Source organism: Bacillus sp. OV322, from assembly GCF_900112495.1.
Lineage (GTDB): Bacteria > Bacillota > Bacilli > Bacillales > DSM-1321 > Peribacillus.
This window is the reverse complement of sequence record NZ_FOMA01000006.1, coordinates 115,344-230,686: the sequence shown is the minus strand read 5'-3', so window position 1 is coordinate 230,686 and position 115,343 is coordinate 115,344. Positions and strand designations below refer to the sequence as shown.

Here is a 115,343-nt window from a genome sequence, read left to right as displayed (position 1 = left end):
CAGCCAAATCTTCAAACTTTTGGATCTGTCCTGTCAGGAAGCCGCGTCCGAGCGGGCTGTAAGGAACAAAACCAATGCCAAGCTCACTGACAGCCGGTAAAATTTCGTCTTCAACATCTCTGCTCCATAATGAGTATTCTGTCTGCAGAACGGAAATCGGATGAATTTTATGGGCTCTGCGAATGGTTTCAGCTGCAGCTTCAGACATGCCGATATAGCGGATTTTTCCCGCCTTGACCAAATCGGACATCGCACCGATTGTTTCTTCAATCGGCGTATCGGGATCTACCCGATGCTGATAATACAAATCAATATAATCCACACCAAGGCGTTTTAGACTGGCATCACAAGCCTGTTTAACGTAATCTGGCCTTCCGTTGACACCTAAAAAGCTGCCATCCGCCCCCCGGACATTCCCAAACTTTGTAGCAAGAATTACTTCATTACGGCGATCCTTAATGGCCCTGCCGACAAGTTCTTCATTTTTCCCTACCCCATACATATCTGCAGTATCCAAAAAATTAACTCCGAGCTCCAGTGCATATTGAATGGTGGCAATGGATTCATCGTCATTTCTGCCTGCATAAAAGTCGGACATACCCATACATCCTAACCCTAACGAAGAAACCTCCAAGCCTTCTGAACCCAGTTTGCGTTTTTCCATGATACGATCCCCTTTCCTCTAGGCCAATTTGATAATCCTTTTTCAATGATTCACTTTTTACCATTTGAAGCTTTGGCAAGTCCGCTAAAGAATAGCCTGTGAATTATTAAACATGTGTTCCCTGCTTCAGTTCAAGAAATACCGCAGCAAGATCCATTTTTCCTTTGCCATTTTCCTTTGCAGCTGCATACACTTTATCTGCAGCCTTAGCGAGCGGGAGCCCTACATGGTTCTTCTCTGCTTCCTCTGTTATTAGCCCTAAATCCTTAGACATAAGCTCAAGCATGAATGCAGCAGGAAAATCTTCCTTCAAAAAAGATTCTTTTTTCATTTGGAAAATTGGGGTATTAACAGCAGATTCTGAAATCATCTCTATGACCTCGTTTTTGCTTAAACCAGCACTTTCAGCCAGCAGCATGGCTTCAGAAATCCCCTGTACGGCCACACCAAGAAGCAGGTTTATGGATAGTTTGGCGGCACTGCCTTTTCCATTTTCCCCAAAGTAAATGGTTCTTTTTCCTAATACATCAAAAATATACTGGACGTGCTCTACATCTTGTTTGTCGCCGCCTGCCAGGATCAATAACGTACCATCTTCTGCCGGCTTGACAGACCCTGATACAGGCGCATCGATAAAACGTGCGCCTGCCTTCCGGACCTTTTCAGCAAACACTTTTGAATCTTCCGGGCTCACGGTACTCATATCAATTACAATCTTATTTGAATTAAGGCCGGCAAGCATGCCTTTTTCTCCTTCTAATACATCTTGTACTGCTGATGCATTTGCAAGCATGGTAATAATAATGTCAGATTGTTCAGCTGTTTCTTTTGGCGATGACAATGCTTTGGCACCCTCTTTTGAAAGTGCATCTGCTTTTTCAGCGGTCCTATTATAGGCAAATAGCGGCAAGCCTGCTTTTAATACATTTTTTGCCATGGGCATTCCCATGCTTCCAAGTCCTATCCAGCCAATTTTTTTCATATAATTACCTCCCAAGAATTATCATCTGTCATTTACAGCCAAAAAACATATGTAAAAAAAGTTTATTTTCTGTCTTTAATCACCATAATGAATAGGCGAGCTTACAAAGTCAAAGCATTTGCTTTATTTTTTTGGCTCTTTTCTTATAGATTGTCGTTTTTTAATTTATTATGTGAGGCGTTCCCATTGTCAAGTCAGGTTGATTGGAGCGTAAGGTGCGGGACTCCTGCGGGATGAGCAGAATAGGTGAGACCTAAGCAGGCGTAGCCGAGGAGGCTCACCGGCTGCCCCGCGGAAAGCGAGCATCCTGGAGAGGAAATCAACCACCTTGTTTCATAGCAACAAAGTTTACGAAAACAGCCATTTTTTTAAAATGAATAAAACACAGTTTCACTTCAAACAATAGTTATATGTCTTTATAGGGAGCTGTTTAGTATGGATCAAAAACGAATCAAGCAAATATTATCTTCTTCTGCAGAAATTAATGTTCATTATCATGGTGTTTCAGTATGGATTGATGGAATCAGCGAAGATGGAAATACAGCAACGGTCCATTTAAAAGGACCTGGCGGAGAAAAATCCGATGTGGCCATTTCTGAATTAGAAGAAATATGACGAGTGCCATCATCCTGGCATACAGGATGGTGGACTTATTATATAGGAACGCTTTTTATAGAAAACAGAGCGGTATGAATACACAGCACTCTTTATTGCATCAAAAAAAAGCCAAACCGCGGACGATTTGGCCTTCCCTATACTATTAAATTATTATATTATTTACCGATGAACTGCTGAGTCCAGTAATTGCCTGAAGATACATATCCAACACCGATGTGAGTGAAGTTAGCGTTTAAGATGTTAGCACGGTGGCCTTCGCTGTTCATCCAAGCTGTTACAACTTCTTTAGGAGTAGGCTGTCCCATAGCGATGTTTTCTCCGGCATATTTATAGCTGATACCGAATTTCTTCATCATGTCGAAAGGAGATCCGTAAGTTGGGCTGTTATGATCAAAGTATTTTTTATCTTTCATATCCTGAGACTTCAATCTAGCAGTCTTGCTAAGCTCTGTATCTACTGCAAGCGGTTTTAATCCTTGCTTTGTACGTTCTGCATTTGTAAGATCTACTACTTCTTTTTCATATTGGCTTAAAGAAGAAGAATTAGATGAAGATGCAGGCTTTGCTGCTTCCTGCTTTGGAGCTGCTGCCTTTGCTGGAGCTGCTTGCTTTGCTGGAGCTGGAGCCGCCTGTTTTGCAGGAGCCGCCTGCTGTGCCTGTGGTGCAGCATTTGCTGGCATTTGTACTTTGTATTGCTTCATATACTGATTTAATATTTTTTGGATGTCCTGCTGGTCAGTAACCTGGAATGAAACCGGTTTGGCTTGCGGACAAGGCTGAGTAGCGGCACTAGCTTGGTTAAAGCCTGCCCCTGAAAGGATTACTGCTGCTGCAGCTGCTGCTGAGAAAATCATTTTCTTTTTCATGTATATTTTCCTCCCCGTTAATTCTTTGGTTTGTTTGTTTGTTTGTTTCTTGCACAGTTATCGTAACATGTGTTTTTTGTAATAAAACGGCCATATTTAACCATTGCACAAGTAAAGAAACCAAACTGTGGAGCAACAGGGGCTAATTCACTGTTTTTCTTCGGTGAAATGTTAAGCTAGCAAGCTTTCTCTAGTAATCTTATTCATTCTCTATTTTTTCTTTTATTGGAAAAACACTGAATCAATTTCCACTTTTTCACCAATAAATCAGGATTGACAGCTTTTTAATTTCCTTATTTCCTGTAATATAGTTTACTTTTTTGTTACAAAACCTTAAGTTAATGTAACGAAAAAAAGCCCTCGTTAAAGGACTCTTCATTATATTCCATATTTTTCTTCCGCAGGATTTTTGAGGAGTGAGGTGATGCTTATTTTTTCATTTTATTGCGTTTAATGTTTTTTGTTCTAGATGATACCGGCCTTGTTTTCATCATGGAAAATGGAGCCCTTATCAAAACATCTTTTATATCGCTTAAAAACATAGGGGAAATTGGATTAAGATAGGAAGTGCCTAAATTCGTAATGCGTGACATATGTATAAGAACCATGCCAACACCCACTACAATCCCAAAGTTTCCCCATAGCCCTGCAAGAAGGATGATTCCAAACCTTATCAGACGGATTGCGCCGCTCATTATGTAGCTCGGAACTACAAAAGATGAAATGGCTGAAATGGCAACTACCACAATTAAAATATTGCTTGTAAAACCTGCATCAACAGCAGATTGCCCGATGACAATACCTCCAACAATGCCTATAGTCTGGCCAATTTTGGTAGGAAGACGGGCGCCTGCTTCTCTCAGTAATTCAATTGTCACTTCCATGATGATCGCTTCAATGAGCGGAGGAAAAGGAACACGGCTTCTCGATTCTACTAAGGTAAGCAGCAAATCATGCGGAATCATTTCATAATGGTAGGTTGTAACGGAAACATAAAAAGCTGTAAATAAAACTGTAATTAAAAAAGCAATATAGCGCAAAATCCTTAAAAAGGAAGCCTGTGTCCATCTTTGATAATAATCATCAGGGGAATTAAAGAAATCAAAAAAACTGGTTGGGGCGATAATGACAGAAGGGCTTCCTTCCATTAAGATAATGATCTTTCCGGCAATTAATTTAGAAGCCGCGCTGTCGGGCCTTTCGGTAGTCAGGTATTGAGGGAAAACAGAATAAGGATTCTCGTCAATCATTTGTGACAGCATATTAGAGTCATGAATCCCGTCGATTTCTATGTTAAGGAGCCTCTTTTTCAGCAGCTCGACAAATTCCATATTCACAATATCCTCTATATAGGCAACATACACATCCGTTTTTGAAATTTCTCCTACCTGCAATTTAACAATCTTTAGATGAGAGCTTTTCACCCGCCTGCGGATAAGTCCTAAGCTTTTCCCTGTAGACTCATTAAAAGCTTCGTGTGGCCCCGTTATTACCGTTTCTGTACCAGATTCGTTTACAGGGCGTGTTTCCGGGCCAAATATATTCACACTATAGGCTTTTCCGCCATGAAAGATAGCAGCATATCCATTTAAGATGTCTTTATATAGTTCACTTGTTTGTGTTATTTCTTGATACCTTGAATCCATAAGGGCTTTTTCAAACGAATCTTGCGAACCATAGTCGAAGATGTCTGTAAGATATTCTTTGATTTTTATTTCATTGCCAATATTATCGATATATACGTATTCGAGATTGCCTTGCAAAAGTGAAACTGTTTTTAAATCTGCACAATCTTTAAATTCAAGTAATGTTTCTTCCATAGAAGGAACCTTATTTCGGGTTTGTTTTGCGTTAGTATGAATTTTGCCTTTCTGCTTAAAGAGATCCATTTCCTCCTCTCCTTTCTGCCACTATTTTATTTTCCCATAATCTTTGATCATGGTTTGAACATGAAACACCACATTCGTTTTTGGATAAATCTTTCTCCAATCCATGCTTTTCCATTCTTTATACGTCATGCTGTTTTTAACATACCTGCCTATTCCCAGGCTATCTGTGGAATATTTCTTTGTTTTTTCAGTAATCTGCACCATGTCTTTTTCAATTTGTTTTGCCATTGCTGCTTCAAGATATCTTCTGTCTTTTTCACTGCTTAAGTCTTTCTTTCCCAAATACTCAATAACTGATCCTTTTAATTTTATTGAGATATGAACTGTGAACTGTTCTCCAGATTTTGTGTGTACCACGTTGACTGTTTTTTTGCTTTTAATAATTCTCATTGCTGCAAATTCAGCCTGGGACTTTTTGGAACCTGGTATTTCTATATTAACCTGGCCCGCATGGATCCGGTCTGTGAGTATGGTAAAGATAATGCCTTGAGAAGCTTTAAGGCTGGTAATATACCTGTCACCTCGGAACAATGCTATTCCATCCGAATCAATGGAGCTGTTTTTTTTGACAAGTATCGGCATCACAGGATCAATTCCATCTTCATAATAGTCCCTGGCAAATTTATATAGTGTGACTTCAGGGATCACATTGTTTTTCACCCCTTTTTCAAGAAGCTTATCAAGATAAGAGAATGTCCCGCTTCCGGTTTTAAAATCAGAAGACATCAATTCATACGCATTTTGTTTTACTAAGGCCAGCTTTACCCTCTGGCTGACAGAAGGCTCTCTCTCAAGGGTATCCAAATGCCTCCAAATGGATTGTTCAGCAACATCTCTTCCTATCAGTGCAGTCCGCACCTGGCCGCTGACTAAATTCCACTCAGTCTGTGAAGTCAGCAGAGATCTGGCTTCTTTACTGCTTCTGGCAACAGCCTCCAGGCTTTTTTGTGAGGAACTGCCGCCTTTCATAATCGGTATGGCTATCCCAACATGTATCGGCTGTAAATCTGACCCCGGACGTTTTTTAGCCAAATCATACGAAACTGCCTGAACGAGCCCCTGCTCCTCCAATATCTTTTGGTCGCTGCAGCCGGTAAGCATAATAATTGCTAAAATGATTGTGATGATCCGTTTATCCATAGTATTTCCTCTTTCTTCTGTATAAAAGGAGGGCAATTCCTAAAAGAGGCAGCAGGAAGCTGACAGCCGCTTCTATATTTGAAAGCCTTATGAGCCATCCATTCACATCCTCCATTGTCTGAAAATAAAATGATACGATATAGGTAAGGGCGACAATAATTAAGGAGATTCTTTTTTCGCTTGTTTTCTTAAACACCCTTTTTGCACATTCTTTTGCTCCCCAGAAATACATGACAACGGTAATCAGCACTTTAAAGAAGAATAATGCGAACAGCAGATTTTCAATTCTCTGGACAAATGGCAATTCGACATTTGACAATAAGTCCATAAAAGGAAACAGCAAAACCTTTAAATATGAATAACCAAAAAACCCATAGCAAACCACACATACTATTCCGTAAATAATGGTCGTTAATAGGTTGCCAAGGATAAGTGAACGCACAAATTTGCTTTCTTTATTGACGAATGGGAAAAATAATAGGGAGAGCTCATAACCAAGGAAAGCAGCAAACACCGAAATACTCCCCCTTATCCAATGTCCTCCGTCTTTAAAGAAAAAAGGAGTGTACCTGGAAAGGTCCATTTCCTGAAACGGATATATCAGAAGGATAAGCATCCAAATGGTTATGAAAAATATTATGGTAGAGATTTTCGAAATATTATATAAATCTTTGATTACCAGCAGATACGTCAGAACAACCAAGCCCAATTTTAGCAGCATGGGAGATGTCGTGGGAAAGGTAATCATTTGAAAAATCATGATATATTGCTTGCCGATCACGCAGCCATACAAGGACCATACTACAGCCAATAACAAGAACAGAAATGAAGATAAAAACCTAGGCAATGAATTTTCAAGCGAATTAAGAAAATCTCCATCTGAAAGATTATAACAGGCCCCTATCAGCAAAATGCCCAGCACAACGACGAAAAAAATAAGGAATATTGCAATCCAGCCATTGGATCCGAATTCTCTGGCAAGCATTCCCGGAAGTGAAAAAATGGTGACACCAAACTGGATGGAATATATAAAAATAACCAGATGGATATGATGCAGCTTCTCCTTCATTGCAATCACCCTAATCTTTCTTTTACTTGAGAAGTCTGTAATCTTGTTCGATTTTTATAGTATTTTTCTTAGTTGCAAAACTTACTCGAGGGAATTAATGACATTGCCCCAGTACACACGGAAAGATTCTTACCATAAAAAAAGGCCTGCTGCATATGGACCTATCATCCATGGCAGCAGGCAGTACAACAACATTCTATTCATTCGCCAATATCTGACGGCCTTAGGGGCAATTAAATACTCAGACAAAATGGCATGAAGCAAGTTGGCCATTGCCATGATCTTTATAATGAGGAACCTCTTTGGCACAAATTCCCTCAGCCATCGGGCATCTTGTCCTGAATTTGCAGCCAGATGGGGGGTCAACAGGACTTGGGATATCTCCTTTTAATATGATGCGTTCCCGTTTTATTGCAGGATCAGGAACTGGTACGGCAGACAGCAGGGCTTTTGTATAAGGATGAAGCGGATTTGAAAACTAAATGCTCCTTGGTGCCAAAACTAGAGCGGATTCCCTCTCTGCCCGCATCTCCGCGGCGCTTTTCCAAATCACTCATAAAATCATATTTAGCGGCTGAAATGGGATTTATTAAAACTACTTTTTAAGTAATAAGTCCTGCTTTTCAAATTCATTGCAGACTTAACCGGTAAGTTAAATGAATACACATTGACAGATATATATTTCTTCCTTACTATTAAAATATGAATTATCAGGTAAAAGATTTTTGCCGATCGGACCGCCGAAGGCTTCTGACCCGTTTCGTTTTGGGCTGGAAGCCTTTTTTTATTTGGCTCTGCTACCCTCTCTTATTCCCGCCTGCAAGAATCTTTCCTCCAACGGAATGCATTCAGCCAGTACAACAACGAACCAGTGTCATGTAATAACCCAAATAATTCCCTAACTCCAAAGGAGGTTTCAAGAATGAACTATAGTTTTGCATCACATCTTGACTGCCCAATATGCCATTCCGAATTCTCTGTCGAAAGCATCCATCAATTATGCCATTGCGGATCTCCCCTGCTCGTCAAATATCATCTTCAGGAATTAAAAAGTAGGCTTACAAAGGATGAGGTAAGCACCCGGAAGGATTTCTCCCTTTGGAGATATCATGAACTTCTTCCTGTATTGGATAAAAATCATGTTGTAACATTGGGAGAAGGTTTTACCCCTTTAATAAAAACGGAAAATATCGGCCGTTGCTATTCCATTAAAAACTTATATATGAAGATGAAGGAATCATTCCTACAGGGTCCTTCAAAGCACGCGGCGCTTCGGTTGGCGTTTCTAAAGCGAAGGAACTCGGTGTCCGCACCCTTGCCATGCCGACAAACGGAAATGCAGGCGGAGCGTGGGCACTTTATTCGTCCCGTGCTGGCATTGAAGCATATGTGGTGATGCCTAAGGATGCCCCTTACGTTACTAGAGTGGAGGTAAGCATTGCAGGAGCACATCTGTACCTTATAGACGGATTGATCAGTGATGCGGGAAAGATTGTGGCAAGGCTTGTTTGTGAAAATGGATTTTATGATGCATCGACATTGAAGGAACCATACCGGATAGAAGGCAAAAAAACGATGGGCTATGAAATAGCGGAACAGCTTAACTGGGATCTGCCTGATGTTATTTTATATCCGACTGGCGGCGGGGTGGGGATTATGGGGATATATAAAGCTATTCTTGAATTAAAGGAACTAGGCTGGATTAGCGGAAAACTGCCGCGCCTCGTGGCCGTCCAGTCTGAAGGATGTGCACCGATAGTCAAGACATGGCAGGAAAGGAAAAAAGAGTCGGAGTTCTGGGATAAATCCAGTACAAAAGCTTTTGGAATTAATGTCCCTAAAGCATTGGGCGATTTTCTTGTATTGGAAGCACTTTATGAAACAAACGGATATGCCATTTCTGTAAGTGAAGAAAGTATACAAAAAAGCCAGCAGCAGGCTGCTGAATTGGAAGGCAATTTCATTTGTCCCGAAGGCGCTGCAACTTTTGCAGCTGCATATGAGCTAAGAAAAAGAAACTGGATAAAAGAAGATGAAACAGTAGTCTGCCTGAATACAGGACAAGGAATTAAATACCCGGATTTATTTTCAGCAGAACCGCCCCTGCTTCAGAAGGGGGAGAATATTGTTATTTGATAGGCAGAATAGCCATTTGTAAAATCCGGAAACTCTTGTAATAATGTCACTCCCCTGCAGGTGTTCCCGCACCTGCAGGGGAGTTCAAAGACAGGCTTCGTTCATGCCCAGATATCTTTTAGATTCCAGCACTTTAAGGAGGCTACAGAAACTGTGCCATTGGCTGAAAAAACCTTAATATAAATGCTTTCCTGATTAGGATAAATTCTCCCTGTCATGACAGCTTCACCGTCATTGGCAAATATCTCAAGGGAAGATCTGTCCAAAAAGAGATGCAGAGTCAAAGCCTCGTCATCAAGCATCTGAAGCTTCACTCTTCTTACCCCGCCCTCTCCTTCTCCAGATTTATTTCTATTGAATGTCAGGTAACCATCTTTTTGGCTATAGCTGACTGCCGTTTCTTCCCTTCCGTCTTCAGAGCACCTGACTTTAAGTCCAAATTCACTGGCATCTGAGGAAGCTAAATTAAACGAAATGTATATTTCTAGAGTATCTCCATTAATACCCGGAATGATATGTTCCCCTTTTGATATGAAAGCAGGTATTTCAGCCATCTTTCCCCTAAGCAGCTTTAAGTCTTCTGCTGGCTTCATCACTAGCCTATTTTCACGGATTACGAGCTCTCTCGGGGTGGTAAGCGATCCTGCCGTGCCATATTTCTGTGATGGCATTCTTGATTCCCACATATCCATCCAAGCGAATATCAGCCTTCTGCCTTTATGATCCATGAATGTCTGGGGAGCATAGAAGTCAAATCCCCCATCGAGCTCCTCAAAGGTATGATAGCTATATTTCCCGCTCTGATAATCGAGTTCACCAATCATATAAACAGATTGATAGAGATTTTGATAGCTGTCTCCCCGGGCCTCCATTCCTTGCGGGGATGCAAGCAAAATTTGCTTTCCTTCTAGCTCGAAGAAATCCGGGCATTCCCACATATAGCCCTTTTCTTCATCACTTTCTGCCATGACTCCGATATAATCCCAGTTCCTCAGACACTCAGAACGGTATAGCAGAATTTTCCCTGTATGATCTTTTCGGGTGCCGACAGCCATATACCAGAATCCGTCTTTTTTCCAGACCTTAGGATCACGAAAATGCCCTGACCCGGTTTCCGGATGTTTTTTAATCACAGGATTTGATAAATCTTTCTCAAAATGAATGCCATCCGTACTTGTTGCTATGCACTGGCATTCATCCACGTCGTCCAATTCTTTATTAATGAAAATGTTGCCTGTGTACACGAGTGTCAGTACACCATTATCATCTACAGCGCTTCCGGAGAAACAGCCGTCACGATCATACTCATCAAGCGGATACAATGCAACCGGCAGCCTTTCCCAATGCACAAGGTCCCTGCTTCTTACATGACCCCAATGCATCCAGCCTGTTATCACATCATAAGGGTGAAATTGAAAAAACACATGATAGTAGCCTTCCCAATAAATCAGGCCGTTTGGATCGTTCATCCAGCTTGCCGGCGGCACGATATGATATGCCATCTTGTATGGGCTGTTTTTCCCCTTTTCCGCATTTTCTTGAACATGCTTTTCTGCCTCAATGACATAATTTTTTTCAACAGCCAATTATATACGCCTTCTTTCCATAAGAAAGGCCTTGTTTGTCACAAGGCCATCTTATTATTTATCATTTGTGAAGGAAATGCCATTCATGAAATACTTATTAAAGAAAGCATATATCAAAAGGACAGGCAGCGTAAAGACCATTGAAGCCGCCATAATATAATTCCAATAGCTGATATATTGTCCTTTGAATGAATGCAGCCGCAAAGGCAGTGTGAAGAGCTCAGGATCAGATAATATGATAAGCGGCTTCATGAAATCATTCCATGATCCCATGAACACAAAGTTAGCCTGTGCGGCAAGAGCCGGTTTTGCCATCGGCATCACGAACCTAAAGAATGTCCCGAATTTCCCAGTCCATCCAAGGCGGCTGCTTCTTCAAGCTCTTTTGGTAGGTTGATGAAAAATTGGCGCATCATAATAATAAATGATTAACCCCTGGTTGGAATTCAGCCAGCCTAGTTCCTTAAGAATCAGATAGTCCGGAATCATGGTAACCTGTCCAGGAATCATTAAAACAGCAAGAATACAAATAAAAAGCGCTTTTAAGTTCCCCATCCAGCATAAAAATCTCACCCTGAATTAACAAGGCCCGCAAAAGGAAATCTGGTATTATATCTGCAGCTTCCATTTAGCACTAGGCCTAACTGTTACTTCGCCATCTTCAGATTATATTCATGCATCCCCTTTAATCCCTCAAAGAACTTATAGGTTTTTGATAGCTCTTCTGGATCAGGACCGCCCCTTTTCAATGCTAAAAGGTATTCATGCGATTCCCTGACACGGTTCAGCATGTTCTGTTTTGAGGTTTCAGGTGAACCGTGACCTGGCAGCAATAGGTTTATTTCATTTTCTTCCAAAAGGTTTTTTGCTTTTATCATTGTTTTTATGTAGTCCTCATAATCTCCTTCTACAAACGGGAATTCGGCGTCAGATAAATAATCGCCTGCGATGAATATTCCGTATGGCTCTACGATAGTAAATAATCCGTCATGTGTATGCCCTGGTGCTTTGTAAAATATTAGTGATGCTTCACCAATGCAGAGCCTTTGTGAATCTTTATGTATCATGATGTCCACTTTAGGATAAGCAATTTCATAATTTCTTGTTATATAATTCCTTGTATCGAATTCCTTAATTTGCATAAGCGGTTTTTCTTTGTCCTGCCTTTCTGCAAATTCCCGCGAAGCAATGATGATAGCATCTTCAAAGGCTTTATATCCAATAATATGATCAAAGTCGCTATGTGTAAAAATGATATACAGCGCCCTGCCTTTTCTTCTTCCATGAACAAACTTTCTTATCTCTTCCACTTCAGCGGGAAGCCATGCAGGATCTGTCAGAAATACAGCTTGATCAGTTTCAATGAATACAGAGACAGTTTGGTATAAGGCACTCTGAAATACCGTTGTATGTTCATTTTGAAAAATAATCATGAAATACCCTCCTTTTATTTCATCTTAATTCATCAAGAAGTCTAATGACAGAAAAAACCGCATCATTTCCAAATAAATGATGCGATCTAAGTCCTTATTTTGGCCGTGCTATCTCAAATATTTCCCCAAGCTTAGAGTAAAAATTCCCTGCCAGCCTGCTCACCGGCTTTAATTTTTCTGCATGTATTTTTCCGTCTTGATAAAGATCGTCAGCAATATGATAACGGACGATTTTTCCGATCAGCAGGTCACAAGCAGGCGCTTCTTCATGTCCGCCAAGAGGTACTGCCTGTTCAAGCACACATTCAAATCGGATCTTTGGTTCCTTTAATGACGGAACTTTGACCACATCGCTTTCTGCAAGGGAAAAATGTGTCCTTGGAAGCTCACTTTCTCCAGCAGGAAGCTCTGCTGCCGTTTCATTCGCATCTGAAACGATATCTTCATCTATAATATGAATGACAAATTCCTTTGTTTCCATGGCATTTCTGGCAGTGTCCTTGCATATGCCATTTTTCCGCTGCACAGACACAGACACCATTGGAGGATCCGCAGCTACAATATTAAAATAGCTGAAGGGACCGATATTAAGTATTCCATTATGTGATTGAGTAGTGACCAAAGCAATGGGCCTCGGTATAATGCTTCCAATAAGGAATTTATAATTTTCCTTAGTGCTGATTTTTTCTGGATCAATGGCGATCATGGGCTGCACCTCTTTAGTTTATAGTCGGCTTTGTTAAACCTGCCTGCTGATTACAGCTTCAGACAGCAGACTGCAGGGAGTGTCCGGCCGTGTCTGCAAACATGGCTGCAGAGGTCTCTCTCCTCTGAAGCTTAATCTAGGTGTAAATCTAAATCTGCACCAGCCATGTACTTTTAATAAGTCTAATCGTTAAAGCACCCTTTAACATACCCTTAAATTCCCTTGGGGCAAACCCATCAATACTTATCACTTCAGCAGAAAAGTATCTTTGAACCATTCCGCAGCTGCCTCAGCCTCGCTTCTTGTCAGCTGATGGCCATAGTTTTCCCACTGCACTTGGACCTTTGCACCTGCATGTTCCAGAAGTGCTGACAAATCCTCTGTTTCAGCCCTGGGACAAATCGGATCATTGCTTCCTGCTCCAATGAATACTGGCAAATCTTTCATTGATGGCAGATCAATTCCTCTTCTGGGTACCATCGGGTGATGAAGGATAGCGCCTTTTAAGGCATTTTTATAGTGGAATAAAAGACTTGCGGCAATGTTGGCTCCGTTCGAATATCCTGCAGCTACAATATTACTTGGGTCAAATTCATATTTTTTTGCTGATTCAAGAAGGAATTCCTGAAGCTCATTTGTCCTGAAAATCAAATCCTCTTCATCAAATATTCCTTCAGAAAGTCTTCTGAAAAAGCGGGGCATGCCATTTTCCAGCACATTTCCCCTGACACTAAGAACAGATGATTCTGGCGATATCATTTGTGCCAGCGGCAGCAAATCCGTTTCGGTTCCGCCTGTTCCATGCAATAAAAGCAAAACCGGTGCATCAGCTGAACTTCCCTTTTGAAAAATATGTTTCATTTTACATCCTCCTCTTAACTTAAGAAAACCTTTTTAAAAAAAATTACTGTTCCTTCACTTTTGTTTCCAATGGCTTGAGTTTTCCTTCTATTTCACTGCGCCTCTGCTCAAGGAACGGAGGCAATGCAAGCGATTCGCCAAGCTGGCTAAGATCTTCATCTGCAGTAAACCCGGGACCGTCTGTAGCCAGTTCGAATAAAATTCCATTAGGCTCCCTGAAATACAGGGATTTGAAATAATACCGGTCCACGAGCCCTGAATTGATGAAATTTGTATTCTCTATTTTTTTTATCCATTCCTGCAGTTCGGCCTGGTCAGCTGTCCGAAAGGCAACATGATGGACGCCGCCTCTACCTAAGCGTTCTCTTTGCAGGTCCTTTCTTTCTTCCAGATGAATTTCTGTTCCAGGGCCGCCTTTTCCCGATGCATAGACGACGATTTCACTCTGACCATAATTTTTGGAAAGATAGCTGCCCTCTCTGCGAAATCCCAGCAAATCTGTCAAAACCTTATGTGTCGGTTCCAGGTCAGGAACTGTAAGATAAACTGGACCCAAGCCCAGAATGCTGAATTCAGCGGGAACAGGGCTTTTTTTCCATGGTGTTCCACTTTCACCATTCTCATTTTCTTCTGAAATCAAAACAAGTCTTTGGCCCTCAAAATCCCTGAAAGGCAAAGCTTTACGGTTATAACGGATTTCGATTTCCCCATGTTCAACATTTTCTTCCTGAAATCTCTTTTTCCAATACTCAAGCGCTGCATCACTTGCAGTCCGCAGAGAAATTTCAGATATGCTGTTATTTCCTTCATGTGTCCGTGCTGCACGCGGCAGCTCAAAGAATGTCAATTCTGTTCCAGGCGTACCAATATCATCACCATAAAATAGATGATAAACACTTACATCATCTTGATTTACAGTTTTCTTTATTAATCTCATTCCCAATGTTTTTGTGTAAAACTCAAAATTCCCTGCAGCATTTGCTGTTATGGCTGAGACATGGTGAATTCCCTTTAATTCCATATTCACACAGCTCCTTCTTATTAAAATACTTTCCGTATTCATAAATTAAAATTACTTTCAATAAAAATATCTTGATTTAAAGATAATTGATTAGGAACAGTCTGTCAAACATATTTATTTATCAATAGTAAAATAAGCTCTCTCTTCTGTTCAAACGAAAGAAGAGAGGCTTAAATTGAAAGGATATTAGCTTAAGGGTTTTTATTACTTCATAATCCCATGGCTTTTCAGATATGTCTTGGCTACTTGTAACGCACTTTTATTTTCCACATTAACTTGATAGTTCATCACACGCATATCATCATCTGATATTTTTCCAGAAAGCTTGTTCAATGCTTTTTTTATGCCGGGATATTGTTCAGCAAGACTTTTTTTCATGAGCGGAGCACCCTGGTAGGGAGGAAACAGATGTTTGTCATCTTCAAGAACCTTAAGACTGTATTGCCGAAGCTCACTATCCGTTGAATAAGCATCAACTAAATTGATGTCCCCTGATTTGACAGCCTGGTACCTAAGCTTAGGCTCCATGGTTCTGACTTCCGGGAAATCCACCTTATATAGTTTTTTAATTCCTTTGTATCCGTCATCTCTGTCCTTGAATTCCAATGTAAACCCGGCTTTTATTTTATCCTGGATGGCCCCAAGATCAGAGATTTTTGTAAGATTGTATTTTTTCGCAAAGCTTTCAGGCACAGCTAATGCATACGTATTGTTATAGGACATAGGCTTAAGGAATTCCATGCTGTATTTTTTCGCCATGCCCTCTCTTGCCTGATCATACACCTCTTTGCTGTTTGTACTTACTGCTGTTTCTTTCAGAAAGGTAGAAATGGCCGTTCCGGTGAACTCTGGATAAATATCAGCGTTCCCGGTTTTAAGCGCATTAAACACAAAAGGAGTTTTTCCAAGTCCGGGTTTTAGGTTTACCTCAAGATCTGTGTCCTTCTCAATCAATAGCTTATACATATTAATTAAAATTTCCGGCTCTGATCCCAATTTACCCGCTATGCTAATGGAGTCTTTTTTATTTTCTGTGATTGACGGTATGATCAATAAAAGAACGGCAGCCGCAAATGCTGCACCAATAATGGAAGCAGATTTCTTAAAGGAAATTCTCTCAAAAATACGGAGGACACGGTCAAATAAAATGGCCAGGATTGCCGCAGGAACAGCGCCCAATATAATCAGTGAAGTGTTATTCCTGTCAATCCCGAGCAATATTAAATCACCAAGCCCTCCTGCTCCAATCAGGGCTGCAAGTGTAGCCGTACCGATGATTAAAACCATCGCTGTCCTTACTCCTGCCATAATGACTGGCATGGCAAGGGGGAGTTCTACCTTCACAAGCCTTCTTGCTGTATTCATGCCCATGGCATCAGCCGCTTCAATAAGGGCAGGATCCACTTCTTTGATTCCGGTATATGTATTTCGGATGATCGGCAATAATGCGTATACTACAAGAGCTATGATAGCCGGCACCTTTCCTATTCCAAATAAAGGTATCAGTAATCCCAGAAGAGCAAGGGATGGAATGGTCTGCAGCACCGCCGTAACACCAATAATGGATTCTGCCAGCTTTTCTTTCCGTGTAAGATATACGCCAAGCGGTATGGATATGATGATGCTGATCAGGAGTGCAATGAATGAAATTTGAATATGTTCAAGGATTGCCTGAAGCAATTCGCCTTTTCGGTCATGAAGCACTTGGGTAAATGTATTCATCCTTTTTCTCCCTTCGATGCCAGCTGACCTGAAATATATTGGAGTACGAGCGGCCTCGCCGCAATGCCAATGACCCGCCCAGCCTCCACTACCGCCAGTTTTTCTTCATGCGCCAGCAAACCGATCAGGTCACTGAGGGAAGAAGAGGACGTTATGGAAGGAATACTTCCGCCGATTTCAGTTTCATCGGTTAAAATATGCAGAAAATCAGCAATGGGTCTATTTAATGATTCTTCTTTTTGTTCTCTGCCCCCGGTAAATTCCCGGACAAATGAATTGGCCGGATGGCTGATTAAATTCTGCGGTGTATCGATTTGAACTGCTTCTCCGTCTTTCATTAAACAAATCCGGTCTGCCATTTTTATTGCCTCATCAATATCATGGGTAACAAAAACGATGGTCTTTTTGATTTTTTTCTGAAGCTTTATGATATCACTTTGCAGTTTCTCCCTGCTTATGGGATCAAGAGCACTGAAAGGCTCGTCCATGAGAAGGATTTCAGGATCAGCAGCTAATGCACGGATCACACCGACCCGCTGCTGTTCTCCACCTGACAATTCAGATGGTTTTCGGTTTTTATATGTATTGTGGTCAAGTCCGACCATATCAAGCAATTCATTAATGCGTGAAGATATTTTTTCTTTCCCCCATTTCTTCATTTCTGGCACAACTGCTATGTTTTCTGCAATCGTCAAGTGGGGAAAGAGGGCAATCTGCTGAAGAACATAACCGATATTCCAGCGCAGCTCATGAATATTGTAATTTGAAATCTCTTTCTCGTTAATTGTAATGGTCCCTGAAGAAGCCTCCATCAGCCTATTTATCATCTTTAGCGTAGTGGTCTTTCCGCTTCCGCTTGGCCCAATGATTACAAAAAGCTCCCCTTCCTTTATTTCCATGTGCAGATTTTTGACAGCATAATCTCCATCACGGTAATGCTTTGTCACATTCTCAAAGCGTATCATTCTTTTTCCCCTTTCCCTCTATTTCTTTGCATACTTATTGTTAATCCCTTCTGTACACATAACCCTTTTTTCTCTCCTGTCAAACCTTTTATTACAGTTTGCAGCTTAAATCACTCTAAAAGCAAATCGGCATACTTTTTAGGCAAATTGTTTTACACTATTAATGAAGTTAATATTGGGAGGAATATGAATGGCAGAGCATCATTTTCACTTAAAGGCCAGCTGGCCAGGACTAAGAAACGGCACAGGAAGCATTCAGGCAGGAAAACTCCAAACCAAGATATCGATTCCCCCTGAAATGGATGGACCCGGCGAGGGCACCAATCCTGATGAAATGCTGCTGGGCGCTGCGGCAACCTGTTACATCATTACACTTGCAGCAATGCTTGAGAGGAGCAAAATCGAGAAGGAAAGCCTTACGATGGAGTCTGAAGGAATTGTTGATGTCACAAATGGGGTGTTTACATATAAAAAGATCATTCACCGTCCTCATCTTGTATTGAAGGCCGGCACTTCTGACAGAGATGTTGAAAAAGCGGTAAGACTTATTGAGAAAGCTGAAGAATCATGTATGATTTCCAGGGCAGTCAGAGGAAATGTCGATATAGCAGTGGATCCAATAATCGCTTCAGCAAAAAAATGAAGCCAGGGGAAATCCAAATGCGAATGACAATTCGGATTTGGATTTCCTATCAAGCTTCCGTGCTTAAAAATCCCTGTTATTTAGTACTGCATTTTTTGCTGAATCTGCTCGCATACTTCATCTGCAGACAGTCCGTTTGCATCTATCACTGATCCTTTTATAGATGTATCCTGCATGCCCATCACATTCGAATCCAGGCCAGTAACAACACAAAAATCACAGCCTTGTGCATCGGATTCCTGTTTAAGCGCCACAACATCATATCCTTTTTCAACTAATGCCTGCTGTACATTAGCTAAGGATTGCTCAACTCCAATTTTAGCCAAATAAAACACCTCCTCTTTTGTAATCTTTCCATTTGGACACAGTATATGTATACAATGAAAAGCAAAATGGAAAAGTAAGTTCTGGAGGTGAAAACATGAATCATAAAACAAAGCAAGATCCATCAAGAGCTGGTCTGGGTTCATCACAGCCTGAGGGACAAGGTACCACAAACCGCGAAACAGGCACTTCAAAACCTTCTTCAGAGAAAAAGCAAAAAAAATCTTGATATTGAAAGCCCATTGATTCTCTTCACTGGGCTTTCAACGTTTAATTTGAGGCTGGTTTTTCATTTTTATCGCTGTCCTGCTGAGAACTGCCTTCATCATTATAAGCCGAATTAATTAAATCTATGATGTCATCTGACAGGCTATCTGCTGGAATTTTATCATTTTTGTCCATAGTCCCCCTCCTTTTCTGTCCTTATCTTTCCCTCTTCGAAGGCCTTCACAAGTAGAAAATCCCTCCTTATTTTGAGGTGGAAATAAAGCATAAGAACACACACGAACCTGATGGACATATAAAAAGCCTCACTCATTCCAAAGAGGAATAAGTGAGGCTTTACATATTTAGTCCGGATTAAACTTAGAAATATTTCTTTTTCCAGAATATAAAGGCCGTTCCTCCTGCCAAACCTACGGAAAGGAGCAGCGTAAATATGAAGGAATAGGGGCTGTGCGCAAATGGAAGCCCGACATTCATACCATAAAAGCTTGCCACCATCGTCGGAAGCGTAAGGATGATGGTAATTGAAGTAAGGAATTTCATGGCTATATTCACGTTATTAGAAATAATGGATGCAAAAGCGTCCATCATTCCGCTAAGGATTGATGTATAAACCTCTGCCATTTCAATGGCCTGAGTATTTTCAATAATAACATCCTCAAGTAATTCTTTATCTTCTTCATACATTGTCAGATAATTAAAACGCAGAATTTTATCAAGTACGACCTTATTGGACTTTAAGGATGTTGTGAAATAAACAAGGCTTTTCTCAAGTGCAAGGAAAGTATAAAGTTCCTTGTTCTTCATTGATTGGTGAAGCTCACGTTCTGCATCATTTGTTTTCTTATTGATTTGTTTGAGGTAACGCAGGTAATAAAGGGATATTTCAAATAGGATTTGAAGGGCAAACCTGGTTTTTTTATGTGTATAAAAAGTCTTGATTTTGTTATTTTTAAAATTGCTTAAAACCGGGGTATCTTTTAAAGAAATAGTTATGAAACAATCCTTTGTGAAAATCATTCCGATTGGAATTGTTTCATATATAGGAAATCCAGATTCATCATGAGTAATATAAGGATAATCGACTATGATCAGAATATCTTTGTCTTCCTTTTCGATTCTTGGGCGTTCTTCATCATCAAGAGGATCTTTAAAGAAGTCAAGGGGCAATTGGAGCTCCAGGCAAATCTGCTGAATTTCTGCTTCTGATGGTGCAACCATGTTCACCCAGCAGCCTTTTGTAATTTCGTTTACTTTTTCAAGATTTCTAGATTCATTTGTTTTATAAATTTCAATCATTTCATTAACCTCCTCTTCTAATGAGGAAGCAATTCTACCTTTTTAAGAGCTGATACTCCTGTAGCTATCACATCATGCATAACCAAGATAATATTGGCTTCCTCGTGCTGACTGGGTTCAGGATCATATGAACTACTACTCAAATGTATCAACTCCTTTTTCATTTTTTTAACTTTAATAAATACAATCCACTTATCCATCTTAATCCCTAACTTTTCAAAGTACAATAAAGAGTTTTTTATTTTTTAAAATTTAAAAGTTCTAAATGTTTGCTTATACTCCTATGCTGTTTCATTCCTGATTCGTCTCACAGGCAGACGCCGCTGATCCAGTCAATGGCAAAACCTGTTTCTGGAACTCGCCAGCAACAGGCTTTTTACAAATCAATGTTCAATCAACCTCGATTTTTTTAGCTTTCTTTTAAACGACTGACCCATTTTCTGAAGGGGTCTCTTTAACAGTGCCCCTGCAGCTGCAAACATGAAAAAAATCAGGATGAGTATTGCACAATCCATGAAAACCGTCCTCCATACAATGCCTCCCACCGCTTCCCTCATTAAGCCAATCGCATATGTAAACGGCAAATAGGGATTTATCTTCTGAAAGAATACAGGTGTTACTTGTATAGGAAATGTTCCTCCTGAGCCTGAAATTTGGAGAACAAGCAAAATTACACTGAGCGCCTTTCCAATATTTCCAGAAAGAGAAACGAGCGTATATACAATAAGCACAAATACCGAGCTAATAATCATTCCAGACCATATAAACAGCCACGGATCACTTGCATATACATGAAGGAATAGAATATTTCCAGATGTCACGATCAGTGATTGTACAAGCCCCAGCATCCAAAAAGTCACGAATCGCCCTGCATATAGCTGATATTGCTTTACACCTGGCACCTCCGCGTCTACAGCCAAAATAGACACAAGCAGCAAGCCTCCAACCCACAAAGACAGTGTAGTATAAAAAGGGGTCATGGCAGATCCATAATTGGGAATAGGAAACATTTTATGTTCTTCCAGCAAAACTGGCTGTGCAAAAAAGTCACTTTCCTTCTTCACATCATTGATTAAAAGGGCGATGATTTGGTTCACATCATTATTTTTTTCAAACTCCCTGATTCTGTTTGCCATATTTTTCACTTTTGTTTCTAGATAGGGAACTTCTTTTTGAAATCGCTGTAAATCTTTCAGGCTCTGGGCAGCTATCCGATTCGTTTTTCTGAGAAGATCTTGTATTTCCGGAATAGAGCTGAGCTGTTTATCAAACGTATTTCTTAACTGATCGGCATGGATTTTTATATTCGTGACAGCTTTAGTGATTTCAGGTGAGAGTGCTGTATCAAAATCACTTATCATGCTATATAGTTTTTGCCCGTTTAGACCTTCGAGCTTTTTTAACTCATTTGGTTCTCCAGATTCCATATCCGCTTCCAGCAACTGCTGCTGTTTATGATAATTGCTGATTACAGCATCCAATCTGCTGATGAATGGAGTCAAATTTTGTCCATCCTGCCTGCCATTCAATTGTTCCAGGATATTTTTCATTCCTGATAGCTGGTTCATTTGAGCATCGGTTAAGGATTTAGCTGATTGAGTCATTCCTTTTTTTTCTTCAGATGAAACAGACGGATCCAGCATTTTATTGTATTTAAAACCCAAACCTGCAGAGTTTGCTGATAAAAGATTTAAACTTTCTTTAAACTGCGGTCTGATAAGGTCCGATGAAACATTCACAGTATCCAGATAATTTGTTACAGCTTGATGCAGGTTTTCCCCAGCTTGATTAATACCTGATAGCTCCTCCAGCCCCGCAGAAACTGACTGGATGATTTGTTGCGCTTTAACGGCATCTTTATCAGCTATTGCAGCCGTATACTTAATGAGCGGAAGCTCCTTTTCAAGCCAAAATATCATTTGTTTCACATGCTGAATAGTTGGCAAATCACGCTGCAGCTCATTACCTAAATCATTAAATACACTGAATAATGCAGCACTAGCGGTTCTGTCAAATTCCCTGCTGACCTGCTCTACAATCCCGCTGGCCCCTTTGGAAGTTATCTTTGGGGCGACGGCATTGACTTTTTCATTAACATAATACTGAATAACGGGTTTGTCCGGAACATCCGTTAGTACACTGGTTATGCGTTTGGAAAAATCTGAAGGAATGATCACACAAGCATAGAATTCCCCTTTTTCCGTTCTGCTTTTTGCCTCTTTTTCACTGGTGAATTCCCAGCCGAGTGCATGGTTCTTTTTTAAAGATTGAACCACTTTTTCACCCAAGTTGATATGCTTTCCATTTAAGTAAGCGCCTCTGTCATTATTCGCAACACCTATAGAGATTGCTTTGGTATTGCTGTATGGATCCCATGAAGATTCAATATTAAACCATGCATAAAGAGATGGCAGCACTAAAACACCAATTATGACGATTAAGGCCGCCCAATTTACAAACACACTTTTTATATCATCTTTAAAAATTTTCCATACCATATCTTAACATCACCTGCCCCGCAGTATGATGCTATTCTTTGATTAGAAGTGCTGTATAATGCATTATTTCAGAAGCGCATTTGCATGCAGCGGAAATACAGCCCTTTCATTCATTAACGAGGCAATAATCTGCAGGAAGGATCAAAAAAAAACGTCCTGCCAGACGTTTTTGTAAAGAGTAAATATGTTAATGATGAACCTTTTCATTATAATAATTTACACTGTACATGGCGCCTTCATCGACCATCTTATTATCGCCTGTGTCATATGGATCTGGATGTCCTGACTTTTGCAATACATCGGGAACGGGAGGCTGCTGCCGGGACCAAAGGCTTACGGCCTTATCTTTAATATCCCTATAAAAGCTTACAGCTTTATCCCTTCTGCTTTTAGACAATAACAGAGAAGCACCGGCAATTCCGACTCCAAGCCACACATAAGGTCCAACTCTTTTTGCTTCTGCCATCCTTACCCTCCTCCTTAAATTTCAAGATATAATTTTGTACCCTTTATTGGGTTTCTGCAAACCATGAATAAATTCTCTACACAGAAAAAACCGCACCGAGCAGGGCCTAGTGCGGTTTTTGCAATTTAAAATGTTTTTCCTAATTGTTTTGCTTTTTCAATTCCTTCTTGCTTAATTGCTTCAGCACGGTCAGGGAATTGGTTATGCCCTTCGATAAATAGGCCTTCAAATGAAGGAATACCGAAGAAGTTCATGATGACTTGAATGTATCTGTGTCCCATTTCAAGATCAGCTGCAGGACCTTCGGAATAAACTCCGCCGCGAGCCTGTATATGAAGTGCTTTTTTGTCTCCAAGAAGTCCTACAGGACCTTGCTCGGTATATTTGAATGTTTTTCCTGCAGTACAAATTGAATCAAGATACGCTTTCATAACTGGAGGGAAAGAAAAATTCCACAAAGGAGTAACGAAAACGTATTTATCAGCTGCAACAAATTGATCAGTCAATTCAGCAAGGCGGCTGACTTTAGCCTGCTCTTCGCTTGAAAGCTGGTCAAATTGTGAGCCAGAACGAAGCTTGCCCCATCCGCTGAAAACATCAGCGTCGATATGAGGAATATTCATTTTATAAAGATCCAAATGAACCACTTCATCGTTAGGATTTGATTCACGATATGAATCTACAAAAGATTTACCCGCAGCAAGGCTGAATGATGTTGTTTCATCATGAGGGTGTGCAGTGATGTATAAAACTGTTGACATGTTGAATACCTACCTTTTCATTATTTGTCTTAAAAGACTTTTTTATTTTACTGCTTAAAGCAGAAATAAACCTAGGATTTTGCCTGAATCAGACAAGAAGCTTTATTACATTTCCAGAAGGATCTTTAGTAAAAGGCATTCCATGCTCATTCCATACCTCATTGCCGGCAAGTTGCAGCCTGCTGATTGCGGCTTCTCTTTCCTCGCTTTTGGCAAAAATAATGGAATACCATTGCATGCCTAAGCTTCCCGGGTCTGGGGCGGGCGCTTCATGGCCCTTCCAAGTATTCAGCCCGATGTGATGGTGATATCCCCCACTGGAAACAAACAGTGCATTATTACGGAATGGAATAGTAATATCAAACCCTAATCCATCGCAATAAAAATCTTTTGCCGAATTTAAATCATTAACAAAAAGGTGGATATGGCCCAAAACCGTCTGATTTGGAAGCCCTGACCATTTTTGATTTTGGCCTTCGTTTAAAATACCTTCAGCATCAAGCGGATCACTGACAAATGGAAGCTCTCCGTCCTGCCAATCCCATACTTCCTTCGGCCTGTCACAATATATTTCAATTTGATTGCCTTCAGGATCATCTAAATAAAGAGCTTCACTAAATTGATGGTCAGATGCGCCTCGCAGGGGATATCCGAATTCAGACAAATGTCTCATTACAGAGGCTAAGTCACTGCGCGCCGGCAGCAGGAGGGCAAAATGGTATAAACCGGCCGCTCTGCTATCTGCGGGGCCTGCCTCCCTCTTTTCTTCAAGAATAACAAGAGGGACTCTTCCATCAGCAGTAAAATATACAGCCTTCTCATTTTCCGATAAAATATCAAGGCCAATTACTTCTTTGTAAAAGTGTTTAAGGTTTTGAAGGTCTTTTACAGCAAGATGCACATGTCCACCCCGTGTGTGACGGTTGTCATGAAATTCCATGGTTTCTCCCCCTGCATTATATTTTCCGCTTTTTTTGCTTTTTTACCATTAGAAGAAAAACCCATTAAACAATAAAGCAAACTGCTGACTCTAAATAAATAGGTTACTTTATGTAAGTTAGTATATTATTTTCTTCTTATTCCGTCAAGTAAGTTTGTTTCAAATAGTTGTATTGTTACTTTTTTACCAAATAGGGTATACTATTATTCAAGAGGTGATAACTGTGAACATAGCTTCTATATGTCCGCGATTTGAAAAAGGCATGCAAATAATCAGCAAACGGTGGTCAGGAATGATTATTAGCCAGCTTTTGCAAGGGCCTCAAAGATTCTGCAATATTGAATCTTCATTTCCAATCAGCGGAAGAATTTTATCTGAACGGCTTAAAGACCTGGAGCATGAAGGCATTGTAAAGAGGGAAGTATTCCCTGAAACTCCTGTCCGTATCGAATATTCTTTAACAGAAAAAGGTATTGCGATTGAACCTATCATTCGGGAAATCGAGAAATGGTCAGAGCAATGGATTTCACTTGATGAGGAATCATGAACCTAATATCTTTTTTTATACAACACCTTTAGGGAGACAAATGACAGTCTCTCTTTTTTTGAATTGTATGCGCATACAAGTTAAGCTATAATCAATCTTCCTGTACTTCCCTATAACTTACTTTCCCCTTTTAACCCTTACGCTAACCTCTTCCATAAAAGTTTAAATCAAGACCCCCGGTGGTATATTTTGTTTAAATGTTGCCAAACAATTAAATCCATAGGCGGTGAAATTTTGAAAAATTACGATTGCATAATTATTGGCGGAGGCATAGCAGGTCTGCAGGCTGCTATACAGCTCGGCAGATATAAGCATAATATTCTTGTCATTGATTCCGGCCATGGCCGTTCCAGCATATGCAGAGGGTATCATAATATATTAGGATGGCCGGATGGGGTCAGCGGGAACGAACTTCGCGAACTCGGGAAAAAGCACGCAGAAAAATACGGTGTTGAATTTATAAAGGACAAAGCCGTAAAGTTGGAAAATCATAAGGATTATTTTACAGTCACTGCTGAAATCCAGGGCACGTTCCAAACCAAAACCGTTTTTCTTGCCACCGGCCTTGTTGACCGCCTTCCCGAGATTGAAAATCTCGGCCCCTGTCTTGGGCGTTCAGTCTATGTATGTCCAGATTGCGACGGATATGAAGTGGCCGATAAAAAAACGATAGTATTAGGCGGAGGAAATACTGGAGCAGAAGCTGCTCTTACCTTAACATATTTTACGGATGACATCGTTTATATCAATCACGATCAAAAACAAATGGATGATGGTCTTGTATTAAAACTGAAAAAAAATGGCATCCCAATTATTTGGAAAAAAATCACCAAAGTACTCATTGATGATGAAGGAAACTTTAATGGTGTAACACTTGAGGACGGTGAGACGATCCTTGCTGAAAGAGGTTTTACTGGATTTAGCGGCAACAAGATGAATAACGAACTGGCAATTCAAGCAGGCGTGCAGCTTAACGAAAGCCAGCATATCGTAACAAATCCCCGAACCAAAGAATCTAGTGTTACCGGTATTTGGTCTGGCGGTGATCTGATAGCACATTCCGAACAGGTAACCATTTCCATGGGTGATGGATCACAGGCAGCCATATGGATTCATAAAAGGCTGATGGGAGAAAAAAGAATAGAGGAATAACCAAAAAGGAAGCTGACTCATCAGCTTCCTTTTTGGTTATTCAGGTCCTGCTTGACCGGCCTTTGATAACATTCACAATAATCAGGATAACTGCAATGACTAGCAAAATGTGAATAAATCCTGCTGCTAGATGAAAAACCATTCCCAGTATCCATAAAATAATTAAAATACCTATTATTGTCCAAAGCATATGAGATCTTCCTTTCAGTTTGGATGCAACCTATCTATAAATTACCCTTACTTTTGAAATTAGAAACAATTTTTTTAAAAATTTTTTTATAAGGCAAATGGTTAAGCTACATAAAATTTTTTTATAAGAACAAAATAAGAAAAACCTATTTAAAGGGTTAATTGGAAGGAGCGTACCTTATGAAAAAAACAGCCTTGATTCTACTGCTTGGGATTTCAATGTTTACACTTTCTTCTGCTTCAGAAGTGTTTGCAAATGAACAGCCCGCAGCAAAAACAGAGAAAGTGCAGCTAACAGATAAACAAAAGAGTGAATTATCTTCCATCCACGAAGATATTCTAGCTAAGAAGAAGGAATTAATTATGAAATATGTCGAATATGGCATGATGAATAAGGAACAAGGAGATAAAATCATTCAGCGTTTTGAGGAGCATTATAATATGCTGAAGGAAAATGGATATAAAATGCCCGGACACCACGGACACAGCCGCCATAACCATTAACTTATACCAGCCTTTATGGCTGGTTTTTTTTATGTTTATACAGTTGCATTTCCAGGTTGCATTCAGAAAAACCCGTATTAAAAAAGGTATTGATATTTCTGCTGTCGAAATAGTAACGATAAAAATTTATTAGGAGATGAAATGGATGAACAAAAAAGGCATTACAGCAGAAGATTTATATCAGTTAAAATCGGTAACAGATCCACAGCTTTCTCCTGATGGAAGTCTTATTGCCTATATACAGACAAGCATAGATGAAGAAACAGATAAATATCTTTCCAATCTGTTTGTTTATAGCCTTTTGTCTAGAAAAACAGTTCAATGGACTTTCGGTAATTTCAGGCACTCCGCTCCCCGGTGGTCTCCCGATGGACAAAGCCTTGCTTTTCTATCCAGCCGGACAGGCAAAAATCAGATTTATCTTATGAGTACTTATGGCGGTGAAGCAAAGCAGCTTACAGATTTCACATACGGTGCATCGACCCCGATATGGTCACCTGACTCTGCCCTTCTCCTTACTGGCTGCGGTTTAAAAACGGGAGAATCGCTTGAATCAGTACATGATAAAGAAAACAAGGAGAATCGAAGCGAAGGTTTAATCTATCATTCTATTAAATACAAGGCAGATGGAAAAGGCTATCTAAACCAGGTATTTCAGCAGCTAGTGATTGTGAATGTCCAAACAAAAGAATTTCAGCTTCTAACAGAAGGAAACAGGGATTATCATCCAAGCGGCTGGTCGCCTGATGGCTCAAAAGTAGTTTATCATACAGATGAAGCGGAAGACAGCGATTATCGCTATATTTCCGATGTGTTCATCATGGAAGCATCAACTAAGGAGAAGGAGAATTTAACAAACGGCAGAGGTGTTTTTTACGGCGCAAAATGGTCCCCTGATGGCCGATATCTTATTATGCAGGGACATGAAGCGGAGTATAAAGGAGCGACACTGGTCAAAATTTGGCTTTTTCATACAGAAGATCATTCTTTCTCCTGCCTGACCAATGGATGGGATGTAGAAGTTGGGGATGCGGCAATAGGCGATTTCCAGATAGGCGCCGCAGACCCTGGATTAATGTGGACCAAAGACAGTGCAGGCTTTTACTTCTTAATAAGCGATCATGGAAACACAGGTGTATATTATGGAACGATTGAAGGAGCCATGTATCCTTCAATCCTTGAATCTCAGCATGTTTACGGACTGTCCATCAACCCTGAATCACACCATGCAGCTGTGGCCATATCTCTTCCTGACCAGCCGGGAGATTTATTTACCTATAATCTTTCCACTGGTGAAAAAGAACAAATCACCTTCGTTAATGAGCCATTTCTGAAGGATCGCTTCCTTTCAAAAGCAGAACCTATCGTATTTCAATCAGCTGACGGCCTTGATATTCATGGATGGATGATGAAGCCGGTTAATTTTCAGGAAGGACAAAAATATCCGCTGATTCTTGAGATACATGGAGGACCGCATGCCATGTATGCAAATAGCTACTTTCATGAATTTCAGTCGCTGGTTTCTGAAGGTTATGCTGTACTTTTCACAAATCCGCGCGGAAGCCATGGATATGGGCAGGAATTCGTGAATGCAGTCCGCGGCGATTATGGCGGAATGGATTACGTGGACTTAATGGCTGCAGTGGATTATGCACTCTCAACATATGACTTTATAGACTCAAAGAGGCTTGGTGTGACTGGAGGCAGCTATGGAGGCTTCATGACAAACTGGATTGTCGGCCATACTGACCGTTTCAAAGCAGCTGTCACCCAGCGCTGTATATCCAATTGGCTGAGTTTCTATGGTGTGAGTGATATCGGCTATTACTTTACAGAATGGGAAGTTGGCGGAGATATTCTGGATGACCCGGAAAAATTGTGGCATCACTCGCCTCTTAAATATGCCAAACATGTAACCACTCCCCTGCTCTTGCTTCACGGTGAAAAGGATTTCCGATGCCCGATTGAGCAATCTGAGCAATTTTACGTTGCACTCAAAAGGCAAAAGAAAGAAGCTGTACTCGTATCGTTCCCTGATCAGACACATGAAGTATCCAGAAGCGGTGCTCCAAAAATGAAGCTGCAGCATGTACAGCAAATTCGTGACTGGTTCAAAAAATATCTCTAAAAACCAAAAAGGGCAGGAAAATTTTCTGCCCTTTTTTCACTTCTGAGAAACATTTTTATTGCTCTTTTCCTCTTTTGGCTTCCTGGTCAATGGTTCCTGCCATATAATCGTCGCTTACTTGTTCATGAGTTTCAGCAAGCCCGCTTGATAGCTGATCATCCTTTTTATAGTCTTCAACTTTAAAATGCTTGCCCGCAATTTCAGATGTGCTGTTTTGCTTTTTATTATCTTTTTCCATATTGATTCCCTCCTTATTATCAATCCACAAATTTTCCATAGTCAGGAACAGCAATGTTATCGAAATCTCTTGCCAGCCTGGCCAGGTTTTCCTCAAGCTCAGTGCCGATCATCGGCCTTCCATGTCCAGTCATAGCAGCAAAAGGTTTTAGCTGCTCTAATTTCAGCACAGAAGCTTTAGCTGCTGCCCAATCTGTTGTAAGGTAGCGGGGCGGACCGCTGATTTCTTTTTCCTGAGTGATCACCTTATACAGATTTTCCTGTTTAACTGTGACGAAAGCATCTCCAGCGATTAATGACCTGTCACTTTCGCGAAAAAGAGAAATATGTCCAGGTGAATGCCCAGGAGTCCAAATCCATTTCCATCCGGGCAATCCCGGTACACTTCCATCCTCAGGAAGCTGTAAAACATGATCATCCAGATCAATGCCCTCATTTGGAAACAGTCTCGACATTTTGGCAACCATCCCTCCTTCAACGGAGGAGTCTGGTTCCGGATAATCCATTTGCCCAGTTAAAAATGGAAGCTCCAATTTATGTGCATAAACAGGGGCATCCCAGTATTCAATTAAATCAACAATAGAACCGATATGGTCAAAGTGCCCGTGGGTAAGGATTATGGCAGCTGGAGGGTTGCCTTTTCCATATTGCTCTTCCGCTTCTTTAATAATTTTTTGACCAGAACCTGGCATCCCTGCATCCACGAGCACCCATTCTTGATTCTTGGCCGGTTTTCCAATAAAACAAATATTGACGATCTGAATATTAAAGCAATAAATATCTTCTGTTACAAATTTTCCATCGCCGCTTGTGACAGAAGTGACTGGCAGCTTCTTTCCGCTTAAATGATGATCATCCAAGATGAGGGCCCTCCCCAATTCATTTTTTGTTAGTATTGTTCTTTACGTAATTTTTATGTTTCTTCTCCTTTTTTTACCCTTTTTTAGGGTTTTGTACTCGGCAAATTTAAAACAGCTTCATATTTGCATATGAAGCTGTTTCGTTGAAACATTAAATTTTTGCTCTGTTAAATCTGAACTGCTGGGCCGTTCGCAAATCCCTCTAACAGCTTAAGGTATGATTTAAGGTGGCTCTGCCATTAATCTCCCATACACATTTTCCAAAAAGCAGTGTGCATGAACTAATTAATATACATCCTTTCGGGTAAAAACCGTAAAGGATACAATTAAAGCAATAGCCCACCATATCAAAAGCACTGCCATTGAGGACAATAAGGTCATCCCGTTAATAGGCGGGGAAACGCCATTTAAGTAATTCGTTAATTTCATATTGACCATAAATAAATATTTCGCAGACTGCCAAGATGAGACCATATTTGAAAGGATGGCGCCTGAGATGAGTGCGGCAAGCATAACTCCCATGCCGGCTGCCGTACTTCTGATGAGAACTGAAAGCATGAAGGAAAGTGTGCCAACAACAACAGCCACGAACCAGACAAGCCCCATATCCATCAGCAGGAATTTCCACTGGCTTATCAGGCGTACATGGCTGGTATCCAGATTTCCGGCTTTGACACTAAAACCTGTAATTACCGGTGCATTCCAGCCTGCATAACTGAACACGATCCCTGATAGCACGTATGCAAGCAGCGCCGCCATGGCCACTATAACAGAAGCAGAGAGCAATAAAGTAATATATTTGCTCAATAAAATCCTCCATCGTTTAACTGGCCTGGTAAGCAGCAATTTAATGGAACCAAGGCTGTGTTCAGAAGAAACCATATCACTCGCTATAATCATTACAAGCAGGGGAATAAACAAATCACTGGCATTTTCAATAAACATCCTGGTGAATGATACTGCCCCAGGCTCTGTTGGATTGATATCATGATCAAGATAATATTGTTCCTGTTTAAGACTAATCTGCAGCTGCTTTCTCCAGTCATCAGAAAGCCTGCTTGAGCTTAATCTGTTCTGGGTATCTACGATTTGCTGCTGCAGGGCTGTACGCCAATCTTTGGTTCCAAGTTTTTCCCGCTGTGATTCTGATTGCTTGTATTGGGCATAGGTAAATAATAAAACTAGCACACCGATGATGATTCCTATAATGACTAATCGTTTTCTGGCGAGCAGCTTCAGCATTTCGTTTTGGACAAGCTTATCCATGGCCAAGCCCTCCCCCTGCAGTCATTTCAAGGAAAAGATCCTCAAGAGAAGGCAGTTTGCGGTTCATCTCAATCACTCTAACTCCCTGCTGCAGCAATTTTTCATTCCAAAACGGGACTTCCTTTTCATGAAAAGGAGTAGAGAGATAGCCATCTTCTAAATCAGACACCTCTGTCAGCTGTTCTAAGACTTCTTTTCCTTTTTTAGGCGGAATGAGGCGCCAGTTCATTTTTTCCTGTGCATGAAGCAGGTTCCCTACAGTGTCTTCCTTAATTATTTCTCCTTGGGATATGATGGCAACCCTGTCGCAAAGCAGCTGAATTTCACTGAGCAGATGGCTAGAAACTAATACACTCAGTCCTTCCTTTTTCGCAAGGTCCCTGATAAACTGCCGCATTTCCCTGATTCCTGCTGGATCCAGTCCATTAGTAGGTTCATCCAAGATTAAGACCTTAGGAGAATTCAGCAAAGCCTGCGCAATCCCAAGCCTTTGCCGCATGCCTAATGAGTAGGTTTTGACCCTATCTTGAATTCTTTCCGTTAATTCAACAAGCTCTGTGACCTCCCGGATACGCTCTTCGCCTATACCGGGAAGCATTCTGGAAAAATGAAGCAAATTATCCCAGCCTGATAAGTAAGGATAAAGTTCAGGATTTTCTACGATACATCCCATTTGCTCCATGGCTTTCGTAAATTGTTTTTTTACATTATATCCGCAGATTTCTATGCTTCCTGAGGTAGGCTTTATCAATCCTACCAGCATCCTAATTGTTGTCGTCTTTCCAGCCCCGTTCGGGCCGAGAAAACCGAAAACCTCACCTTCCAATAATTGAAAGCTTACTCCTTTAATGATCTCACGCTTGCCGATTGTCTTTTTTAAGTTTTTTACTGAAAGTGTAATTCCGCTCATGGTTTATTCCCCTCCCACTTAATCATCGGGGCAATACGTTCTGCAATTAATTGATACCCAGCCTGATTTGGATGAAATTTATCACTATATAAATATTCATTAATAGAAAGCTGAAACAAATCAAAAACTGGAACAAAAACAACCTTGGAATATTCAGCGCAAAGCTCAGAAGCCTGGTAATTCCAATCTCTTACAATGGCACTGGTCAGCTTGCTGTCCTGAAGACCGATAAAAGGATTATACAAACCGATCACAAAAACCGTAACTTCCTTATTATCAGAACGAATCTCTGTCAGTATGGATTTCAGATTTTTTAGATACCCTTTTTGGATGGCAGTGATATTCTTTGGAGTCAGGTCAGACAGTGTCTTGCCTCCTTGAAACAGGTCATTTCCTCCTATGGTAATCATAATAGTATCTGTCCCGGCAAGCTGGCGCTTAACTTCTTTCTGTTTTACTTGTTTTGCCAGCTGGACAGAGGTTTGGCCATTGATGCCGAGATTATGGACAATGACGTTTGTCCTAAATTTCTTTTTCAGCTTATCTGTGACTAATCCAACGTAGCCCTTTCCGGAATCATCACCGGTTCCCCGTGTCAGGGAATCTCCCAGAGCCACTATGTCCATGCTTTTTTTATCGGTTGTCTGGACGCTTGCAGAGTTAATTGGTTTATCTAACGGTCCATTATTATGCTTGCCATAATAGTCCTTTATGGCCCACCCAAAGCAAACCAGGAACAAAACAGCTATACACGACGAAAGGATTGTCATGATCCGCACCTTATTCATGCTAATATTTGGTCACCCTCTCAATTTTTCACTTTATTCCATTAAAACATAATCTTTATTGAAATTAAAAAAAATGACTTCCCTTAATGTGCCGTAAATAGGCGTGGGCTTATGGTTTTTTCTTCACAGCGAATACACTCCTGTTTGCAATTGTTGCTCTCATCCTTCCCAGGATAGTAAACGGATCAATAGAAATGCATCAATAAGAGTGAACGGAAGTGTGCTGCCATGGAACATTTATGCCGCAAACTTTTCAAAAAGCTGGCGGGCAAAACAAGCTGCAAAAGCTTTGCGGACATGAAAAAGCCGTACTTTGATCTTGTCCCCTAATAAGTAGACATTTAAAAAGTACGGCTTTTTTGTATTTAGTTCAGCTAAGGCAACAGCAAATTGACGGAACTTACATCTATCTTGTTAACCTTTGCTGTAGATTTTCCGGCGGTTGGTAATGGTGTCTTCCTTCGGTTCTGTACGGCGGATAAAAAACGAAAGCGCAAAAGCTGCAACTGTCAGCCATGTAGCAATCATAAATGCATCATTTATACCCATGACAGCACCCTCTTTGGCTGCAAGTGCAAAATGGGCTTTATCTGCTGGCAGTATGTGCTGCCTGGTCACGATTTCAGTAACATGCTTTGTTCCCTGATTCGTCATAATAGACACAAAGAAAGCCATACCGACAGCGCCAGCAACCATTCTTAACGTGTTAACAAGAGCTGTGCCATATTTATTAAGAGTAAGGGCCAATTCATTTAACCCCGCTGTGAATATCGGCATCATTAATATCGACATTCCGAACATCCTTATCGTATAAATCGTTACAACGTAGGAAAAAGTGGTGGTCACTTCAAGCTGTGTGAGGGCATAAGTGGTAACGATCGTTATCGCTAAACCAGAAACGGCTAGCCATTTCGCACCGAATTTATCAAATAGCCTTCCAGTTATAGGTGACATGATTCCCATGACAATACCGCCCGGAAGCAGCATCAAGCCTGATTGCAGCGGCGAGAATCCCCGTACACTCTGCATATAAATCGGCATTAAAATCATACCTGAAAACATAGCCATCGTAACAATTACATTGATGATGGTTGTCAGAGTAAAAATGGGATAACGGAATATGCGGAATTCAAGGATAGGATGGTTTACCCTGAACTGTCTCCACACAAATAGGGCCAGACTTATAGCACCTGCGAGGAACATGGTAAGGACTTCTGGATCCGTCCAGCCTTTTGTCCCGCCTGTTGCAAAGGCGTAAAGCACACCGCCAAATCCTATGGTGGATAAAGCGACACCTAATCTGTCAAGCTTCGGCCTGCTCGTTACAGACACATTTTTTATAAAGAAAATCGCGACGATGAAATTAAGAAAAGCAAAAGGGAAAATAACGAAAAATAACACACGCCAAGAATAATTCTGAATGATCCATCCAGAAAGAGTGGGGCCGACAGCAGGAGCAAAGTTCATTGCCACACCGAAAATTCCCATAGCAAACCCCCTTCGTTCAGGAGGAAACAATGTAAAAATAACATTCGTTATGAGAGGAAATAAAATGCCGGCTCCTGCAGCCTGTACTACACGTCCGACTAGCAGTACAGAGAAATATGGAGCAATTCCGCACAGCAGCGTGCCTAAGGCAAAAAGCCCCATTGATGCGAGGTAAAGCTGTCTTGTTGTAAAACGTTCCATTAAATAAGCAGTGATTGGAATGACGATGCCATTAACAAGCATAAAAATAGTAGTCAGCCAATTTGCAGTAGCTGCCACTACATGAAAATGTGTCATTAGCTGCGGCAAGGCAATATTAATTAACGTTTGATTCAAAAACGCAATAACCGCACCAGCAAGCATAACAGCAAAAATAGGGGTTACACTATTTTTACTTCTTTCTTGTTCCTGAGTAATCATTGATGATATTTCTCCTCTATTTAAATTTATCACAACTTTTTTTCTGCTATCCGCATCTCTTAACACCTATGAAAGCACATCTATAAGCCTGCACCTTTGGTATACACATATTTTGAAGTGAAGATTTTATTATAAAAGAAAATACTGCAAAATCAAAGCTATGTGCTCAAGTCTCGACATGTTATTCCAAATAAAATTATTTTCATTCTGCCGCAGCCATACAATCATCAGCATCTGTTTCACTGCAGCAATTTCAAACAAGCAACTGCAGATATATAAACTATACTTCATAATTATTCAAATACAAGAGAAATTCACAAGATTTTTATGAATGTCATGCATTTTTATTATTTTCTATAGTAACGTCCATTTATTTACGCAGACAGAAAAAGCTCTTCAAGTATTATTAACCTTTTTTGAAATGGACATTAATGCGTAATTGGGTGAAATGAAAATTTGAAGAAGAAAAGAGTTACGAGGAAATTGTTAATGAAGTTTTGCAAAACATTTTATATCACAATTAATTAAATTTTCTATGAGACTTTTATTACTAATTAAATTTGCCCCCTATGGAACACCCATACTAGTAATTCAGAATTTAATCCCCCAAAAAAGATGATAGCCCCATTTGCCTTCTCCAGAACAAGAGATGGCCAGAAGCTCGTTGGATTGTTTTCTGGAAAAGACTGAACAGGTTGTCGAGTTCAGTCTTTATTTTTGCAGAGTTCCTCATGTTTTGGCAGCTCACCATCACTTTAAAACATTGCTTCATTCTTGAAACTATCAGTATAGATTTCGGTCGAAGAAGAATGCTGTGTACTCACCAGAATTAAAGGATAAATTTTTTTAAATTCGCTACATTTTCTTCTAAAAACAAAGCATTTTTCTTAATTCCGCGGCGTTTACACCATCCTATACTATTGAAAGCATCCATAAATCGATAAAAAGGCAATACATTTTCTAATTCAATCAATGGTCTGATACTGTTATAGCCATCCCGATAGGCGTTATATAAGGAGGGATCAAAACGCAGAAAATCACGGTATAGTTTGGTGAAATCCATTTCTGTTGAACCAAACCTTACACTCTCAAAATCTATAAGTCCTGAAACTCTATTATTATCAACAATTATGTTTGCCGGACGAAAGTCCATATGTACAAAGCTTGGTCCATCCGGAGCGGGAAGCTGATTTTTCATTTTCTCGAATTTTTCAATGGACTTTTGATATAAATGCGCATCCAAAACGAGACTTACATCCTCAGCAAAGCTATAAAATTGTTTTTCAATAAAATGAGACCAGTCTGCAAATTCATTTTGTATGCCATTTAACACTTTTTCTGAACTTGGACCGATAGTATGCATCTCAGCCTGAAGGACCCCTACCTGAAACGCTGCTAGCGGCGAAGCCTTTAATGACAGCGGTTTTCCTTTTAATTCAGATAATAAAAAAGCACCAGTACATTCTTCATCACCAGACCAATACCCCAGCATATCTGGAATGGCAATCCTTCCTTTCAAAATGTCATAGCCTTCTCTTTCCCGCTGGCATTTCAATTTTGTATATGGGATTTTCAAAAAAACAATTACACCATTAGACAAAGTACATTTATAGACTGTTGAACTATGGGAATCCTCAACTTCGCTAATCAATTGAATCTTCAGTCCAAATTCTTTGATAACACGATTCAGCATCAAACTTACCCTCACTCTATAATAAATCTATTTTGTTAATAAGAGAAATATTATAATACTCTTTGTTTTATCTTCAAGGCCTCTATCCTTTTCACTTTTCATGTGGCTTCCAGCATTCTTCTGTCCAACTGTTCAAGCACTAACGGCCATGCTTGTTTGTGCTGATCCCTGGATTCCTCGTCTGGGAATCCTGAATGTGTAAGATACAATTTCGTGCCGTTTCCGCATGGCTCAAGCTTAACAGCAACAACCGTCTCGGCTCCTTTTGTTCCCCCCGCTCCAGTGACCCATGTGATTTCAATAAGGCTGTTTTGCTCAAGCTTCAAAAACCTGCCGTAATGAGGGTAACGTTTATCTTCAAATTCAGTTTCAAAAAAGAAGGCTGTGTTGACTTCTCCCTCCATAATTACGCTCCCAGGCGCCGCAAACCAACGGTCAAATTGGTTTGTCCACGCATCGAAAAGGACATTTGGCTGTACATTCATTTTCCGCTCTACTGTGAGATTAAAAAGACTTGCTGAAAGATCCGGTATGTTGACGGGTTTCATCATTATCCCTCCACCTACATTTATTTTATATAGCAGACAAATATAAATTTATACAAAAGTTTAAAAAACCCTCTTTTCCCCCACCCTTTATCTAAGTATTTCTCAATCTAATTATCAATACATATTACATTTATGAATCTCTATACTGATTCCCAAAGGTACTAATATATTATGGGCTGCACCTTTTAAAAAAGAAAAGACACCCATTTATGAGTGCCGTACGCATTTATGTTATTGTAGTTCTTTAAATGAATCATTTCCAACATCTTTACCGTTTTCGTCTTTTAGCAGGTGCCAGTACATAATGTCCACACTTTCTGCAATTATTACGGAGTATTCAATTTTACCGCAAAAAAAAACATAAAGATGCCGGGCATCAACTGCATCCGTCTTTACTATCTAAGGCTTGTTTTCATCTTTTTCTAAAAAGGCTTGAGCCTCGCTTTCTCTTTTGGCTACAACCAGACCATCCACTAGGCTCAAAATCTCTCCTCTAGTGTACTCGCCAATAACCCCTATACCTTCCTGCAGTTCGATAGCTTCGTTTGTTACTCGAGATCATACGTCCCAACGAGCCTCAAACAACATTCTGCAAATGGGGGTGAACAGTTTAGTTCACGAGATCTTCCCCCCGCCCACTCGTACGTTAATCTTGCCTACTGAAGTAATAGGTTCCAAAAAAAAGAGCAAACAGTAATACTGGTTAACACTATAATACGAATACATACGTTAGTTTAAAACGATGTTAAATATTAGTAATGAAAAGAATTTTAATTTGATTTTCCGAATTATTATTAATACTTTGATTAATAAAAAGGGGTAAAAAAAGATTCTTTAGAATGGTTAGAATTTATTATGCCTTACACAGCCGGTGAACTGCTGGTTTTGATTGTTTTTAGAAAACCAGAAAAAAACAGTACCCTGGCAAATAGGCGCCATCTTGGGCTCGTTGGTTGCTTTTCTGTTTGCATTTTTATCATATCCCTTAAGATATCACAAGCGTAACTTCACCTAACGTACACGTTAGTGCAATTGTTACATTTCATTTTTCAGCAAAAAAAACACGATTTTTATAAAAATCATGGTTTATTGCTATTATATTTTCCTTGCATATACAATTATTTATCTTTTTTATAAAAGCGTTCACCTGTATCTGGATTATAATACAACCTTGTTTTTTTGCCTGTTACCGGGTCGATATTTACTTCCTCTACTTCTTACAATCAGACCAAATACAGGTCCTTTTACTTCTATAATTTTATAACCTTAAATTTTTTCTGTGGTAACCACTAACACATTAAACGCCTCCAGCTAACTTTCTTTGGTACTATTACCATTAAAACGAGCAAACTAAAAGGCGAACTGCTAATGAAGAAGATAATTGTGTAATCATCAACAAACTTGTCAATTCATCATCATTATTCTTGTAAGCGCGGTTTTGCAGGATTACAATCCGGCACATCTGCTTGGGTGGATTCAGCGAGCTTCATCAAATAATAGCATTCTTCTCTGAACATATGGTCAGCCATCAGCGCGGCAAAAGTTCCTAATGCCTCCTTGCTAAGCCTTAGTTCCTCTATTTCATTTAAAAAGTTCATAAACAGCTTCATTTCAAGTGAGACATCCTTATTAAACCGTTTAAGTGCCGGGAATGATGTGATATTTGTGCGGAGGAAGCCTGTCAATTCAACAGCTTTTAAATAAAAGGCCTCAAAAACTTTTGCAAAATCATCACTCATATTTTTAATGCGTTTTTCAACCCATTCCAAATTGTTTGAAATAGCCCCTGCATGTCCAGCTGCATCAAACAACCAAATTAAATGGTGATGCAACTCATGGAATATGGGTGGAACCTCACCTTTTTTCAAATACTTTAATACAAGTAAGTATTCTTCCAATTCATTTACCATATGGTTAAAAAAAACCGGACTAAGATGTATTGAAATCTTCCCTACAAGTTGATGCTCCATAATTTTAAGTTTGTATTCTCTCAACTTTATAGTTTCTTCTTCTGCTCTCACACTCAGCTCTACTAAATTGCCCCCTTCAACACAGCTTAGGAGTTGATCGAAGGTTTGGATAAAATAGTTCGCTGTATCAATCCATTCTTTTTCTTGCGGTACCAGTGAGTCATGTATAAAACGGGCGTGATCGCCTAATATTTGAAGCCAGAACCCATTTTCAAATTTAGCAGCTTTTTCAAAACCATTAGGCACATAATCTCCCCTCTCAGTCATACTATTTAAAACATATTCTTTCAAGCTAACATTTTATGCAACATTTTGAATAAAAGACGTGGCTTGGCGCAGAATCAAACGGCGCCCAGTAAGAAATCGTTTTGTTAAGAACTCCAATACGCTTATTCACAACCTTTATCCTTTATTTTCAAGCAAAAATTAAAAGCGAACTGCTAAACAGCATACAAGGTAAGAAGGGGTAAGATCACCGCAGCTTCCTCACTGTACCTTTATAGCCACAGTGAATTTTTATTCTGGTATTTTTATATGTACATGTTAATAAGAATAGAACGAATGCAGTATTATTGGGGGGGTTTGCAAATGAATATGGATGAAGCCTCATTACATCCTGATACGGGTGTGACATCTGGAATGTTTGTTGAGCGATCATTAAATGAAATTCGTTTTTGGTCCAGAATCATGAAAGAGCATTCTTTATTTCTCCGATTGGGTTTTAGAGCAGAGGATACTCAACTAATCCACGAGGCTAATCAATTTTACAAATTGTTTGAACACATCGAACAAACCGCACATTCCTATACAAACCAAACAGATCCTGAGCAAATAAAAGGATTCAATACAGAGGTACAACAAGCTGCAACCAATATTTTCGGATTCAAACGAAAAGTTTTAGGATTAATTCTCACATGCAAATTGCCGGGGGCAAATAATTTCCCACTGTTAGTTGATCATACAAGCAGGGAAGCTAACTATTTCAGAAAACGTTTAATTGAACTAAATGAAGGCAAATTGAAAGCTCTTCCTGATGCCATTATTAAAGAAAATGTTTTCTTTTTAAGAATTATGGCAGACCATGCTAAATTTATTGGTCACCTTCTTGATCCATCAGAAAGAAAGCTTGTTGATATGGCCCGGAATTTCAGTAATGATTTTGATCAATTAATGTATCAAGCAATAGACTTAGAATCTATGAAGCCACAATCTCAAACAGTTCCCCTTTTAGATCAATTCCTGGATCAAAATCGTGTATCGGTCTCATCTCTTCGGGACTTCAAGAAAACTGCACGAGATTTAATTGAGCAATGTAAAATAAAGAGTATCATCCATCCACTTTTAGCCGACCATGTTTTCCGTGAAGCTGATAGATTCCTTGAAATAATTGATATGTATGATTTTCATCTTACAAGTGGTACACCACAATCCAGATAAGTTAAATAACTGTGAAATTACAATAAAATCATTTAATTTTGAACTACTAAACTCGCATAATACCGTTCTTACTTCAGATCAATTTAAAAAAAGTTACTTAACTGCAATCGCAAGAGGAAGTGAAACCCCATAAAAGATATTAATAATGTTGTTTAAAATTTAAGGAAAAACCTTGCCAAGAGTTTTTCCTTTTTTTCACAACTTTATTCCCACTTAAAATGCTGTTTTTTAATCAACTTTATTATCATTAAACAATAACATCTTCTTAAGGATTATCCTGCCCAACTTAATCCAAGTCCAGCTATTCTGCAGAAATGTAAATATACCCCACGATCCAGGCAAATCATATGGGTGTGAAAAAGGAAAAATAATTCAACATTAAAAGCATAAATAGGGCCCTTAATCTTAGGTAGGGGCCTTATTTATGATCAAATTATTAATAATTTGAGGGACACTCCAATAAGCGATTAGGTAACAACATCTATTGGAGATCAATAGCTACAAAAGGAGAATGTCGAAATTTTCCTTTTCTCCATTTGAAAGAATCTTTAACGCAAAACGTTCAATGCTTCTCTCACATTTTTGGCAAAATTTAAAGGATGGTCAATCTTTTCCCAGTGGATATACATTAATCGAGGATTATCAAATAACCAGTGATTGTGGAACGCAGTCACAATGATATTATGCTCTCGCAGCCTGCTAATAAATGGATTTAATTCGTCCTCTAAAATTACAGTTTCTCCACTGCAAAGGGCTCTTCCATCAGAACTCATAGATTCAAATGTGAACATTTGCGGAACAAGAAGAAAAGACCTTCCCCTTCTACCTAATACAGTCGGTCTAATGGAGGTACGCGATCTCATTACTGTGCAAATGCCGTCTTCAAACGTATGCATATCACCACTTAAAATTCTATCAAATTCAATACAAATTGCTTCTTCTTCCCGGGAAAACTCTCTGCCATTTACTCTTCTATCTTTATTACCTATATTCTTCTTAATTAATACATCAAGAGCGTCACGTGTTTTCTTCGCAAAAGATAGAGGATGGTCTATTGATTCCCAATGCATATACAATAGACGCGGCTCTTCAAATAACCAGTGATTATGAAGAGCAGTTACTATAATGCCCTGTTCACGCAGCCGGGACATAAAAGGATTTACTTCCTCTTGAAGTAGAACAGTTTCACCTAAACATAAAGCTTTACCATTTGGCCCCATATTTTCAAACGAAAAAGCTTGGGGAATGAACATAAAAGACTCTGCTCTGCGCCCTAAAACAGTAGGGTGTATGTTTCTCCGAAATCTAGTTGCGGTGCATACACCGTTTATTACTCCTGGCGTTGCCCCCAATATGCCTGCAAAATCCATACAAAGCCTATCTGGCTGCTCTCCCATATCGTGCATTCCATCATCTCCCGAAAAGTTATATCAGAATATAATATGTTATGAGAAATAATGTGTACAGGCTATTATAGAAAAAAATTATTATTTTATGAATCTACGATGACTAATAAACAACGCAGACATTGACTAAGAAAAATTTAAGCAACAGATTGTTCAGCTTTCCAAAATGGAAAACCAAAAAAGGATTTGATTCGAGAATATGACCTTATGCCTTCTTCTATAAATAAGGGGGTGAGCCAATGCCTGAATTCTGTTCATTCATGGAAAACGACAAACTCTCTCCACCTGAAAATAACTGATACTACTACGCAGAGAAAAAAAGAGCTTCTGAAGACAATATGACATCCTCTGTCATCGACATCTTCAAGTCAACAAGAGAACTTCAGAATTACTTCCATCGGTTTAATCACATTCAAATTCACGGAACGTTAAGCTACTTAAGACCTTTCAAGTATAAACTTGGAAACCATATAAAAACTGTCTAGTTTAGTGTTGATAATCCGCATTAAAACACACGGATCCGCCTCGTTATCATTTATAACGTACAGCCAATCTCTTTTCTGAATTCATATATATTAGCCTTAATGGTTTCCAGTTAAATGACAAACCCAGATACCCGCTTGAGTTATTAGTACCTTTTATTCTATTAAAGATATACAGTTAAAATTGAGATTTTAATGTATATGCATTTGTTATCATGCTAGCTTCTCCTCCTGAAAATCAGGATAATCGGTTTATATAATGAAAAAACACCTGTACCCATCGTTTTGGCAGAACTTGTACTGCTTACACTTTTGGTAGTGCCAAAAACCCCTTTGCTCTTGCAAATTATTTACATGATCATTTTCAACACGTCTATGGTGAACTTGATAAAGGGGAGGCAAGCGAACAAAGTTGGGGGTCAATTCAACTAATTTAGTCAATGTCATTGAAAAGGAGTGTCATTTCATTTATTCATACATAATATAATCTTACCCATGTAATACCTACCCTGTATAAAAGGGGGATTTAAAATGTCAGATGGAGCTGGTGTTGGTGGATACGGAGTCGGAGGCGGTTTTGCCTTTGTGGTTGTTCTGTTTATCCTCCTAATCATTGTTGGATGTAGTTGTGCCGGTGGTTTCGGCGGAGGCTATGGTGGAGGCGGTTACGGGTACGGCGGTTACTAATACTGCCGCAAAAGCAATAAAAAAAAGGGAGTCCTAATTTTTGGGCTCCTTTATTGCTGCATCAGAACCCATCTCCAATTTCAGGTATTATTTCAATCTTAATACAATTTCTTTTGGCCGTAGAGATAGATGTATAGATAATGTTTTTTCACTCCATATACCATGCAGAACAAAATGCAACTATTGCAACTAAGAAGATAAATAGTGGTTGTTACTAAAGACACTCTTAAATCATCAGAACTCATAAGGCCAACCCTTAAGTTAAATGTTGTTTTGACGATAAAAATATAACTTCAATTTTGTGTATGTTCTAATCTTGTATATTCGTCTTATCTAACCTGCACCCTCATTTCTTTACGTACAATTCTCATTTTTGTGTTTCATAAAGCAGTTTTAATCATTTTTTCATGAGTTGTCATACAAAAAAAATTAAGAATCAGTATATAAAATGGATACACTATCATTCCTCCAATTATTAAAAGACCAGAGGCAGGATTTGGGTCGTCTCCACCAGAAATTATCGGAAATAAAGAAGCGAATACATAAATAAAAAGTACGGAATATGGTATCCATAAGATGGCAGTCCATAGGTTTGCTAATCGCCCAGTCAGCCATCTTTTTGTTAATAAAAAAAGGATTATTGTGCCAACTAATACTTCAATTAGTAGCGTGACACCCGTCAAAATATTAATCGTACCAATTCCCCAACTTGTTAGCCTGCTTATTCTATAAACATTCACCATAAGTTCAATTGGAAGAAATACCATAAGAGCATATATAATACTTACAACATTTAACTACAAGAAATATTGCACATTCCCCCCCCAATCATTATCATCTCTTCTTAAACCTTATTGCTCCGCTTGATTTAAAAAAGAAATATTATTTAACTGTAAATTTCGATAATCTAAGTGTATCATGCGATTCCATAATTGGAGTTTTTTCCCTCTAACTTCCTTTCGTTGATAACGAGTGCTTTTTAACAATCTGAGATTGATGAAGGATCGCATCTGTCCCTTTTTTAATGACTTTGATATGAATAGCGTCCATATGCTATTGGATTTTTTCAAAATAAATTGTTCCATTAATTTTCATCCATGTGGAGCCAAAGATTTTCAACTGCTGTTCGTTCTTTGATGTAAATTAATGAATTTTTAACTAAATCGAAAACTAATTAAGTATTATATCTCCTAAAAAGGCTGATTTTTATCTAAAAAGGCTTGAGCTAACACCAGCGCATCTTTAGTACTACCCTGACTAACAGAAAATAAAAAGCCCTATAAAAAAAGAGCAACCAGTAAAAACTGGTTAATTCTAGAATACGAAGCATCATTTAGCCACAAATGCCTGGGTGACAATGTATCTGCCGGATACTTACTCATATTATCCATTATCAATTATCCTACAACGGACTCATAACAGAAGGATAGATTCTATCTCCTTTAATGATATATTCGTGACAGCTCATTAATGCCGTTTTTAGTGATTCAGGCACTCTCTCGGAGTCATATGCACAAACTAAATATAATCCCCCTTCATTGACTAATCTGTCCGCTTCCATTTCAAACTCTTCTAATATTGCCAATATACTTTCTTGCTCTTCATGCCATTCAACATGAGCCCAGGTACGGAAAGATAGTTCATTGTCATAAAAAGGTTTTAAAATTTTATTCAGATAAGAAAAAATCACATGCGGCTGGAAACTTCCATTTGAACAGTAGTAGTCAAAATTATTAACGGTATGAACATGGGACACCTGTTCCTTGGTTAATATATCTTCTAATCGCCTATTTAATTGCAGAATGATTTTTTCACTTTCGATAACTAATATGTGATCATTCTGCTCAATCCCCGATAAAATGTACGATATAAGATTATTAATATATGATTGTTGTTCGGTAACATAATAAAAAATGTGTACGCTTTTATTATCTTTGATTATTTTAGAAAATTCCTTTTGCAACTTCATCACTCCTACGATAATTACAATCATATCATGAAGGAATAATTATAACTATGTTTATATTCACGTTATATCCCTTTGAATTCAGGGTTTTATTTTTTGGCTCTGTTAAACTTGCCTGTTGATTTCCGTTTCAAACGTAAGGCTACGGAGCGCGTTCGCGGAGCCTCCTCGTGGCAAAGCGCCGATGGACTCGGCTGTAACGCAAAACCTCTGCAAAAATCAACATCTTAAAAAAACCTATTGTTAAGGAAGTACCATTCTAGCATAACAAATATAATTTTACGTAATTACAATTCTGCCTCTGTATTTCAATGAACAGAATAAAGATGCATAAGCAGCAATGCTCTACGACGAACTCTCCCGTTAGTCTAAAAACTAATTCCGGTTTTTCACATTATAGATTACTCAATTGTACAATAAGAAGGAGGCCGCTTTAGCCAGCCTCGTCTTGAAAATAGTATTTTTCCTATTTTTGAATTTTCACAAAATTGCCATGTTAGAAAAAACACACTATAATATAATTACGATTATCAAGATTTAAAATTGTGCATTAAAGGGGTAGCGGCAATGCAAACATTACAGATACTGGGTATGGAAATAGAAGTTTTTATTAAAGAAGATGGAGAAACGTTTGAGAGCAAATTGCTATCGGAAGCAGTAAATGTCTCAACAAAAATTACAGACATTTTAGATCAAGGAAATATTGATTTGTTAAAAAATGCACGGACATTGATTTATTATGTAATTAACCAGAAAGATAATGAATTAGTGGCGTTCGCTAAACAGGAAGGTATCGCTTGGGCCGAGCATGCATTAACACTTGAATTAAAATTAGAGTGGGTACAAGCAATAAGAAGAACTTTATGGCATTTTGCAGGTATTATCGACGAGGAAAAAAATATTACAAGCGACCGGTCGGAATTTTATTCTTTAGAAAAAAGTATCAACGATAATATTGACAAGTTCTTAAATAACTTTTTTCTTAACTATGCCAAATACAAAGAGACGGTGTTTTTAGAACAAAGAGAAATGGTGGAGCATTTGTCAGTTCCAATCATTCCTGTTAGCGGGAACGTTTCTGTTTTACCACTAATTGGGACAATAGATTCCTACAGGATACAAATAATTGAGGAAAAAGTCTTGAACGATATAGCTAAGTCAAGAATTCAGACACTTGTAATGGACCTGTCAGGTATTGCGATGATGGAAAGAGATGTCATAAATCATTTTGAAATGATATTGGCCGGGGTTAAAATGATGGGCTGTAAAACTGTTCTTACTGGGCTTCGTCCTGATCTTGTAAGAAAAATGGTGCATTCGGGAATCCGCTTTGAAGAAGGTGCAGACACAAAAGGTACACTCCAGGAAACTTTAAAGCAATATCTATAAACAACTATTAATGGCCGTTTGCAGCGGTCATTTTTTTTTCCCTTTGTTCAATGAACGTCTGCAATATTATGTCGTCTTCAACTAACAGCACCCTAAAATAATAACAAAGATTAAACATATGTCCAAACTGACCCTGTTTTATTTCCTTAAACTTTTTCACTGTACAACCTTTCCTAATTAATTATCAAAATACTTAGTTCATGAATAAGCAGCTAAAGCCTTCAGTGTTCTGGAAATGCAAATATATTACAGGCAATGAGTGATGGCGGTGATCTATGTCTTCTTAATCATTGCTTGCACTTTTGTTACCCAGCACATATGACTTCACTTGATTCTCACATCCGCCTATCACCATAATTATTAAGAGGGTCAGCAACTGAAGACATTGATTTTATATCTCTGCGCTATATCGTGAATGGAATAACAAAAATTGGCTTTACTTCATATTGAAGTAAAGCACACATAAGTTATGTAACTTACTTCCGTTTAAAACCCGTCTCAATTGTATTGAGGCTTTCATCACTGAGGCATTTTACTCATATCCATATATAGCGCGTTCCACCGATGGCCATCGGAGTCGGCAAAACCGCATCCATACATCCACCCATCCAATAATGAAGATAAACAGTCACGGTTAATATTTGCAACGTCAGAAATATCTTTTTTGGAAATGCTATCGAAATGCTTTTGCTTTTCTGACATCAACTCAAGGAATGCTTCTTTAATTGCAGTCTGGTGTTCTGATAATTCTTCTATCCACTTTTGCCATATTTTCAGCACCATGCGCTTTTTGAGATAATCCACAATTTTTATTGATTTGTTGTATAAACAACAAATCAGATTAAATTAACTAGTTCTATCTCTTGTTTTGATTATTTTTTTATTATAAATTATTAACAAATGTTGTAAAGCATCAATTGTAGTCTTTAATTAAAAGAAAAAGATCTTTTTCTTTTAGGACTTCAATAAATCAAAACACATTAAGAGGTTTAAGGTAAGATAAACAAAGGAAAAAGGGATAAGGTTCTTTTTATAAGAAGAACTGCAGCGATTTTAGATTATGGGAGGTTATTTTTAATGATAAATGTAAAAGCAAGAGCTGTTGATGGTCCGGACAAATCATTTCGTAAAGCTGAGATTCAAAGACGGGATCTTGATTCACATGATATTTTAATAGAAATTAAATTTGCAGGCATTTGCCATTCAGACATCCATACCGCACACGGCGAGTGGGGCCCTGTAAACTATCCGCTGGTGCCTGGACACGAAATTGCAGGCATTGTCACCGATGTAGGCGCCAATGTGACAAAGTATAAAGTTGGGGACCGGGTTGGTGTCGGATGTATGGTTGATTCCTGCGGTGAATGTGAGAATTGCAGTAAAGGTGAAGAACAGTATTGCCTTAAAGGAAATGTTCCTACATATGCCGGTGTAGATAAATACGGTGAACCTACTCAAGGCGGTTATTCTACTCACATTGTCGTAGTTGAAGACTTTGCTGTGAAGATTCCTGATAGTATCCCGCTTGATGCTGCAGCTCCATTACTTTGCGCAGGTATTACCACATACTCGCCTTTAAATCATTGGGGAGCAGGTCCCGGCAAGAAAGTAGCGGTTGTCGGAATGGGCGGCCTTGGCCATATGGCAGTCAAAATTGCACATGCCATGAGTGCTGAAGTCACTGTGTTATCTCAAACGCTGAACAAAAAAGACGATGGCTTTGAATTTGGTGCTGATCACTACTATGCTACAAGCGATCCGGAAACATTTGAGAAACTTGCCGGAACGTTTGACTTAATCATTAATACGGTAAGTGCAAAGATTGACATTAATGCTTATTTTTCATTGTTAACGCTTGATGGAACACTTGTTAATGTCGGTGCTCCCGCAGAGCCACTGCCAGTAAATGTGTTTTCTCTCATTGGCCACCGCCGTTCCTTTGCGGGTTCAATGATTGGAGGTATCCGAGAAACTCAGGAAATGCTGAACTTCTGTGCTGAACACAATATCGCACCGAAAATTGAAGTCATTTCGGCTGATCAAATTGACGAAGCTTACAGACGGGTATTATCTTCAGATGTCAAATATCGATTCGTAATTGATACCAGCACAATCTGATTTATATGAAAAAGACATGGGAGTGGAAAGTGTGATTGGCATGCTCAATTCCCACTTGTTTGTCTATCCCCCCTTTTTTCCAGGGGGGATTTTTGATTAGAAAAATTGTTTGATAAAAGTTATGTTTTAAACCAGTTTGTATAATAATTAGTAAAAACGAAAAAAAGGGTAATGTTACCACCCTTTTCAAACTCATTTATATTAATTTCTGTTATTTTACCTTAAAGGCAGACACCGACTCATTTAACACTTCCGCTAAATTAGCCAATGATTGTGATGCTGCCGCAGTTTGTTCGCTTGCTGCCGCCGATTCTTCACTAGCACCTGCTATACTTTCAACTGCTTTCATAGCCTCGCCGGAATGTGCTGACTGCTTCGCACTAGCTGAAGCAATGTTTTCAATTGACTTCATCACTTCTGTTGACTGTGCTGACTGTTTATCACTTGCTGATTGTATTTCTGCTACTTTTGCAGAAACCTGACCAACCATATTTGCAATAGTGTTGAATGCCATCCCAGTTTTATGAGAGTTATCTACCTCTTCTTTTACTGCTTTAACACTACTTTTTGTGCTATACTGAATACCTTTTATTATTTCTGAAATTTCCTTAGTTGCCTCGCTGCTTTTTTCTGCAAGCTGACGTACCTCATCTGCTACAACGGCGAAACCTTTGCCTTTTTCACCTGCACGTGCTGCCTCAATTGCTGCGTTCAACGCCAGCAGATTTGTCTGACTGGAAATGCCGTCTATTACCTTGATAATATCCCCAATCTTGTTTGCATCGGTTTCAAGCAGAAACATCTTTTCACTTACCCCTATCATTCCATCAATAGAAGTTTTAACAACTACGCTGCCATTTTCTGATTGTTCGGCTAAAGCCTCTCCTATTATTGCGGTTTCTTTTGCCTTCTTAGCAACTGAGTCTATTACTATGTTTAACTCCTTGAAAAGTTGCTCCATTTTTTGTGAATCCTTTGATTGGCCCTCAGCACCGTTTGAAATCTCGGCAAATAATTCAGTGATTCTCTGAGCATCATTTGCCTGAGTAGATGCACCGCTTGCTATTTCTTCAGTTGTAGCTGAAATTTGTTGAGAAGAAGCAGCAACACTTTCAGCAGACTGAACGATGCTTCCAACTGTTTTACGCAAATCTATTATCATGTTATTAATAGAGTTAGCCAAAACTCCTACTTCATCCTTGCTAATGATATCCGTTGTTTTAGTTAAATCCCCCTGTGCTACATCACCTACTAAATCAACAACCCTTTTAAGAGGTCTTGCAATTAATTGGGAAAGTATATATCCAAAAATTATACTGAACAATACCGCAATTATAATAACAGTAATTGTTGCAGAACGAGCAAAACTGTAAAATGCATCAGAATCATCGGCAGACTTTTTACTCAAATCAATGTTAAATTTAATTAAGTCCCTTAAACCATTTTGAACCTTATCCCCTGAAGCTTTAAAATCAGGAGCCATTTTCAAATAGCCGTTTATATCATTGCTATACCCCAATTTAATTGCAGCTTCTAAATAGGTATAATAATCATCCAAGGCAGGCTTCAAAGCATCCAGACGCTTTTGCTCTTCAGCTATCATAGTTGTACTTTCATAAAAATGAATATTGTCTTGAATTTCCTTTTGTACTTCTCTTATAGTTTTCTGGAACTCATCTTTCTTTTCAGGTGTTTTTGCCACCATAACTAAATCACGAATGTTTACTCTGATTCTCTGATACGCAGTTTCAGTAGAACCTAGTTTACTAATAGGAATAACCCGTTCTTTGTACATGAAATTTAGATTTTCATTTGATTTGCTTAAGTTTGTTAAACCATAAATCCCAACTGCGCCTAGAATAATACTCATTAATACAAATGATGAAATTAACTTTACTGAAGTTTTAAGATTAATAAACCATTTCATGCTCATTTCCCTTGCTTTCCCGAATGTTTTATCTCAGTTGACCTTCAAGAAACCATATGTGACTTACATTATGAACAACTTTTTCAGTCCTGCTACCAACGGAAAATGAGATTAAATTTTCCATATCCCTCAAATAAAATGACCCAACAATGGAGCATATAAGATCATCTAATCTGTTTGCATAATAAATAACAATTAGAAATACTATCATTCGGTATTTTTCCGATATTCTAATATCTCTTATCAATATATCGGCATCTAACAATATTATTAAAGAACCATTTGTATAAATGTGCAGAATCCTTTACGCCAACTGGGACATCCGCTTTTTCCGATTTGTTTGCCTATTTCCTGGAGTGTCTTTTAAAACATTTTTCACTGTGGGTTAGGCGTATTGTTCGCTGTAGGTGTTGAATAGGATATTCGCTGGCTTCCTGCCGATGAATCTCTCTGCTGCCCATTTATTAAATAATTATTTGATTTATAGAAGAATTAAAAAATACTTCCTTATAATTATCACTATTATTAAGAGAAACTATATTTTCTTTTTTCTCATTAATACATACATCTTCTCACCTTCTCTAACATAACCGGGATGGAAGCATATTGGTAAAGCTACAACAATATATGACCTCCATATTCGGCTTTTGTTCAGCACTGCCAAAAATCAATATAGACAGACGAAAGGTGAGCCAACATTTTCTGTAAGCCCACCCTGTCTATTTCGATGCTTCTCCATTGCTCTTTTTCCTTCATCTGATAATATGGATCAATTACTATTTTTATTTATGAAGTAACGCCAACATTTTTAAAAATTATAGACACTAAGCAATTTAAACTTAAAAAAGTTGATTCCTTAAACTACAGGAATCAACTTTTCAATTTGGCTTTTTTCAATTAAGCAATGTTGATGGAGATAATATTCACACTTCAAATTCTTTAATTTTAGCGTTTGGACTTAATACTTTTTCCGGTACAAATTCTTCTGGTTGTTCTCCACTTTTCACTTTATTTGCCCAGTCATAGTTAGCAAGAGTCCCACGACCTAAAGTGAGGACCGGCTGTATTTCAGGATAATCTTCTTTATTTAGCTTTGGATTTTCACCAACACCTCAATAGTGCTATAATTGGTAATATATTCATAATTGTTGAGGGGTTGAAAACTTGATAGAAGGAATATTTGAAGCACATTTGCCAGTAAAAAATTTAGATGTTTCATTGGAGTTTTATAAAAGGCTGGGTTTGGAACTTGCATGGCGTGATGAAGAAACTGCTTTTTTTTGGATTGAAAAAGGAAAAAGTTGGTTAGGTTTGTGGGATGGTAATGAGTATCAAACACCATACCATCCTTCCTTACGACATATTGCTTTTCGAGTTTCATATGAAAATTTAAAAGAATCTTTAAAATGGTTAGATTCTATTCAAGTTAAAGTCGTGCCATTTGGTAGTAGAAAATCTATTGAGCCATTTATTCGACCATATCAAGAAAATGCTTCCGTTTACTTTGAAGACCCTGATGGTAACAGTTTGGAAATGATGTGTTCTGTTGAAGTTCCTAATGCTTTAAAACATATTACTGATAAGCTGTCCTTTGAAGATTGGGAGGAATTAGCTAAAAGTAAATTATAAAAAGAGAAGGCATAATTATTTATTTTGCTTAATGAACTAAACCAGCTAATAGTTTGTCTACATTTTTCAGTTAAAACATTAAACCTCTAATGTTATACTAAAAAAGAAGATACCAAATAACCTTCTTAGATATTAGTTTAGAAGTTTTTCATTATTTAGTTAGACATATAATCTAAGCTATATCCTGGAAATTTGTATTGCTTTTTAAAAGCGTTAAATCCATTGTGAAAGTTTATTGGCACATGCTAAAATAGCCGACTTTAAAGGGGTTTCCTTCTTCTCATTTTTTATCATAATACTCCCGTAATCTTTAGTTACGAGGGATAATCTCCCCAGTGGTTTTCTTTTTGCGACAATCACGAATGCCGCAGCGTACAGCCATATATAAGGCGTGTCGAAGTCTGCTTGATCCTCTTTTGGATATTCAGTTTACGGTGCCTTTAAATCTACTAGATTCATAAACCCTAGGATCAATCCCGGCAACTGGATTCATTCTAAAGCCTCCTCCTCCTAGAAAATTAACCGGTACTCCTAATCCTTCTTGTAGTGTGACAGCTTCGCTTGTTATTCGGGATCTTTCCCAACCAGCCTCAATCGTTTTTCTACAAGCAGGGGGCGAACTGTTTAGTTGACGGGATCTATGTCTAGTCCCACGGGTGCTTACGTTCTACCCCGGCTACCGCTATCATATATCGTTATAAAAAATGATCAACCAGAGACATCTGGCTGATCTTATAATACGAATGGGTGCTTTTGTTCAATACCCCAAATTATCTATAAGCCGAAAATATGCAAGTTTTTATTCATTTCTTGTATATTTTCGGCTTTTTTACATAAAAAAACATACTGTCATAAACGGCATTGTTTCATGTCAAATACAATAAAGGAGGAGAAGACAAATTAATATAGTCTTATTCTCCTTTAAGTTTGATTTTTTAAGATTGAAATCGTGTCATAAAATACAATTATGCGCTATTCCACTAAATGGCCTAATTGTTGAAAAACTCCTTATGTATTCTTGAACTATCCTGCCGTTTTAGTTTCATAAGAAAAAGGCTGCCGAAGCAACCCAATTTATAGAACATACGCACCCTTTATTTGAAGATATAGATTATGTTGGAAACCTTTTATTGTTTTTGCTAAAATTCCAGCCTCTGTGCTATTAGCAGGGATAACGATAACGTAACCTCCATCGATACATTGTTACCAATTGTATTGGTATAACCAGAGCTCTTATTTTTGGCGAGATAGTCGAGAAGACAAAGCGGCCCTTGGATATGTAAGTCATGGTTTTCCAATGTTTAATCATCGTGAGGGATGACTGCATGAAAATTAGATAATTGCAACCCTAAACGAATTGTTAAATGGTCTTCCACACTTTTTATAGAAGTCTTTTTGTCTGTTATTATTTAGATTATTGGATAATTCAGCTCGTAACTTGGGTAGCAATAAAATGGTGGTCTAAGTGCTATTTTAGACATTGGCCAGGAATCCTCTATATAGACCATCTTTACTTTATCGTTTGAATGGTTTACTAGCAATAGCTTTACTTCTGGATTAAATTCATATCGCACAATGTTACCCCCCCTTCTATTAGGAATGTGTTGATTCTCCCCCATCAACATGAAGAACTTGACCAGTAACAAAACGAGAGTCATCAGAAGCAAGATAGACAAAAGTTGGTGCGAGTTCAAATGGATGGGCAACTCGTTCCATTGGATTAAATGCTCCATATACAGCGACTTGGTCTGACGAGAAACTTGCTGCAATAAGCGGGGTCCAAATTCGGCCTGGGGCGACAGCATTGACTCGGATCCCTTGTTTCACGACATTTTTAGCCAAGGCACGTGTCCAACCAACTATCGCACCTTTTGTGGCCGTATAATCAATCATTTGCTGCTCACCTACATACGTTACCACTGAAGTAGTGCCAATGATTGAGCTGCCTGGTTTTAAATAAGGAAGCGCTGCTCTTGTTGTGTAAAAATGAGAGTATATATTAACTTTGAAGGTGTCATCGAATTGCTCATCTGTTATATCAAGCAGACTTAGTTGCTGGAATTGGATACCAACATGGTTACAAAGAATATCGAGACTGCCAAGCGTATTTACTGTTTGTTCTACAATGGAGATACACTGTTGTTTGTCCCGCAAGTCACCAGGCATTAGAAAACAACGTTGTCCAAGTTGTTCAATCCTCGTTTTTGTTCTATTTGCATCCTCATGTTCATCTAAGTATGAAATAGCAACATCTGCGCCTTCTTTAGCAAACGCAATCGCTGCGGCTGCACCAATACCACTGTCACCCCCTGTAATAAGTGCTACTTTTCCTGTTAACTTTCCACTACCTTTATAGTTCGGGTTTTCGATAATTGGAAGGGGTACCATTAGTTTTTCCACTCCGGGATGGCGCAGCTGGCGCTGTTCAGGTAAACTTATAGGAATTTCCTGGTAACGTGTGATTTTCCCATAGTTAGGGTACATGGGATAAGGTTGAGTTTTCATGTTCGCTTTAAACATTTCCTGCATTTGCTTTATTTCGTCTAATTGACGACTTTGATCCTTTTGATCCATGGAAACCTCCTATAGAAATAATTTTCTTCTATAGAATGTTTATGTTGTTCACCACACATAAAGTATAAAAAGTGTGAAAAAGTTGTTTACTTTCAACACAGAAGCGTATTCCTGTGATTCCCTCTCCCATGCCATAGGCGGCGGAAAGTGCATAAAGGCCTTTTTCAGTTTTCTGGAGAGCGGCGAAGCCTTCGGTGGTTTTATAGGCATCCAGGGCATGATCGGCGGCATTCAGGACTTTGGCCGTTTTGGCGTTACGTTAATCTCAATTTGCGTAACGCTTAGCTGCTATATATAATCTAAATTCATTGTATGCGGCTTTAGCGATACATTCAACTCCTTTACCGATACAAATTTATTGTGTATCGTAAAAGTAACATGATAAAGAGGAAGGGAAATTCCATGACAATATCAATCAAACTAAAGGAAATCTTGAAATAACGTGACCTATCACAACGTGAATTGGCACGAATGACAGGGCTTCGCCCTAATACAGTAAGTCATCTTTGTTCAGACAACGTGGACAGAGTGTATCTTTAAACATTAGAAACGGTATGCAAAGTGTTAGACATCGACATTCAGGAGTTAATCGAGGTTGAGTAGCCTCTCGACATAGTAATCGTTCTATGTACGTCAAAGTTGCGAAAAAAATTAAAAGTTAGGAAGAAAGCGAAGGAATGGCTATGGAAAATAGAAATGGTGGTAACTAATGATATTGTGGTTATTTGCTTCACAAAATAAAGAATAAATAGGGCATACGGTTAAAAGGTGTTGTACGTCCTATATAATTTGCAAAAACATAATATGGGGATTTAAGGAGTTACTTATATTCTCTGAATAAAAAATGAACTATGAGTCACTAGGTGGCCCCACCACAAAAAAGAAACCTCGAAAGGCACTTTGCCAATCCAGGTTTGAAATTCATTTAATTTAAGGCACATACACAAAAATTTCACCAATAGGGTATGTCCCCTTCCACCCACAAGGCCAACCTCCTTGCTTATAAACTTCAAAGATTTTTTCATAAAAATTATCTGTTTTCCCATTAACTAATCGATTTAATGCACACATCGTGAGGTCTCCCTCAACTTCCTCATTAATATCAATATAATCAAAAGGAAGAAAGTCATTCGAGTAATTGTCATGGTCACTAAAAAAATCATATAAATCATCTTGCTGAGTTACTAAATCCAAATCATATACCTTTTCAACAATACTTTCTGCTTCCTGTGATTTAACAAATTCCCATACAGTATCAACTTCACTTGAGTCCTGAGACCAGGCAAGGTTTTGGGCTTCATTGAAATCATTTATTACCTCTAAGTTATTTACATGAAAGTTATTCTTATTAAACATCTTATTATTACGAATAAAATCCATTACTTCTTCTACTAATTGAGTGTTTTCACCAAATTTCATTTAGATAACCACCTTTCCCATAACTCTTCGGTTGCTCCACCGCCTCTGTTCCAAACAGGCAGGTTTTTATTTTTACCACTTTTGTAAAATTCCTCGATATTATTTATTTTAGTCTTATATAACGGTAATCCATTTTCCACTCCCTTTTTTAGCTTTTGTTGTAGTTCATATACTTGTTTTTCTAACACTGCTATATCTTGATTAACATCCATTTTATCAAGCTGTTTTCTTACAACATTGTTATAAACGGTATGAAAGCCTCTATGTCTAGATAGACTAATAACATCGTCAGAAGGTATAGGTAAAAATATACCGTTTGTAGAGTCATTCATTTCCATTCCAATTTTTTTAATAACTGGATGTTTATTTAATTGAGAAGGAATTATATGTTGTGCTTGATAACCTTTCCAACTTGTAGAGCGAGGTAACCCCATTGACTCTAGTAAGTTTTTACCTAATTTAGTTGGGTCTCCTGAGGTAGGGTTTCCAGGAGTACCTGGAATAAGTCTATTAGCATTATCTATACCCTCACTACCACCACTCAACTCTTTATTAACCTGCTTCTGTTCCTTCTTCTTCGCAAGCTTCTCCCCAAGACCCAGCTTCACTTCGCTGAGGGTTTTGGTTTCAATGGCAAGGACTTTTGGCTGAATCGGGCCGTTTGTGGCCATTTTCAATACTTTTGCGCCCACTGGGACATCGACTTTGCCGGTTTGTTTGCCGATTTCCCGAAGTGTGTTTTGGGCATTTTTTGCTGTGGCTTGGTCGTATTGTTTACTGTAGGTATTGAATGGGATGTTTGCGGGCTTTCCGCCGATGAATTTCCCTGCTGCTCCAAGTCCAAGTATGCTGAATGCCTGAATCAGGCTTTGCTGCTTTTGTTCTTCTGTCAGTTTGTTTCCTAAGAAGTCCCTGCCTGTGATACCCTCACCCATGCCATTGGCAGCGGCAAGTGCATAAAGGCCTTTTTCAGTTTTCTGGAGAGCAGCGAAGCCTTTGGTGGTTTTATAGGCATCCAGGGTATGATCGGCGGCGTTCAGGACTTTGGCCGTTCTGTAGATGATTATTTCACCGGTCAAGGTTTTTGCTGTGAATTAATTTACCATGATTACATCCTTTTAGTTTACTTTGGCTTTATCCACCTCGGAAACTCTATCTAAATGACGAACTTACTACCGCTTTATACATAACTAGGATGCATAAATTTAATTAAATATTAACCATTTATTAAGCAAAAAACCTTGAAAGGCATAATACCAAACAAGGTTATAAGTATCTATGAATTATTTTTATTGAACAATAATTAACAATTAAAATATACTTTGAAGAAAGCAAAAAACGATGACCAAGTTTCCTTCAACTTTCCTTTTAAAAGCAGTTCATCTCCACCCTCAAAATTAACTATAAATAATTTATCTGTTACATTATCCAACACTAATACAGCATTTGTTGACATTTCACTTAAAACAAGATAGTGCTCCAGAACTTGATGATTAGGCTAAGAAAAATTTAGAAACGATTGGAGAGATGTTTAAGTCATGAATTACTCGGCATTAGATAAATCACAAAAAAACCTCGAAGGGGATTTAGCCATTCAAGGTTTCCCAGATACGGGTTCTAAATATGCACTAAACAATATTTTTTGATATACCGGAGAATAAAAGACAACAATACGGCTATTTTCTTATGAGTTTTGATTGTTTTAGTTAGATTACACAATCTTATGTTTTATAATTTAAAATGAGGGTTACACAAAGCCTAATGTATTTATGGTTAAAGTACAATATCTTGAAGGCCAATTTCTACTATTTCTTCATTTTCAATACTGATACCCAATCCATGTTCAGGTTCCCAAGTGCAATCACATAATATTCCTACTCTTCTAATACCATCCTCAAAATCATATCTTATTAGCAAACTTGTAGGCGTAACAAGGCTTCCTAACTCGTCTATCGATGAAATCTTTGGAGCAATTTTCTCAACTTCTTCACTATTACTTTGCATTGCTCGATAATCATCACAGTTCTCTAAATAGTACTTGAAAATCTTATCTTCGCTTTCCTTTATTATCTTAGGCATATTTGCTTTAAATTGCGAGAAAGCATCACGTTGGTTCGGAGTAATTTCTTCATTCTCTTCACCATAGATATTCAAAAGTATTTTTCGGTTTTCCCCAAACATGGTAATCTCCATTGCACCTATCCACAAATCTTCATAAACAATTTCTCCAAACAACTCATCCTTTTTTATTTTCATAATATCGCCCTTTCTTATTTAACTTCACTTACACCACCAAGGTGTCCAAATTTAGAATTAACACAACTTGGAATCAATTGTACGGTTTTCCCATCATTAAGCTCATGCCAAGTGTACTTGTTTTGTGCTCTCCATTTCGCAACTTCAGCCTTTTTCCACTGTTTTTCTGGTGTTGACCATTGCTTCGCGAGCAATTCGTCAGCTTTTGAAAAATTTGAAGGCCTCGAACTAGACATTTCGGTAATCTCAAATTCCGCCTTTGAAAACGGAGACAAGTCTGGCATTGCTCTCTTGTATTCTACACCTGGAACTCCTGCTTTCTCAACATATGGTTTAACTTCTGGTCTGTCTGAAATAAAAGTTGATTCGCCTCTTTCACCAGTCCATTTACCATTATTCACCGGAGTCTGATTCAACCTTTCTTGATAAGTGCTTTTCAAAGGTGTTACATCATAACCTTTTGTTACTTTACGTACTTTACCGGTACCCTCACTACTACCACTCAACTCCTTATTAACCTGCTTCTGCTCCTTCTTCTTCGCAAGCTTCTCCCCAAGACCCTGCTTCACTTCACTAAGGGTTTTGGTTTCGACCGCTAAGACTTTAGGCTGAATAGGACCGTTCCCTGCCATTTTCAGTACTTTTGCGCCCACTGGGACATCGACTTTGCCGATTTGTTTGCCGATTTCTCGGATAGTGTTTTGGGCATTTTTTGCTGTGGCTTGGGCGTATTGTTTGCTGTAGGTGTTAAATGGGATGTTTGCGGGCTTTCCGCCGATGAATTTGCTTGCTGCCCCAAGTCCGAGTATGCTGAATGCCTGAATCAGGCTTTGCTGCTTTTGTTCTTCTGTCAGTTTGTTTCCTAAAAAGTCCCTGCCTGTGATACCCTCTCCCATGCCATTGGAGCGGCGAGCGCATAGATGCCTTTTTCAGTCTTTTGGAGAGCGGCGAAGCCTTTGGTAGTTTTATATGCATCCAGGGCATGATCGGCGGCGTTCAGGACTTTGGCCGTTCTGTAGATGGCCACTCCGCCTTTGGCCGCTCTTCCGGCCCATCCTACTATTGGAATGAATCCAGCTAACGCCATAGCCCCGGCGGCAGTACGCTGGGCTGTGGTGAGTTTCGTATGTGTACGAGGGTCAACGCCTTCTGTCGCCCTGATAAAATCGTCTTACTTTACCCATTGTTTAGCGATACGAGCTTAACTAATTATATAATAAGAAAAAACCTTGAAAGGCATTTAGCCAATCAAGGAATAAGTAATAGTAATAATTAATAGTAATTGTAACTGTTACGATAACGCTGTAATAAGAAGATTCTTTGCTATGGAATAGCAATTTCTTTATCTAAGGAATCCGACTGTGTGGATCACTTTAGGCAGGCTTAAAATAATTTTATAAACTCTTTTCTTTTTATTAGTATTGCATTATTTGTACAGCTGTATGCCTGAAGAATTAATTCCATTCTCTTAATTTCATCAGTTGTGAGAAAAGCTGTTTCGACTGCACTGTTTAAAAGGATAGTGATACTATCGGCATTGATACCTTCCAGAGATTGTGGCAAATATTTTGCTTTTTCTTTTTTATAGTTCATCCCCAGTTACAGCATGGGACTCGGCCCATAACCAACATTTGTCCAATGCTTCTCTCCCTTCTGGATATCTTTCATCATCTTTACTAATTACAGAAAATACTCTTTCAGCAACTGTTAAAACAAACCCTACTTTTACTTCACTTTGTAAATTATCAATTAATTCATTTTCCATGAGTTCCTCCTTATATATTCGATAATCTTCCCATCTTTTAAAACGAAAGAGATCAGACCATTGGCTTTAACACCCTCATCAATCTCTGATGTTACAACTATTGTTAGGTTGGGGTATTTCTTGCTAGCTTGATAAACTTGCTTGCCCTTGAGTAGAGATTCGTATATAACCAACTACATTCAACTTTTCATCCTCCCGTTACATAAATTGTAATTTAGCCTAATGCTTTTTAAACGAATAGCGAGTATTATACGAACGTCTCTTGTAGAAGTACAACCCAAAATTGAAAAGCGAAGGCAATATTACAACTCTCTTTCACGTTACCCTTTGTTTATCGGCACGAGCTTTGTCTTTTTGTTTAGTTTGTGGTCTTATAGTATCATTAGTACCCCAGCTAAATAATATATCATTTTGCCATACTCTTTCTTGTTCAGTTTCCATAATGTTAAAACCATACTCCAGGATGATACTACATTCAAGAGCTATGAATTTCAGTAAAGCATAATCTAATGTCCTCCAAAAGTTAACAACAAAAAAAACAAAAAACACCTGTTGCCTAATAAGGCAATCAAGTGCTTATAGTTAATTCAGTAATATACTCCCGAATATTACTGAACTGGTCCCATAAATTCAGTAATAATAAGAATATGTTCCTTCAGTTTGACTTTTTTTAGATTCTCTACTTTTTCTGCTCCACCTAAACCTAATAGAGGTGTATATCCAAAGCAATCCTCATAAGATAGTTCTCCCCAATTTTCAACAGCTTCGGGATATGGTTTCCACTTTAAATACTCATCCCGAAACTTTTCTGAATCCAGACTTTTGAAAAAATATAAAAAGTTTGGCATAACTGTTTTAAGTACTCCGTATCTAAAATTAAGCAATCTTACATAACCGTCAGCCCATAATACTAAATCTCCCATACCAGTAGCAAATAACACTACAGAATCCGTATATCTTTGACTACACTCTTGTAAAATATCAATGTACTCTTCTGGATTAACACTTTTAAAATATCCTTGCATAAATGTTCCAAATCCATATTCCTGCCACAAGTCTATTATTTCTTTTGGAACAAGATTTTTATATTTTTCTATTATTTCACTAGGAACATTACTGTTTATCTTAAAATCATTTAATGTTTTTTCCATAATAAATCTCCTTAATGTGTCAGTTTTACATTCAAATAGGTGTTTTTTAATTGCTCAGGTGTCATATTTTTTGCAATTTCCCTTATTTGTTCATCAACCACATCAATTCTATATCTCCATTGGGAACCAATTGAAGAATTAATGCCCTTATGCCCCATTCCACCAATTTTATCTGGTTTTCCACCTGCAATTTGATCTGGATTATGAAGTGCTGCTTGTGTATTCAGCCATTCTTTAGATTCTTTTTCTGCTTCATCAAATGATTTTCCGTTAGCCATAAGTTCTGCAATTTTATCAGAAAATGCTTCTTCTCGAGCGGTTTGTTGAGCTGCATTACCTTCCAACGCTCGTCCCTCAGCAATATATCTTTCTCTATTTTTAAGATACTCGTCTACCGTTAACTCATTCATACCCTTTTCTTGGACTTTTAATTGTCTCGTAAACTCTACTGAATCATGTTTCACGTTTCTATTAAAGTTCACTTCAATTTCTTTTATTTTAGGTACATCATTACCCTTACCCTCACTACCCCCATTCAACTCCTTATTAACCTGCTTCTGTTCCTTCTTCTTCGCAAGTTTCTCCCCAAGACCCTGCTTCACTTCGCTGAGGGTTTTGGTTTCGACCGCTAAGACTTTAGGCTGAATAGGACCGTTCCCTGCCATTTTCAGTACTTTTGCGCCCACTGGGACATCGACTTTTCCGATTTGTTTGCCGATTTCCTGGAGTGTGTTTTGGGCATTTTTTGCTGTGGCTTGGGCGTATTGTTTGCTGTAGGTGTTAAATGGAATGTTTGCGGGCTTTCCGCCGATGAATTTGCTTGCTGCCCCAAGTCCGAGTATGCTGAATGCCTGAATCAGGCTTTGCTGCTTTTGTTCTTCTGTCAGTTTGTTTCCTAAAAAGTCCCTGCCTGTGATAACCTCTCCCATGCCATTGGCAGCGGCGAGCGCATAGATGCCTTTTTCAGTCTTTTGGAGAGCGGCGAAGCCTTTGGTGGTTTTATATGCATCCAGGGCATGATCGGCGGCGTTCAGGACTTTGGCCGTTCTGTAGATGGCCACTCCGCCTTTGGCCGCTCTTCCGGCCCATCCTACTATTGGAATGAATCCAGCTAACGCCATAGCCCCGGCGGCAGTACGCTGGGCTGTGGTGAGTTTCGTATGTGTACGAGGGTCAACGCCTTCTGTCGCCCTGATATAGTCGTAATATCCGGTTATTTCGCCGGTAAAGGTCTTCGCTGTGTCCCAGGCTTTTTCATACCATGGGCGATTCTCCTGTTCCTTGAGCTCTTTTGCCTGTTTCCTGGCTTTAGCCTGGTCCTTTTTAAATATCAGATAATCGCTGTTCGCTTTTTTCACATCATCCATCAGCTTGTACACGTCACTGTTTTTATAGGCTTGGCTGTCAAAGGACAGAGGAGAGATCTTGCCGCCTTGACTGCTTGAGTTCATGATGGTGCCCAGGAGTGTAATCAAGTAGTTTTCCTGCTGCTCGGAAACCGCATATTCAGTCAGCAGGCTGGCATCGAACTTATTGACCGCTTTAATGGTGTTGTCTCTTTTTTTATCCGCTTTATCAATTTCATCTTCAAAGGTTTCTTTTGAAAATACCTGTAAAGATAGAATATCATCTATTGTCTGAAAAATCTTCTTCAAATCGTCCTGCTGGGCCGTTACGATTTCCTTTGACTTTTTCAGTCCGTTTGAAACCTCGTCCTCGAGAAAAGGTTCCATGACGACGGTGTCTCCTGAGAGCTTGACATCCTCAGCAGAGCCGCTGACTCCATTAAAAAAGGCGATGTTGGCCTTAATCAGCCCTAGCCAGGCATCGGCAAGATCTCCTTGCGCCCCATAAAATCCCTTAATCGATTTTGCGCCATTTCCCTGAAGCTCATCATCCATTTTGACAATCGCTTCAAATTCTTTTTTGAGTGCGGTGATTTGTTTTTCAAGTTCTTCATATTGCTTGGCGCGTTCCTCCATTGCTGATATCAGTGTGTTGGATTCATAGATTTTGGTATCCGCCATTTTATCAGTGCCCTTCCGATTTATTTCCTTATCATCGCTTCATCTTGATGCTTCATTAAATCGGCACCTGCCTTAGTATCATCAATGCTTTTTTGGACAATGGCTATATAGCCTTTGACCAATTCGGCTATTTCTTCTTCACGCTCCAGCCAATGACTGGTGAAATCCAGGGTATTACTGCCAGCAGCATTTTTTGCTGGCGTATTTAGTGTTAAAGCTTTCAATGCCGTCTTTGTTTTTGACAGCTGGCTGATTACTGCGTCATGCTTCAGCTTGATCTCCTGCTCCATTAAAATACCTTCTTTCTAAAGTCATTTATAAAGTGTCCGACTTCCTCTAGCGTCTTCTCGCCTTTTTCAACTAACTTTTCAGCTGCTGCCGCTGCCGCGCTTGCTGCAGCGAGTGCATTTCTTTCAATCTCAAGCCATGTAATCTTGCTTTCTATTTCACTGATATACTGATCATAGTCGTCATTCAATATATTCGAAATGGTAGTATGCGCTTTTTTTCTCGCTTTCTCAAACGATTCTGATCGCTCTCCAGTCCATGATTTTCCTAAATCCGGTTCAAGTATTGCTTTAATTTCTGTTAAACCAGTATCCTTTTCTCTGTTAATATCCGTTTTTGCAGCTTTAAGCCGGGCGATTTGTTCATCAAAATTTGCAATTGCAGAAGAAGCTGCATCATGTGCTGCTCTCAATGAATCAGTCACTTCCATGCTGGCACCTCTCATTCTTATATTTTTTTCCGTGAATATTTGAACATGCATATATGATTATCAATTTTCAATAGAATGAAACAAACTCAGTCTTTTCCATATTTTACATTATAGGGTACATAGTTATTTAAATTAATAGGAAATTCGACTTCTTTTCAATACTATCAACCGGGTAAATAGTCACAGAAAAACACCTTTCCTAAAAAAAGGAAAAGTGTTCACGGGCACTCATATGTTTTTTTCTTTCTCCATCAGCTTTCTTACATTTTCCTTTGGGGTCCAGCAGGTAAACTGATAGGAAGGTTTAGTTTCAAAACCCAAGCGAGAACATCTATACATCATTTTTCCATTTACCCTTTCACTGCAAAAATGAATGCATGTGGCACAGCAATGATATCGTTTCATAAAGTTCCCTCTTTTCAGGCTGTTTATGGGCACTTAATCAGGATCATATGAAGAATGCTGAATCCTGATTTAGAAGGCAGCCTTATTCTAAATCCATTGAAGATTACAGCTTGGGTACAGTATGGATTATCCTTTAACCCGCTTTTCTTCTCCTGTCACATTCAGGACAAATCAGCATGGAGCTTTAACAGAGCTTTTTTCTTTAAGTATCAGCCAGACTGTCAGAAGCATACCGAGCAGCGACATGCCGGCAAATAGCAGATATACACTGTAAATGCCGCTATTTTCAAGCAATATTCCGCCGGCAAATGTACTGAACCAATTGCCCAGACCATTACCGAACGCAGAATAAATCGTTACGGCGGTTACAGTAATATGAGCTGGGACGATTTTGGATATATATTGAAGTCCCGCGGGAATGAAAAGCCCAAGAGAAAATCCCGAAACAATAGATGATATATATACCAAAGTCAAACCAGGTTCATAAAAATAAAACGTCCATCGAAGCAGTGAAGCACAGGCAGCCATCAAGGCAACCGGCAGCAGGCCCCATTGATTGATCCATCTTCCGGCTATCCTCATAAAAGGAATTTCAGAAAGCACGGCAAGCAAAAAGGCAATTCCGATGCCGGTATATGTGCCTCCTCTTGCTTCTACAAACAAGCCATAATATACATTGTTGGCCAGATTTGGCCCAAAAACTAGAAACGTAACAATTAAAAAAATGACAAACCGTGGGATGGAAAAAAGCTCTTTCATCCCAGTTCCAGGCTTTATTTTAACTAAGGCAGGTTCTTCTGGCAGACGGAGCGCAAGCCCTGCTGCTGCTGTTAGCCCAATAAAGAAAGCGTAGAAAATGACTGACAATCCTAATGGGGTTTCAGAGAGTCGCCCCATTACAAATACCGCTATGCCAAAGCCAAGTGATCCAAATAAGCGGATGTTTCCGTAATTCCCCCCTTCTTTTGCTGTGTATTTAAGGGAAATACTGTCTGATACGGGAATGATGGCGCTTTGAAAGACAGCCAGGCATGCTGCCAGGATGACGAGGGGAAAATAAGAATGAAGCACTAAGTATCCTAAACCGAGAAAACCAGCGAAAAAAGCTGTCAGTGAAAGCACTTTAGATGGCTTGCCGGATATATCGCAGACCATTCCCCAGATAGGCTGAAATATAATCATGATAATGGGTCCTATAGACATGATAGTCCCGATTTGATATCCATTCATTTTTTCACTTTCCTTTAAATAAACACTAAGAAGCGGTGTTAAGCTCCCTACTGCAAAAAAGGAAAAAAGATAATAAGCTTGTAGTTTCAGCATGTTTGCTTTTACAGGATTTTTCAAAAGTCACTTTCCTCCGATGTATGATAATTCAAAATTAACATAACGAATGCTAAAATGCCATTTTTCCGAAAGTTTAGACTTATTTCCGAAGTGCAGCTAAAGCTAGATACAGATTATATCTTCTCCTGGAGGCAAGTCACCGCCCTGCCTTAGAGTGTTTGTGCCTGCTTCTGAAATTAACAGAGCCCTCACAAAAAAACAGAAGCATTATTGCTCCTGTTTTCCGTTTGCTGCTGGCAGCTCAATATGAAAGACTGTACCTTTATTTATTTCACTTTCAACCTCCACCGTGCCGCCATGATTTTCAATAATGTTATAGCTCACCATTAACCCAAGGCCATTGCCCGTACTTTTAGTAGTAAAAAAAGGCTCACCAAGTTTTTTCAGAGCTTCAGGAGGTATTCCGCCGCCTGTATCTTTAAATACAATGGATACATTTTGCCCTTTTATTTGAATGGCTGCATTAATAGTCCCTCCATTTGGCATGGCGTCCATCGAATTTCTGGCAAAATTCAGGAAAACCTGTTTGATTCTGTTTTTATCACAGCGCACTATGATATTTTCCTGATTATATTCAAGATAAAAAGAGATATTTTTCTTTTTTGCTTCTATTTCCAGGAAAGAAAAAACACTTTGAATAATTGATACCATGTTTTCTTCTTCCAAGTTCATACTTTGAGGCTTCGCAAGGACCATAAAATCTTCCACAATATCGTTGACCCGTTCAATTTCATCTAAAATGATCTCTAAAAATTCACTACGTTCATCGTTTTGCTCATCCAGCTGCAAATATTCGGCATAGCCCTTAATTGTCGTCAGCGGATTTCGGATTTCGTGGGCCACACCTGCAGCCAATTGGCCGATAGCCGCAAGCTTATCCTGCCTGTGCAGCATATCCTCCGTCTCTTTCCTCTTCGTGATATCCGTTCTTATTGAAATATACTGATATGGTTTCCCGTCTTCATCTAAAAAAGGGACAATCGTCGTTCCTACCCAGTAGTAGTTACCGTCCTTTGAGCGATTTCGCAGCTCTCCCTTCCAGACATTTCCTTTGGATATGGTACTCCACATATCTTGGAAAAACTCTCTTGAATGATAGCCGGAATTAAGGATATTATGATTTCTGCCTATCAATTCTTCCCGTGAATAATGTGAAATGTCACAAAGCTTGTCATTCACCTTAGTTATATTCCCTTTTTCATCCGTAAAAGCAACGATGGCAGATTGGTCAAGGGCATAATGAATATCACGGATATCCTTCATTGTTTCTTTTAAGTCGGCTTCGGCTCTTTTTCGTGCCGAGATATCCGTGCGAATGGAGATATACTGGTAAGGTTTTTTCCTTTTCATAAAAGGAACAATTGTGGTGTCCACCCAATAAAGCGTACCATCTTTTGCTTTATTGCAGATTTCACCCTTCCATGTTTTCCCGCTGGAAATCGTTTGCCACATTTCTTTATAAAATGCTTGTGTGTGATAACCTGAACTTATGATAGAATGGCTTCTCCCCATCAGTTCTTCTTCACTGTATTTAGAAATCTGAACAAATTTATCATTGACATACGTTATCTTTCCATCACTGTCCGTTATGGCTACAATAGCAGACTGATCAAGCGCATAGCGGAAGTCCCGCAAATATTTATCGCTTTTTGCGAGGCGTTTGTTTATGATCATCGCAGATCCGATAAGTCCTGCAACAATGAGGACCGATACAAAAAAGACCAGATTAATGACAAACGGTGTATCATTCACAAGCTGTTCCACATTTTTGATCGGCTCTTTTGCAGGCATGCTTCTTGCTAATAAAAAATGGCCTTCCGCAATGGCAACTGTAACGATTAATGTGCTCAGCGGCTTGAACCATAGCTTATTTTTGCGGTTCCAATGGTTCGCATAAAAAAGAATCATAAACGAACATAAAAACATGGCCATAATTAAAAGAAACGAACCTAAGAGAACGGCAAGATGATAAAAAATCCCGTTATTCAAGGCATACATCCCGATAATATAATTGGACAGCACAGATAAAGTCAGGAGAAGACTGCAGCAGCAGACATGCAAAAACCTGATTTTTTCAGTTGAAACAAACATAAATCCCATACCGGCAAGAGCAACGCCAAGCACCATTGATAAAATAGTAACTGGAATGTTGTATGCTCCCGCCCCGTTCTGGTCGAAAGCCAAAATACCAAAGAAGTTGAAGGTCCAGATGGCCATTCCCATGGAAAAGCTCCCGCCAAGAAATAAAAATCGCTTATTGGTTTCAGAGGTACGCAAAAGAATCAATAAATCTATACTTGTATAAGAAGCCATAAATGTAAGGATAACAGCCACTAATAGCAAAATTGGATTAGATGACTCAATAATCTGGTTCATGTATTGATATCACCTTTCTATATGAAGTCATGCAGATTGATACTGCCCTCTTATTATATATCTTCCTTTTTCAATGTAAAGAAATGAGCAAAGGTATTAATATAAGTTATAATTTTTCCAGTTTTCCGGCAGCATGCCTTGATATTTGGCAGTCAGGAATCTGTCATCAATAAGAACAATCAGCCCATGATCGTCTTCAGACCTGATCAGCCTGCCTCCAGCCTGCAGCACTTTATTCATCCCCGGAAATACATATGCATAATCATAGCCGTTTTTCCCCTGAACCTGAAAATGCCTTTTAATAATATCACGTTCAAAACCAATCTGCGGCAAGCCCACACCAGTGATGATTACGCCGCTCAGCCTGTCGCCCTTCAAATCCACTCCTTCTGAAAATATCCCGCCCAATACAGCAAATCCAACAAATAAGCTGTCCTTGTTTTCCTGAAAAGAGTTCAAAAAACCTTCGCGTTCATCTTCCGTCATTATGCTGCCTTGAATGATCGTATTCACAGAGGATGCTGCCGTAAATGCGCCATACACGTTATTCATGTATTGATGGGAAGGAAAGAATACCAGATAATTCCCTTTCCTGCCTTCAAGAATGTTTATTAGCAAATCTGTAATACGGTCTATCGATTCTTCCCTGTTGCGGTATCTGGTTGAAATCCTGCTGATAAGCACTTCATTTTGTTCTGCTGTAAACGGAGAAGGGACCGAAATCCGGTAATCTTCCTCTCCTCCTCCAAGCATATCCATAAAATATCCTGCAGGGGAGAGAGTAGCAGAGAATAAAATGGCAGAGCGAAATCCAGATAGGATATTTTTCAGCAGTGCTGAAGGATTCAGGCAGAATAATTTGATCTTTGCATCATTCTGCTGCAGTTCAAAATATATCGAATAATGCTCATCAACAAGCTTAGAAATCTTTAGAAAGTTTTGAACATCAAAATAGCCCTGAAGCAAGTCTTCATGTTCACCTCCGCCGCTCATATCCAGCAGAAAGGGTTCTGCCGCCTCAATGAATGCTTCGAGACCTTTTAAAAGATCATCAGGCAAATTCTGCATGATTTTATTTTGTTGATTATCAAGCGACTTTTTTTCCTCAATAAAGTACTGATTGATATTTTTAGCAGCGTGCGAAATGGCAGGCTCATTTACTTTATTTTCCCGCTTTATCCGCAAAAATGGAGTCTTATATAACTCCGCCGAAAACATGCTTCTCGCTCTATCCACTAAATTATGTGCTTCGTCCACAAGCAACACTGTATCCTTTTTCTGGTCATCAAGCATCCTTTTTAATGACACCCTTGGGTCGAACACATAATTATAATCACATACGACGGCATCACAGACATAGGCAAGGTCGAGTGAAAATTCAAATGGACAGAGCTTGTGCTTTTTGGCATACTCCTCAATCATACTCCTTGTAATCAGCTGTTCTTGTTCTAAAATATCCAGCATCGCTTTATTAACACGGTCATAGTATCCATTTGCAAACTCGCATTCATTTGGATTGCAGCTGCCGTTATCATGAAAGCAGATTTTATCCTTTGCTGTTATTGTCACCGTTTTGCAAACTAAGCCCCGGTCCATCATTAAGGAAAAAGTGTCTTCAGCAGTCTGGCGGGTAATTGTTTTGGCTGTCAGGTAAAAAAATTTCTGGCATTCGCCCTGTCCCATGATCTTTAAGCTGGGAAATATGGTGGACGCTGTTTTTCCGATTCCTGTAGGGGCATTAGCGAACAAGTTAGCATTTTCATTTATGGTCTTATAAACAGCTCCAGCAAGCTTTCTTTGGCCGTCACGGTAATTTTCATAAGGAAATGGCAAATCTCTGCATGACTTATTTCTTTCTTCAAGATGCTGAAGCTTCCAATTGGCAAAGTGATAAAATCCCTTTAGCATATCTTCCAGAAAAACAGCCAATTCCTGCCTGCTGCAATTCACTTTGAATCTTTTTATTTCTTCCGTGTTCTTTTGAACATATGTAAGCTGAACGTCAATTTCGTCCAGATTATGAAGTAAGACAAACATGGCAGCATAGCATTTAGCCTGCCCCCAGTGCACCGGATAACTGGTTTCTGAGAGAGTGTGCAAATCCAAGGCAGTACTCTTAATTTCATCAATCGTATAGGACTGGCCAGCCAGCAGGCCATCGCATCTCCCTTCAATGAAAAAAACAATATCCTCATACGTCTGCTCAAGCGCCAGCGGCACTTCCTTTACATCATGTTCTCCGTATTGTTTTTGGATTTGCTGGTGAATTCTGGTTCCCTCTGACAACGATGCAGAGGCCCTGAAACCAGAGGTTATGCTACCGCTTTTATAAACATATTCTGCAAGAGTCCTTACAGAGACTTTATAATTTTTCATGAATTCCCCCTGCTTTCCCTTAAGTTTATTGATAAATAATCGAAGAAAGTGACATGATAACCTGGAAGGTTTTGTTTATTAAAATAAGAGCGCCAAACAGGGTGTAAAGTCTAAATACTACAATATTTTTAGTGAATTGTTTATACTTAAGTTGTACATACATATATTAATTAAGGAGGGGGCATGCTGATGGCAGATACAGCAAGCTTAAGTCTTACAGAACTGGTTGAGAAAAAAGCACACAGAAAGCTGACAAAAAGGCAGATTTTGCAGCGGGGGCTGCTGATCACGCTCGGGGCGGTGCTTATGAGCGTTGGACTGGAAATTTTTCTGGTTCCAAACAATGTAATCGATGGAGGAATCACAGGCATATCCATTATGCTATCGTATTTAACGGGAATAAAGCTCGGTATTTTCATTTTCGTATTGAATCTTCCGTTCTTTTTTATCGGGTATAAACAAATCGGTAAAACCTTCGCTATTTCTACTCTTTATGGAATTTTCATCCTTTCCATTTCAACTGCATTGCTTCACCCCGTACCTGCTTTTACTCAGGATATCCTGCTTGCCACCATATTTGGCGGAATTATTCTAGGTGTTGGAGTCGGAATTGTCATTAGATATGGCGGTTCTTTGGATGGTACTGAAATATTGGCTATTCTTGCCAATAAAAAGGTTCCATTCTCAGTAGGCGAGATCATTATGTTTTTCAATTTGTTTATATTGGGCAGCGCGGGATTTGTGTTCTCATGGGACCGTGCTATGTATTCCATTTTAGCCTATTTCGCCGCTTACAAAACAATGGACATCGTAATTGCCGGCTTGGATGAATCCAAATCCATCTGGATCATAAGCGATGAATACGAGGAAATCGGCGAAGCCATCCTAAACCGTCTGGGACGCGGTGTAACCTACCTGACAGGAGAAGGCGCTTATTCCGGTGATAACAAGAAAGTGATTTTCTGTGTAATTAACCGTCTGGAAGAAGCCAAATTAAAGGATATTGTCACTAATTTCGATCCTTCGGCCTTCCTTGCAGTAGGAGACATTGCTGAAGTACGCGGAGGGCGTTTCAAGAAAAAAGATATTCATTAACAAGCGGCCTGCAGTTTTAGTTCATTAGCGGACTTTGAAGCTGCAGGTTTTTCAGTTTGTATTTCAGGCAAAATAAAGACACACTTCCGGAGTGTGCCTTCTTTGATATTTATTTATTTCTTGGGTTGTTTATCGCCTGCAGCATTTTTGTTCCTTCTTTCATCTCACTGCCGCACAGCGGACAGCTCGGCTTGTCGCTGCTTGTGAAATTATCACGGATCCATCCCTTGCAGTCCTCTGATGTACATTCCCAGACCTTTGTTTCTTCAGGTGGTACTTCTTCGACGTTATTGCGTTTATACAAAGCATCTCACTCCTTGGATTTGATTTGATTATCGTGCTTTTTAGAAACAATCTTTCTCATTTCACTGGAACAAGATGTCAGCTCCGCACATAGAGCCATGTCTAAACACATGTTTCTATTTTATTATATCATAAAAAGCCTGCCATATGAAGTGCCTGCTCCTCTTTAAAATGGCATCAATACCATTAGAGTGCATGCGGCTTTTTGCAGCACTGCATAAAAAAGCTGCCTTTTTGGTGTAAGGCAGCTTTTTTTAATCAGCATGTAAGCTGATGTGTTCTGCTATTTTTCTGTCTTTGCGTTTTAACGGAAAACGCAGCAGAAATAATGAGCAGGAGAGTAATTTTTCCGGTCTAACCTAAAACAATGAAAGCCCTTCCTCTCTCCCATCAATACGGTTCCTAGACCGCGCCTGTGAGAATCAGGTTTAGACTTAAACATGTTTATTAAAGGATACTGTCGAAATGACGAATAGGGGATGATTGTCCAATAGAAGTAAATTTCATAAGAAGAATAAAACTACCTGAGGAAAACTTTAGGGTTGTTAATCCGTTATTTTCAAATATTGCTAAACTCAACTCTTGGCCATTCAGACGGCTTTTGCTGTTTGCATTATGGCTGATACACTTACTTTAATAAAGATGTCTTTAAATTACCCTCTTGGTGTTTATCGTGTTCCAACACCTGAATATTTATAATAACATGGTTTCCCCTTTAAGTCAACAAACCATAAAAGTTTGATGCGGTTCACCGGGATTGCTGCAGATATTCTTTTGCAGAGGTAAAGAATATCTGCATGCAGCATTATCCGGTTTATCTGTAAGCATTGTAATCATTGTTGATTTGAGGCAATTCCCTGATTTCCTCTACAAGGTTTTCACCGCACATCGGACAAGAAAGATTGTCTGTGACGAAATCCTTCCGCATCCATCCATTGCATGTTTCCGACGCACAAGCATATACTACTGTATCTTCAATGATAGTAACGGGTTCCTCTTGATTCTTTTTTGCAAAATACATGAGTAACCTCCTTTTTTAACAGTATACGCAGTAATGCATCGGATTATTTATTAAAAAAGGATTTTCATATGGATGGGCAATTATATTTCAACACTATTTCTCAATAATGCAGCTTTTATCATAAAATAGCTGATTTCCTCCGGCAATGCTTCTTTAAGAGGCTTGAGTTTTTCAGCACCAATATCTGAAACCATATCAAGTATTTGCATATTTGCTGATTCAGGCAAGATTCTCTGCCAGTCTACATCTCTTCCCTCTTCCCCGCATTTAAGGAGGTGATTTTCAACGGAGATCTCAGCAAGGCCTCGTAGCACCGCAATTTCCTCAATGCTCTTTCCCTCTTTAAAAAGCCTGAATGTTTCAAGATGAGAAGGTTCTCCCTTAGGTTCCCGCTTCATAATGGTTTCTTCAGCCAGAGGACTTAATTCCGGATTTTCTGCAAGGTATTCCTGGATTTTCCTGATAAATATCCGGCCATACTTTTCCTGTTTTTTCTGCCCGACTCCTTTTACCGTCATAAAAGTTTCAGGCGTAACGGGAAGCGAGGCAGACATGTCTTTTAATGAAGCGTCAGAGAAAATGACGAATGGAGGCACCTTTTCTTCCTGGGCAATTTCTTTACGGAGCTGACGCAGCTCTTCAAATAGAAGATTGTCGGCAGAAATGGTTGTAATAACGGAAAGCTCCTTGCGCATGACCATTTGCTTGCCTAGAAGAACCTCTTTTCCCTGGTCTGTTACCTTCAATACAGGAAATTGGCCACCTGTCATCTCGATAAACTGCTTTGAAGTGAGGTAGTCAATAAAATCAGCGACTTCTTTTGCAGATTTCTTCTTCAATATTCCATATGTCGATAGCTTTTGAAAATTGAAGTCCTCCACTTTCTTATTTTTTGATCCTGTAAGCACCTGGCTGATGAGGGTTTTGCCAAATCTTTCTCCCATTCTGATCATGCAGGATAATACCATTTGTGCTTCTGTGGTTACATCTACCGAATTTCTGCTGTCTTTACAATTTTCACAATGCCCGCAGTTCTCTGGATTTTCTTCGCCAAAATAACGGAGAATGAAAGCCTGAAGACATCCTTCTGTGAAGCAGTAATCCTTCATGGCATTCAGCTTCTTCAACTCGAGATCCTTCCATTCCGGCCGGGATTCCGACTGATCTATTAAAAACCTCTGCAGACGCAGATCCTGCGGAGAGTATAGCAGGATACATTCGCTATCGAGACCGTCACGTCCTGCACGGCCAGCTTCCTGATAATAACTTTCCATATTTTTTGGTGTTCCATAATGAACTACGAAGCGGACATTGGATTTGTCAATGCCCATGCCAAAAGCAGAAGTGGCAACCATAAGCGAGATGTCATCCTGCAGGAATTGTTCCTGCTGCTCCGATCTATCCTGCTCATTCATGCCAGCATGATAACGGCCGGCTTTAAATCCGCCTTTAGCCAGACGGCTGTATAGCTGGTCTACCTCTTTTCTTGTTGAAGCATAAATGATTCCTGACTCATGATGATTTTTTGAAAGATACCGCTTCAGATATTGATTGCGATTTTCATCCTTTACAACAGCAAAACTCAGGTTGCTTCTTTCAAAACCAGTAAAGACTGTATTTGATTCTTCAATATCGAGGGATTGGCAGATATCATTTCTTACTGCGGGTGTGGCTGTAGCTGTAAGTGCCAGGACTACCGGATTGGATGGAAGCTGTTTTATAAGTGTTTTTATTTTCAGGTAGCTCGGCCGGAAATCATGCCCCCACTGGGAGATGCAGTGTGCTTCATCTATTGCCACCATTGAAATATCAAATCGCTGCAGCTCCTGCAAAAATGAAGGTAATTCAAGCCTTTCGGGCGCTATGTAAACCAGCTTATATAATCCATTGGCAATTCCTGAGAGCCTGTCTGATGCTTCCTTAGCAGAAATAGAACTATTAAGAAATGTTGCTTCAATGCCATTTAAAAGAAGAGAATCCACTTGGTCTTTCATTAAGGAGATAAGCGGGGATATCACGATGGTGAGTCCGTTCAGAACCAGCGCCGGTATTTGATAGCAAATCGATTTCCCTCCGCCTGTCGGCATTATTCCGGCAGTATTTTTACCTGACAAAACCTTGCTGATGATTTCTTTTTGTCCATCACGGTATGTTTCATATCCAAAATATTTCTGAAGATATTCCTGAGCTTCTTCAATCACTCCTATCCCTCCATTTTCACTTTACATTTCACTTCTATTTTACACTGTATCCAGTCATTCTTCAAAGAAGTGCGACATGAAAAAGGACACAGAATATCTCTGTGCCCCGAATCTATGTGAAAGTATTTTATTTAATGACTTTGACTTGTACTTGCTTTCTGCCCCAATTTAACGCATCTTGTTCATTAGGGAAGAAGATATCAATTTCGTTTCCTTTAATACCGCCGCCGATATCTTCAGCTGTCGCGTATCCATAACCTTCTACATAAACTTCAGAGCCTAATGGGATGACGCTTGGGTCTACTGCGATTACTTTAGCTTCCGGATTGGCTTTTAAATCGACGCCTGTAGCAGTCACGCCGCTGCATCCTTTACAGCTTGCAGTATAGCCAGTTGACGCTACTGTCAATTCCTTGGCGAATTGTTTTTGCGCGGGTGCATCGCTTTTTTCATTTGAAGAGGCAGCTTTTGTTTGCGGCTGTGCCGGTTCAGACTTCTCTTGGGTTGGCTGTGCTTCCTGTTTCACGGAAGCTCTATTTGCATGTTTTGGTTCTGATGCAGCAGTGATTCCGTTAGATGAAACAGATAATTTTTGGTTTGGCTGGATTAAATCTGAATTCAAGTGGTTCCAGGCTTTCAAGTTTTCAACGGATACATGGAATTTATTAGCTATGTGCCAAAGAGTATCGCCTGATTTAATTGAATAATACTCTTTGCTTGAAACATTAAGTACATCTTCAGGTTGAATAGTATCTGAAGTAAGGTTATTCAAGGACTTTAATTCATCTATTGATACATGGTATTTTTGAGAAAGTCCCCATAATGTGTCTCCATTTTTCACTTTCACATCCTGTGCATGTGCGTTTGTGCCGATTGCACCTGATATAGCAGCTACTGCTGCAAAAGTTAAGAATGTTTTTTTCATAAGTAGTTACCTCCCTGTTCAGCTTGTTATAAGCTAACGGAATTAATCGTAACATAAATATTTTCATAGCAAAGAACAGGAAGATGAAACTCTGATGACAAAGATATCAGCTTTATGACGGCAAAGTAACAATACGTCTGATTATTCTGATAAAATAATCCGTACTTCCCTCAAAAGGAATGAATTAAACCCCTGACTAATCCATTCGTCCTATATAATTGTTTAGAAAGGATTTTTGCAAAAAAAAAAACAGCAGAAATGTTCCGCTGTTTCCCCCGAGGGGGCAATTGCAATGATTCCCGGGTGATGTATTTCCTTTATCTGCGGTCAGAGGAATATGTCCAGCCCTCTTCTTGATATATCTTATCTTCTTTCATCAATTTCCCTAAAGCTCTTTTGAATGCACCCTTGCTTAAACCAAAATGGAAGGAAATGTCCTCAGGAGGTGTTTTATCTCCATAAGGCATTGCACCGCCCCTATTCATAAGATACTTGTAGATTACCTCTGAATCTTCATCCATTTTATCCTGCTTGAAAGGATGAAGAGAAACATTCAATGTGCCATCTTCCTTACTGTCAATAACCCTGCCTTCTACATACTGGCCAAGCCTTGGCTCTTCTTTTCTTTCACTTTCATGAATGAAGCAGCGATATCCTTCTTCTGATATAAAGAAAGATCCGGCCATAAGCAGCCTATATACATTCCCTTTTACAGCTGCATTCCTGATTCCCTTAAGAGGAGCCTGTACAGACAAATCTGCCATTATATCCTCAGTGGCAAGTTTACCGAATAACCTCTCTTGACGATCTGTTTTAAGAGAAATGAATAACCTGTCTCCTGGTGCTGGCCATAAATGCTGCAAATTCGGCAAATCATCAAGTGATACCAGCATGTCTTTAGAGATTCCGATATCGACAAAAACACCAAGATTCTTTTTCACACTGACAACTTCCGCCCAGCCGTATGAATCCAGGGTAACCTGCGGGATTTTTCTTGTTGCTGTAAGCCGTCCCTGTTTGTCATGATAGATAAATACCTTTACATCCTGTCCAATTTCCAAATCATCCTGCTCGTTCATTTCATTTTTATGCAGCAAGACACTTTCTTCTCCGTCTGTCAGGAACAAACCAAATTCTGCTTCTCGTTCTATCTCTAATTCAACTGTTTTTCCAGCCTGAATGTAATCCATGTATGTGTTATCCTCCCAAAACTGCTTTCATTATGTTTATATTGTACCAAAAATTGCAGCACTTCAATCAGTGAGTCCTGCTCCTGCAAAAAAAATCCGCTCTTTTGCTCTTCCTGTTGATAGCTCTCAATACCGGCATATTCGAATCTATCATTTTTATCAGTTGTTGTATATAAAAATTTCCATAACCCCAAAAAACATGCACCAGCTGTTCACCGTTTAACAAATGTTTTATAATTTAAAGGAACGAAAAGGAGGGTGTAAGAATGAATATCCTTGAAATAAAGCCCGAAGATACCTACAGCATCAGACATAGTGTATTAAGGCCTAATCAGCCTCTTGATGCCTGCAAATATGACGGCGATTTCAATATTGGTACCCTGCATTTCGGAGCATACAAAAATGAATTGCTGATAGGCATCGCCACTTTTTTAGAGAGTCCGAATCCTGACATACCAGGCAGTGGACATTACCAGCTTAGGGGAATGGCCTGCCTTCCGGATTTTCAGGGGATGGGTGCGGGCCGCTCCCTTATATTGCATGCTGAAAAGGTACTCAAAAAACGCAAGGCTGATGCCTGGTGGTGCAATGCACGGCTTAGTGCATCGAAATATTATCAAAAGCTCGGGCTTCAATCGGCAGGACGTATATTTAAAATCCCCCATATAGGCGAACACATTGTGATGTTTAAAATGCTTGATGCTGAGTGATTATGTGATCAGTCTGCCCGCCTTGATATTTCTTTCATTAAATCTTCAGCCGCTTTATATTTCTTTATCAATCTAGTGGCATATACTGCCCAAAGACTCATATATTCCGGGTCATAATGAAGTGCTGGTTTAATTATGTCATTTGTTAGTGAACCAAATCCAGAAGCAGCCAGACCTCCCGGCATCTCCAACTGTATAAATGGAAACTTAATCTGCCGAATCTAACATAACTTTGTAAGCAGCACAATTGCCCCTGCACTTGCAAAGGTTAATGCAATATTTTTTTTCGTACCGCTTTGTTAAAATATATAGCTGATTTATGCACTTGTTGATACGGAGTAGACGATGCTTCTCCTTAGGAATCAGCGCTGCGGGCGGAACCACGCAAGCCAGGCTGTGAGTAGGCCGGCGAATTCTCCACTGCGAGGTTTGCCACTGGAACGGAAACCAATAGGCATGTTTAACAGAGACCACTTAAAAGAGCTGCCAAAGAAATTACTCTTTGGCAGCTTAGGGTGGTCTCATTTATTTTTCCTGCGGGACCAGGATCTGTCCTCTTATTTCATTGCCTGATAATGTATGCTTAATGGTTGCTGATAGCTGGCTTGGTTTATAAGGCTTTACAAGAAAATCTTCTGCTCCGAGTGAAAAACCGCGCTCCGGCTCATCAAGTGCAGTGGAAACAAAAATAGGAATATACTTTAAATTATCGTCATCTTTCATTTTCCCCATGATTCCCCAGCCGTCTATCTCATCATCATCCAGCATGATATCAAGGACAACTGCATCTGGAGGATTTGCTGCCATGGATTTAAGAGCTGCTCCGCCATTTTTGTAGCTGTTCACACTAAAGCCGCTTTCAAGCAATTCATGGCGAATGAGATCAGCAAGACTCATATCGTCCTCGATAACTGCGACTTGATAATTTAATTTCCCATTTTGTTCTACAGTACTCTTTCCCTGGAAATTCATTTGAACCCTGGGGAAAGAAAGTGTAAAAGTGCTTCCCGCACCATATTCTGAAGAAACTGCAATCGCTCCGCCGTGGGCCTTGATTATTTCATCCACTATGGAAAGTCCAAGGCCCGTCCCTCCAATGCGGCGCCTGTCGCTGTTATCTACGCGGTAAAATTTTTGAAATAGTTCAGGAATGGCTTCTTCAGGTATTCCAAGGCCAAAATCTTTTATTTCAACACAAATGGAGCTGCCTGAGCTGTATACTTTAATGTCAATGTTGCCTCCATTAGGGCTATATTTAATTGCATTGCTGATCAGATTCATAAAAACCTGCTCTATCTTTGAACGATCGCCGAGGATTACATAGCTTTCATCGTGCGCCTCCAAATTGATTGCATGCTGAACAGTGCTGATTTCCTGAAGGCCAATGATTTTTTGAATCACCGGCAAAATATCAAGATGCTTCTTTTCATACATTTGTTTGCCTGATTCCATTCGCTGAACATCCAGAAAATCATTGATTAAAGCAGTCAGCCTCTTTGCTTCATTATAAATTGTCTGTAAATATTTACTTTGGCGCTCAGGCTTTAATTGTTTATTCATCATTAATTCTGTAAAACCTAAAACACTTGCCAGCGGTGTCCTCAATTCATGGCTTACTGTGCTGACAAATTCAGATTTCATAGCATCGACTGCATGTTCCTTGGTAATATCCCTATGAACCAGGACTGTGCCAAATACTTCTTTGCCATTTTTCAGCACCTCGCAATAAACCTTGATTACTCTGTTTCCTTTGCAGGTGTAAACAAATGAAGTATCCATACTGCTGCTGACGGCTGCAGTATGGATTGCCTGGTCAAGGCTCTCCTTAAATGCAGGTTCTACTATTTGCCCAGCCATGAGTTTGGTCCAGGCTTCTCTGTTAAGCCCAATGATATCTTTAATTGTCAGGCTGCCGCCAAAAATTTCGCATAGCTTCTGGTTCACCTGAACAATCGTCCCTTCGCGGTCAATCAGCTGTATTCCTTCCTGCACTGTATTCAAAATCCTTTGATTCATTATTCGATTGTCTTCAGATTGTTCATAAAGCTTAATCTTTTCCAAAGATATAGCGATTTGCCTGGCCAGTGTTTCATATTCCAAAATTTCCTTTTCAGAGAAAGGTCCCCCGTATCTGCTGTAAACCATGATGGCCCCTACCTCATCGGAAGCAGAAAGAACAGGAAGATACAAGTCATAGCTGTAATTTTGATTTTCATGAAACGCTTTTTCCTGTGACATCTGCTCTCTTTTTACAGTAAATCCTTTTTTTGATGCAATCAGGCGCTGGTTTAATCCACATTCCAGATTTTTTCTAAACTGGCTGACTCCATAATCTGAAATGCCAAAAGAAGAATAGGCATCTTCTTGCAGCAGGCAAATCATTCCGCGATCAGCATCAATCAGCCTGCACATATTTTCAACGATGGTATATAACACTTCCTCTTTATCAAGGGATGAAGAAATACCATTAATCAGTTCATTTCGGCGGGTCAATTTTTTTTCGTTTTCTGTCAGAAAATCCAAAGCCCCTTCAAGCTCTGCCTGCTGTGCCTGAAGCTCATCCTGCTGGGCAAATAGCTCTTGGTTCTGAGCAATCAGATCCTGCTCCTTATCCTGAACGCTTACAATCATTTTTTTAAAGGCTGCGGCTAGAGCTCCAAGCTCATCCTTCCGTTTATTTGTAATTGTAATTTCCGCTTCCCTGCCTGCAGCTATTTCATTGGCTGCAAACGCAAAATCAGATAGCGGGCGGCCGATATTTCTTATAATGATCCGGATCATCCTCATCAGAAGAATGAACAGTAAGGCAATAAAGGTGATCAGCCCTACCTGCAGATATGCCTGTGTTTTAGATAGATTCACTGCTTTTTCATCCAGCTGTTTGTCCAGAGAAAGTTTATATGCCTTGGTTTTTTTTTGAAATCCATTTATCCTGGCAGTTGCCCCGTTATTGGCGATATTTTTATATGTTATGTCATCTCCGCTTTCGAAGGTTTTAATGACAGGAGGAAGAGTTTCATCAAAATAATAAAACGTGAATTCTTGAATATCACGGTAAGCTGTATTGTCTCTGACTGTAGATTTCAGTACCTCAAGCTTTTTCGTCTTGTCTATAATAATGTCTCTTTGATTGAGAGCATTTACTTTCAATTTAGGCTGATTCAGCAAAAGATAGCCTCTCATATTAAAAAATGCTGTCTGGAATCTATCATAAATTTCATCTGCAATATATCGCTTGGCCAGGATTTCCTTTCGCTGATCAAAATAGGCATGGTTCATATGCTGCTGGATGGCAAAAAGGGCTATTGTTCCCATCACAAAAAAACAGATAAATCCAGCCATTAAAAAAACAACCTGTCTAGATAGACTGCTGGAAAGATAAGTTTTAATCTTCATCCAGTATTTCCTTAACCTTTTTGAGCAGCTTCAAGGGGCTAAATGGCTTTTCCATAAAATAATCTGCACCTGCGTTTAATATCTCTTCCTGCTCAAATCGCTGCGTTTTCGCTGACAGCATTAATATTTTTAAGTTTTTGAAGCTTTCATCTGCCCTGACTTTTTCTATTACTTCCATTCCGCTGTATACAGGCATCATATAATCAAGGATCAACAAATTGTATGAATGGTCTTGCAGCAGTTCAAGTGCTTCTTGGCCGTTTGCCGCTTCATCTATTGTATAATCCCCATCTTCCAGTGTGTCAGCAATCAGCATTCTAAGTACATCTTCGTCCTCTACCAATAATATATTTTTCATTTTTTCTCTCCCTTGGCGGCTTTTCATGTAAGAAATAATATTGATAATGCTTATATCGGCGAGATGTTATATTTGTAAATGATTTTGTTACCTGTCATTCATTCTTTTTAATAAACGCAGAATCCTTGCCCCAAGCTCAGCTATGGAAAACGGCTTTGTTGCATAATCATCTGCGCCAAGGCTCAATGCTCTTGCAATGTCATGTTCGCTTTTTCTTCCTGTCAGCATTAAAATAGTATACCTTTGTGCATTACTCCCTTGTTTCACCTTTTGCAAAACCTCAAGACCATCCATTTCAGGCATGATTCCATCCAAAATCAAAAAGTGGTCAGCATCTTCCCTGGAGCGTGCTGAATCCAGAAAGGAGACGCCGTTCTCATAGACAGCAACATTTAAGCTAGTCCCGTTAATATCCATTGTTTTCAAAGCCTGGCTGAGCATGGTCCGGATAATGATATCATCATCTACAACAGAAACGTAAATCGTTTTCTTGCTGTAATTTGAATTCACCGAAACTGCACTTTCAACTCTTGCCCTGCCATTGTGCTTCGCCTCATAAAGCAGCAAATCTGCAGCCTTAAAAACACTTTTAGGAGTTTCTGTTTCATCCACAACTGTATAAACTCCAGCGGAAAAAGTGATAGAAAAGGGTATATCCTTATAATAAAAAACCTTGCCAGCAAATATGGAGATGAGCTCTGTTATTCTGTTTTTAGCTTCCAGGCTCGAAGTGCCGGGAAAATAAATGACAAATTCTTCTCCTCCATATCTGTATACCACATCCGAACTGCGCACATGGTCTTTTAGAAAACCGGCAAAATCAGCAAGTACCCTATCTCCTGTCAAGTGGCCATATGTGTCGTTGATGCTTTTAAAATGATCAATATCCGCTATACAAATAGTAAACGGCTGTGAATTTCTTTTGAAATCATGAAAACTTCTTTTCATGCTTTCTTCAAAAAATCTGCGGTTGTACACCTGTGTAAGCTCGTCGATCAATACAGATTGATCAAAGATTTTTTTCCTTTGAAGATGGCGGCGGATTTTGGCCAAAAACAAATCCATTTCGATTGGCTTTTCAATAAAATCGTCAGCTCCAGTCTCGTAGGCTTTTATTCTGGTTTTCATATCTTTCTGGACACTTATGATGATTTTAGGTACAAAATATTTTTCATTATGTGTTTGTATATCTTCAAGCAAACGAAATCCATTTTTCTTAGGCAAATTAATATCCAGTATCAATAAATCAGGCTGCATTTCATAATATTGGCTTGCAGCTTTTTCTGGGCTATTGCTCGTAATGACCATCCATCCCTGCTGTTCGAGTACCTCCTTCAATATGATCAGCATGGAGATATCATCATCGATTATCTGGATTAGAGGTGCATTGGATTCTTTAATGGGCAGTTCCTTTTTGGTTCCTTCTTCAAAATGCTCATAGTCATAGACCAGTTCCACTAAATGAAACAAATAATTTTGCAGGTCTTCTTTCCCCCAGATTTTATTGCTGTTTTCATCCATTTGTTCGAGCAGCTGCTGAGATACCTGCATCAAGCCATCAAGCTGAATGGTTCCTGCAGTCCCTTTAATAGAATGAAGAAAGCGAAAAACCTCAGCATTCTCTACCTTTAGAGATTCACTGGATTCAAACCACTTACAAAGCTGATTCTTTATTTTTTGAAACAAGTGATTTTTATATTTTTCCAAATTCACATTTACCCTCCTAACAATCGTGCAAGCTGCAAAGTACAGATTTTTTTCAATGTATCATCATTTTTTTTAGATCTTAGCTTTAAAGCTTAAAATTGATTTTGACCAATTGTCGATTGGAGCAGAAAGTGCCCGGCACCTGCAGCAGAAATCAACAAACAAGATTAACAGAGCCTAAAATAACATATTTACTGTAAAATAGTTTACAGTCTCTATTGGAATGTTACAATCACCGAATTCTTTATAAATGGTTCATACATGAACTGTGAGCATGTGACTGATTGAAAATTTTAAAGAAGATTAAGGTTTCGCTATTGTAAATCTTGCCGTTAAACCAGATGGCTGAATATGTTATACTACAGTAAAAATTAAAAACCACTCAGCGTAACTTCCGCCCGTGAACTGCAATCCCTAAGTGATGGTTGGTTCGAATGTTTCAGCACATTCGTTCCTTATTTCGGGATAAAGACAATGAGGGTTCATGAATGAAGAAAGGATATCACAGATGACAAATAAATTATTTTACGGCAATGCCTATACAAGACAATGGCAGACAAAAATCGCCAGGATTATTGAAAGAGAAGAAGGAATTTTCGCGATTTTAGAGGAAACCGCATTTTATCCCCATGGCGGAGGGCAGCCATCAGACTCAGGCACGATTAATGGTATACCTGTTTTGGATGTATTTAATGAAGACGGAGAAGTGTTTCACAAGCTGGAGCATATTCCTTCTGACTTACATGCGACCTGTGAGCTTAACTGGAGCAGAAGATATGATCATATGCAGCACCATAGCGGCCAGCATTTACTTTCCGCCGTCTGCCTTCAGCTCTTTGGTGCAAAAACCATGAGCTTTCACCTGGGCAAAGACGACTGCAGCATTGATGTAGATGGTTCATTGACTGATTCAAGCAAAATAGCGGAACTTGAGAAAAAAGTGAACGAGCAAATATATCAAAACAGAAAGATACATAGCTATTTTGTCACTAATGATCAATTAAAAGAATTGACTCTTGTAAAGATGCCTAAGGTTACTGAAAATATCCGCATTGTAGAAATCGAGGGAATTGAATTCAATGCATGCGGCGGAACCCATGTGTCAAGAACAGGGGAAATTGGAATCATCAAAATACTTAAAGCAGAAAAGCAAAAAGACTTCACCAGAATTTACTTTAAGTGCGGAAGTAGGGCTTTGGAGGATTATAATGAAGCACTTGGTATTCTCGGAGCTTTATCCAAAAAATTCAATACCGGAAGAAGCGATATCCTTGACCGGTTTGAAAAGTGGCAGCAAAACCAAACATTACTTGAAGCTGAAATAGCGGAGCTAAAAGAAAAAAATGATTCCTACCTGGCTGCAGAGCTGTTATCACATATTGACAATGGTGTTCTTTCACATATCTTTGAAGATAAATCATTACGGGAACTTCAAACCCTTGCTGCCAGGCTTGCTGCCGAAAATGATATTTTCATCATCTTTGCATCCCTCAAAGAAAATAAGCTGGTTATGTGCCATAACGGTTTTTCACCTTTTTCTTGCGGAAAATTTTTCAAACAGCACCTTAGCCACTTCAGCGGAAAAGGCGGAGGAAATGATAAGTCAGCACAAGCAGGCTTTTCCTCTTCTGATGCAGCATTAGACTTCCTTAAGTTTTCTGCTGGCCAGGTAAAGGACACCGAAGGATACAGAAAGTAATAACTGTAACATACAAAAACCCCGATGCAGGGGTTTTTTTGTTTAGACATACAGCGGCAATATCCACAGCAAGTGATAAAGGTCTACTAAAAGGTAAAGGGCTGCTGCCGCTTTCAATAAAACGTGAATCCATCCAGCCTTGATTTTTCTATAAAACACAACCAGGAAGATTGGCAGGGACAGCTTAATGAGAACAAATAACACGAGGCTGTCATCCAGGATATAAGCCATTACAGGATTTACTTCTCCGATTATATGATGCGAGAACCCAGCTGCCGTAAAGATAGTGTCAATAAGGATTAACAAAAAAATCAGTATCGGCATGGCGAAGCTACCCTCTCTTATCCAATATTCTTCATCACTTTTAGTTCATGTTATTTTTGCAGTTTCAAGAATGCTGTACCATGCTCAGCAAAATGGTCATGATAAAACTTTTCTCTCTCTATCAGCTGATGTGTCACTTCTTCAAGATTTGCTTTTCCATCAAGACTTTCTTTAATATCTTTTTGTGCCATATAATAAGCCAGCTTATCCCAAAAAACCATTTCTTCATAAGCAGCTATGGATTCTTGAAGCCTTTTTGCATTTTCTTCATTCAGCTCATACAATTCATGCTCAGCATTATGGAATACTTGGTTACTTTCGAACTCTCCTGCAAGGGACAATAAATATTGTTCGAGTTCAAAGGTTTCCTGGCTTGCACCTTCAAGACTGCCGGAATCCTCTACCCAATATCCGTATTGCAGCAGTTTGAGCAGCGTTGCATATTGTTGTTTTGATAAGTTGATTTTCATCTTTCTGCTCCCTTTTCATAGGTTTGTTTTCATACTAACATAAAAAAATTTAAAAGAGCAAAAAAAGGAAAAATGCAGCAGAGAAAAAATTCCGACAAAAAAACCGCTGTTCAGCGGTTTTTGTTAGCTTTATTGTACTTCTTCCACATAAAAGTATGATGCTTTTTCTGTATCCACTACATAATGTGTATCACCTTTGACCATATTGTACGTTTTATGTTTTTGTATGTTTGTAATCATTTGAGTGGTATCTTCACCTTCAACCACATGAGAAAGCTCTTTGCCTCCATCGAAGTAAAATCCTACTTTAAGTTTCATTTCTTTTGCCAGTCCCTTCTGCATTTTTAAAATTCGCGTCTCTGTATATTTCCCCTTTCTAGCCCTGCATGTAAACATGTTTTTATTTTCCTTACTAAAATGTCCTATTCCGCTGCAAATATGCCGGCTGATTTATCCTGCATACATTATGAAAGTTACATACTTTCAAGCTTTGGTTTTCAGGACATTGAACCTGCCGATTAACCGGAAAAGGCTGCCTATAAAAAACAAGGCAGCCTGAGTATCATTCTTCTATAAGGAAATCTTTCTTTTCTTTTCCAAAAAAATATAGCCGGTGCAGCGGCCGTGTCATTGCGACATACAATAGCTTAATATCAAGCTCGTTGCCAGCTTCATATTTTTCTTCCAGCGAGACAGCAAATACTGCATCAAACTCCAGTCCCTTGGCCAAATAAGATGGTACCACAACAAGTGACTCCTTCGGAATGGATGTCCCTTCCTCCAATAGGTATACATGGCTGTCAAGGGCACTCAAGCATTCATGCGCTTTTTGGCTGTCCAGCATGGTTTTGGCGATAACGGCAAAGGTTTTAAGTCCTTCCTCTTTTAGTCTCTTTACCTTCTCCAATAATTTCTTTCCCCATGTCTTGTCTGCCACAGGGATGAATTCCGGGCTATCACCATGCCTGACAACAGGCTGCACCTGCGGAAAGGTGTATGGCAGCTTTGTTAATAATTTATTTGCCGCATCCATGATTTCTACTGTTGTCCGATAGCTTTTCTGAAGCTCTGTATATGTGGCTCTTGGGAATATATGCTGGTGAACTTCTTCCCACGATTCAAGGCCTCTGTACGAATGGATGCCCTGGGCAAGATCGCCAACAAGTGTGAACATATCCGTATCGACTGCCGTCTTTAATGATTGAAGCTGCATAAAGCTATAATCCTGTGCTTCGTCGATGACAACATTCTTTGCCATATAGTCTTTATCAATTCCGAAAATACGTGCCTGAAGATAAAGGATTGGTCCCAAATCTTCCAGTTCATAAAGTTTTTTTGCGAAAAGCTGATTAGACATGATGCAGATGCTCTCTGCTTCAAGTAAGGTTAATTGGCCATTGGTGTATGAAGCAAGAGCTTCTGGATCGCTGAACAGCTCTTGATAATATTCGAGAACATTTTTCCGTTCAAACTGCTTTAAATAATCCTTCACAGCATTCCGGCAGGATTTTTTCACTTCTTCGATTCTTTGAGCTTTTTTATCGAGGCACTTTGTTACATACTCTCTCCTGATATCAGGATCAATATTTTTATATAACGCTTTATCTATTTTAGCATCATAAAAATCTGCAACCCGGTCGAGCATAACCTTTTTTTTTGACTTTACCTGATTTTGAAGGATTACCTTCAGCTTATCAATCCGCCCATAAAGCGGAAGATACCAATATTCTTCCTGCAGCAGCTTTTTGAATTTTTTTGAAGAATAAAGGCGGTATTTATCTGCATAAAAATCCTCTGCAGGATTAAAACGCGCATAAATTTCCATCAGGTGTGCGTCGATGATTTTCTTGAATAAGGGGGATCCTTTAAACCTTGAGGCAGCCCTTATCTCTTTTGTCTCATCTTTCTGTTTTTCAAGAATTCTGATCAGCTTGTCATCTTTCGCCAGCTTCAGGGTTTTTCCAATGGCTTTTTGCACATATTCAGCAAATGTCATTTGTTTTACTTTCTCTGCTCCCAGCTCAGGGAGTGCTTCCGATATGTAGTCGATGAATAATCTGCTTGGTGCAAGAATCATCAGCTGGCGGGGATCGAACATTTCCTTATAGTGATATAAAAAGTAAGAAACCCTGTGCAAAGCAATCGTTGTTTTTCCGCTCCCGGCAGCTCCCTGGACAATGATAGGCTTATTCAGGTCAGCACGGATAATTTTGTTTTGCTCTTCCTGGATTGTGGAGATTATTTCTGTTAATCGGCTGCTTGAGCTTTTTGAAAGGGAATCCTGAAGCAGCTCATCAGTAGTCGTCAAATCAATATCACGCACTTCATCCAATGCGCCATCTTCGATCATGAGCTGTCGTTTCAAGGTAATATTCCCTGTGAAGGATTCTCCTTCAGCTTCATATATTACCTCTCCGATGCGCCCCTCATAATAAAGATTCGCAATAGGCGAACGCCAATCGACAATCATTTGCTCCTGGTTTTCCCTTTGATATAGTGAGGTTTTCCCAAAATAAAGGACTTCTGGCTTCCCTGTTCCTTCCCTTACATAGTCCACTCTGGCAAAGTATGGTTTATTCCTGGCATTGCGGAGACTTTCCAGCTCTGTCTTTGACATTTCAAAAAATCCTGCGTTGGTCAAAAGCTCGGAATATCCGCCTGACTCCAGCCAGTCAGCATCTCCAAAGGCTTCCTGCATATTTTTTTTGAATTGGCTCTTGCTGGTTTCTGAGGTTTTAATTACGACATCCATATATCTTTTAGTGAATTCTAAATGAAGCTTTTCTTTTTGAAAATCAGGATGCTGATCTGCAGTCATTATTTTCTCCTTTCGAAAAGAGCATTGCCTCTCTCATCTTTCAAATTGACTTGCTGCCCGGAGAAATTTAGAATCAGCGGTGAAATGGCGGAAATCTATATTATCAGAAAAATATAACAATATCAAGCAGGAATTTCCTGAAGAAAAAATCTGATTCTAGCCCTTTTTAAAATTAGAATCTGTGAAATTAATATAGCCTGAAGTGCCCGTTCTTCATTAAAATTAACGCTGCAGAATGAAAACCATTTTCCAGTCCCCCCTTTTCCATGTTATAATTTCAAAGACATTGTCAATGGAGGAATGCTAATAAATGATTACTATTAATAACGTTAGCTTGCGATATGGTGACCGTAAGCTATTTGAAGATGTAAATATAAAATTCAATCCTGGTAACTGCTACGGCTTGATTGGTGCTAATGGCGCCGGTAAATCGACATTCTTAAAAATCCTTTCTGGAGAAATCGAAGCACAAAGCGGAGATATCCATATGGGGCCGGGAGAACGCCTAGCCATATTAAAACAAAATCACTTTGAATACGAAGAACATGAAGTTTTAAAAGTGGTTATTATGGGACACGAGAAGTTATATAGCGTCATGCAGGAAAAGGACGCTATTTATATGAAGGCCGATTTTACTGATGAAGATGGCATGAAAGCTGCCGAACTTGAAGGTGAATTTGCTGAATTGAATGGCTGGGAAGCAGAATCTGAAGCTGCCATTCTTTTAAAGGGCCTTGGTATCGAGGAAAATCTTCACACCAAAAAAATGGCTGAGCTTACAGGCGGCGACAGGGTAAAAGTCCTTCTTGCACAAGCTCTATTCGGCAAACCGGATGTACTATTACTGGATGAGCCTACCAACCATCTTGATTTAAAGGCCATTCAATGGCTGGAAGAATTTTTGATTAACTTTGACAATACAGTTGTCGTGGTGTCGCATGACCGCCACTTCTTAAATAAAGTGTGTACACATATCGCTGACCTTGATTTTGCCAAGATTAAAGTATATGTGGGCAACTATGACTTCTGGTATGAATCCAGCCAGCTTGCACAAAAGCTGACACAGGAATCTAATAAGAAAAAAGAAGAAAAAATTAAAGAGCTTCAAAATTTCATTGCACGATTCAGTGCAAATGCATCAAAATCCAAACAGGCAACTTCACGTAAAAAATTGCTTGATAAAATTTCTTTAGATGATATCCAGCCTTCATCAAGGCGCTATCCTTATGTGAACTTCACTCCGGAACGAGAAATCGGAAATGATTTATTAAGGGTTGAAGGCCTTTCAAAAACGATTGACGGAGTAAAAGTTTTGGACAATATCTCTTTCATCATGAATAAAGATGACAAAATTGCCCTTGTCGGCAGAGATGAAATTGCCCAATCTACTTTATTTAAAATTCTTTCAGGCGAAATGGAAGCAGACAGCGGCACATATAAATGGGGAATCACTACTACGCAGGCATATTTCCCTAAAGATAATGCCGAATATTTTGAGGGCTGTGATCTTTCTCTTGTTGACTGGCTTCGCCAATATTCACCTAATGACCAAAGCGAAAGCTTCCTTAGGGGCTTCCTTGGCAGGATGCTTTTCTCAGGCGAGGAAGTTCTTAAAAAAGCAAGTGTCCTATCAGGCGGCGAGAAAGTGCGCTGCATGCTATCCAAAATGATGCTGAGCGGCTCTAATGTTCTTATGCTTGATGAGCCTACAAACCATCTGGATCTTGAATCCATAACTGCTTTGAATAATGGTCTGATCAGCTTCAAAGGATCTATGCTCTTCACTTCCCATGACCATCAGTTCATTCAGACAATCGCTAACAGGATTATCGAATTAACTCCAAATGGTGTTGTGGATAAGCAAGTGTCCTATGATGAGTATCTTGAAAACAGCGAGCTGCAAAAACAGGTTGCTGAAATGTACAAATAATTTTAAGGCACACTATTTCATTTTGGGATAGTGTGCTTTTCTTTTACCTTACTATCTTAAATAAAATTTCACTCCGATTTATATGGAATTAAGAATTGCTGCGAAGATTATTTATTCTAGCGAGGTTAATAATAAAATATATAAAGACCAGTTCTGTGCTAAACCTCCCCGGCGCTTAAAATGAAAACTTAGAAAATTGGTTGGATATACACTAAAATCCGCTATGGTATCCCATAAAACCCGAACCTGCAGCAGAGTTTTCTGGCTGGTTGAACAGATTTTCTATATTCAAAGAAATAAGAGGTTTAAAAAATGCCGAGGGCTGGCATAATGCTCGATAAGGGGTGATATTGTATGGAAGCTTCTCAAATTAAGGAGATATTTGAAAACAGCGGCTATGGGTTTTTGTATAAAAAGTTCCACTATCAATTATTCGTTTCAGGACTGCTGGATGATATTGATGATTCAGAGTTAATAGAAGGTTTTCTGGATTCCTACTGCTTTGAGCAAAATGTAAATCTATGTTTTGATAACTTTTCATTTTATTTTAAAACCTACTATTACTCATATGTGAAGCATGATTTGCAGAACCATTTCCTGTATTGATAACAGTGCTGTTTTCGTAAACTTTGCTGTTATATGACTAGGCAGCTAATTTAATAATTGAGCAGCCTAACAGAATCATAAAAATAAACTATACGAAAAGAGCTAATAACAAAAAGCCGGGTATAGCACCCGGCTTGGTTTAATCACATATTTTATTTTTAATAATAGTAAGGATATCCGCCGTAGTATGGGTATCCGCCGTAAGGGTATCCGTAACCATAAGGATATCCATATCCGCCGTAACCTCCATAATAAGGTCCTCCGATTAAGGCACCTGCTGCAAGGCCTCCTAGTAGTCCGCCGACAAACGGGCCTCCAAATCCAAAACCAAATCCAGGTCTGCCAAAGCCAAACCCTGGCCTGCCCCAGCCAAATCCAGGTCTGCCAAAGCCAAATCCAGGTCTGCCAAAGCCAACACGCCCGATGCCTCCAAATCCCCACGGTCTTCTTAAATCATTCCCATCTGCAAATACGCCATCAAATTCAGGATTCATAATGGGCCTCCCTTTTTTCTTCTGTATTTTTCTTACTCTATACAAATATGTGGAATTTCTTTATTTGCATAGGCATATAACCTGAAACACAAGAAAAAATCGGGCATTTGATTTAGCAGATGGCCTTTTCACAGATACTTTGAACTTTCAGTTCCTGTAAGGCTGCGGAAATTTGAATCGTTAAGGCATTCTGCAAATAAGGTGCCATTGCGCAATATCCTGGCTTTTACCCGTTTTTCGGCATAAAAAAAGAGCCGAAGCCCTTTTTTTATCAGCCTTTTCCCGCCTGGAAGCCTGGATATTTGGTCATGCCGCCGTCAGCGTACAATGTGTGGCCTGTTACATAGCTTGATTCTGATGATGCCAGCCAGACTGCACAAGCAGCAATTTCCTCTGGCTTACCTATATAACCCATAGGAATCAAATCCAGTGTGTCCTGCTTTGCCTTAGGATCTGCAAATTTTTCAGCATTAATCGGCGTATCGATGGCTCCAGGGGATATATTGTTGACCCGGATTCCCTTTGGTGCATATTCAAGCGCCAGAGTTTCGGTCATCAGTTTCACACCGCCCTTGCTTGCAGCATAATGGACAAAATGAGGCCATGGAATACGGTCATGTACTGAGGCCATGTTAATAATATTTCCTTTGATATCATTTTCCACCATATAAGCGATGGCCTCTCTGCTGCCAAGGAACATTCCTGTCAGGTTGACATTAATGACTTTATTCCAATCTTCCAGTGAAAGCTTATGTGAAGGAACTTCATTTTCAATTCCGGCGTTGTTAATCATGATATCAACCTTGCCGAACTTTTCAACTGCAAACGCAAGGAGCTTTTTGACGTCTTTTTCTTTCGTTACATCACCTTGAAGAGCCGCAGCTACTCCTCCATTTTTTTGGATCGTTTCAATGATTTCCTGATATTCGCTGTTATCTGAGTGGTAGTTCAAGACCACTTTCGCTTTTTCCTTGCCGAATCGCTCTGCAATGGCCTTTCCTAAACCTTTGGCAGCTCCTGTAACAACAACCACTTTATTTTCTAAATCCTGATACATAAACGGCACCTCACCTTTTAATGTTTTGTGAATCCTAATAGAACTCCGCCGGCAATTACAAGTACACAGCCAATTATGACGAATGCCAGCTGTTTGCCGGATTTCTTTTCTCCCAGGAGAAATATTCCGCCTAATGTGGAAATGACGATCCCCATTTGAGAAAAGGTAAAGCCTATGGCAACTCCCACTTTTGGATTTGCCAGCAATAATCCTATATTTCCTATTCCCCACATAATCCCTGTTAAAATATTTCTAAACGCATATTTTGAAAAAGGATTGTGCTTGATTGACAGCAGCAATGCACCGGCGAGCATCCCAAGAGACTGCGGAAGAATTGCCGACCAGCCGCTGATATTAAACCATTTAATGATGACAACATAACCAATATAGCCGGCAGAAGATAAAAGGAGGACCAGCAGGCCTTTTTTAAGGCTATTCCCTTTTTCATTTTTATCTTCAGACTGGCCTGTGCTTGTAAAAATGACTCCAGCGATGATGCATAATAGCGCAATGATGCCAAGAATGACCGTTGTTTTTGATGTCCATTCTTTAAACACGATTACCCCAAAAAGCGTTGTACCCAAAAGCTGCATGCCTGTAGAAATCGGCACGGTTTTGGATACTCCTATATATTTGACGCTGTTAAGCTGATATAGCTGTCCGACAGACCAAAAGAAGCCTGATATCATGCCGGCTGCCCATGCGAGCCCGCTCATTTCAGGGGTTTTTATAAAAAACATGACAACCGCAAATAGAAGCGATCCGCATGTTATGCCAAGTGTCTGGCTGTAGGAATTGCCTCCGAGCTTTACGCTGACAAGCACCAGGCTTCCCCATGCAATAGCCGGGAGCAACGCATAAAAAATTCCTTCCACAATGATTCCTTCTTCCAAGTTTGTTAGTGATGCTAAGCAAGCTGCTTACCTGCTTACCGTATGTTGATTCCCTAATGCAAAAAATTAAAAACCTTTTTTAAAATTCGCGGAATTTTCTTACTTATATTGTAATATTCATCATGCTTGTCATGGTCAGAAATATGTTTATACGGATCCTCTACACCATTCTTAAAATTATCTCTTAATATGCAGAGACGGGCATAATATTCGGCATCATTCCCTACATTTTCACGGAAAGTAATCTCATAGTGCATACGTCCCTCTTCCTCTATTTCCTGTTCAAAATGTTCAACAGCATCTAAAAGCTTCTGTTTTTTATTTTGTACAATATCAATAATGTTCATTTGCGGAAGAATATATCGCTCCACAAACAGAGCATATTCTATTTTAAAACTTCTTTCTTTAGTTGATTAATAATGACATTGTGTTTTCGGAGAGCCTCTTGATAAAGGCGTTCTTTGTCCTGTTTTAGTTTTTTCTTCCTAACTGCAGCTGCTGCTGATGAGTTCATGGGTGCCTAGAAAATTCGTTTCCATCGTCGTACGTAGATCCTCAGGTGTATATCCATGGTATGCTTTGCGAGGTCGAGCGAGCGCGCCCAGGCTTGAAACTATCAGGAATTCCAGCATTATTTACCAAAATATCGAGCGAGTTAACCATTTTAGCCGCTTCGTGCAAGCTGTCTAAATCATTCAAATCAATCTTGATGAACGTCGCTTGTATGTCTTCTGCGACAAGTTTTTCGACTGCTGCCATGTGCCCCAACAAGAATGTCATAGCCACGCTTCCCAAGACTTCGAGCGATTTCGAAACCGATTCCTTTATTTGCGCCAGCGACAAGTGCTTTCATAGTTAATGAGCCCCATTTCGTTTTTTTATTTGGATACAAACACGTGATAATTTAACGACAGAATCATTAGCATCCTCCATTACGCCTCAAATCCTCTGATACGATGCACAGGTTCATTATAGGACTTAAACCATAGTTGAACTCAAGCTTCATATTTCGAGTAGGGTATAACAACTTTTCTCTGCTTAAGGCCGCTTTCCAGCTTCCTAATAAATCCATGTGTCACATCATTTGAATCAGGAAGTGCATTAACAACGAAGACCAGTTTGCAATGCGGCTTATAGCTAATGGAGGGCCAATAGAGGCAGCAAACAAGAGATAACAAATAAATCAATTAATATGGAAGTTCACGAGAATAAAGAAACGGGTGCAGTATTAAAAAAATTAAAAAATTGGACGAAGGGGTTATTAGGGAAAAGTACGGTTGAAAAATAAAATAGAGAAAATCATTTATCCTCTTTTACCACTTCTAGTAAGCGTAAAAGAATCCCCACCTTTTTATTCCAGGATGGTGATTCTTTTACGCTTATTTATTTAAAAAAATAAACGCTTGTCCGTTTCAAATGCTCGGCTAATTGAATGTAATATAAATAGATTGTTAGTAAGAAAAGCGCAAGCGCCTTGCTCACCCCCGACAAGCATAAGGCAAGTAGACGAGAAGGTTGTACCTTCTTGGCTGCTTGGTTTATGACCTCGACTCGAGGGGGTAGGCGCTGGAGCTAGACAGTAAGTAAAAGGAGTTTATGCTATGACACTTATAGGAATGCTGCACCATCGAAAAGATCCATCAAAGGTAAAAAAGACTTATGCTTTTGCTGCGGTCGCTAAAGCTGAAGGCGCAGAGTTTTTTTACTTTTCTCCAAAAACTGTAGATTTCACTAATAAGTCAATAAAAGGGCAAGTGTTTGAAAATGGCTCCTGGGTTAACCGAACCATGCCTTTTCCAGACGTCATCTATAATGCGGGTGACCCAAACAAATTGGCAAAGTCTGAAGAGGTTATTCAAAAATTAAAAAAAATAATCCCTTTTACGACAAATTCCATCGGGAACAAGTGGAGTGTTTACGAGAGGCTAAAAAAAGGACAAGATTTTTCTCACTATTTAATTCCCTCCGAAAAAATTTCAGGTAACATCGAGAAATTTTTCCAATTTTTATCTTCATATGAGAAGATTGTTTTTAAACCTTATAATGGGAGAAAAGGAAAAGGGATCTACCTTATTTCCATGGAAAACGAAAATTTTCTTGTAACGAAAGATTCACATTCAAGTTATTATTCGCACAGCCAATTAAATGACCTAATCGAAGAAAAGCTTTCAAAGGAAACCTATATTATGCAGCCATATATAACATCTGTTACGAAATCTGGACAAGTTTATGACTTTAGGCTTCATGTACAAAAAAATGGAGATGGTGAATGGGTCATCACTGCTATTTACCCAAGAATTGCCCCTAAGGGATCTATTATTCCTAATATTAATAATGGGGGATTTACCAATTATTTAGAACCATTCTTAAAACAAGAATTTAATGAAGAAGCTTTGAATACGAAAGGGACTCTTGAATACTTTTCATTGTCTCTAGCCCGGCATCTTGATGAACTTCAAAAGCGGCTATATGAGGAAGTTATTGATGAAATTGGAATAGATATTGGATTAGACGAGAATAAAAAAATATGGATCTACGAAGTTAACTGGCTGCCAGGATGTCCTCCTACATTTTATCTAGAGATGGATGTTGTCATAAATTCTATTCGATATGCTATGTACTTGGCAAAGAAACAAGAAGCAATGAAAGCTAAAATCCAGACAGTTAAAAAAACAAATAAAGCAAAAGGCGAAATCCCAATAATAGCCATAACAGGAAGCGCCGGTAAAACTACAACTAAAGCATTCCTGGCTTCGATCCTATCAAAAAAATGGAATACCTTTGAATCAAAAGATTATTGGAATACCGCTCAACATACTGAAATTCATGCCTCTGAAATCAATGAAACCCACGAAGCCATTGTCCTAGAGTATGGGATGTCCTCCCCCGGAACGATAACAAAACACTGCAGCATTATTAAACCGAATATTAGTATTGTGACAAACGTCGGACTTGCACACGTTGGCCATTTCAATAACGATATTAAAGGTATCGCTAAAGCTAAATCAGAATTAATACACGGGATGGATCAAGACGGATTGCTCGTTACGAATAAAGATGACCGTAACTCTATCCTTTTGGAGACAGATCATTTCAGAGGAAAAATCATTACAATCGGCATTAAGTCAGACGCTGACTATAAAGCCTTTGATGTGAAATATTCAGAAAACGGAATGTCTTTCAAAACGGTGCTGCACGGAAATGAAGAGAAGTTTTTCATTCCTATTTTCGGTGAACATCATGTTTATAATGCCCTTAATGCTGTTGCCGTTGCGGACCACTTAGGTCTTACTCCAAGTGAAATCCAAGCCGGATTATTATTTAGAAAGCCACCAAGAAGATTAACGGTTTATAATCAGAAAAACGATATTATTTTAATTGATGATACTGTTCATTCTCATCCTGAAGGATTAAGAGCTGCCATTGATGTCCTTGCAAATATCGGAAAACAACGCAAAATAGCCGTAATTGGAGAAATAAGAGCACTCGGGAATTTAAGAGAAGCAGAATATCGAAAAATAGGAGAATTTGTTTACGATAAAAAAATTGACCTTTTCATCACTTATGGTGATCAAACAGAAACAATGGGCGATCAAGCTAAAATAAAGGGCTTTCCTGCCAAAGATGTATACCACTTTGACGATAGAAATCAATTACATGAGTTTCTAAAGGAGATTATTAAAAAGGATGATACCATTTTAGTTAAAGGTGCAAGCCGAGCAAACATGTATGAAACGATTAAATTCTTAAAAAAAGCATTTAAATAGTTAAAATGAACTGCACCCCAATTGTTAGACACTTGAAATCTAACAATTGGAGGTGCTTTTCTATTGGTAAATTTACAGTTGAACAAAAAATTAACGGAGTAAAAGAGTATTTAAGTGGTGTTGAAGGATATAGAGCCATTGCTGATCGAATCGGTGTAAATTCCCTGTATTTCGAGATTGGATAAAACAATACGAAAATCATGGGGATGATGCCTTTTTAAAACGCTATACAAACTAGACGTACTAAACTATATGAACGATAATGGGACGTCTATAAATGAAACAGCGGCTATTTTCAATATCCCTTCTCCCTCAAGGGTGCGCGAATGGTTAAAGGCCTTTGAGTCTGGAGGAATAGACGCCTTACATCAACAGAAAAAGGGGCGTCTTTCCATGAAGAAAGATAATCAAAAACTGGTCAAAAAAGGAATTTCATCAGAGGGAACTACAGAAACTTTACAGGAAGAATTAGAACGTTTACGTATGGAGAATGCCTATTTAAAAAAGTTGAATGCCTTAGTTCAAAACAAGGAAAAATCACCAAACAAGACAAAGCGCAAGTAGTCTATGAATTAAGGCATAACTTTCCGGTGAACGCTCTTATCAAACTGGCGGATATCCCTCGTAGTTCCTATTACTACTTGGTGAAAAAAATGGGTCAGCCTAATCCAGATGCAAACTAAAAAATTGGATTCAGACCATTTTTGATGAGCATGAGGGGCGGTATGGCTACCGCCGTATTCGTGATGTGCTTAGAAATCGGGGCCACAAGGTCAATCATAAGAAAGTTCAACGAATCATTAATGAACTAGGTCTAAAAGGTTTAGTTCATATGAAGAAAGATAGATCTTACAAAGGGACAGTAGGCAAAATAACAAATTGTTTGGAGAGAAGTTATATTTATCCCCCATTTTGGATTTATATAATGGTGAAGTAATTATCTATACAATAGGTTCAAGACCAACCTACTCTCACTCGTTTCAACCATGTTAGATCAGGCTTTTGAGCGTTTAACAGAGGATGATACACTCCTCCTTCATTCCGATCAAGGCTGGCATTATCAAAGGAAAAATACCAGCACACCCTAAAAGGACGAGGAATAACACAAAGTATGTCTCGTAAGGGAAACTGTTACGATAATGCCGTTATGGAAAATTTCTTTGGCATCCTGAAATCAGAATTCCTTTATCTAAAAGAATTCAAAAACATACCACACTTTAAGGAAGAACTAGATCGATTACTACAACCACAAGTGAAATATATCGATTACTACAACCACAAACGAATTAAGGCAAAATTAAAAGGCATGAGCCCGGTACAATACCGAGTTCATGCCCTCCAAGCTGTAATGAAATAACTTGTCTAACTTTATGGGGTCACTTCATACCAGGGTCATTTTTTAATAGATTTTAATGTTAATCTGCAACAAAACAGAAAATTATTCTTTCTTTAAGTGGAACTTAATTTCTTTTACAGCATTTTTAGCAAATCCCTTTGCTTCCTCCATGCTCTCCCCCGTTGCAATTACATAGGCATATCTATGCCCCATTGATAGGGGAGGAAGAAGCAGCGTTCCTTTTCTTGGTTTTACATATACATCAACGACTTCAGGGGACCTTCTAGCTCTGCCCTTCCCAGACACTCTCGCTAATATTCCCTTTTCTGAAACAATAAGATATTGGGTGAACACGAATTTCTTATGTTTCGGTACTAAGGAGGGACTGCCACCTAATTGTAATAACAGTGTTTCTTTAACTAAACTAAAGCCAAAAGCAGCTTGTATCATTTTATCCATTGCGCCCCCAGAAATTCTTGGATTGATTTCAATTAGCTTCCATCCATTCTTATTACGTCTTAATTCCAGATGCAAGGCCCCATTAATGATTCCGAAATGATTAACAATAGACTGAAGAACCCCTGCTATTCCCTTTTCGATTTCGTCAGGTATTTTTGCCATTACCCCATAGCCTGTAATAATAAATCTTTTTCCTTTCGTAATTTCTTGCTCAATAATGCCAGCTATCATCACCTTACTTTTGTAAACGACTGCCTCTACTAAATACTGGTTTCCATCAATATATTCCTCTATAATAATGGACTCATTCGGCTCTCTTTCTCTTAGCATGAGTGTATGCCTTTTTAATTCTTCTTTACTTTCAGCTAGCAGCGCATCTTTTGAACCTGTAGAGTTTGGTGATTTGACCATGACAGGAAAAGTAAGCTTCGATAGGATTGATTTGAAAGAGATCCCCTCTCTGGGTTTAATGATGATAAATTTTGGCGTGTAAGACTGGTTCATTAAAATTGATCTTGTTTCTTCCTTGCTATTCATCTTTTGAATAGCTGTTGACGAAAAATAGTTCTTACAAAATTCATCACAAAGAAGGGAAGCCGTATAAACATATGAATCTATAAAACTGACAATCGTTTTGAATTCCAATCCTTCTGATCTTAATCGTTTTATTTCCTCCTTCATTTCAGAGAGGTTGTCCGTATCAACAAAGATCATTTTATGAACATCCGTGTACTCTTCTCTCTGCTGCATTTGCTTTTCGTTTTTAGTAAAAACAACGGTAAAGTAACCTAGGCTTTTAGCTGCCGCGATAGCATCTCTGCTTGAACCTGATTTATTCGTGCCTATAAAAAGTATCGTATTCAAAAGGCCCACTCCCTTTAAAAATTTAAATCAAACTATCTCGATATATATGTTTATGAAACGTACTCAAATTTGTATGGTTATCTATAACTATACAAGCCAATTTATTATATAAATGCTGCTTTAGCTGGAAATTAACTGAATAACCGATATAGTGATAACGAACATTGAAAAATCACTAGTTATCTATACAAGCAATGTAAGTGTCTGAACATAGAATATCGGTAAGGAATGGAGTGAAAGTTACAATGAATCGCCTCTCTGTAAAAGAAATCAGAACGATTATTGATTGAAAACTAATCCAAGGATCTGATCATGTAGAAGTCCAGTATGGCGCCTACCGGCTTAAACAAATAAAGAAAAAAATACAATCTTATTTGCAAAATATAAAATTAAAAATTGGGAAGATCTGAAGGTTTTTTTTCCGTTGGTACTTGTCACACATAAAAAGTACGAGAATAGTGGCCACCTGGATAATAAAACCATCATCCAAGTAGAATCTGCAGAAAAGGCATACTGGAAGTTTCTAAATTATTACCGAAACCAGTTTGATATTCCAATTGTTGCCGTAACCGGGACTAAAGGTAAAACAAAGACAAATTGTATCCATACTTGCAGCAAAAAAATCAGGAGAGTCCTTTCCTGATTTTCATACTGTTGTAATCGATATCTTATATGATCTGAAAGGGTGGATATGAATTCAAGATACGATGCTGCATTTTCAAAAAAGTAAATGGAGCCAGTTTCAAACACTCTCTACAAATGATTCAATCTCTCCATTTGTACCGAAAACGGATTTACTTACAACACCTTTAATGAATACTTAAATAAATATAATGATATGAACATTAAGCCTTTTGTTAGCCAACAAGGATTAGGAATTGCAAAAATCACTATGTTAAATCCTTTTCATTATGAAATCCACTTTAATAACAGAAAAGTAACAAAGACAAACATGGATGAAGCCTATGATTATATTAAAGGGAAAGATCTTTTAAAGAAATCTTACATTGTTCGGGAAAGATTACCGTTAGCAGAGATAGATGGTTGTCCAATAGATATTAGAGTCATTACTCAAAAGGAACATTCATCCTGGAAAGTAACCGAAAAAATTGTAAAGGTTGCTGGTAAAGACTTCTTTATAACCAATGCCGCCCAGAAGCTGTTGAATCTTGATCAAGCAATCCAAAGCCCAAATTTATCAATTTCAAACAATGAACAATTAGAATATGAAATAGACAGAATCTGTATTTATGCAAGCAAACTATTTGAAGAAAACCATCCTGATATTCATATAATTGGGTTTGACATTGGGATTAGCCCCCAAGGAGATATTTGGATTTTCGAAGGAAACTATAAACCAAACCTAGCCATGTTTTTTGGACTTGAGGAAAAAGATACGTATATATATAAGGAAGATCATCAAGAGGCAAACAAAGCCTACTGACTAAAAATAAAAGATAATTTTTCTCATACACTTACCCAATCGAGATTACTGTTTATCCATACAATAAATATGTATAACCACAACAGATAAATGAGGTGTACGTATTGAAGGAACGTCTTGGAAAATGGAGGCAATATTCGCTCTTTAGTGAACATCCCTTACTCAATAAAAACATTCCCGAAACAAAGCTTTTTACAATTAAAAACCTATCTAAGTTACTCGAACGTTATGAATATGTCTATTTAAAAAATAATAGAGGCGGGCAGGGGAAAGGAATTTATAAGGTCTTTAAAGATACCCATGGGCTCTATTGTTTTAACGGCTACACCCTGAGTGGTGAAAAAATACAAAAGAGCGTAGTCACGATTGAAGATTTCCTTCCTGTCCTCCATCCAATTAAGAGATTTGGAGGATATATCGTTCAGGAGGGTATTCAGAGCTCGACTCCGGAGGGGCATCCGCTAATCCTTAGAGTTCATGTTCAGACTCTTAAGGGAAAATGGTTGATTGGTGGAATGTACGGAAAGATTGCAACGGAAGAAACAATGGAAAATGGGGTGATTAATAGAAACCGTGGAGCTCAAGTAATGACGGTAGATGAATTGTTAACAGCCCATTTGAAGATGGATGAAAAAGAGAAGGACAAAATGATTAAAATTATAAAGAAAACCTCCATTTTAGCTGCTGAAGTAGTTGCGCCAGCAGTTCCACATATAGAATATGGAGTTGATATCGGTATCAAACAAAACGGGGATCCGATTATATTTGAAATCAATACAAGCCCAGGAGTCGGCCCTTTTTCCAAGATTGACAATGGGGAAATGGCGAAACGAATTAAATCTATTCGGAAAATGTACCTAAAAGATTTAAGAAACGGGTAGGCTGATATTATGGTTCGATTCCAATAAAGAAAGTCGTACGATGAATATACTGTCGAAGCGTTCCAATACAAGTGAGGTGTATGTATTGAAGAATCAACTAAGAAAATGGAAGCAATATGTACTGTTAGGTCAACATCCCATAATCTCAAAATACATTCCCGAAACAAAGCTCTATACTATCGAAAACCTTTCTAATTTACTAGAACGTTATGAATATGTCTATTTAAAAAACGATAGAGGTGGTCGGGGGAAAGGGATTTATAAAGTTTTTAAAAGTAACGATGGGCTATACTGTTTTAACGGCTACACCTTAAATGGGGAAAAAATACAAAAAAACGTCGTCACGATTGAAGATTTTCACCCTGTACTACATCCAATTGAGAGATTTGGAGGATATATTGTTCAGGAGGGCATCAAGAGCTTGACTCCGAATGGATATTCGCTATCCATTCGAGTTCATGTTCAGACTCTTAAGGGAAAATGGCTTATTGGAGGAATGTATGGAAAGATTGCAACGAGAGAAACAATGGAGAATGGGATCATTAATAGCAACAGTGGAGCTCAAGTGATGACGATAGATGAATTGTTATCGGTACATTTGAAGATGGATGAAACAGAGAAGAATAAATTAGTTAATCGTATAAAGGAATTCTCCATATTAGCTACCGAAGTGGTTACATCAGAAGTTCCACGTATAGAATATGGAATTGATTTTGGAATTAGTCAAAGCGGGGATCCGATTATATTTGAAATAAATACGAGTCCAGGAGTCGGCAATTTTTCCAAGATTGAAAATGGGGAAATGCGTAAACGAATAAACGCGATTCGGAAAATGCACCTAAAAGATTCAAGTGACATGTAAGCAGAATTTATGTTTTCGATAAAAAAAGGAAGCATTCGCAGCTATTTCGCAAACGAATGCTTTTTTTTACTTTTCCTTAAAGGCATGTACAATTTAGAATCTAACCGGGTATTTCATTAGATTAGAGTACACGCTTAGCTGTCACAAAGTTACTTTTGGACCAATTAGAATCTAAGCTTTCTTTCACAACTGAACCTGAGTCAGATAAATACACATATTCATTATTTCCAATATAAATCGTGGCATACTTAATCTTGCTTCCCCCACTTTGCTTTAGGAAAATAAGGTCGCCCTTTTGCAATTTTTCTTTTTGAACTTGTACACCTTTCTCTGCTTGCTGACTGGCTACTTTTGTTTTCAGGTCAACACCATGTTGTTTAAAAATGTAATATGTGGAGCCTGCATTTGTGAAGGTTAATGATTTTTCATCGTAAATATTTAATTGATATTTCACGTTATTCATTATATTTAAAGTATAGTCTACAATCTTATCTTCTGACTTAAACATAACTGGTGGCTGAACGATTTTGTTTTTCTCTTAATAAACGCGCTTTGCCGTAATATAACGCTGATCATATAATCAGATAAAAGGACTCTCGAACTAATTCCTTTTCGAACTAAGGACAAGCATACGATGCTCTTATCCTTCTGATGTAGTTATTATCTCAAATACCAATTTTATCGAAAATGTGTGGTAAAACTTAACATTACCCATCATGACCCCACGAGCCTAGACATTATTGGGTTATAGAGAGTCTTTACAATTTCATTACATGTGTTACATCAGATGTTGATTGCCATTTTTCAATATTTGTGATTGCAAAAATAGATAAAGAAAACTCGTCGAGTCAACCTCATCGCTGACAATTTATACTTTCCTAACGTGCTAAAAAGCAAAAAGCGTCAGACACCGCAATAGGAAACTTCCATCCTCGGTTTCTGACACCCATGTTCTTACTGCCCGTTAATCTGTGATAAATTCGGTCTGAAAATGAAAAGACCATCTCGCATCATTCTAAATGATCACTGAAACCAGCTACCCACTTTGAATAGTGTAACGGGGCTGCTTGCGTATGGTCATAAAGCTGAAAATCATTTGCATCAAGAGCGATAGTCATATCTGGATACCGATTATTTATTTCAATAATCCAGAGGTTTTTATCTTCGTCCATGCCAATATCAACACCTATATAGCCTAAATGAATCTCTTTTTCCTCCAAAAATTTGCAGCACAAAATAGATTTTTGCTCCATTTCTTTATACTTTTTAAAAGCCTCATTGTAATCATTGTTATAAATTCTAACTAAAGTATCCCACGTTTTCTCCGCTGAACCCCCGCTTGATATGTTGCTGACTATACTATCTTTCACCCCATACCTCGTTATCATACCAGGGACAACCCAGGTTCCGTTTTGGTCTTTAACAACTATCACCCGAAAATCTATGATCCGATCATTCGATTTTAATAAAGGAATCCTTTTTTGAAAGATATATTTTTTTAGATTCAATTCTCCAATCAAATACTTTTCCACTGCATCCCAGGTATCTAAAACCATGGTCCTATTTAATCCATCTAACCGGTAATTTACTTTATAATTTTTCCTTGTCTTCTCCAGCTGATAAATTCCCTTCCCTTGACTTCCCGTAACAGGCTTTAAGTAAATACATCCGCTTTCGACCATTAGCTTCTTTACTTCCTGGAGATTCACCGCCAAACCGGTCTTTGGCAGGCTTCGGCTTAATTGATCATTCTTAGAAAGCCGTTGCCATATTTCCCATTTATTAAAAACATGAGAGTTAAAGTATTTAGAACCTATTAAATTTTGTAATAATTTCCTGTCAGCTTCCTTTAATGTCTTCCGGCAAAATAAAACTGACGGAAATGGAAAAGTCCCTTTCGTAAATTCATTTTCAATTGAATTATAGGCAAAACCATTCACAATCTTGTTCTTTTCGTCAATCCCATCAGTAGTTATCAATAAAATGAGACCGTTTATATGCTGGTAATCAATGAAATATTTTTTATAGTAATCTATATTTCTCCTTGGCATTTCATTTACTTGCCCTTTTATAAAAAGCCCGATAATAGGGCCGATTAATAATGTCTCTTCTTTAACTATTACTTCATAGTTAATTGAATCCGGAAGAGAAAAACCCGCTAGAAGGTCAGCTGATATATGAATTACTGCTTTATCTTCCTGATGCTTTCTTAAGGTAACTGCAGTTTTTTCTATAATCCCTATTGCTACATTAATCACTTGAAGCTTAGAAATGGATAGTTTTTTTAAAACAGTCGAATGAAGTGAGATTGAATGGCTAGATGTGTGATCAGTTAGGATGGTAAACTTCATCTAATCCCTCCCTCTTAAGCGTTCTTCTTTCATTTTGAAAAGACGATCCTTATCAATAACAATAATGAAATCACCTTGATATATATACTTATGAGGCTTTTTTATTTTTGTATGGTTATCTATCCTAAATCAAGTTAGTAAAAAAAAAAGGCAGCGTTTGTATGGGTTTGATCTTTTTAATGGTACCTCTAAAGCAATCTAATTAGTTATCAGTACAAGCAATGTAGATATATTGAACATAGGATGTTACAAAGGAGGTGAATTTATTGAAGGATCGATTAGGAAAATGGAAGCAATATACGCTATTAGGTCAACATCCCTTACTCTCAAAACACCTTCCAGAAACAAAGCTCTATTCAATCGAAAACCTATCCGAATTACTTGAACGTTATGAATATGTCTATTTAAAAAATAATCGAGGTGGTCGAGGGAAAGGGATTTATAAGGTATTTAAAAGTAACGATGGGCTCCATTGTTTTAACGGCTACCCTCTAAATGGGGAAAAAATAAAAAAATGCGTTGTCAATATTGAGGATTTCCACCCTATACTACATCCAATTGAGAGATTTGGAGGATATATTGTTCAGGAGGGTATCAAGAGCTTGACTCCGGATGGGCATCCGCTATCTATTCGAGTTCATGTTCAAACTCTTAATGGTAAGTGGCTTATTGGAGGGATGTACGGAATGATTGCAATCGGGAAAACAATGGAAAGTGGAGTCATTAATATGGACCGCGGAGCTCAAGCTATGAGGCTAGATAAATTGTTATCGGTACATTTGAAGTTGGATAAAACAGAGAAGAATAAAGTAATAAATAGTATAAAGACAATCTCCATTTTAGCAGCTGAAATGGTGGCATCCGAAGTTCCACGTATAGAATACGGAATTGATCTTGGTATCAGTCAAAGTGGGAAACCGATTATATTTGAAATCAATACAAGCCCTGCTGTCGGCCTTTTTTCCAAGATGGGAAATGGGGAAATGGGGAAACGTATTAAAGCTATTCGGAAAATGCACAAAGAAAACCAAATCGACATGTAGGCGGATTTTCTAAAGGAATTAAAAAAAGAGGCATTCGCAGTTATTTCGCAAACGAATGCTTCTTGTATTTTTTCTAAATGGACACGAGTTAGCCTAACCTATGTATTTAGTTTTTTTCTATTAAAATACGCGCTTTGCATACATATAATGGCTTTTATAATTATCGGATAACAGTACTCTCGAAATAACTCCATCTGAGCTCGGCACGATAATACGGGAATCACCCGTATAAATAGCTACCCTAGTCGGTGTGCTAGAACCCACTGTGCTATTAAGGAAAACTAGATCACCTTTTTTTAAGTACGAACGAGAAACGGTTTTACCTAATTTAGATAGGTCGCTTACTGATGTTTTTCCTAAATTCACGCCATTTAACTTGTAAATATAGTTAACGTAGCCCCCACCAGTAAACTTCATGTTTGCTTCATCATTCACGCTTCCCATTTTTACCTTGTTCATTAAATTATAAGCATCTTCTACAAGATAATCCGCTTTTGTTGCTGGATTAGATGGCAATAAAGATGGCAGCACTCTTCGGGCACTCATATAATTATCTCTATAAAAGGACGTACTGTTTAAATCAGAGATCGTAATATTCAGTTTTGCATTTGCCATGTGAAGTATTTTATTATCTCCAATATAGATCCCTACATGGCTTGGAAGCGTTGCTGTAGGTGAACTTCTAAAGAAAACTAAATCACCTTTTTGCAGTTGATCTCTTGGCACAAACGTTCCCTGCTTAATCATATAATCTTCGTCGCGATTACCTAGATCGATCCCATTCTTCTCAAAAATAAACGCGATGAATGAAGCACATCTAAACTGAAGTTTTTCGTAGTTGTATGTTGTTGAGGCATATGTTGCTTTTCCCATTAAACTCTTACCAAAACGAATGATGTCATCAGCCTTGGCATCCACAGCTTTTTGGTTATTATAAACATTAACCGTTGCTGCTGAAACCTCTAATGGCTTGATTAGGCCGGGAACTGCTCCTAATGTACTAAATCCAAGTGCAAATACAAGTGTTGTTGTAACTAAACGCTTATTCATAAGTTACCTCCTGATGTTTTTTCTAGCTTGTCCTGATTTTAACATGGAAATGAAATTTGCCCTTAAGCCAATATCCACCAACAGAAATATTACAACTGCTCATGCCCTGTCCTTAAAGGGATTTCCTTTGATTATTACAGTTTAGTTACACTAAAGTAAACATTGGAACTCTGCGGAAATAACCATTTTTTTCAAATAAAAAAATACAAACCAATCGGTCTGCCTCTTTCATTTACATTCACATATACAGTCCTTATTTTTTTCTAAACAGATGAATGAGAGGTTCTAAATCACAATAAGCAACAGAGGCTTTGAAATAACGATTGAATTAGGCGGGACAAATTGGGGCAAGTCCATTTTCGCTTCATCAACATGTTTATAATAAGATAATTTATCAGGGGAGATGCCCATTGCCCTAGCTTCATGACAATATTCTTTCGCCCATTTTCCGACCGCTACCAATCTATTAATCGTTAGGCCGCCGATTTTTTCACCTATTTGACGATGAACTTTTTTGGGTATGCTTCATTCGTATGAGGGTTCTCCATATCTCCTAAAACAAGAATAATAGGTCTCTTAGGCAAATATGGGACTTGGCTTAATAAAAGGTTAGTGGAGTCTGGATTAGCATTGAATTTATCATGGACGACGGTAATATCATTTAAGAACCTGAAGCTGGCCCTTTATAGGAGAGAATTGAGCAATCCCCTGTTAAATCTTCTTAATTGGTACTTGAAGCTCTAACCCTACAGCAATCGCCGCTAATGCATTTGCGATATTATAACTGCCAAAGGTATTCATCATACAATCAAACTCAAAGTCTTTTCCTTTACAGTAAAGCAACTTTAGAAATTTTTGTAGTATACATTTGTTGCTCGAATGGTATTTCCTTTTGAAAAACCAAAAGTGATAATTGCTCAACCATTTCCGCCTTACCTTTGATTATATTTTCCATTGTACCTAGTCTAGTTAAATGTGCCAGGTGAATGCATGTAACCACCTTGAAAAGTTTTTTTCACAGTAAAAAGCCACCTAAGTTCTTAACTAGGTGACTTGGATATATGTTTTTTAAGCTTTTTATATATAAGCATTTATTTTAATAAACATCATATGCCTTCCTAGGAAGCGGAAGACTGGAGGCGGTTGCAAAGTTACTCATGAAGGCATAAAAAAAAGGCTCTTTCTGCAAAATAAAGAAACCTTCCGAAATATACAGGGATGACCCTCAGTTAACGCTTTCATCACATGAAAACCAGTTAGACTAAAGAGCCATCACTCGGTCTTATCCCCATAAGTCCGTATAAATGCAAAATATATAATAACCCCTTTGCACAGTACGATTATACTACATTTTTTTATATATGACAATTTTGTGAACAAAACTGGAAAACAAAAGACAGCGAATAACTCCCCTTAAAACCAGCAGTTTCACTGTCTATGACTTATTATGCATCTATTGGTAGAACATAAAGAAGTACCGCAAAAAAGTGGGCTGCAGAGCCTCCCAGCACAAAAAGATGCCATACAGCATGATGAAAAGGAAAACCTCTCCACACATAAAATATTGCACCGGCAGTATACATAAGGCCCCCGAATATGAGCAAATACATGCCATTAGGCGGAAGCGCAGCACTAAGGGGACTCCAGGCTGCAACTATCATCCAGCCCATAACCAGATAAAGAAGCGTGGATAAAAACAGGAATTTCTTCACAAAAAACGCTTTAAAAATGACTCCTCCCGCCGCTATACCCCAGACGATTCCAAGCAATGTCCATCCGAGAACCCCGTTTACACAAATAATCATAAATGGTGTGTAAGTGCCTGCAATAAAAAAATATATGGCTGAATGATCAAAGATTTCCAACAGGTCTTTAGCTCTGCCAGGAGGAAAGCTATGAACCAGTGTAGACGCCATATAAAGAACAAGCATGGAAATTCCGTAAATGATGGAAGCAGCCAGATGCCAAGGTTTTCCTTCTTCTGCTGAATAAATAATCAAAAAAACTAATGCAGCTATGCTGAGCATGGCTCCAATACCATGGGTTATGGCATTGACCAGCTCTTCTTTTTTCGTATAAACATGTGTATCGGCCAAAGCATTCACCTTCGCTTTCACTTTATAAGAGCCCTTTCAGGACGGATGAGTTCCGCTGGTTTCAGTACCCTTTGTTACAGCTCTAGAGCAACAATCATAAATACTGCCATCACGGCTATTTTTATCTGCTCTAAGTATACCCCGATTGCCCACACCATAAAAGATGGAATAATCACTAAGGTCCAAAATTTTTACCGATTGGCCAACACACTATCCGTATCACCCTTCACTAAAGATAATGTTGCAGTGTCCCAGCCTGCAAACAAGTTTCTCCTGCATTAACAAAAACGGTTGCAAGCTCAAACTAATTCGACTATCATCTAATTAGATAACAATCGAATTAGGAGGTGTTATTCTTGCAGCTTGATAAACTTATTGCTTTTCACAAAACAATGGGTGATGCCCAAAGGATCAGGATTGTCACTCTTCTTGCTTCAGGACCCAAACATGGAGGGGCCCTTGCAGGAATATTGGGTATAACACCGCCAACGGTTTCCCACCATCTCTCCAGGCTGAAAGAAATAAATATCATAAAAGACAGGAGAGATAAAAACACCGTTTATTATTTCTTGAATGAAGATGTCCTTCATTATTATTCTGAGGCATTGCCAAAGCTTATTTCAAATAGGGAGGAAGAAAAAGTGACAGATGAAAAGACTGTGGAATATAAGAAGATCCTGGACAATTTCCTTTCCAAAGATGGCCGTTTAAAAACCATCCCTGCACAAAGAAAGAAAAAATTGGTCATACTCGATCACCTTGCAAGCGGCCTGGAATCCGGGAGAAGATACGAGGAAAAAGAAATTAATGAATTTATAACAAAATTTCACGAAGATTATGCCACCATCAGAAGGGAATTTATCATAAACGGAATTATGTTCAGGGAAAACGGCATTTATGAACTAAATCCAAAAGAATTATGGGCCAGCATTGAATAATATTCTGTTTTAAATGATATCCCTTCAATGTATTCCCTTTTGCTGGACAGGTGATATACAAAACAGCCATGAGCTTAAGCACTCATGGCTGTTTTACCCCATTAACCCTGCCCTACGGCAAAATGATGGCCGCCGATTACTCTGACTACCTTCAATGTTCTCATCCATTTGCTCTTAGTCAAGCTGGGATTGTAAAAATACAATTCTTTATAAGTATATCCCTGGATGGCTATTGCTTCATTCACTGCACGCTTTGAATCAGACCCTGCCTTTTTATTGATGCTGCCATTTGAAACAGGCTCGAATTGGTTCTTCTGATAAATGACTCCATGAATGGAATCCGGAAACTGTTTATTATGAACGCGGTTCAGTACCACTGCAGCAACCGCCACCTTGCCTTTATACGGTTCTCCTTTTGCTTCGGCATTCACAAGTCTGCCAAGCAGCTCTTTATCATGATTGCTGATAGGAGATTGCGGGATTTCCAGCACTTTTCCAGGTTCAGCCACATTGTTATCATTATGGTTCACTTTTTTTAGTGACTTAACAGATACTCCATATTTTTTCGCGATTTCCCAAAGATTTTCTCCCTGTTTAATCGTGTGTTTTTTCACTGGTACAGCTGCATATGTTGAATGTTCTGGCACAAACGTCAATACCACAAACAATATTATTCCAAGAGACATTATGAACGCCTGATTGCGTATTTTTGTCATGATCCTACCTCCTTGTTAACCAAAAACAAGGATAACAGAGGAACGAAAAAAAAACAGCGCTTAATATTTCCCAAGGAAATAGAGGAAATCATTCCAAGCTTTCGTTTAAGTTAAAGCACATGCAGCTTTTTGTCACCCAGGTTATGCGCCTTTTTTCTTTTCAGCAGCATATGTACATAAAAAAACAATGGTACTCCAATAAAAGCAGCAGCACTTAATGTACCGAATAAGTACATCGGCTTTCCTGCTCCAAAGGATTGAAGCAGATATCCTCCAAGCAGCGGCCCTAAAACATTGCCGAGCCCATTGAAACCCATTGCCCCAAAGTAGGTTCCTTTTAAAGATGGATCGGCAATTTCATCAATAAAAATATCAGTCATGCTGAACATAAGAACTTCACCGACTGTAAAAAGAAGAATAAGGACAATCAGGGATGCAATATTATGTGCAAAACCAAACCCAATCAGTGATAAGCAAATGACAAAGTTCCCTGCCATGATCGACACCAGAGGTGATAATTTCTTTCCAAGCTGTACCAGCGGATATTGGATCAGAACGACCGCCACAGCATTCAATGCGAGAAGATAGGAAAATACTGCCACACCATTTTCAAACGAAGACTCTGAAAAATACTGAGGAAGTGTGGAATTGAACTGGGAAAAACCTATGATGGAAAGAATCATGGCTAAAAGTGTCAATGTGAAGATTTTGTCTTTCCTGATTAGTGATAACGCTTCGTTTAATGCAACACGATTCTCTGAAGTCCTCCTTTTTGGGACATAATGCTTTAAAGAAATGGCCAGAGATATTCCATATAATATATATATACCCGACGCTGCAAAGAAGGTTGCCGTAGAGTGTGATGATCCAAGCTTCAATCCAAGAATAGGGCCAAAGGTCACCCCCACGTTAATCGCTGTATATCTTAAATTGAAAATCATCAGCCTGTTTTTCGGTTCAGTGATATCAGACAGCAGAGCCCGTGAAGATGGTTCAAACAGCGATTTGCATAAACCATTCAATGAATTCATGATAAAAAAAGCAATAACACTATGTGCTGCCCCAAACCCGGCAAATACTGCTGCCCACAAAAAGACAGAAATAAGAAGGATATTCCTCCTCCCGAATCTGTCGGATAAATATCCTCCAATGAAGCTTGAAAATACGCCCGCCAAGGCACTTACTGCCACAATCGCACCTGCCTCGGCGGGTGACGCATGCAGGGTTTTGGTCAAATATATCGCTAAAAATGGCATGCTCATGGATATAGCCATCCTGCCGAACATTGTTCCAATAATAATATTCCAGCCAATCGGGCCAACCTCACGAAATATTCTGCTCATATAATCCCCATTTCCTATGTATATCCGCTCTTTCTCCGGACTATATAATCCTTTTGATACATGACATGTAAGCCGTTAAACAATTGACTATTTTCTGATTTTATTGTTTATTTTCCATACCGTCAATCACTCTCTTAAAAATATTTAAATATTTTCAGGCTACTTTCCTATATTTTGCTGCTAAAAACAAAGTGGTTAATTTAATTTCCGTTCCATAATGTAAACTTTGTTGCTATGGAATAAGGGGTTGATTTCCGCTCCAGGATGCTCGCTTTCCGCGGGGCGGGCGATGAGCCTCCTCGGCTTCGCCTGCGGGGTCTCACCTTCCCGCTAATCCCGCAGGAGTCTCGCACCTTGCACTCCAATCAACCTCATTTAAAAATGAAATCACCTCTCACAACTCATTAAAAAACAACAATCTTTAAGAAAAGAGCCAAAAACAAAAAAAGAGACATGCAAATGTCCCTTATTTCCCTAACAATGTAATATATACCTGCCGTTCTCTTGGACCATCAAATTCACAAAAATAAATCCCCTGCCATGTTCCAAGAATGGGATTGCCTTTATGGACGATTACCTGCTGTGACGGGCCAGTGAAGGAGGTTTTTAGATGTGCTGCAGTATTTCCTTCAGCATGCAAATCGAGTTCATGGTTCCACGGGAAAATTTCATCAAGCATTCTCAGAAAATCTGTTTTAACATCAGGGTCAGCATTTTCATTTATGGTTATTCCGGCGGTTGTATGTGCTGAATAAATAACTGCTATGCCTTCTTCAAAGCCTGTTTCCTTTATGAATTCCCTGACTTCTGGCGTCAGGTCTATGATTTCATCTCTTTTCCTTGTACTCACGCTAATTTTTTTGATCATGCTTATCCTCTCCTTTTGGAAAACTCATACCAGCTTCCCATGATTTCTTGTACAAAGTCTGTTCCATTTATGGTTTTTATGCATACCTTAAATGGCTTCTGATCTGTTTCTTCAGTGTCAGCAGACTGCTGGCATTTTGCAGCAGGCTCTGCAAAAATAAGACGTGTCCCTCCTGCAATGACAGAACAGCAGAAACAATCGAGCGTGTGATCCAAATAATATTCTTCTATCTTTGCATCAAGGAGCATGCTCCATTTTGCTGCTGTTGCCTTACAATTTTTTACCCTAAAATATACAGATGAAATCCCTTCATCCGCTCCGCTTTTGATTATTATACCCCTATCAAGCAAATTCTTCAGTCTGATTGAATCCTCTTCCCACTCAATGAAAAACGGCAATGGAAGTTCTCCTTCTTTTTGTTCGATAAAAAGCATTTTCCATTGCAGCAATGCTCCATCTTCAAGCCGCCGTTCGGCATGTATCACCTTTTTGGGATTCATACCTTTTTGAAGCAGAACATTCCTGAGTGCGGATATATTTTTGGTCCGAAAGCAAATGGCACCGAAGCCTTCATGATGATGATTTTGCAGAAGCAGGGAAATCAGATCATTGTCGGCATGCCTAGCCTTCTCTATGTCATTCACAGCCAAAAATTCAATATAAGCCAAGCCGGCATGCATCAGGCTGTTCCAGGTTCCCCATTTTTCATGTTTGCCGCCAATTACAGCGTGGCGGCCAATTTCCTTCATTTTATCAGCTGCCTCAGCAGGGCTGCGTTTTATAAAATGTACAAGGTGATCGAATAAAAGATCCAAAACCTTTCCTCTCCTTCCATATTGCCATAATCCCCTGTCAGCTTAAGGATGAAGCTTAGCTTTATGACTCATTAAAATATGTACCTCAGGTAAAATCAGGTAAATTGATTTTACCATACTTGAAGGACCAAACAGATCAATATGTTTCCGGCTGTTATGAAGTGATGATTGCAGATTGTTCCCTCCGCTGTGAGACGTAAGCAGGCCTAATTCCCCCCGGTATTTTTCCATAAAAAAGCAGGCTTTTCAACAAAGCCTGCTTATTGAGCATCTTACGTGACTAACATTATATTTTCTGTTTTTTCCAGACCCCGAGAATGAGGGCTGTCACAATAGATCCAGCC

At 38.9% G+C, this 115,343-nt stretch carries 104 protein-coding genes and 9 pseudogenes (2 of these 113 cut by a window edge); 27 read left to right on the top strand and 86 right to left on the bottom strand.

The features are described from left to right. Positions 1-664: the 5' portion of an aldo/keto reductase gene (locus BM126_RS16385; RefSeq protein ID WP_090990508.1), read on the bottom strand. It extends 323 nt beyond the left edge of the window; 664 of the gene's 987 nt are visible here — the first part of the coding sequence; its start codon is at positions 662-664; its stop codon lies beyond the left edge, outside the window. Between the two features lie 106 nt (positions 665-770). Further along, complete coding sequence (locus tag BM126_RS16380; protein ID WP_090990507.1) at positions 771-1,646, bottom strand: NAD(P)-dependent oxidoreductase; 876 nt, start codon at positions 1,644-1,646, stop codon at positions 771-773. Between the two features lie 435 nt (positions 1,647-2,081). On the opposite strand from BM126_RS16380, the gene BM126_RS16375 reads away from it, so the two are divergent. Further along, positions 2,082-2,261: an H-type small acid-soluble spore protein gene (locus tag BM126_RS16375; protein WP_090990506.1), complete on the top strand. Its 180-nt coding sequence runs from the start codon at positions 2,082-2,084 to the stop codon at positions 2,259-2,261. A 158-nt stretch (positions 2,262-2,419) separates the two neighbouring features. On the opposite strand, the gene BM126_RS16370 is transcribed toward BM126_RS16375, so the two are convergent. From BM126_RS16370 to BM126_RS16350, 5 genes and pseudogenes are all read right to left on the bottom strand, one after another. Next, positions 2,420-3,130 carry a CAP domain-containing protein gene (locus BM126_RS16370; protein WP_090990505.1) on the bottom strand — a complete coding sequence of 237 codons (711 nt, stop codon included), beginning with the start codon at positions 3,128-3,130 and terminating at the stop codon, positions 2,420-2,422. A 428-nt stretch (positions 3,131-3,558) separates the two neighbouring features. Next, the gene (locus BM126_RS16365; RefSeq protein WP_256213152.1) at positions 3,559-5,019 is read right to left on the bottom strand and encodes a spore germination protein; all 1,461 of its coding nucleotides are present in this window, start codon (positions 5,017-5,019) and stop codon (positions 3,559-3,561) included. Positions 5,020-5,040: 21 nt separating this feature from the next. Beyond that, positions 5,041-6,159 carry a Ger(x)C family spore germination protein gene (locus tag BM126_RS16360; protein ID WP_090990504.1) on the bottom strand — a complete coding sequence of 373 codons (1,119 nt, stop codon included), beginning with the start codon at positions 6,157-6,159 and terminating at the stop codon, positions 5,041-5,043. Next, positions 6,152-7,228 (bottom strand): GerAB/ArcD/ProY family transporter, encoded by a 1,077-nt coding sequence (locus BM126_RS16355; RefSeq protein ID WP_090990503.1) that lies wholly within the window; start codon positions 7,226-7,228, stop codon positions 6,152-6,154. Before BM126_RS16355 ends, BM126_RS16360 begins: the two co-directional genes overlap by 8 nt. A 241-nt stretch (positions 7,229-7,469) precedes the next feature. Then, positions 7,470-7,706, bottom strand: a pseudogene (locus BM126_RS16350) (oligopeptide/dipeptide ABC transporter ATP-binding protein); the annotation flags it as partial. A 444-nt stretch (positions 7,707-8,150) separates the two neighbouring features. Between BM126_RS16350 and BM126_RS16345 the strand changes: the two are divergent. Continuing rightward, positions 8,151-9,364: pseudogene (locus BM126_RS16345) on the top strand (threonine synthase). A gap of 101 nt (positions 9,365-9,465) precedes the next feature. On the opposite strand, the gene BM126_RS16340 reads toward BM126_RS16345, so the two are convergent. From BM126_RS16340 to BM126_RS16305, 8 genes and pseudogenes are all read right to left on the bottom strand, one after another. After that, complete coding sequence (locus tag BM126_RS16340) at positions 9,466-10,950, bottom strand: glycoside hydrolase family 32 protein (RefSeq protein WP_256213151.1); 1,485 nt, start codon at positions 10,948-10,950, stop codon at positions 9,466-9,468. 54 nt (positions 10,951-11,004) lie between these two features. Beyond that, positions 11,005-11,493 (bottom strand): annotated as a pseudogene (locus BM126_RS16335) (carbohydrate ABC transporter permease); the annotation flags it as partial. 104 nt (positions 11,494-11,597) lie between these two features. Beyond that, positions 11,598-12,383, bottom strand: a complete 786-nt coding sequence (locus tag BM126_RS16330) for an MBL fold metallo-hydrolase (RefSeq protein ID WP_090990501.1) — start codon at positions 12,381-12,383, stop codon at positions 11,598-11,600. Between the two features lie 94 nt (positions 12,384-12,477). Further along, positions 12,478-13,089, bottom strand: a complete 612-nt coding sequence (locus BM126_RS16325) for a flavin reductase family protein (protein WP_090990500.1) — start codon at positions 13,087-13,089, stop codon at positions 12,478-12,480. A gap of 246 nt (positions 13,090-13,335) precedes the next feature. Further along, positions 13,336-13,950, bottom strand: a complete 615-nt coding sequence (locus BM126_RS16320; protein WP_090990499.1) for an alpha/beta hydrolase — start codon at positions 13,948-13,950, stop codon at positions 13,336-13,338. A gap of 43 nt (positions 13,951-13,993) precedes the next feature. After that, entirely contained in the window at positions 13,994-14,971 is a 978-nt protein-coding gene (locus tag BM126_RS16315) for a ring-cleaving dioxygenase (RefSeq protein ID WP_090990498.1), read from the bottom strand. A gap of 204 nt (positions 14,972-15,175) precedes the next feature. Next, positions 15,176-16,693 (bottom strand): ABC transporter permease/substrate-binding protein, encoded by a 1,518-nt coding sequence (locus tag BM126_RS16310; RefSeq protein WP_090990497.1) that lies wholly within the window; start codon positions 16,691-16,693, stop codon positions 15,176-15,178. Next, positions 16,690-17,658: an ABC transporter ATP-binding protein gene (locus BM126_RS16305; protein WP_090990496.1), complete on the bottom strand. Its 969-nt coding sequence runs from the start codon at positions 17,656-17,658 to the stop codon at positions 16,690-16,692. The genes BM126_RS16310 and BM126_RS16305 overlap by 4 nt, the downstream gene beginning before the upstream one ends. Before the next feature lie 190 nt (positions 17,659-17,848). Between BM126_RS16305 and BM126_RS16300 the strand changes: the two genes are divergently transcribed. After that, on the top strand, positions 17,849-18,301 hold the full coding sequence (locus BM126_RS16300; protein WP_090990495.1) for an OsmC family protein: 453 nt from the start codon (positions 17,849-17,851) through the stop codon (positions 18,299-18,301). Positions 18,302-18,381: 80 nt separating this feature from the next. Here the strand turns inward: BM126_RS16300 and BM126_RS16295 are convergent, their stop codons facing one another. Beyond that, complete coding sequence (locus tag BM126_RS16295) at positions 18,382-18,627, bottom strand: YkuS family protein (RefSeq protein WP_090990494.1); 246 nt, start codon at positions 18,625-18,627, stop codon at positions 18,382-18,384. A 95-nt stretch (positions 18,628-18,722) separates the two neighbouring features. On the opposite strand from BM126_RS16295, the gene BM126_RS16290 reads away from it, so the two are divergent. Beyond that, positions 18,723-18,854 (top strand): YuzL family protein, encoded by a 132-nt coding sequence (locus tag BM126_RS16290; protein ID WP_090990493.1) that lies wholly within the window; start codon positions 18,723-18,725, stop codon positions 18,852-18,854. A 41-nt stretch (positions 18,855-18,895) separates the two neighbouring features. Here BM126_RS16290 and BM126_RS22980 read toward each other — a convergent pair whose 3' ends face one another. The 7 genes from BM126_RS22980 to BM126_RS16260 form a co-directional block, all read right to left on the bottom strand. After that, complete coding sequence (locus tag BM126_RS22980) at positions 18,896-19,027, bottom strand: hypothetical protein (RefSeq protein ID WP_256213150.1); 132 nt, start codon at positions 19,025-19,027, stop codon at positions 18,896-18,898. Positions 19,028-19,210: 183 nt separating this feature from the next. Continuing rightward, positions 19,211-20,149 carry a magnesium transporter CorA family protein gene (locus BM126_RS16285; RefSeq protein WP_090990492.1) on the bottom strand — a complete coding sequence of 313 codons (939 nt, stop codon included), beginning with the start codon at positions 20,147-20,149 and terminating at the stop codon, positions 19,211-19,213. Between the two features lie 17 nt (positions 20,150-20,166). Then, positions 20,167-20,292: a hypothetical protein gene (locus tag BM126_RS22975; protein WP_256213149.1), complete on the bottom strand. Its 126-nt coding sequence runs from the start codon at positions 20,290-20,292 to the stop codon at positions 20,167-20,169. A gap of 240 nt (positions 20,293-20,532) precedes the next feature. After that, the gene (locus BM126_RS16275; RefSeq protein ID WP_090990490.1) at positions 20,533-22,647 is read right to left on the bottom strand and encodes a YhgE/Pip domain-containing protein; all 2,115 of its coding nucleotides are present in this window, start codon (positions 22,645-22,647) and stop codon (positions 20,533-20,535) included. Between the two features lie 187 nt (positions 22,648-22,834). After that, positions 22,835-23,113: a hypothetical protein gene (locus tag BM126_RS16270; protein WP_090990489.1), complete on the bottom strand. Its 279-nt coding sequence runs from the start codon at positions 23,111-23,113 to the stop codon at positions 22,835-22,837. A 125-nt stretch (positions 23,114-23,238) separates the two neighbouring features. Then, a complete protein-coding gene (locus BM126_RS16265; RefSeq protein WP_071349828.1) occupies positions 23,239-23,874 on the bottom strand; it encodes an FMN-dependent NADH-azoreductase in 636 nt (211 codons plus the stop codon). Between the two features lie 88 nt (positions 23,875-23,962). Continuing rightward, complete coding sequence (locus tag BM126_RS16260; RefSeq protein WP_090990488.1) at positions 23,963-24,814, bottom strand: VOC family protein; 852 nt, start codon at positions 24,812-24,814, stop codon at positions 23,963-23,965. 262 nt (positions 24,815-25,076) lie between these two features. Here BM126_RS16260 and BM126_RS16255 point away from each other — a divergent pair, with 262 nt between their 5' ends. Both BM126_RS16255 and BM126_RS16250 read left to right on the top strand, forming a co-directional pair. Then, entirely contained in the window at positions 25,077-25,361 is a 285-nt protein-coding gene (locus tag BM126_RS16255) for a winged helix-turn-helix transcriptional regulator (RefSeq protein ID WP_371261467.1), read from the top strand. 231 nt (positions 25,362-25,592) lie between these two features. Next, positions 25,593-26,513, top strand: a complete 921-nt coding sequence (locus tag BM126_RS16250; protein ID WP_090990637.1) for an NAD(P)/FAD-dependent oxidoreductase — start codon at positions 25,593-25,595, stop codon at positions 26,511-26,513. 40 nt (positions 26,514-26,553) lie between these two features. Here BM126_RS16250 and BM126_RS21985 read toward each other — a convergent pair whose 3' ends face one another. Continuing rightward, entirely contained in the window at positions 26,554-26,703 is a 150-nt protein-coding gene (locus BM126_RS21985) for a lmo0937 family membrane protein (protein WP_141770090.1), read from the bottom strand. 179 nt (positions 26,704-26,882) lie between these two features. On the opposite strand from BM126_RS21985, the gene BM126_RS16245 reads away from it, so the two are divergent. Together BM126_RS16245 and BM126_RS16240 are read left to right on the top strand one after the other, a co-directional pair. Continuing rightward, complete coding sequence (locus BM126_RS16245; RefSeq protein ID WP_090990486.1) at positions 26,883-27,206, top strand: YckD family protein; 324 nt, start codon at positions 26,883-26,885, stop codon at positions 27,204-27,206. Positions 27,207-27,351: 145 nt separating this feature from the next. Further along, positions 27,352-29,334 carry a S9 family peptidase gene (locus BM126_RS16240; protein ID WP_256213148.1) on the top strand — a complete coding sequence of 661 codons (1,983 nt, stop codon included), beginning with the start codon at positions 27,352-27,354 and terminating at the stop codon, positions 29,332-29,334. A 55-nt stretch (positions 29,335-29,389) separates the two neighbouring features. Here the strand turns inward: BM126_RS16240 and BM126_RS16235 are convergent. The 9 genes and pseudogenes from BM126_RS16235 to BM126_RS16195 all read right to left on the bottom strand — a co-directional run. Further along, positions 29,390-29,590 (bottom strand): annotated as a pseudogene (locus BM126_RS16235) (YozQ family protein); the annotation flags it as partial. Between the two features lies 1 nt (position 29,591). Next, complete coding sequence (locus tag BM126_RS16230) at positions 29,592-30,431, bottom strand: MBL fold metallo-hydrolase (protein ID WP_256213147.1); 840 nt, start codon at positions 30,429-30,431, stop codon at positions 29,592-29,594. A 285-nt stretch (positions 30,432-30,716) separates the two neighbouring features. Next, complete coding sequence (locus BM126_RS16225) at positions 30,717-31,697, bottom strand: ABC transporter permease (protein WP_090990483.1); 981 nt, start codon at positions 31,695-31,697, stop codon at positions 30,717-30,719. Further along, positions 31,690-32,607, bottom strand: a complete 918-nt coding sequence (locus BM126_RS16220) for an ABC transporter ATP-binding protein (protein WP_090990482.1) — start codon at positions 32,605-32,607, stop codon at positions 31,690-31,692. Before BM126_RS16220 ends, BM126_RS16225 begins: the two co-directional genes overlap by 8 nt. Then, on the bottom strand, positions 32,604-33,395 hold the full coding sequence (locus BM126_RS16215; protein WP_090990481.1) for an SGNH/GDSL hydrolase family protein: 792 nt from the start codon (positions 33,393-33,395) through the stop codon (positions 32,604-32,606). The genes BM126_RS16220 and BM126_RS16215 overlap by 4 nt, the downstream gene beginning before the upstream one ends. 414 nt (positions 33,396-33,809) lie before the next feature. Beyond that, entirely contained in the window at positions 33,810-35,303 is a 1,494-nt protein-coding gene (locus BM126_RS16210; protein ID WP_090990480.1) for a DHA2 family efflux MFS transporter permease subunit, read from the bottom strand. Positions 35,304-36,132: 829 nt separating this feature from the next. Beyond that, positions 36,133-36,996, bottom strand: coding sequence for an aminoglycoside phosphotransferase family protein (locus BM126_RS16205; RefSeq protein ID WP_090990479.1), 864 nt, complete (start codon positions 36,994-36,996; stop codon positions 36,133-36,135). A 98-nt stretch (positions 36,997-37,094) separates the two neighbouring features. Further along, complete coding sequence (locus BM126_RS16200; RefSeq protein ID WP_090990478.1) at positions 37,095-37,547, bottom strand: SRPBCC family protein; 453 nt, start codon at positions 37,545-37,547, stop codon at positions 37,095-37,097. Positions 37,548-38,962: 1,415 nt separating this feature from the next. Continuing rightward, on the bottom strand, positions 38,963-39,781 hold the full coding sequence (locus tag BM126_RS16195; RefSeq protein ID WP_090990477.1) for a DUF2935 domain-containing protein: 819 nt from the start codon (positions 39,779-39,781) through the stop codon (positions 38,963-38,965). Positions 39,782-40,102: 321 nt separating this feature from the next. Here BM126_RS16195 and BM126_RS16190 point away from each other — a divergent pair, with 321 nt between their 5' ends. After that, positions 40,103-40,951, top strand: a complete 849-nt coding sequence (locus tag BM126_RS16190) for a DUF2935 domain-containing protein (protein WP_090990476.1) — start codon at positions 40,103-40,105, stop codon at positions 40,949-40,951. A 548-nt stretch (positions 40,952-41,499) separates the two neighbouring features. On the opposite strand, the gene BM126_RS16185 is transcribed toward BM126_RS16190, so the two are convergent. Further along, positions 41,500-42,357 (bottom strand): DUF1259 domain-containing protein, encoded by an 858-nt coding sequence (locus BM126_RS16185; protein ID WP_090990475.1) that lies wholly within the window; start codon positions 42,355-42,357, stop codon positions 41,500-41,502. Between the two features lie 1,013 nt (positions 42,358-43,370). Between BM126_RS16185 and BM126_RS16180 the strand changes: the two genes are divergently transcribed. After that, on the top strand, positions 43,371-43,526 hold the full coding sequence (locus tag BM126_RS16180) for a YjcZ family sporulation protein (protein ID WP_090990474.1): 156 nt from the start codon (positions 43,371-43,373) through the stop codon (positions 43,524-43,526). A 380-nt stretch (positions 43,527-43,906) separates the two neighbouring features. Here BM126_RS16180 and BM126_RS16175 read toward each other — a convergent pair whose 3' ends face one another. Next, positions 43,907-44,269: a hypothetical protein gene (locus BM126_RS16175; protein ID WP_256213146.1), complete on the bottom strand. Its 363-nt coding sequence runs from the start codon at positions 44,267-44,269 to the stop codon at positions 43,907-43,909. Positions 44,270-44,928: 659 nt separating this feature from the next. Then, positions 44,929-45,489 (bottom strand): MEDS domain-containing protein, encoded by a 561-nt coding sequence (locus BM126_RS16165; RefSeq protein WP_090990472.1) that lies wholly within the window; start codon positions 45,487-45,489, stop codon positions 44,929-44,931. 570 nt (positions 45,490-46,059) lie between these two features. Between BM126_RS16165 and BM126_RS16160 the strand changes: the two genes are divergently transcribed. Next, positions 46,060-46,881, top strand: a complete 822-nt coding sequence (locus BM126_RS16160; protein ID WP_090990471.1) for an STAS domain-containing protein — start codon at positions 46,060-46,062, stop codon at positions 46,879-46,881. A 519-nt stretch (positions 46,882-47,400) separates the two neighbouring features. Here the strand turns inward: BM126_RS16160 and BM126_RS22970 are convergent. Continuing rightward, complete coding sequence (locus BM126_RS22970; protein WP_256213145.1) at positions 47,401-47,664, bottom strand: VOC family protein; 264 nt, start codon at positions 47,662-47,664, stop codon at positions 47,401-47,403. A gap of 294 nt (positions 47,665-47,958) precedes the next feature. Between BM126_RS22970 and BM126_RS16150 the strand changes: the two genes are divergently transcribed. Continuing rightward, positions 47,959-48,999 (top strand): NAD(P)-dependent alcohol dehydrogenase, encoded by a 1,041-nt coding sequence (locus BM126_RS16150; protein WP_090990470.1) that lies wholly within the window; start codon positions 47,959-47,961, stop codon positions 48,997-48,999. A gap of 211 nt (positions 49,000-49,210) precedes the next feature. On the opposite strand, the gene BM126_RS16145 is transcribed toward BM126_RS16150, so the two are convergent. Beyond that, positions 49,211-50,926 (bottom strand): methyl-accepting chemotaxis protein, encoded by a 1,716-nt coding sequence (locus BM126_RS16145; RefSeq protein WP_090990469.1) that lies wholly within the window; start codon positions 50,924-50,926, stop codon positions 49,211-49,213. 1,164 nt (positions 50,927-52,090) lie between these two features. On the opposite strand from BM126_RS16145, the gene BM126_RS16135 reads away from it, so the two are divergent. Next, the gene (locus BM126_RS16135; RefSeq protein ID WP_090990468.1) at positions 52,091-52,555 is read left to right on the top strand and encodes a VOC family protein; all 465 of its coding nucleotides are present in this window, start codon (positions 52,091-52,093) and stop codon (positions 52,553-52,555) included. Positions 52,556-52,727: 172 nt separating this feature from the next. Here BM126_RS16135 and BM126_RS22965 read toward each other — a convergent pair. Together BM126_RS22965 and BM126_RS16125 are read right to left on the bottom strand one after the other, a co-directional pair. Then, positions 52,728-53,036 (bottom strand): annotated as a pseudogene (locus BM126_RS22965) (transposase); the annotation flags it as partial. Between the two features lie 1,112 nt (positions 53,037-54,148). Beyond that, positions 54,149-55,129, bottom strand: a complete 981-nt coding sequence (locus tag BM126_RS16125; RefSeq protein WP_090990467.1) for an SDR family oxidoreductase — start codon at positions 55,127-55,129, stop codon at positions 54,149-54,151. Between the two features lie 73 nt (positions 55,130-55,202). Here BM126_RS16125 and BM126_RS16120 point away from each other — a divergent pair, with 73 nt between their 5' ends. Both BM126_RS16120 and BM126_RS22960 read left to right on the top strand, forming a co-directional pair. Then, the gene (locus tag BM126_RS16120) at positions 55,203-55,427 is read left to right on the top strand and encodes a hypothetical protein (RefSeq protein ID WP_141770089.1); all 225 of its coding nucleotides are present in this window, start codon (positions 55,203-55,205) and stop codon (positions 55,425-55,427) included. A 104-nt stretch (positions 55,428-55,531) separates the two neighbouring features. Next, positions 55,532-55,732: pseudogene (locus BM126_RS22960) on the top strand (helix-turn-helix domain-containing protein). Positions 55,733-56,059: 327 nt separating this feature from the next. On the opposite strand, the gene BM126_RS22505 reads toward BM126_RS22960, so the two are convergent. From BM126_RS22505 to BM126_RS16045, 15 genes and pseudogenes are all read right to left on the bottom strand, one after another. Continuing rightward, positions 56,060-56,548 carry a cytoplasmic protein gene (locus BM126_RS22505; protein WP_177201465.1) on the bottom strand — a complete coding sequence of 163 codons (489 nt, stop codon included), beginning with the start codon at positions 56,546-56,548 and terminating at the stop codon, positions 56,060-56,062. Next, positions 56,545-57,627 (bottom strand): AHH domain-containing protein, encoded by a 1,083-nt coding sequence (locus BM126_RS22955; protein WP_256213144.1) that lies wholly within the window; start codon positions 57,625-57,627, stop codon positions 56,545-56,547. The genes BM126_RS22505 and BM126_RS22955 overlap by 4 nt, the downstream gene beginning before the upstream one ends. A 224-nt stretch (positions 57,628-57,851) precedes the next feature. After that, positions 57,852-58,025, bottom strand: a pseudogene (locus BM126_RS22950) (SMI1/KNR4 family protein); the annotation flags it as partial. Between the two features lie 296 nt (positions 58,026-58,321). After that, entirely contained in the window at positions 58,322-58,804 is a 483-nt protein-coding gene (locus BM126_RS16100) for a DUF6985 domain-containing protein (protein ID WP_090990465.1), read from the bottom strand. Between the two features lie 14 nt (positions 58,805-58,818). Beyond that, positions 58,819-59,700 carry an HNH endonuclease gene (locus BM126_RS16095; protein WP_090990464.1) on the bottom strand — a complete coding sequence of 294 codons (882 nt, stop codon included), beginning with the start codon at positions 59,698-59,700 and terminating at the stop codon, positions 58,819-58,821. Then, positions 59,667-59,966 carry a pre-toxin TG domain-containing protein gene (locus BM126_RS23155; protein ID WP_090990463.1) on the bottom strand — a complete coding sequence of 100 codons (300 nt, stop codon included), beginning with the start codon at positions 59,964-59,966 and terminating at the stop codon, positions 59,667-59,669. Before BM126_RS23155 ends, BM126_RS16095 begins: the two co-directional genes overlap by 34 nt. A gap of 221 nt (positions 59,967-60,187) precedes the next feature. Then, positions 60,188-60,569 (bottom strand): annotated as a pseudogene (locus BM126_RS23385) (Imm6 family immunity protein). Positions 60,570-60,884: 315 nt separating this feature from the next. Next, positions 60,885-61,010: a hypothetical protein gene (locus BM126_RS22935; protein WP_256213141.1), complete on the bottom strand. Its 126-nt coding sequence runs from the start codon at positions 61,008-61,010 to the stop codon at positions 60,885-60,887. 167 nt (positions 61,011-61,177) lie between these two features. Continuing rightward, positions 61,178-61,720, bottom strand: a complete 543-nt coding sequence (locus tag BM126_RS16075) for a T6SS immunity protein Tdi1 domain-containing protein (protein WP_090990461.1) — start codon at positions 61,718-61,720, stop codon at positions 61,178-61,180. Between the two features lie 11 nt (positions 61,721-61,731). Further along, entirely contained in the window at positions 61,732-63,747 is a 2,016-nt protein-coding gene (locus BM126_RS16070; RefSeq protein WP_090990460.1) for a T7SS effector LXG polymorphic toxin, read from the bottom strand. Positions 63,748-63,767: 20 nt separating this feature from the next. Continuing rightward, positions 63,768-64,037, bottom strand: coding sequence for a DUF5344 family protein (locus tag BM126_RS16065; RefSeq protein ID WP_090990459.1), 270 nt, complete (start codon positions 64,035-64,037; stop codon positions 63,768-63,770). Next, positions 64,037-64,465 carry a YwqH-like family protein gene (locus BM126_RS16060; RefSeq protein WP_177201464.1) on the bottom strand — a complete coding sequence of 143 codons (429 nt, stop codon included), beginning with the start codon at positions 64,463-64,465 and terminating at the stop codon, positions 64,037-64,039. The genes BM126_RS16065 and BM126_RS16060 overlap by 1 nt, the downstream gene beginning before the upstream one ends. A gap of 576 nt (positions 64,466-65,041) precedes the next feature. Continuing rightward, a complete protein-coding gene (locus tag BM126_RS16055; RefSeq protein ID WP_256213140.1) occupies positions 65,042-66,193 on the bottom strand; it encodes an MFS transporter in 1,152 nt (383 codons plus the stop codon). A gap of 231 nt (positions 66,194-66,424) precedes the next feature. Further along, positions 66,425-68,593 carry a PAS domain S-box protein gene (locus BM126_RS16050; protein WP_090990456.1) on the bottom strand — a complete coding sequence of 723 codons (2,169 nt, stop codon included), beginning with the start codon at positions 68,591-68,593 and terminating at the stop codon, positions 66,425-66,427. Between the two features lie 96 nt (positions 68,594-68,689). Further along, positions 68,690-70,969, bottom strand: coding sequence for an ATP-dependent DNA helicase (locus BM126_RS16045; RefSeq protein ID WP_090990455.1), 2,280 nt, complete (start codon positions 70,967-70,969; stop codon positions 68,690-68,692). Positions 70,970-71,158: 189 nt separating this feature from the next. Between BM126_RS16045 and BM126_RS16040 the strand changes: the two genes are divergently transcribed. After that, positions 71,159-72,064: a YitT family protein gene (locus BM126_RS16040; RefSeq protein WP_090990454.1), complete on the top strand. Its 906-nt coding sequence runs from the start codon at positions 71,159-71,161 to the stop codon at positions 72,062-72,064. A 109-nt stretch (positions 72,065-72,173) separates the two neighbouring features. On the opposite strand, the gene BM126_RS16035 is transcribed toward BM126_RS16040, so the two are convergent. From BM126_RS16035 to BM126_RS16015, 5 genes are all read right to left on the bottom strand, one after another. Next, positions 72,174-72,368 (bottom strand): cold-shock protein, encoded by a 195-nt coding sequence (locus tag BM126_RS16035; protein ID WP_071352875.1) that lies wholly within the window; start codon positions 72,366-72,368, stop codon positions 72,174-72,176. An 813-nt stretch (positions 72,369-73,181) separates the two neighbouring features. Beyond that, positions 73,182-73,388: a cold-inducible protein YdjO-related protein gene (locus BM126_RS16030; RefSeq protein ID WP_071352874.1), complete on the bottom strand. Its 207-nt coding sequence runs from the start codon at positions 73,386-73,388 to the stop codon at positions 73,182-73,184. Positions 73,389-73,468: 80 nt separating this feature from the next. Beyond that, positions 73,469-75,589, bottom strand: coding sequence for a DNA helicase RecQ (gene recQ / locus BM126_RS16025; RefSeq protein WP_090990453.1), 2,121 nt, complete (start codon positions 75,587-75,589; stop codon positions 73,469-73,471). Positions 75,590-75,716: 127 nt separating this feature from the next. After that, positions 75,717-76,514, bottom strand: a complete 798-nt coding sequence (locus tag BM126_RS16020; protein WP_090990452.1) for a 3D domain-containing protein — start codon at positions 76,512-76,514, stop codon at positions 75,717-75,719. Positions 76,515-76,831: 317 nt separating this feature from the next. Next, entirely contained in the window at positions 76,832-77,704 is an 873-nt protein-coding gene (locus BM126_RS16015; protein ID WP_090990451.1) for a CvfB family protein, read from the bottom strand. A 266-nt stretch (positions 77,705-77,970) separates the two neighbouring features. Here BM126_RS16015 and BM126_RS16005 point away from each other — a divergent pair, with 266 nt between their 5' ends. Then, the gene (locus BM126_RS16005; protein ID WP_256213139.1) at positions 77,971-78,414 is read left to right on the top strand and encodes a GNAT family N-acetyltransferase; all 444 of its coding nucleotides are present in this window, start codon (positions 77,971-77,973) and stop codon (positions 78,412-78,414) included. Positions 78,415-78,422: 8 nt separating this feature from the next. Here the strand turns inward: BM126_RS16005 and BM126_RS22500 are convergent, their stop codons facing one another. The 4 genes from BM126_RS22500 to BM126_RS15990 all read right to left on the bottom strand — a co-directional run bounded on the left by BM126_RS22500 (position 78,423) and on the right by BM126_RS15990 (position 83,881). After that, the gene (locus BM126_RS22500; RefSeq protein WP_177201463.1) at positions 78,423-78,599 is read right to left on the bottom strand and encodes a hypothetical protein; all 177 of its coding nucleotides are present in this window, start codon (positions 78,597-78,599) and stop codon (positions 78,423-78,425) included. Positions 78,600-78,939: 340 nt separating this feature from the next. Next, positions 78,940-81,729, bottom strand: coding sequence for an ATP-binding protein (locus BM126_RS16000; RefSeq protein ID WP_177201462.1), 2,790 nt, complete (start codon positions 81,727-81,729; stop codon positions 78,940-78,942). 70 nt (positions 81,730-81,799) lie between these two features. Next, complete coding sequence (locus BM126_RS15995) at positions 81,800-82,168, bottom strand: response regulator (protein WP_090990448.1); 369 nt, start codon at positions 82,166-82,168, stop codon at positions 81,800-81,802. Positions 82,169-82,255: 87 nt separating this feature from the next. Then, entirely contained in the window at positions 82,256-83,881 is a 1,626-nt protein-coding gene (locus BM126_RS15990; protein WP_256213138.1) for a diguanylate cyclase, read from the bottom strand. A gap of 502 nt (positions 83,882-84,383) precedes the next feature. On the opposite strand from BM126_RS15990, the gene BM126_RS15985 reads away from it, so the two are divergent. Continuing rightward, complete coding sequence (locus BM126_RS15985) at positions 84,384-85,574, top strand: alanyl-tRNA editing protein (RefSeq protein ID WP_090990632.1); 1,191 nt, start codon at positions 84,384-84,386, stop codon at positions 85,572-85,574. A gap of 42 nt (positions 85,575-85,616) precedes the next feature. On the opposite strand, the gene BM126_RS15980 is transcribed toward BM126_RS15985, so the two are convergent. The 4 genes from BM126_RS15980 to helD form a co-directional block, all read right to left on the bottom strand. After that, the gene (locus tag BM126_RS15980) at positions 85,617-85,898 is read right to left on the bottom strand and encodes a DUF5658 family protein (RefSeq protein WP_090990446.1); all 282 of its coding nucleotides are present in this window, start codon (positions 85,896-85,898) and stop codon (positions 85,617-85,619) included. A 50-nt stretch (positions 85,899-85,948) separates the two neighbouring features. Then, entirely contained in the window at positions 85,949-86,368 is a 420-nt protein-coding gene (locus BM126_RS15975; RefSeq protein WP_090990445.1) for a hypothetical protein, read from the bottom strand. Positions 86,369-86,497: 129 nt separating this feature from the next. Continuing rightward, positions 86,498-86,710: a hypothetical protein gene (locus tag BM126_RS15970; protein ID WP_141770088.1), complete on the bottom strand. Its 213-nt coding sequence runs from the start codon at positions 86,708-86,710 to the stop codon at positions 86,498-86,500. 220 nt (positions 86,711-86,930) lie between these two features. Next, positions 86,931-89,186, bottom strand: coding sequence for an RNA polymerase recycling motor HelD (gene helD / locus BM126_RS15965; RefSeq protein WP_177201461.1), 2,256 nt, complete (start codon positions 89,184-89,186; stop codon positions 86,931-86,933). Positions 89,187-89,496: 310 nt separating this feature from the next. Here helD and BM126_RS15960 point away from each other — a divergent pair, with 310 nt between their 5' ends. Together BM126_RS15960 and BM126_RS15955 are read left to right on the top strand one after the other, a co-directional pair. Next, positions 89,497-91,116: an ABC-F family ATP-binding cassette domain-containing protein gene (locus BM126_RS15960; protein ID WP_071352660.1), complete on the top strand. Its 1,620-nt coding sequence runs from the start codon at positions 89,497-89,499 to the stop codon at positions 91,114-91,116. A 354-nt stretch (positions 91,117-91,470) separates the two neighbouring features. Continuing rightward, on the top strand, positions 91,471-91,722 hold the full coding sequence (locus tag BM126_RS15955; RefSeq protein ID WP_090990442.1) for a hypothetical protein: 252 nt from the start codon (positions 91,471-91,473) through the stop codon (positions 91,720-91,722). 158 nt (positions 91,723-91,880) lie between these two features. Here BM126_RS15955 and BM126_RS15950 read toward each other — a convergent pair whose 3' ends face one another. The 6 genes from BM126_RS15950 to BM126_RS15930 form a co-directional block, all read right to left on the bottom strand. Further along, positions 91,881-92,216: a hypothetical protein gene (locus BM126_RS15950; protein WP_090990441.1), complete on the bottom strand. Its 336-nt coding sequence runs from the start codon at positions 92,214-92,216 to the stop codon at positions 91,881-91,883. Positions 92,217-92,487: 271 nt separating this feature from the next. Further along, positions 92,488-93,273, bottom strand: a complete 786-nt coding sequence (locus tag BM126_RS15945) for a glucose-1-dehydrogenase (protein WP_090990440.1) — start codon at positions 93,271-93,273, stop codon at positions 92,488-92,490. 17 nt (positions 93,274-93,290) lie between these two features. Beyond that, a complete protein-coding gene (locus tag BM126_RS15940; RefSeq protein WP_090990631.1) occupies positions 93,291-94,148 on the bottom strand; it encodes a GRP family sugar transporter in 858 nt (285 codons plus the stop codon). Between the two features lie 71 nt (positions 94,149-94,219). Then, positions 94,220-94,513: a hypothetical protein gene (locus BM126_RS15935; protein ID WP_090990439.1), complete on the bottom strand. Its 294-nt coding sequence runs from the start codon at positions 94,511-94,513 to the stop codon at positions 94,220-94,222. A gap of 38 nt (positions 94,514-94,551) precedes the next feature. After that, entirely contained in the window at positions 94,552-94,680 is a 129-nt protein-coding gene (locus BM126_RS22930) for a hypothetical protein (protein WP_256213137.1), read from the bottom strand. Positions 94,681-94,721: 41 nt separating this feature from the next. Next, positions 94,722-94,925: a Rossmann-fold NAD(P)-binding domain-containing protein gene (locus BM126_RS15930; RefSeq protein WP_141770087.1), complete on the bottom strand. Its 204-nt coding sequence runs from the start codon at positions 94,923-94,925 to the stop codon at positions 94,722-94,724. An 842-nt stretch (positions 94,926-95,767) separates the two neighbouring features. Here BM126_RS15930 and BM126_RS15925 point away from each other — a divergent pair. Further along, a complete protein-coding gene (locus tag BM126_RS15925; protein WP_090990437.1) occupies positions 95,768-97,933 on the top strand; it encodes a YheC/YheD family protein in 2,166 nt (721 codons plus the stop codon). 62 nt (positions 97,934-97,995) lie between these two features. After that, positions 97,996-99,290: pseudogene (locus BM126_RS15920) on the top strand (IS3 family transposase). An 81-nt stretch (positions 99,291-99,371) separates the two neighbouring features. Here the strand turns inward: BM126_RS15920 and BM126_RS15915 are convergent. After that, positions 99,372-100,601 (bottom strand): ATP-grasp domain-containing protein, encoded by a 1,230-nt coding sequence (locus BM126_RS15915; RefSeq protein WP_256213136.1) that lies wholly within the window; start codon positions 100,599-100,601, stop codon positions 99,372-99,374. Between the two features lie 766 nt (positions 100,602-101,367). On the opposite strand from BM126_RS15915, the gene BM126_RS15905 reads away from it, so the two are divergent. The 3 genes from BM126_RS15905 to BM126_RS15895 all read left to right on the top strand — a co-directional run bounded on the left by BM126_RS15905 (position 101,368) and on the right by BM126_RS15895 (position 103,779). Then, positions 101,368-102,036, top strand: coding sequence for a YheC/YheD family protein (locus tag BM126_RS15905; protein WP_256213159.1), 669 nt, complete (start codon positions 101,368-101,370; stop codon positions 102,034-102,036). 104 nt (positions 102,037-102,140) lie between these two features. Further along, positions 102,141-102,917, top strand: coding sequence for a YheC/YheD family protein (locus tag BM126_RS15900; protein ID WP_177201460.1), 777 nt, complete (start codon positions 102,141-102,143; stop codon positions 102,915-102,917). 85 nt (positions 102,918-103,002) lie between these two features. After that, complete coding sequence (locus BM126_RS15895) at positions 103,003-103,779, top strand: YheC/YheD family protein (protein ID WP_177201459.1); 777 nt, start codon at positions 103,003-103,005, stop codon at positions 103,777-103,779. Between the two features lie 121 nt (positions 103,780-103,900). Here the strand turns inward: BM126_RS15895 and BM126_RS15890 are convergent, their stop codons facing one another. After that, on the bottom strand, positions 103,901-104,287 hold the full coding sequence (locus tag BM126_RS15890) for a C40 family peptidase (protein ID WP_090990431.1): 387 nt from the start codon (positions 104,285-104,287) through the stop codon (positions 103,901-103,903). A 502-nt stretch (positions 104,288-104,789) separates the two neighbouring features. Then, positions 104,790-106,130, bottom strand: coding sequence for a YheC/YheD family endospore coat-associated protein (locus BM126_RS15885; RefSeq protein WP_090990430.1), 1,341 nt, complete (start codon positions 106,128-106,130; stop codon positions 104,790-104,792). 266 nt (positions 106,131-106,396) lie between these two features. Here BM126_RS15885 and BM126_RS15880 point away from each other — a divergent pair, with 266 nt between their 5' ends. Continuing rightward, positions 106,397-107,173: a YheC/YheD family protein gene (locus BM126_RS15880; protein WP_177201458.1), complete on the top strand. Its 777-nt coding sequence runs from the start codon at positions 106,397-106,399 to the stop codon at positions 107,171-107,173. A 120-nt stretch (positions 107,174-107,293) separates the two neighbouring features. Here the strand turns inward: BM126_RS15880 and BM126_RS15875 are convergent, their stop codons facing one another. The 3 genes from BM126_RS15875 to BM126_RS15865 all read right to left on the bottom strand — a co-directional run bounded on the left by BM126_RS15875 (position 107,294) and on the right by BM126_RS15865 (position 110,319). Next, positions 107,294-108,223 carry a C40 family peptidase gene (locus BM126_RS15875; protein WP_090990428.1) on the bottom strand — a complete coding sequence of 310 codons (930 nt, stop codon included), beginning with the start codon at positions 108,221-108,223 and terminating at the stop codon, positions 107,294-107,296. Positions 108,224-109,052: 829 nt separating this feature from the next. Beyond that, positions 109,053-109,178, bottom strand: a complete 126-nt coding sequence (locus tag BM126_RS22925) for a hypothetical protein (RefSeq protein ID WP_256213134.1) — start codon at positions 109,176-109,178, stop codon at positions 109,053-109,055. 490 nt (positions 109,179-109,668) lie between these two features. After that, positions 109,669-110,319, bottom strand: coding sequence for a PAQR family membrane homeostasis protein TrhA (locus BM126_RS15865; protein WP_090990630.1), 651 nt, complete (start codon positions 110,317-110,319; stop codon positions 109,669-109,671). Between the two features lie 356 nt (positions 110,320-110,675). On the opposite strand from BM126_RS15865, the gene BM126_RS15860 reads away from it, so the two are divergent. After that, entirely contained in the window at positions 110,676-111,257 is a 582-nt protein-coding gene (locus BM126_RS15860; protein WP_090990426.1) for a DUF2087 domain-containing protein, read from the top strand. A 101-nt stretch (positions 111,258-111,358) separates the two neighbouring features. Here BM126_RS15860 and BM126_RS15855 read toward each other — a convergent pair whose 3' ends face one another. From BM126_RS15855 to BM126_RS15830, 6 genes are all read right to left on the bottom strand, one after another. Further along, positions 111,359-111,973 carry a cell wall hydrolase gene (locus BM126_RS15855; RefSeq protein ID WP_090990425.1) on the bottom strand — a complete coding sequence of 205 codons (615 nt, stop codon included), beginning with the start codon at positions 111,971-111,973 and terminating at the stop codon, positions 111,359-111,361. 110 nt (positions 111,974-112,083) lie between these two features. After that, positions 112,084-113,316: an MDR family MFS transporter gene (locus BM126_RS15850; protein WP_090990424.1), complete on the bottom strand. Its 1,233-nt coding sequence runs from the start codon at positions 113,314-113,316 to the stop codon at positions 112,084-112,086. Positions 113,317-113,782: 466 nt separating this feature from the next. Beyond that, positions 113,783-114,184 carry a secondary thiamine-phosphate synthase enzyme YjbQ gene (locus tag BM126_RS15845; RefSeq protein WP_090990423.1) on the bottom strand — a complete coding sequence of 134 codons (402 nt, stop codon included), beginning with the start codon at positions 114,182-114,184 and terminating at the stop codon, positions 113,783-113,785. Between the two features lie 2 nt (positions 114,185-114,186). After that, positions 114,187-114,999: a VOC family protein gene (locus tag BM126_RS15840; RefSeq protein WP_090990422.1), complete on the bottom strand. Its 813-nt coding sequence runs from the start codon at positions 114,997-114,999 to the stop codon at positions 114,187-114,189. 42 nt (positions 115,000-115,041) lie between these two features. Continuing rightward, positions 115,042-115,230 (bottom strand): hypothetical protein, encoded by a 189-nt coding sequence (locus BM126_RS15835; RefSeq protein ID WP_090990421.1) that lies wholly within the window; start codon positions 115,228-115,230, stop codon positions 115,042-115,044. A gap of 55 nt (positions 115,231-115,285) precedes the next feature. Continuing rightward, positions 115,286-115,343, bottom strand: partial view of a PTS fructose transporter subunit IIABC gene (locus tag BM126_RS15830; RefSeq protein WP_090990420.1) — the end only. Its footprint extends 1,820 nt past the window's final position; only the last 58 of its 1,878 coding nucleotides appear in the window; the start codon falls outside the window, past its right edge; its stop codon occupies positions 115,286-115,288.

Bases quoted from the DNA above. Each gene is read 5' to 3' on its own strand.
- BM126_RS16300 (WP_090990495.1), top strand. From the start codon at position 17,849: ATGGCAGAGCATCATTTTCACTTAAAGGCCAGCTGGCCAGGACTAAGA.
- BM126_RS16375 (WP_090990506.1), top strand. From the start codon at position 2,082: ATGGATCAAAAACGAATCAAGCAAATATTATCTTCTTCTGCAGAAATT.
- BM126_RS15950 (WP_090990441.1), bottom strand. From the start codon at position 92,216: ATGAATCCTGAATTTGATGGCGTATTTGCAGATGGGAATGATTTAAGA.
- BM126_RS16180 (WP_090990474.1), top strand. From the start codon at position 43,371: ATGTCAGATGGAGCTGGTGTTGGTGGATACGGAGTCGGAGGCGGTTTT.
- BM126_RS16240 (WP_256213148.1), top strand. From the start codon at position 27,352: ATGAACAAAAAAGGCATTACAGCAGAAGATTTATATCAGTTAAAATCG.
- BM126_RS16315 (WP_090990498.1), bottom strand. From the start codon at position 14,971: ATGGAATTAAAGGGAATTCACCATGTCTCAGCCATAACAGCAAATGCT.
- BM126_RS15975 (WP_090990445.1), bottom strand. From the start codon at position 86,368: ATGAAAATCAACTTATCAAAACAACAATATGCAACGCTGCTCAAACTG.
- BM126_RS22930 (WP_256213137.1), bottom strand. From the start codon at position 94,680: ATGAACTCATCAGCAGCAGCTGCAGTTAGGAAGAAAAAACTAAAACAG.
- BM126_RS16055 (WP_256213140.1), bottom strand. From the start codon at position 66,193: ATGCTGAAACTACAAGCTTATTATCTTTTTTCCTTTTTTGCAGTAGGG.
- BM126_RS15845 (WP_090990423.1), bottom strand. From the start codon at position 114,184: ATGATCAAAAAAATTAGCGTGAGTACAAGGAAAAGAGATGAAATCATA.
- BM126_RS15930 (WP_141770087.1), bottom strand. From the start codon at position 94,925: ATGGCAGCAGTCGAAAAACTTGTCGCAGAAGACATACAAGCGACGTTC.
- BM126_RS16380 (WP_090990507.1), bottom strand. From the start codon at position 1,646: ATGAAAAAAATTGGCTGGATAGGACTTGGAAGCATGGGAATGCCCATG.
- BM126_RS16175 (WP_256213146.1), bottom strand. From the start codon at position 44,269: ATGGTGAATGTTTATAGAATAAGCAGGCTAACAAGTTGGGGAATTGGT.
- BM126_RS22505 (WP_177201465.1), bottom strand. From the start codon at position 56,548: ATGAAATTTGGTGAAAACACTCAATTAGTAGAAGAAGTAATGGATTTT.
- BM126_RS16160 (WP_090990471.1), top strand. From the start codon at position 46,060: ATGCAAACATTACAGATACTGGGTATGGAAATAGAAGTTTTTATTAAA.
- BM126_RS16000 (WP_177201462.1), bottom strand. From the start codon at position 81,729: ATGGGAACAATAGCCCTTTTTGCCATCCAGCAGCATATGAACCATGCC.
- BM126_RS16330 (WP_090990501.1), bottom strand. From the start codon at position 12,383: ATGATTATTTTTCAAAATGAACATACAACGGTATTTCAGAGTGCCTTA.
- BM126_RS15850 (WP_090990424.1), bottom strand. From the start codon at position 113,316: ATGAGCAGAATATTTCGTGAGGTTGGCCCGATTGGCTGGAATATTATT.
- BM126_RS15980 (WP_090990446.1), bottom strand. From the start codon at position 85,898: ATGCCGATACTGATTTTTTTGTTAATCCTTATTGACACTATCTTTACG.
- BM126_RS16070 (WP_090990460.1), bottom strand. From the start codon at position 63,747: ATGGCGGATACCAAAATCTATGAATCCAACACACTGATATCAGCAATG.
- BM126_RS16285 (WP_090990492.1), bottom strand. From the start codon at position 20,149: ATGATTGAAATTTATAAAACAAATGAATCTAGAAATCTTGAAAAAGTA.
- BM126_RS16020 (WP_090990452.1), bottom strand. From the start codon at position 76,514: ATGAAAAAAACATTCTTAACTTTTGCAGCAGTAGCTGCTATATCAGGT.
- BM126_RS15985 (WP_090990632.1), top strand. From the start codon at position 84,384: ATGACAAATAAATTATTTTACGGCAATGCCTATACAAGACAATGGCAG.
- BM126_RS16260 (WP_090990488.1), bottom strand. From the start codon at position 24,814: ATGGAATTTCATGACAACCGTCACACACGGGGTGGACATGTGCATCTT.
- BM126_RS16370 (WP_090990505.1), bottom strand. From the start codon at position 3,130: ATGAAAAAGAAAATGATTTTCTCAGCAGCAGCTGCAGCAGCAGTAATC.
- BM126_RS15835 (WP_090990421.1), bottom strand. From the start codon at position 115,230: ATGGAAAAATACCGGGGGGAATTAGGCCTGCTTACGTCTCACAGCGGA.
- BM126_RS22935 (WP_256213141.1), bottom strand. From the start codon at position 61,010: ATGGAAACTGAACAAGAAAGAGTATGGCAAAATGATATATTATTTAGC.
- BM126_RS16185 (WP_090990475.1), bottom strand. From the start codon at position 42,357: ATGCACGATATGGGAGAGCAGCCAGATAGGCTTTGTATGGATTTTGCA.
- BM126_RS16255 (WP_371261467.1), top strand. From the start codon at position 25,077: ATGCAAATAATCAGCAAACGGTGGTCAGGAATGATTATTAGCCAGCTT.
- BM126_RS16360 (WP_090990504.1), bottom strand. From the start codon at position 6,159: ATGGATAAACGGATCATCACAATCATTTTAGCAATTATTATGCTTACC.
- BM126_RS16125 (WP_090990467.1), bottom strand. From the start codon at position 55,129: ATGGATCAAAAGGATCAAAGTCGTCAATTAGACGAAATAAAGCAAATG.
- BM126_RS16275 (WP_090990490.1), bottom strand. From the start codon at position 22,647: ATGGTATGGAAAATTTTTAAAGATGATATAAAAAGTGTGTTTGTAAAT.
- BM126_RS16195 (WP_090990477.1), bottom strand. From the start codon at position 39,781: ATGACTGAGAGGGGAGATTATGTGCCTAATGGTTTTGAAAAAGCTGCT.
- BM126_RS15955 (WP_090990442.1), top strand. From the start codon at position 91,471: ATGGAAGCTTCTCAAATTAAGGAGATATTTGAAAACAGCGGCTATGGG.
- BM126_RS15855 (WP_090990425.1), bottom strand. From the start codon at position 111,973: ATGACAAAAATACGCAATCAGGCGTTCATAATGTCTCTTGGAATAATA.
- BM126_RS15995 (WP_090990448.1), bottom strand. From the start codon at position 82,168: ATGAAAAATATATTATTGGTAGAGGACGAAGATGTACTTAGAATGCTG.
- BM126_RS15890 (WP_090990431.1), bottom strand. From the start codon at position 104,287: ATGTTTAAGTCAGAAGATAAGATTGTAGACTATACTTTAAATATAATG.
- BM126_RS16270 (WP_090990489.1), bottom strand. From the start codon at position 23,113: ATGGCAGAAGCAAAAAGAGTTGGACCTTATGTGTGGCTTGGAGTCGGA.
- BM126_RS15885 (WP_090990430.1), bottom strand. From the start codon at position 106,130: ATGAAGTTTACCATCCTAACTGATCACACATCTAGCCATTCAATCTCA.
- BM126_RS16040 (WP_090990454.1), top strand. From the start codon at position 71,159: ATGGCAGATACAGCAAGCTTAAGTCTTACAGAACTGGTTGAGAAAAAA.
- BM126_RS16065 (WP_090990459.1), bottom strand. From the start codon at position 64,037: ATGGAGCAGGAGATCAAGCTGAAGCATGACGCAGTAATCAGCCAGCTG.
- BM126_RS16290 (WP_090990493.1), top strand. From the start codon at position 18,723: ATGAATCATAAAACAAAGCAAGATCCATCAAGAGCTGGTCTGGGTTCA.
- BM126_RS16305 (WP_090990496.1), bottom strand. From the start codon at position 17,658: ATGATACGCTTTGAGAATGTGACAAAGCATTACCGTGATGGAGATTAT.
- BM126_RS16265 (WP_071349828.1), bottom strand. From the start codon at position 23,874: ATGTCAACAGTTTTATACATCACTGCACACCCTCATGATGAAACAACA.
- BM126_RS16005 (WP_256213139.1), top strand. From the start codon at position 77,971: ATGAATATCCTTGAAATAAAGCCCGAAGATACCTACAGCATCAGACAT.
- BM126_RS16365 (WP_256213152.1), bottom strand. From the start codon at position 5,019: ATGGATCTCTTTAAGCAGAAAGGCAAAATTCATACTAACGCAAAACAA.
- BM126_RS16245 (WP_090990486.1), top strand. From the start codon at position 26,883: ATGAAAAAAACAGCCTTGATTCTACTGCTTGGGATTTCAATGTTTACA.
- BM126_RS16200 (WP_090990478.1), bottom strand. From the start codon at position 37,547: ATGATGAAACCCGTCAACATACCGGATCTTTCAGCAAGTCTTTTTAAT.
- BM126_RS16225 (WP_090990483.1), bottom strand. From the start codon at position 31,697: ATGGATAAGCTTGTCCAAAACGAAATGCTGAAGCTGCTCGCCAGAAAA.
- helD (WP_177201461.1), bottom strand. From the start codon at position 89,186: ATGACTGCAGATCAGCATCCTGATTTTCAAAAAGAAAAGCTTCATTTA.
- BM126_RS16205 (WP_090990479.1), bottom strand. From the start codon at position 36,996: ATGCTGAATCGTGTTATCAAAGAATTTGGACTGAAGATTCAATTGATT.
- BM126_RS16210 (WP_090990480.1), bottom strand. From the start codon at position 35,303: ATGATTACTCAGGAACAAGAAAGAAGTAAAAATAGTGTAACCCCTATT.
- BM126_RS16050 (WP_090990456.1), bottom strand. From the start codon at position 68,593: ATGAACCAGATTATTGAGTCATCTAATCCAATTTTGCTATTAGTGGCT.
- BM126_RS16150 (WP_090990470.1), top strand. From the start codon at position 47,959: ATGATAAATGTAAAAGCAAGAGCTGTTGATGGTCCGGACAAATCATTT.
- BM126_RS16215 (WP_090990481.1), bottom strand. From the start codon at position 33,395: ATGAATAAGGTGCGGATCATGACAATCCTTTCGTCGTGTATAGCTGTT.
- BM126_RS16095 (WP_090990464.1), bottom strand. From the start codon at position 59,700: ATGGGAGAGGGTATCACAGGCAGGGACTTTTTAGGAAACAAACTGACA.
- BM126_RS21985 (WP_141770090.1), bottom strand. From the start codon at position 26,703: ATGCTTTGGACAATAATAGGTATTTTAATTATTTTATGGATACTGGGA.
- BM126_RS16060 (WP_177201464.1), bottom strand. From the start codon at position 64,465: ATGGAAGTGACTGATTCATTGAGAGCAGCACATGATGCAGCTTCTTCT.
- BM126_RS15960 (WP_071352660.1), top strand. From the start codon at position 89,497: ATGATTACTATTAATAACGTTAGCTTGCGATATGGTGACCGTAAGCTA.
- BM126_RS16310 (WP_090990497.1), bottom strand. From the start codon at position 16,693: ATGAATACATTTACCCAAGTGCTTCATGACCGAAAAGGCGAATTGCTT.
- BM126_RS22970 (WP_256213145.1), bottom strand. From the start codon at position 47,664: ATGGTGCTGAAAATATGGCAAAAGTGGATAGAAGAATTATCAGAACAC.
- BM126_RS15970 (WP_141770088.1), bottom strand. From the start codon at position 86,710: ATGCAGAAGGGACTGGCAAAAGAAATGAAACTTAAAGTAGGATTTTAC.
- BM126_RS16075 (WP_090990461.1), bottom strand. From the start codon at position 61,720: ATGGAAAAAACATTAAATGATTTTAAGATAAACAGTAATGTTCCTAGT.
- BM126_RS16325 (WP_090990500.1), bottom strand. From the start codon at position 13,089: ATGATCGCCATTGATCCAGAAAAAATCAGCACTAAGGAAAATTATAAA.
- BM126_RS22500 (WP_177201463.1), bottom strand. From the start codon at position 78,599: ATGCCGGGAGGTCTGGCTGCTTCTGGATTTGGTTCACTAACAAATGAC.
- BM126_RS15925 (WP_090990437.1), top strand. From the start codon at position 95,768: ATGACACTTATAGGAATGCTGCACCATCGAAAAGATCCATCAAAGGTA.
- BM126_RS16320 (WP_090990499.1), bottom strand. From the start codon at position 13,950: ATGAAACATATTTTTCAAAAGGGAAGTTCAGCTGATGCACCGGTTTTG.
- BM126_RS16190 (WP_090990476.1), top strand. From the start codon at position 40,103: ATGAATATGGATGAAGCCTCATTACATCCTGATACGGGTGTGACATCT.
- BM126_RS16045 (WP_090990455.1), bottom strand. From the start codon at position 70,969: ATGAAAAATTATAAAGTCTCTGTAAGGACTCTTGCAGAATATGTTTAT.
- BM126_RS15935 (WP_090990439.1), bottom strand. From the start codon at position 94,513: ATGAACATTATTGATATTGTACAAAATAAAAAACAGAAGCTTTTAGAT.
- BM126_RS16355 (WP_090990503.1), bottom strand. From the start codon at position 7,228: ATGAAGGAGAAGCTGCATCATATCCATCTGGTTATTTTTATATATTCC.
- BM126_RS16145 (WP_090990469.1), bottom strand. From the start codon at position 50,926: ATGAAATGGTTTATTAATCTTAAAACTTCAGTAAAGTTAATTTCATCA.
- BM126_RS16015 (WP_090990451.1), bottom strand. From the start codon at position 77,704: ATGGATTACATTCAGGCTGGAAAAACAGTTGAATTAGAGATAGAACGA.
- BM126_RS16220 (WP_090990482.1), bottom strand. From the start codon at position 32,607: ATGAGCGGAATTACACTTTCAGTAAAAAACTTAAAAAAGACAATCGGC.
- BM126_RS16030 (WP_071352874.1), bottom strand. From the start codon at position 73,388: ATGTATTTTGCAAAAAAGAATCAAGAGGAACCCGTTACTATCATTGAA.
- BM126_RS16100 (WP_090990465.1), bottom strand. From the start codon at position 58,804: ATGAAAATAAAAAAGGATGAGTTGTTTGGAGAAATTGTTTATGAAGAT.
- BM126_RS22980 (WP_256213150.1), bottom strand. From the start codon at position 19,027: ATGGACAAAAATGATAAAATTCCAGCAGATAGCCTGTCAGATGACATC.
- BM126_RS15945 (WP_090990440.1), bottom strand. From the start codon at position 93,273: ATGTATCAGGATTTAGAAAATAAAGTGGTTGTTGTTACAGGAGCTGCC.
- BM126_RS15875 (WP_090990428.1), bottom strand. From the start codon at position 108,223: ATGAATAAGCGTTTAGTTACAACAACACTTGTATTTGCACTTGGATTT.
- BM126_RS22925 (WP_256213134.1), bottom strand. From the start codon at position 109,178: ATGGAAAATATAATCAAAGGTAAGGCGGAAATGGTTGAGCAATTATCA.